Origin of the sequence: Lentzea terrae, from assembly GCF_003265345.1 — a bacterium.
Classification (GTDB): Bacteria; Actinomycetota; Actinomycetes; order Mycobacteriales; family Pseudonocardiaceae; genus Lentzea; species Lentzea terrae.
In genome coordinates this window covers 169,437-282,683 of sequence record NZ_QFWW01000002.1, presented here as the reverse complement: position 1 = coordinate 282,683, position 113,247 = coordinate 169,437, and the positions used below count along the sequence as shown (strand labels likewise).

General features: G+C 68.5%; 113 protein-coding genes, 2 tRNA genes and 1 riboswitch (2 of these 116 running past the window's edge). Of the genes, 78 read left to right on the top strand and 37 right to left on the bottom strand.

The genetic code is table 11. The annotated features are described in order from the left end of the window. On the top strand, positions 1-1,690 hold the 3' portion of the coding sequence (locus DI276_RS04565) for a glycoside hydrolase family 9 protein (RefSeq protein WP_112261996.1). The gene continues 164 nt to the left of window position 1, outside the view; 1,690 of the gene's 1,854 nt are visible here — the last part of the coding sequence; its start codon lies off the left edge, out of view; its stop codon occupies positions 1,688-1,690. 92 nt (positions 1,691-1,782) lie between these two features. Continuing rightward, positions 1,783-2,865 (top strand): hypothetical protein, encoded by a 1,083-nt coding sequence (locus tag DI276_RS04560; protein WP_157984514.1) that lies wholly within the window; start codon positions 1,783-1,785, stop codon positions 2,863-2,865. Here DI276_RS04560 and DI276_RS04555 read toward each other — a convergent pair. Continuing rightward, positions 2,852-3,331: a GNAT family N-acetyltransferase gene (locus tag DI276_RS04555; RefSeq protein WP_112262213.1), complete on the bottom strand. Its 480-nt coding sequence runs from the start codon at positions 3,329-3,331 to the stop codon at positions 2,852-2,854. The genes DI276_RS04560 and DI276_RS04555 overlap by 14 nt on opposite strands. A 63-nt stretch (positions 3,332-3,394) precedes the next feature. Between DI276_RS04555 and DI276_RS04550 the strand changes: the two genes are divergently transcribed. The 7 genes from DI276_RS04550 to DI276_RS04520 are packed head-to-tail and all read left to right on the top strand — an operon-like array spanning position 3,395 to position 8,631. Further along, positions 3,395-3,910 carry an LppU/SCO3897 family protein gene (locus DI276_RS04550; protein ID WP_157984513.1) on the top strand — a complete coding sequence of 172 codons (516 nt, stop codon included), beginning with the start codon at positions 3,395-3,397 and terminating at the stop codon, positions 3,908-3,910. After that, positions 3,907-4,464, top strand: coding sequence for a YdeI/OmpD-associated family protein (locus DI276_RS04545; RefSeq protein ID WP_232836445.1), 558 nt, complete (start codon positions 3,907-3,909; stop codon positions 4,462-4,464). The genes DI276_RS04550 and DI276_RS04545 overlap by 4 nt, the downstream gene beginning before the upstream one ends. 4 nt (positions 4,465-4,468) lie before the next feature. After that, the gene (locus tag DI276_RS04540) at positions 4,469-5,122 is read left to right on the top strand and encodes a hypothetical protein (RefSeq protein ID WP_112261992.1); all 654 of its coding nucleotides are present in this window, start codon (positions 4,469-4,471) and stop codon (positions 5,120-5,122) included. 32 nt (positions 5,123-5,154) lie between these two features. Further along, on the top strand, positions 5,155-7,275 hold the full coding sequence (ligA, locus tag DI276_RS04535) for an NAD-dependent DNA ligase LigA (RefSeq protein ID WP_408610493.1): 2,121 nt from the start codon (positions 5,155-5,157) through the stop codon (positions 7,273-7,275). Continuing rightward, positions 7,268-7,768 (top strand): GNAT family N-acetyltransferase, encoded by a 501-nt coding sequence (locus DI276_RS04530; protein ID WP_112261990.1) that lies wholly within the window; start codon positions 7,268-7,270, stop codon positions 7,766-7,768. The genes ligA and DI276_RS04530 overlap by 8 nt, the downstream gene beginning before the upstream one ends. A gap of 60 nt (positions 7,769-7,828) precedes the next feature. Beyond that, positions 7,829-8,092, top strand: coding sequence for a hypothetical protein (locus tag DI276_RS04525; RefSeq protein WP_157984512.1), 264 nt, complete (start codon positions 7,829-7,831; stop codon positions 8,090-8,092). Further along, positions 8,089-8,631: a hypothetical protein gene (locus DI276_RS04520; RefSeq protein ID WP_112261988.1), complete on the top strand. Its 543-nt coding sequence runs from the start codon at positions 8,089-8,091 to the stop codon at positions 8,629-8,631. Before DI276_RS04525 ends, DI276_RS04520 begins: the two co-directional genes overlap by 4 nt. On the opposite strand, the gene DI276_RS04515 is transcribed toward DI276_RS04520, so the two are convergent. Continuing rightward, positions 8,617-9,045 (bottom strand): SWIM zinc finger family protein, encoded by a 429-nt coding sequence (locus DI276_RS04515; RefSeq protein WP_112261987.1) that lies wholly within the window; start codon positions 9,043-9,045, stop codon positions 8,617-8,619. The genes DI276_RS04520 and DI276_RS04515 overlap by 15 nt on opposite strands. A gap of 41 nt (positions 9,046-9,086) precedes the next feature. Here DI276_RS04515 and DI276_RS04510 point away from each other — a divergent pair, with 41 nt between their 5' ends. After that, positions 9,087-9,524, top strand: a complete 438-nt coding sequence (locus DI276_RS04510) for a GNAT family N-acetyltransferase (protein ID WP_112261986.1) — start codon at positions 9,087-9,089, stop codon at positions 9,522-9,524. A gap of 88 nt (positions 9,525-9,612) precedes the next feature. On the opposite strand, the gene DI276_RS04505 is transcribed toward DI276_RS04510, so the two are convergent. Both DI276_RS04505 and DI276_RS52925 read right to left on the bottom strand, forming a co-directional pair. Beyond that, positions 9,613-9,837, bottom strand: coding sequence for a hypothetical protein (locus DI276_RS04505; RefSeq protein WP_112262212.1), 225 nt, complete (start codon positions 9,835-9,837; stop codon positions 9,613-9,615). A 77-nt stretch (positions 9,838-9,914) separates the two neighbouring features. Continuing rightward, positions 9,915-10,037, bottom strand: a complete 123-nt coding sequence (locus tag DI276_RS52925; protein ID WP_269814223.1) for a hypothetical protein — start codon at positions 10,035-10,037, stop codon at positions 9,915-9,917. A gap of 60 nt (positions 10,038-10,097) precedes the next feature. Here DI276_RS52925 and DI276_RS04500 point away from each other — a divergent pair, with 60 nt between their 5' ends. After that, positions 10,098-10,781, top strand: a complete 684-nt coding sequence (locus DI276_RS04500; RefSeq protein WP_112261985.1) for a 3-keto-5-aminohexanoate cleavage protein — start codon at positions 10,098-10,100, stop codon at positions 10,779-10,781. Here DI276_RS04500 and DI276_RS04495 read toward each other — a convergent pair. Continuing rightward, a complete protein-coding gene (locus tag DI276_RS04495; RefSeq protein ID WP_198680476.1) occupies positions 10,778-11,431 on the bottom strand; it encodes an ACT domain-containing protein in 654 nt (217 codons plus the stop codon). The genes DI276_RS04500 and DI276_RS04495 overlap by 4 nt on opposite strands. 230 nt (positions 11,432-11,661) lie before the next feature. On the opposite strand from DI276_RS04495, the gene gatC reads away from it, so the two are divergent. The 7 genes from gatC to DI276_RS04460 all read left to right on the top strand — a co-directional run bounded on the left by gatC (position 11,662) and on the right by DI276_RS04460 (position 20,942). Then, on the top strand, positions 11,662-11,961 hold the full coding sequence (gene gatC / locus DI276_RS04490) for an Asp-tRNA(Asn)/Glu-tRNA(Gln) amidotransferase subunit GatC (protein WP_086660690.1): 300 nt from the start codon (positions 11,662-11,664) through the stop codon (positions 11,959-11,961). Then, positions 11,958-13,442, top strand: coding sequence for an Asp-tRNA(Asn)/Glu-tRNA(Gln) amidotransferase subunit GatA (gene gatA / locus DI276_RS04485; protein WP_112261983.1), 1,485 nt, complete (start codon positions 11,958-11,960; stop codon positions 13,440-13,442). Before gatC ends, gatA begins: the two co-directional genes overlap by 4 nt. Further along, a complete protein-coding gene (locus tag DI276_RS04480) occupies positions 13,439-13,636 on the top strand; it encodes a hypothetical protein (RefSeq protein ID WP_332874610.1) in 198 nt (65 codons plus the stop codon). Before gatA ends, DI276_RS04480 begins: the two co-directional genes overlap by 4 nt. Beyond that, positions 13,633-15,135: an Asp-tRNA(Asn)/Glu-tRNA(Gln) amidotransferase subunit GatB gene (gatB, locus tag DI276_RS04475; RefSeq protein ID WP_112261982.1), complete on the top strand. Its 1,503-nt coding sequence runs from the start codon at positions 13,633-13,635 to the stop codon at positions 15,133-15,135. Before DI276_RS04480 ends, gatB begins: the two co-directional genes overlap by 4 nt. A gap of 185 nt (positions 15,136-15,320) precedes the next feature. Continuing rightward, positions 15,321-15,590 (top strand): hypothetical protein, encoded by a 270-nt coding sequence (locus DI276_RS04470; protein ID WP_112261981.1) that lies wholly within the window; start codon positions 15,321-15,323, stop codon positions 15,588-15,590. An 82-nt stretch (positions 15,591-15,672) separates the two neighbouring features. Next, complete coding sequence (locus tag DI276_RS04465; RefSeq protein WP_157984511.1) at positions 15,673-18,246, top strand: CHAT domain-containing protein; 2,574 nt, start codon at positions 15,673-15,675, stop codon at positions 18,244-18,246. A gap of 209 nt (positions 18,247-18,455) precedes the next feature. Continuing rightward, entirely contained in the window at positions 18,456-20,942 is a 2,487-nt protein-coding gene (locus DI276_RS04460) for a M14 family zinc carboxypeptidase (RefSeq protein WP_112261979.1), read from the top strand. Positions 20,943-20,961: 19 nt separating this feature from the next. On the opposite strand, the gene DI276_RS04455 is transcribed toward DI276_RS04460, so the two are convergent. Genes DI276_RS04455 through DI276_RS04445 form a run of 3 tightly spaced genes read right to left on the bottom strand, consistent with a single transcriptional unit; the run spans position 20,962 to position 22,212 of the window. Further along, positions 20,962-21,330 (bottom strand): VOC family protein, encoded by a 369-nt coding sequence (locus DI276_RS04455; RefSeq protein ID WP_112261978.1) that lies wholly within the window; start codon positions 21,328-21,330, stop codon positions 20,962-20,964. Next, entirely contained in the window at positions 21,327-21,695 is a 369-nt protein-coding gene (locus DI276_RS04450) for an SgcJ/EcaC family oxidoreductase (RefSeq protein ID WP_112261977.1), read from the bottom strand. Before DI276_RS04450 ends, DI276_RS04455 begins: the two co-directional genes overlap by 4 nt. After that, the gene (locus DI276_RS04445) at positions 21,631-22,212 is read right to left on the bottom strand and encodes a hypothetical protein (RefSeq protein WP_112261976.1); all 582 of its coding nucleotides are present in this window, start codon (positions 22,210-22,212) and stop codon (positions 21,631-21,633) included. Before DI276_RS04445 ends, DI276_RS04450 begins: the two co-directional genes overlap by 65 nt. 124 nt (positions 22,213-22,336) lie before the next feature. Here DI276_RS04445 and DI276_RS04440 point away from each other — a divergent pair, with 124 nt between their 5' ends. Beyond that, the gene (locus DI276_RS04440) at positions 22,337-23,275 is read left to right on the top strand and encodes a LysR family transcriptional regulator (protein ID WP_198680454.1); all 939 of its coding nucleotides are present in this window, start codon (positions 22,337-22,339) and stop codon (positions 23,273-23,275) included. Here DI276_RS04440 and DI276_RS04435 read toward each other — a convergent pair. Together DI276_RS04435 and DI276_RS04430 are read right to left on the bottom strand one after the other, a co-directional pair. Next, the gene (locus DI276_RS04435) at positions 23,254-24,414 is read right to left on the bottom strand and encodes a PQQ-dependent sugar dehydrogenase (protein WP_232836444.1); all 1,161 of its coding nucleotides are present in this window, start codon (positions 24,412-24,414) and stop codon (positions 23,254-23,256) included. The two genes, DI276_RS04440 and DI276_RS04435, sit on opposite strands and share 22 nt — an antisense overlap. Before the next feature lie 10 nt (positions 24,415-24,424). Then, the gene (locus DI276_RS04430; RefSeq protein ID WP_232836443.1) at positions 24,425-25,336 is read right to left on the bottom strand and encodes an alpha/beta fold hydrolase; all 912 of its coding nucleotides are present in this window, start codon (positions 25,334-25,336) and stop codon (positions 24,425-24,427) included. 19 nt (positions 25,337-25,355) lie between these two features. On the opposite strand from DI276_RS04430, the gene DI276_RS04425 reads away from it, so the two are divergent. The 3 genes from DI276_RS04425 (at position 25,356) to DI276_RS04415 (ending at position 27,327) form a co-directional block, all read left to right on the top strand. Next, positions 25,356-26,270, top strand: a complete 915-nt coding sequence (locus DI276_RS04425) for a 2-hydroxyacid dehydrogenase (protein WP_232836442.1) — start codon at positions 25,356-25,358, stop codon at positions 26,268-26,270. Between the two features lie 80 nt (positions 26,271-26,350). Beyond that, on the top strand, positions 26,351-27,079 hold the full coding sequence (locus DI276_RS04420; protein ID WP_232836441.1) for a DoxX family protein: 729 nt from the start codon (positions 26,351-26,353) through the stop codon (positions 27,077-27,079). Between the two features lie 5 nt (positions 27,080-27,084). Then, a complete protein-coding gene (locus DI276_RS04415; protein WP_112261972.1) occupies positions 27,085-27,327 on the top strand; it encodes a hypothetical protein in 243 nt (80 codons plus the stop codon). On the opposite strand, the gene ilvD is transcribed toward DI276_RS04415, so the two are convergent. From ilvD to DI276_RS04400, 3 genes are all read right to left on the bottom strand, one after another. Beyond that, complete coding sequence (gene ilvD, locus DI276_RS04410; protein WP_112261971.1) at positions 27,324-29,168, bottom strand: dihydroxy-acid dehydratase; 1,845 nt, start codon at positions 29,166-29,168, stop codon at positions 27,324-27,326. The genes DI276_RS04415 and ilvD overlap by 4 nt on opposite strands. 78 nt (positions 29,169-29,246) lie before the next feature. Further along, complete coding sequence (locus DI276_RS04405) at positions 29,247-29,672, bottom strand: vitamin K epoxide reductase family protein (protein ID WP_112261970.1); 426 nt, start codon at positions 29,670-29,672, stop codon at positions 29,247-29,249. Beyond that, on the bottom strand, positions 29,669-30,103 hold the full coding sequence (locus DI276_RS04400) for a PH domain-containing protein (protein WP_157984510.1): 435 nt from the start codon (positions 30,101-30,103) through the stop codon (positions 29,669-29,671). Before DI276_RS04400 ends, DI276_RS04405 begins: the two co-directional genes overlap by 4 nt. Positions 30,104-30,335: 232 nt before the next feature. Here DI276_RS04400 and DI276_RS04395 point away from each other — a divergent pair, with 232 nt between their 5' ends. The 10 genes from DI276_RS04395 to DI276_RS04350 all read left to right on the top strand — a co-directional run bounded on the left by DI276_RS04395 (position 30,336) and on the right by DI276_RS04350 (position 44,611). Beyond that, on the top strand, positions 30,336-32,168 hold the full coding sequence (locus DI276_RS04395; protein ID WP_112261968.1) for an acetolactate synthase large subunit: 1,833 nt from the start codon (positions 30,336-30,338) through the stop codon (positions 32,166-32,168). After that, positions 32,168-32,674 (top strand): acetolactate synthase small subunit, encoded by a 507-nt coding sequence (gene ilvN, locus DI276_RS04390; protein ID WP_030467896.1) that lies wholly within the window; start codon positions 32,168-32,170, stop codon positions 32,672-32,674. The genes DI276_RS04395 and ilvN overlap by 1 nt, the downstream gene beginning before the upstream one ends. Positions 32,675-32,697: 23 nt before the next feature. Next, a complete protein-coding gene (ilvC, locus tag DI276_RS04385; RefSeq protein WP_112261967.1) occupies positions 32,698-33,711 on the top strand; it encodes a ketol-acid reductoisomerase in 1,014 nt (337 codons plus the stop codon). 69 nt (positions 33,712-33,780) lie between these two features. Further along, complete coding sequence (locus tag DI276_RS04380) at positions 33,781-34,044, top strand: DUF397 domain-containing protein (protein WP_112261966.1); 264 nt, start codon at positions 33,781-33,783, stop codon at positions 34,042-34,044. A gap of 353 nt (positions 34,045-34,397) precedes the next feature. Further along, complete coding sequence (locus DI276_RS04375) at positions 34,398-34,787, top strand: hypothetical protein (protein WP_157984509.1); 390 nt, start codon at positions 34,398-34,400, stop codon at positions 34,785-34,787. Then, on the top strand, positions 34,784-35,230 hold the full coding sequence (locus DI276_RS04370; protein ID WP_157984508.1) for an RICIN domain-containing protein: 447 nt from the start codon (positions 34,784-34,786) through the stop codon (positions 35,228-35,230). Before DI276_RS04375 ends, DI276_RS04370 begins: the two co-directional genes overlap by 4 nt. A gap of 77 nt (positions 35,231-35,307) precedes the next feature. Next, positions 35,308-38,019 (top strand): AfsR/SARP family transcriptional regulator, encoded by a 2,712-nt coding sequence (locus tag DI276_RS04365; RefSeq protein ID WP_112261963.1) that lies wholly within the window; start codon positions 35,308-35,310, stop codon positions 38,017-38,019. A gap of 186 nt (positions 38,020-38,205) precedes the next feature. After that, positions 38,206-39,795: a phosphoglycerate dehydrogenase gene (gene serA, locus DI276_RS04360; RefSeq protein ID WP_112262208.1), complete on the top strand. Its 1,590-nt coding sequence runs from the start codon at positions 38,206-38,208 to the stop codon at positions 39,793-39,795. 239 nt (positions 39,796-40,034) lie between these two features. Then, the gene (locus DI276_RS04355) at positions 40,035-43,307 is read left to right on the top strand and encodes a S8 family peptidase (RefSeq protein WP_408610498.1); all 3,273 of its coding nucleotides are present in this window, start codon (positions 40,035-40,037) and stop codon (positions 43,305-43,307) included. Between the two features lie 266 nt (positions 43,308-43,573). After that, on the top strand, positions 43,574-44,611 hold the full coding sequence (locus DI276_RS04350) for a 3-isopropylmalate dehydrogenase (protein WP_112261961.1): 1,038 nt from the start codon (positions 43,574-43,576) through the stop codon (positions 44,609-44,611). 57 nt (positions 44,612-44,668) lie between these two features. Here DI276_RS04350 and DI276_RS04345 read toward each other — a convergent pair whose 3' ends face one another. Together DI276_RS04345 and DI276_RS04340 are read right to left on the bottom strand one after the other, a co-directional pair. After that, complete coding sequence (locus tag DI276_RS04345; RefSeq protein ID WP_112261960.1) at positions 44,669-45,088, bottom strand: YciI family protein; 420 nt, start codon at positions 45,086-45,088, stop codon at positions 44,669-44,671. 121 nt (positions 45,089-45,209) lie between these two features. Beyond that, positions 45,210-45,686 carry a hypothetical protein gene (locus DI276_RS04340; RefSeq protein WP_112261959.1) on the bottom strand — a complete coding sequence of 159 codons (477 nt, stop codon included), beginning with the start codon at positions 45,684-45,686 and terminating at the stop codon, positions 45,210-45,212. Between the two features lie 45 nt (positions 45,687-45,731). Further along, positions 45,732-45,844: riboswitch (cobalamin riboswitch) on the top strand. Between the two features lie 37 nt (positions 45,845-45,881). On the opposite strand from DI276_RS04340, the gene DI276_RS04335 reads away from it, so the two are divergent. The 6 genes from DI276_RS04335 to DI276_RS04310 all read left to right on the top strand — a co-directional run bounded on the left by DI276_RS04335 (position 45,882) and on the right by DI276_RS04310 (position 52,091). Further along, on the top strand, positions 45,882-46,904 hold the full coding sequence (locus DI276_RS04335; RefSeq protein WP_198680453.1) for a FecCD family ABC transporter permease: 1,023 nt from the start codon (positions 45,882-45,884) through the stop codon (positions 46,902-46,904). Beyond that, on the top strand, positions 46,904-47,641 hold the full coding sequence (locus tag DI276_RS04330) for an ABC transporter ATP-binding protein (RefSeq protein ID WP_112261958.1): 738 nt from the start codon (positions 46,904-46,906) through the stop codon (positions 47,639-47,641). The genes DI276_RS04335 and DI276_RS04330 overlap by 1 nt, the downstream gene beginning before the upstream one ends. 125 nt (positions 47,642-47,766) lie before the next feature. Beyond that, complete coding sequence (locus tag DI276_RS04325; protein ID WP_232836440.1) at positions 47,767-48,618, top strand: ABC transporter substrate-binding protein; 852 nt, start codon at positions 47,767-47,769, stop codon at positions 48,616-48,618. 375 nt (positions 48,619-48,993) lie between these two features. Next, positions 48,994-50,595 (top strand): citramalate synthase, encoded by a 1,602-nt coding sequence (gene cimA, locus DI276_RS04320; protein WP_408610497.1) that lies wholly within the window; start codon positions 48,994-48,996, stop codon positions 50,593-50,595. Between the two features lie 10 nt (positions 50,596-50,605). Beyond that, positions 50,606-51,364 carry a fumarylacetoacetate hydrolase family protein gene (locus tag DI276_RS04315; protein ID WP_112261956.1) on the top strand — a complete coding sequence of 253 codons (759 nt, stop codon included), beginning with the start codon at positions 50,606-50,608 and terminating at the stop codon, positions 51,362-51,364. A gap of 67 nt (positions 51,365-51,431) precedes the next feature. Next, complete coding sequence (locus tag DI276_RS04310; protein WP_112261955.1) at positions 51,432-52,091, top strand: response regulator transcription factor; 660 nt, start codon at positions 51,432-51,434, stop codon at positions 52,089-52,091. On the opposite strand, the gene DI276_RS04305 is transcribed toward DI276_RS04310, so the two are convergent. Beyond that, the gene (locus DI276_RS04305; RefSeq protein WP_112261954.1) at positions 52,081-53,349 is read right to left on the bottom strand and encodes an FAD-dependent oxidoreductase; all 1,269 of its coding nucleotides are present in this window, start codon (positions 53,347-53,349) and stop codon (positions 52,081-52,083) included. The genes DI276_RS04310 and DI276_RS04305 overlap by 11 nt on opposite strands. Before the next feature lie 379 nt (positions 53,350-53,728). Between DI276_RS04305 and DI276_RS04300 the strand changes: the two genes are divergently transcribed. The 3 genes from DI276_RS04300 to DI276_RS04290 all read left to right on the top strand — a co-directional run bounded on the left by DI276_RS04300 (position 53,729) and on the right by DI276_RS04290 (position 54,886). Continuing rightward, positions 53,729-54,466: an HAD family hydrolase gene (locus DI276_RS04300; RefSeq protein WP_232836439.1), complete on the top strand. Its 738-nt coding sequence runs from the start codon at positions 53,729-53,731 to the stop codon at positions 54,464-54,466. Positions 54,467-54,615: 149 nt separating this feature from the next. Then, positions 54,616-54,687 (top strand) — tRNA-Gln (locus DI276_RS04295). 126 nt (positions 54,688-54,813) lie between these two features. After that, positions 54,814-54,886, top strand: a tRNA-Glu gene (locus DI276_RS04290). A gap of 619 nt (positions 54,887-55,505) precedes the next feature. Here DI276_RS04290 and DI276_RS04285 read toward each other — a convergent pair. Then, entirely contained in the window at positions 55,506-56,207 is a 702-nt protein-coding gene (locus tag DI276_RS04285) for an IclR family transcriptional regulator (RefSeq protein WP_198680452.1), read from the bottom strand. A gap of 73 nt (positions 56,208-56,280) precedes the next feature. Here DI276_RS04285 and leuC point away from each other — a divergent pair, with 73 nt between their 5' ends. The 3 genes from leuC to DI276_RS04270 all read left to right on the top strand — a co-directional run bounded on the left by leuC (position 56,281) and on the right by DI276_RS04270 (position 59,127). Continuing rightward, positions 56,281-57,687 (top strand): 3-isopropylmalate dehydratase large subunit, encoded by a 1,407-nt coding sequence (gene leuC, locus DI276_RS04280; protein WP_112261952.1) that lies wholly within the window; start codon positions 56,281-56,283, stop codon positions 57,685-57,687. A gap of 3 nt (positions 57,688-57,690) precedes the next feature. Continuing rightward, on the top strand, positions 57,691-58,293 hold the full coding sequence (leuD, locus tag DI276_RS04275) for a 3-isopropylmalate dehydratase small subunit (protein WP_112261951.1): 603 nt from the start codon (positions 57,691-57,693) through the stop codon (positions 58,291-58,293). A 186-nt stretch (positions 58,294-58,479) separates the two neighbouring features. Then, positions 58,480-59,127 carry an HU family DNA-binding protein gene (locus tag DI276_RS04270; RefSeq protein WP_112261950.1) on the top strand — a complete coding sequence of 216 codons (648 nt, stop codon included), beginning with the start codon at positions 58,480-58,482 and terminating at the stop codon, positions 59,125-59,127. 368 nt (positions 59,128-59,495) lie between these two features. Here DI276_RS04270 and DI276_RS04265 read toward each other — a convergent pair whose 3' ends face one another. Genes DI276_RS04265 through DI276_RS04255 form a run of 3 tightly spaced genes read right to left on the bottom strand, consistent with a single transcriptional unit; the run spans position 59,496 to position 62,946 of the window. Next, positions 59,496-60,413 (bottom strand): NUDIX hydrolase, encoded by a 918-nt coding sequence (locus DI276_RS04265; RefSeq protein WP_232836468.1) that lies wholly within the window; start codon positions 60,411-60,413, stop codon positions 59,496-59,498. After that, on the bottom strand, positions 60,413-62,707 hold the full coding sequence (locus tag DI276_RS04260) for an RNA degradosome polyphosphate kinase (protein WP_112261948.1): 2,295 nt from the start codon (positions 62,705-62,707) through the stop codon (positions 60,413-60,415). The genes DI276_RS04265 and DI276_RS04260 overlap by 1 nt, the downstream gene beginning before the upstream one ends. A 59-nt stretch (positions 62,708-62,766) precedes the next feature. Next, positions 62,767-62,946, bottom strand: coding sequence for a hypothetical protein (locus DI276_RS04255; protein WP_232836438.1), 180 nt, complete (start codon positions 62,944-62,946; stop codon positions 62,767-62,769). 336 nt (positions 62,947-63,282) lie between these two features. Here DI276_RS04255 and DI276_RS04250 point away from each other — a divergent pair, with 336 nt between their 5' ends. Next, positions 63,283-64,719, top strand: a complete 1,437-nt coding sequence (locus DI276_RS04250) for an LVIVD repeat-containing protein (RefSeq protein ID WP_157984507.1) — start codon at positions 63,283-63,285, stop codon at positions 64,717-64,719. Here DI276_RS04250 and DI276_RS04245 read toward each other — a convergent pair. From DI276_RS04245 to cofC, 3 genes are all read right to left on the bottom strand, one after another. Next, a complete protein-coding gene (locus DI276_RS04245; protein ID WP_112261945.1) occupies positions 64,641-65,786 on the bottom strand; it encodes an acyltransferase family protein in 1,146 nt (381 codons plus the stop codon). The genes DI276_RS04250 and DI276_RS04245 overlap by 79 nt on opposite strands. 136 nt (positions 65,787-65,922) lie before the next feature. Next, positions 65,923-66,894 carry a hypothetical protein gene (locus tag DI276_RS04240; protein WP_112261944.1) on the bottom strand — a complete coding sequence of 324 codons (972 nt, stop codon included), beginning with the start codon at positions 66,892-66,894 and terminating at the stop codon, positions 65,923-65,925. 43 nt (positions 66,895-66,937) lie between these two features. Continuing rightward, positions 66,938-67,561: a 2-phospho-L-lactate guanylyltransferase gene (cofC, locus tag DI276_RS04235; RefSeq protein WP_112262204.1), complete on the bottom strand. Its 624-nt coding sequence runs from the start codon at positions 67,559-67,561 to the stop codon at positions 66,938-66,940. 128 nt (positions 67,562-67,689) lie between these two features. Here cofC and DI276_RS04230 point away from each other — a divergent pair, with 128 nt between their 5' ends. The 4 genes from DI276_RS04230 to DI276_RS04215 all read left to right on the top strand — a co-directional run bounded on the left by DI276_RS04230 (position 67,690) and on the right by DI276_RS04215 (position 70,991). Next, positions 67,690-68,337 carry a lysophospholipid acyltransferase family protein gene (locus DI276_RS04230; RefSeq protein ID WP_112262203.1) on the top strand — a complete coding sequence of 216 codons (648 nt, stop codon included), beginning with the start codon at positions 67,690-67,692 and terminating at the stop codon, positions 68,335-68,337. Between the two features lie 2 nt (positions 68,338-68,339). After that, positions 68,340-69,350 carry an NAD(P)H-dependent glycerol-3-phosphate dehydrogenase gene (locus DI276_RS04225; RefSeq protein ID WP_112261943.1) on the top strand — a complete coding sequence of 337 codons (1,011 nt, stop codon included), beginning with the start codon at positions 68,340-68,342 and terminating at the stop codon, positions 69,348-69,350. After that, positions 69,347-70,414 (top strand): cystathionine gamma-lyase, encoded by a 1,068-nt coding sequence (locus DI276_RS04220; protein ID WP_112261942.1) that lies wholly within the window; start codon positions 69,347-69,349, stop codon positions 70,412-70,414. The genes DI276_RS04225 and DI276_RS04220 overlap by 4 nt, the downstream gene beginning before the upstream one ends. A gap of 118 nt (positions 70,415-70,532) precedes the next feature. Further along, positions 70,533-70,991, top strand: a complete 459-nt coding sequence (locus tag DI276_RS04215) for a cysteine dioxygenase (protein WP_112261941.1) — start codon at positions 70,533-70,535, stop codon at positions 70,989-70,991. Here DI276_RS04215 and DI276_RS04210 read toward each other — a convergent pair. Beyond that, positions 70,972-71,616, bottom strand: coding sequence for a pyridoxamine 5'-phosphate oxidase family protein (locus tag DI276_RS04210; RefSeq protein ID WP_112261940.1), 645 nt, complete (start codon positions 71,614-71,616; stop codon positions 70,972-70,974). The genes DI276_RS04215 and DI276_RS04210 overlap by 20 nt on opposite strands. A gap of 67 nt (positions 71,617-71,683) precedes the next feature. On the opposite strand from DI276_RS04210, the gene pdxR reads away from it, so the two are divergent. Next, positions 71,684-73,054, top strand: coding sequence for a MocR-like pyridoxine biosynthesis transcription factor PdxR (gene pdxR, locus DI276_RS04205; RefSeq protein WP_112261939.1), 1,371 nt, complete (start codon positions 71,684-71,686; stop codon positions 73,052-73,054). Here the strand turns inward: pdxR and DI276_RS04200 are convergent. After that, positions 73,038-73,985: a GNAT family N-acetyltransferase gene (locus tag DI276_RS04200; RefSeq protein WP_112261938.1), complete on the bottom strand. Its 948-nt coding sequence runs from the start codon at positions 73,983-73,985 to the stop codon at positions 73,038-73,040. The genes pdxR and DI276_RS04200 overlap by 17 nt on opposite strands. Positions 73,986-74,044: 59 nt before the next feature. On the opposite strand from DI276_RS04200, the gene DI276_RS04195 reads away from it, so the two are divergent. After that, positions 74,045-75,097 (top strand): D-alanine--D-alanine ligase family protein, encoded by a 1,053-nt coding sequence (locus DI276_RS04195; protein ID WP_112261937.1) that lies wholly within the window; start codon positions 74,045-74,047, stop codon positions 75,095-75,097. Here DI276_RS04195 and DI276_RS04190 read toward each other — a convergent pair. Next, the gene (locus DI276_RS04190) at positions 75,094-75,657 is read right to left on the bottom strand and encodes a DUF3515 domain-containing protein (protein ID WP_198680451.1); all 564 of its coding nucleotides are present in this window, start codon (positions 75,655-75,657) and stop codon (positions 75,094-75,096) included. The two genes, DI276_RS04195 and DI276_RS04190, sit on opposite strands and share 4 nt — an antisense overlap. A 19-nt stretch (positions 75,658-75,676) precedes the next feature. Continuing rightward, positions 75,677-75,910, bottom strand: coding sequence for an Lrp/AsnC ligand binding domain-containing protein (locus tag DI276_RS04185; protein ID WP_089925682.1), 234 nt, complete (start codon positions 75,908-75,910; stop codon positions 75,677-75,679). Positions 75,911-76,007: 97 nt separating this feature from the next. Between DI276_RS04185 and DI276_RS04180 the strand changes: the two genes are divergently transcribed. The 5 genes from DI276_RS04180 to DI276_RS04160 are packed head-to-tail and all read left to right on the top strand — an operon-like array spanning position 76,008 to position 79,935. Further along, complete coding sequence (locus DI276_RS04180) at positions 76,008-76,976, top strand: thiamine-phosphate kinase (RefSeq protein ID WP_112261936.1); 969 nt, start codon at positions 76,008-76,010, stop codon at positions 76,974-76,976. A gap of 55 nt (positions 76,977-77,031) precedes the next feature. Next, a complete protein-coding gene (locus DI276_RS04175; RefSeq protein WP_198680450.1) occupies positions 77,032-77,442 on the top strand; it encodes a GNAT family N-acetyltransferase in 411 nt (136 codons plus the stop codon). Positions 77,443-77,452: 10 nt separating this feature from the next. Then, positions 77,453-77,974: a gamma carbonic anhydrase family protein gene (locus DI276_RS04170; protein WP_112261934.1), complete on the top strand. Its 522-nt coding sequence runs from the start codon at positions 77,453-77,455 to the stop codon at positions 77,972-77,974. Positions 77,975-77,990: 16 nt separating this feature from the next. After that, entirely contained in the window at positions 77,991-78,665 is a 675-nt protein-coding gene (locus tag DI276_RS04165) for a uracil-DNA glycosylase (protein ID WP_112261933.1), read from the top strand. 52 nt (positions 78,666-78,717) lie between these two features. Further along, complete coding sequence (locus tag DI276_RS04160) at positions 78,718-79,935, top strand: MFS transporter (RefSeq protein WP_112261932.1); 1,218 nt, start codon at positions 78,718-78,720, stop codon at positions 79,933-79,935. Here the strand turns inward: DI276_RS04160 and DI276_RS04155 are convergent. The 3 genes from DI276_RS04155 to rpmB form a co-directional block, all read right to left on the bottom strand. Next, positions 79,878-80,756, bottom strand: a complete 879-nt coding sequence (locus DI276_RS04155) for an NAD-dependent epimerase/dehydratase family protein (protein ID WP_112261931.1) — start codon at positions 80,754-80,756, stop codon at positions 79,878-79,880. The two genes, DI276_RS04160 and DI276_RS04155, sit on opposite strands and share 58 nt — an antisense overlap. Then, positions 80,753-81,871 (bottom strand): nucleotide disphospho-sugar-binding domain-containing protein, encoded by a 1,119-nt coding sequence (locus DI276_RS04150; protein WP_332874613.1) that lies wholly within the window; start codon positions 81,869-81,871, stop codon positions 80,753-80,755. The genes DI276_RS04155 and DI276_RS04150 overlap by 4 nt, the downstream gene beginning before the upstream one ends. Before the next feature lie 168 nt (positions 81,872-82,039). After that, positions 82,040-82,231 (bottom strand): 50S ribosomal protein L28, encoded by a 192-nt coding sequence (gene rpmB, locus DI276_RS04145; RefSeq protein WP_030467945.1) that lies wholly within the window; start codon positions 82,229-82,231, stop codon positions 82,040-82,042. A gap of 145 nt (positions 82,232-82,376) precedes the next feature. Between rpmB and DI276_RS04140 the strand changes: the two genes are divergently transcribed. Further along, positions 82,377-83,987 (top strand): DAK2 domain-containing protein, encoded by a 1,611-nt coding sequence (locus tag DI276_RS04140; RefSeq protein WP_112261929.1) that lies wholly within the window; start codon positions 82,377-82,379, stop codon positions 83,985-83,987. A gap of 14 nt (positions 83,988-84,001) precedes the next feature. After that, positions 84,002-86,161 carry an ATP-dependent DNA helicase RecG gene (gene recG, locus DI276_RS04135; protein ID WP_112261928.1) on the top strand — a complete coding sequence of 720 codons (2,160 nt, stop codon included), beginning with the start codon at positions 84,002-84,004 and terminating at the stop codon, positions 86,159-86,161. Between the two features lie 242 nt (positions 86,162-86,403). Here the strand turns inward: recG and DI276_RS04130 are convergent, their stop codons facing one another. Next, positions 86,404-87,690 carry a coiled-coil domain-containing protein gene (locus DI276_RS04130; protein ID WP_232836437.1) on the bottom strand — a complete coding sequence of 429 codons (1,287 nt, stop codon included), beginning with the start codon at positions 87,688-87,690 and terminating at the stop codon, positions 86,404-86,406. Positions 87,691-88,007: 317 nt separating this feature from the next. On the opposite strand from DI276_RS04130, the gene DI276_RS04125 reads away from it, so the two are divergent. From DI276_RS04125 to coaD, 5 genes are all read left to right on the top strand, one after another. Then, on the top strand, positions 88,008-91,385 hold the full coding sequence (locus DI276_RS04125) for a pyruvate carboxylase (RefSeq protein WP_112261926.1): 3,378 nt from the start codon (positions 88,008-88,010) through the stop codon (positions 91,383-91,385). A 118-nt stretch (positions 91,386-91,503) separates the two neighbouring features. Continuing rightward, on the top strand, positions 91,504-92,577 hold the full coding sequence (locus DI276_RS04120; RefSeq protein ID WP_112261925.1) for an MBL fold metallo-hydrolase: 1,074 nt from the start codon (positions 91,504-91,506) through the stop codon (positions 92,575-92,577). A gap of 21 nt (positions 92,578-92,598) precedes the next feature. After that, positions 92,599-93,282, top strand: a complete 684-nt coding sequence (locus DI276_RS04115) for an SDR family NAD(P)-dependent oxidoreductase (protein WP_112261924.1) — start codon at positions 92,599-92,601, stop codon at positions 93,280-93,282. 4 nt (positions 93,283-93,286) lie between these two features. Beyond that, positions 93,287-93,841, top strand: coding sequence for a 16S rRNA (guanine(966)-N(2))-methyltransferase RsmD (gene rsmD / locus DI276_RS04110; RefSeq protein WP_112261923.1), 555 nt, complete (start codon positions 93,287-93,289; stop codon positions 93,839-93,841). Between the two features lie 53 nt (positions 93,842-93,894). After that, positions 93,895-94,377: a pantetheine-phosphate adenylyltransferase gene (coaD, locus tag DI276_RS04105; protein ID WP_112261922.1), complete on the top strand. Its 483-nt coding sequence runs from the start codon at positions 93,895-93,897 to the stop codon at positions 94,375-94,377. Here coaD and DI276_RS04100 read toward each other — a convergent pair. Next, positions 94,374-94,814, bottom strand: a complete 441-nt coding sequence (locus tag DI276_RS04100) for a GNAT family N-acetyltransferase (RefSeq protein WP_332874612.1) — start codon at positions 94,812-94,814, stop codon at positions 94,374-94,376. The genes coaD and DI276_RS04100 overlap by 4 nt on opposite strands. A gap of 101 nt (positions 94,815-94,915) precedes the next feature. Here DI276_RS04100 and DI276_RS04095 point away from each other — a divergent pair, with 101 nt between their 5' ends. The 6 genes from DI276_RS04095 (at position 94,916) to mutM (ending at position 98,424) form a co-directional block, all read left to right on the top strand. Continuing rightward, positions 94,916-95,632: a DivIVA domain-containing protein gene (locus tag DI276_RS04095; RefSeq protein WP_112261921.1), complete on the top strand. Its 717-nt coding sequence runs from the start codon at positions 94,916-94,918 to the stop codon at positions 95,630-95,632. A gap of 137 nt (positions 95,633-95,769) precedes the next feature. Next, positions 95,770-96,351: a YceD family protein gene (locus DI276_RS04090; RefSeq protein WP_112261920.1), complete on the top strand. Its 582-nt coding sequence runs from the start codon at positions 95,770-95,772 to the stop codon at positions 96,349-96,351. 2 nt (positions 96,352-96,353) lie between these two features. After that, entirely contained in the window at positions 96,354-96,536 is a 183-nt protein-coding gene (rpmF, locus tag DI276_RS04085) for a 50S ribosomal protein L32 (protein WP_030467958.1), read from the top strand. Positions 96,537-96,552: 16 nt separating this feature from the next. Further along, positions 96,553-97,356 (top strand): ribonuclease III, encoded by an 804-nt coding sequence (rnc, locus tag DI276_RS04080; RefSeq protein ID WP_112261919.1) that lies wholly within the window; start codon positions 96,553-96,555, stop codon positions 97,354-97,356. A gap of 8 nt (positions 97,357-97,364) precedes the next feature. After that, positions 97,365-97,565: a hypothetical protein gene (locus DI276_RS04075; protein WP_112261918.1), complete on the top strand. Its 201-nt coding sequence runs from the start codon at positions 97,365-97,367 to the stop codon at positions 97,563-97,565. Between the two features lies 1 nt (position 97,566). Then, positions 97,567-98,424, top strand: a complete 858-nt coding sequence (gene mutM, locus DI276_RS04070; RefSeq protein ID WP_112261917.1) for a bifunctional DNA-formamidopyrimidine glycosylase/DNA-(apurinic or apyrimidinic site) lyase — start codon at positions 97,567-97,569, stop codon at positions 98,422-98,424. Here mutM and DI276_RS04065 read toward each other — a convergent pair whose 3' ends face one another. Next, complete coding sequence (locus DI276_RS04065) at positions 98,425-99,705, bottom strand: toll/interleukin-1 receptor domain-containing protein (RefSeq protein ID WP_112261916.1); 1,281 nt, start codon at positions 99,703-99,705, stop codon at positions 98,425-98,427. It lies immediately after the preceding gene. A gap of 85 nt (positions 99,706-99,790) precedes the next feature. Between DI276_RS04065 and DI276_RS04060 the strand changes: the two genes are divergently transcribed. Then, entirely contained in the window at positions 99,791-100,117 is a 327-nt protein-coding gene (locus DI276_RS04060) for a PadR family transcriptional regulator (RefSeq protein ID WP_086660750.1), read from the top strand. Beyond that, positions 100,114-101,217 carry an HAAS signaling domain-containing protein gene (locus tag DI276_RS04055; RefSeq protein WP_112261915.1) on the top strand — a complete coding sequence of 368 codons (1,104 nt, stop codon included), beginning with the start codon at positions 100,114-100,116 and terminating at the stop codon, positions 101,215-101,217. Before DI276_RS04060 ends, DI276_RS04055 begins: the two co-directional genes overlap by 4 nt. Positions 101,218-101,250: 33 nt before the next feature. Here DI276_RS04055 and DI276_RS04050 read toward each other — a convergent pair whose 3' ends face one another. Then, positions 101,251-101,691: a MarR family winged helix-turn-helix transcriptional regulator gene (locus tag DI276_RS04050; protein WP_112261914.1), complete on the bottom strand. Its 441-nt coding sequence runs from the start codon at positions 101,689-101,691 to the stop codon at positions 101,251-101,253. Positions 101,692-102,021: 330 nt separating this feature from the next. On the opposite strand from DI276_RS04050, the gene DI276_RS04045 reads away from it, so the two are divergent. Together DI276_RS04045 and DI276_RS04040 are read left to right on the top strand one after the other, a co-directional pair. Continuing rightward, positions 102,022-104,514, top strand: a complete 2,493-nt coding sequence (locus DI276_RS04045; protein WP_112261913.1) for a sensor histidine kinase — start codon at positions 102,022-102,024, stop codon at positions 104,512-104,514. Beyond that, positions 104,511-105,191: a response regulator gene (locus DI276_RS04040; protein WP_112261912.1), complete on the top strand. Its 681-nt coding sequence runs from the start codon at positions 104,511-104,513 to the stop codon at positions 105,189-105,191. The genes DI276_RS04045 and DI276_RS04040 overlap by 4 nt, the downstream gene beginning before the upstream one ends. Here DI276_RS04040 and DI276_RS04035 read toward each other — a convergent pair. Further along, entirely contained in the window at positions 105,188-105,685 is a 498-nt protein-coding gene (locus tag DI276_RS04035; RefSeq protein ID WP_157984505.1) for a hypothetical protein, read from the bottom strand. The two genes, DI276_RS04040 and DI276_RS04035, sit on opposite strands and share 4 nt — an antisense overlap. A gap of 174 nt (positions 105,686-105,859) precedes the next feature. On the opposite strand from DI276_RS04035, the gene DI276_RS04030 reads away from it, so the two are divergent. Then, on the top strand, positions 105,860-106,306 hold the full coding sequence (locus DI276_RS04030) for a hypothetical protein (RefSeq protein ID WP_157984504.1): 447 nt from the start codon (positions 105,860-105,862) through the stop codon (positions 106,304-106,306). Here the strand turns inward: DI276_RS04030 and DI276_RS04025 are convergent. Then, on the bottom strand, positions 106,300-107,031 hold the full coding sequence (locus tag DI276_RS04025; RefSeq protein ID WP_232836436.1) for a CAP domain-containing protein: 732 nt from the start codon (positions 107,029-107,031) through the stop codon (positions 106,300-106,302). The two genes, DI276_RS04030 and DI276_RS04025, sit on opposite strands and share 7 nt — an antisense overlap. Before the next feature lie 81 nt (positions 107,032-107,112). Between DI276_RS04025 and DI276_RS04020 the strand changes: the two genes are divergently transcribed. From DI276_RS04020 to smc, 4 genes are read left to right on the top strand one after another with little or no spacing between them, the layout of a single operon-like run. Next, a complete protein-coding gene (locus tag DI276_RS04020; RefSeq protein ID WP_112261909.1) occupies positions 107,113-107,385 on the top strand; it encodes an acylphosphatase in 273 nt (90 codons plus the stop codon). Between the two features lie 33 nt (positions 107,386-107,418). Beyond that, on the top strand, positions 107,419-107,925 hold the full coding sequence (locus DI276_RS04015) for a sigma-70 family RNA polymerase sigma factor (RefSeq protein ID WP_112261908.1): 507 nt from the start codon (positions 107,419-107,421) through the stop codon (positions 107,923-107,925). Next, positions 107,922-108,521, top strand: a complete 600-nt coding sequence (locus DI276_RS04010) for an anti-sigma factor family protein (protein ID WP_112261907.1) — start codon at positions 107,922-107,924, stop codon at positions 108,519-108,521. Before DI276_RS04015 ends, DI276_RS04010 begins: the two co-directional genes overlap by 4 nt. 60 nt (positions 108,522-108,581) lie before the next feature. Beyond that, the gene (gene smc, locus DI276_RS04005; protein WP_112261906.1) at positions 108,582-112,190 is read left to right on the top strand and encodes a chromosome segregation protein SMC; all 3,609 of its coding nucleotides are present in this window, start codon (positions 108,582-108,584) and stop codon (positions 112,188-112,190) included. A gap of 232 nt (positions 112,191-112,422) precedes the next feature. Here the strand turns inward: smc and DI276_RS04000 are convergent, their stop codons facing one another. After that, on the bottom strand, positions 112,423-113,247 hold the 3' portion of the coding sequence (locus DI276_RS04000; RefSeq protein WP_198680449.1) for an AfsR/SARP family transcriptional regulator. Its footprint extends 1,809 nt past the window's final position; only the last 825 of its 2,634 coding nucleotides appear in the window; its start codon lies beyond the right edge, outside the window — the gene reads right to left on this strand; the stop codon is at positions 112,423-112,425.

Here is a 113,247-nt window from a genome sequence, read left to right as displayed (position 1 = left end):
CACCGTCGTCGACAGCCGCGGCAGGACCGTGCTGACCGGCAGGACGGGCGCCTCGACGGGCTCGTGGAGCGAGAAGTTCCCTTCGGTACACCCGATCGACTTCTCCCGCGTGCAGACGCCGGGCACGTACCGGATCAAGGTCGGCTCGATCACCTCGCCGACGTTCAAGATCGACTCGCTGAACAAGCTGTTCGCGCCGGTCGCGCACAACACGGTCGAGTTCTTCCAGGCGCAGCGGGACGGCGCTCAGGTGATCCCCGGCCGGCTGAACCGCAAGCCCGCGCACCTCACCGACCGCGACGCGATGGTCTACGAGGAGCCGGTGTTCAAGGGCGAGGGCGGCGACCAGATCGCGGCGCCGCTGAAGCCCACGGGTGTCAAGGTCGACCTCGAAGGCGGCTGGTTCGACGCGGGTGACTTCGTGAAGTTCACCCACGCGTCGTCGTACTCCACCGCGTCGATGCTGCTGGCGTTGCGCAACAAGCACAACGACGCGCTGTACGAGGAGGCCAAGTTCGGCCTCAAGTGGCTCGACAAGGCGTGGGACGAGAAGTCCGGCGTGCTGTACGCGCAGGTCGGCATCGGCACCGGCTCCGAGGAGTTCGGCTTCGTCGGCGACCACGACGTGTGGCGCCTGCCGGAGGCCGACGACAAGCTCAACGTGCAGCCGGGCGACCGCGAGTACTACATCAAGCACCGCCCGGTGTTCCGCGCGAACAAGGCCGGCGAGAAGATCAGCCCGAACCTGGTCGGCCGCGTGGCGGGCTCGTTCGCGTTGGCCGCGCAGATCGAGGCTCGCCGGAACCCGCGCCTCGCGTGCGAGTACCTGAACAAGGCTGCTTCGCTGTTCGCGCTGGCCAAGACGTCGGACGTCGGCGAGCTCGTGACGGCGTTCCCGCACGCCTACTACCCCGAATCGTCGTGGACCGACGACATGGAGTTCGGCGCGACCCAGCTCGCGCTGGCGGCGAAGGCGTTGAACGACAGGCGTTACGGGCAGTTCGCTCGGGCGGCGGCCCACTGGGCCAAGGAGTTCCTGGCGACGGCCGACCCGGACACGTTGAACGTCTACAACATCTCCGCTCTGGGCCACGCCGACCTCGCTCCGTTGCTGAAGAGGGGCGTGCCCGGCGCGCCGGTGACCGAGGCGCAGGTCGTGGGCGACATCCAGCGCCAGCTGCAACAGGGCGCCGACGCGGCTCAGCGCTCGCCGTTCCGCACCGCCGCCAACGTCGAGACCTGGGACGTCGGCTCGCGCACGTTCGGCTTCATCACCACGGCTGCTTTGTACGAGAAGCTGACCGGGTCTGCGCAGTACAAGACGTTCGGCACGCAGCAGCGCGGCTTCGCCCTCGGCACCAACGCCTGGGGCACCTCGCTGATCGTCGGCGTCGGCTCGAAGTTCCCGGAGTGCCCGCACCACCAGGCGGCGAACCTGTCCGGCTCCACTTCCGGTGGCTCGAAGGTGCTGGTCGGCGCCGTGATCAACGGCCCGAACGACGCCACGCTGTTCGGGGACCTCGGCGAGATGCCGCCGGGCTCAGTGCCGTGCACCAAGCCGTACACGCTGGAGTTCAACTCCGCGAAGTCCGTGTTCGCCGACGACCTGCGTTCGTGGCCGAGCTCCGAGCCCGCGATCGACTTCACGGCGACGGGCGTGCTCGGCTTCTCGCTGATCGCGGCCGGCTGAGTGGCGCCGGCGCGAGCCTGGGTGTCCAATTCGGACTTGTGCTCAGGCTCGCGCTGGTCTTTCTGCTTTTGACGGCAGGTACGGCTTCGGCCTTGCCGTTGAACGCTTCCTGCCGAGTGCCCGGCGTGCACGACCCGGAGGTCATCCGGATCGTGCACGCCGTTGGTCTTTCCTTACGCGTCAGCGACAAGGTGATGCTCGCCGGGTTCGAGGCCGGGTGGGTCGAGTCGCACATGAACAACCTCGACTGCGGTGACGCCGACTCGCTGGGCGTGTTCCAGCAACGGCCGTCGATGGGCTGGGGGACGCCCGAGCAGATCATGGACGTGTCGTACGCGGCGCGGCGGTTCTTCGAGGTCGCGGTGGAGGTGGATCGGCCGGACCTTTCGCCCGGGTTGCTCGCGGATGCGGTGCAGCGGTCTTGTTGTCCGTTGCGCTACGACGAGGCGGAGGGGCGGGCGTCGTCCATGCTCCGGCAGGCTTGGCAGGGCGGGCCTGAGGTTGTCGACGGTGGCGTGTACGTGGTGGAGGACGGCGATGTCTGGGGTGGGCGGACGCGGCTGAGCTCGTCCGGTGACTTCGTAGGGCGTCCTTCGGTGGCTGGGCGCTTTGTGTTCGCGCGGACTTCTCGCGGTGACGTCAGGGCTTTGGCTGACGGGGTGTGGCGGCCGGTGGCGGCTGGGGTGGCCGGGGATCCCGAGGCCGTGCTTCGTCCTGATGGGACGGTCGGCCTGTACGCCGTGCTGGCCGATGGCAGCGTGGCGAAATTGTCAGACCCCTCTGCGACGATTGGGATGGGGGGTAGCTCCCCCCAGGGGGTCGGCCAATCCGGATCGATTCCGCTGAGCCCGCCGGGGTTCGCGAGCGGCAAGCCGTCCGCGATCGCCTACCCGGACGGGTCGGTTGCCGTGTACGTGCGGTCGGGCGGCGCGCTCATGGCCAGCGCGGCCGGTGCATGGCGGGAGATCACCCAAGGCCTGGAGGGCTCGCCGGAAGCGGTGCTCCGTCCTGATGGGACGGTCGGCCTGTACACGCTGATCGGCGCCCGAGTGCACCGCCTGACCACGGCCTGGGAGCCGTTGGGCGAAGGCCGTTTCATCGACACGGTGTCCGCACAGCCCGACGGCACCGTCCACGCCCGCCGAGCCAACGGCGACGTGCTCAGAGTCGGTTGAACGGCTCCGCATACCGGAACGCCCCAGCCGGCGCCGGACCGAACAGCCTCGCCTGAAAATGCGGCGCCCACTCGGCCACGGGCGGCGTGATCCCGAACTCGGAAGCCAGCCGGAACCCGAACCGCGAGTAGTAGTCAGGGCTGCCCAGCAGGATCACCGCAAGCTCCCCGCGAGCCTCCGCCGCCCCCAGAACCGCGTGCATCAGCGCCGAACCCACCCCGGACCGTTGATGATCAGGCCGCACGCTGACCGGCCCTATCCCGATCGCAGGGAAATCGCCGATGTACCCGCGAGTGCCGACGACATGCCCCACCACACCATCGGCCACGAGCGACAACTCCGGGATCCAGCCCTCGTCCTCCCGCAGCCAGTCGATCAACAGCGCCTCGGGCCCGTTCTTGAACGCGAGGTTCGTGACCGAGCGGATGGCGTCGATGTCTGCGGGCGTTTCCCGCCGGATCAGCATGACGGGCACTGTGGCCAACGAAGTCGCCGCGCGCCACTCAGTTTTCAAAGCCATAATCCGCGCGTGGCCGTCAGACAGACCGTGATGGTGTGTGTACTCGCCGTGCTTGCTTACGGCGTCCTGTGGTGGTTCTTCAGCGACGAAGATGAGCCGACCCATACAACCCCGGTGTTCCTCACGGACTACTCGAAGGCCGAGAAGGGCACCTGCGTGAAGTTCGCCGGCGCCGGCGAGGACGACCTGGGCCTGACCGTCATCGACTGCAAGGGCGAGCGGGCGGCGCTCAAGGTCGGAACCGTGCTGGCCAGCACCAACGGCGAGTGCCCCCGCGGCGACTACAAGGTGCTGCGCGACACCAGGCACAACGCGGCGCTGTGCCTGCTGCCCAACGCCGAGCAGGGCGACTGCTTCGAGTTCGACACCGAGGACCTGCAGCGGTCGGTCGTGTCCAAGTTCGACTGCGCGGCGCCGCGGGTGAACGTGCAGGTGGTCGGCATCGCGGAAGAAAGTTGCCCCGCAGAGGCCGAACTCGGTGTTCCCTATGAGGAGATGACGCTCTGCCTGAGGAGGGTGCGTTGATCTTCTTCGAAGACGCCGCCGAGTTCGACGCGTGGCTGCACGAGAACGGTGCCACCGAGACCGAGCTGTGGATCAAGTACGCCAAGAAGGGATCCGGGCTGAAGACGATCACCTACGACGAGGCGCTGGACATCGCGTTGTGCCACGGGTGGATCGACGGGCTCGTGCGGTCGATCGACGACACCTACTACTCGCAGCGGTGGACGCCGCGGAAGCCGCGCAGCAGGTGGTCCAAGCGCAACTGCGGCAAGGTCGAGGAGCTGATCGCCGCGGGCAGGATGCTGCCGGCGGGACTGAAGGAAATCGAGAAGGCGAAAGCGGACGGCCGTTGGGAGGCGGCGTACGCCGGCCCGGCCACGATCGAGGTACCCGACGACTTCAAGGCAGCGCTCAAGGCCAACCCCAAGGCGCAAACCGCGTTCGAGGGGCTGAACAGCCAGAACCGGTACGCGATCCTGATACGCATCCACGACGCGAAGCGCGCGGAGACACGCCAACGCAGGATCGCCCAGTTCGTCGAAATGCTGGCAGACGGACGCAAGCTCTACGCTTGACCGAATGAAGTGGTTCCGCCGCCGCAAAGCCGACGAAGCAACACCGACGCACCTGCCGAACGCCGAGGAAGCCGCAACGCGCTTCTGGGAGCGGTGGTTCGAGCTGGTACCGGTGGTGAGCGCGGCACTCGGCGACGGCGAGCCGCAGCGCGTGGAGGACGAGCTGAAGGAGCTCGTCAGCGGGCTGCACCCCGACCTCGTGTTCTCGCTCGAACAGGGTCACCTCGCGATGTACGCGCTGGTGATCACCGGCCAGGAGGACCCGCGGCTGCGGCCCTACACCGACGCGTGGATCAAGGCCGCGCCGCCGACGGACATGGTGTGGGAGTTCCACGACTCGGTGCCGCCGGTGCCGGACCCGACCGAGGTCGTCGTGAACCTCGGCGAGGTCAAGATGCGGCTCGGCGACTACCGGATCGTGGCCCAGGTGGACGGTGAGGTCGTCGACGTCGCGGTCTACCACCCGGCGCTCGCGGAGCTGACCGAGCAGCAGCGGCAGACGATGACGTTCCTGCCGCTGGACGTCACGCTGGGCGAGCGGCTGGCGGGGGAGCGGCTGCGGCGCGTGGAGACCGCGCAGCTGGAGCCGGAGGGCACGATCAGCCTGCTGGAGCTGCGTTCACTCGTTCGCACACTCGCCGCGGTTGCGGACGACTGAAACTGTCAGACCTGCTCACTAAGCTGTCAGACGTGACCAGCGAGAGCCTTGAAGACGTTCCGGCCGAGGTGCGCGAGCGGCATGCCGTGCTCGCGGAAGAGGTGCGCTCGCACCAGTTCCGCTACTACGTGCTGGACGATCCGATCGTCACCGACGGTGAGTTCGACGGGCTGCTCAAGGAACTCGAGGCGCTGGAGGCCGAGCATCCGGGTCTGGCCACACCGGACTCGCCGACGCAGCTCGTCGGCGGCACGTTCTCGACCGAGTTCAAGGCGGTCGACCACCTGGAGCGCATGCTCAGCCTGGACAACGTCTTCGCGCAGGACGAGCTGACGGCCTGGTTCGAGCGGGTCCAGAAGGACATCGGTGCCGGCACGCACTTCCTGTGCGAGCTGAAGATCGACGGCCTCGCGATCAACCTGTTGTACGAGAAGGGCAAGCTCACGCGGGCGCTCACCCGTGGCGACGGCCGCACGGGCGAGGACGTGACGTTGAACGTCCGCACCATCGCGGACGTGCCGGTGACGCTCAAGGGCTCCGACGAGTACCCGGTGCCGGATCTCGTCGAGGTGCGCGGCGAGGTCTTCTTCGCGGTCGAGGACTTCCTGGCGCTCAACGCCTCGCTGGTCGAGCAGGGCAAGCCGCCGTTCGCGAACCCGCGCAACACCGCCGCGGGCTCGCTGCGGCAGAAGGATCCGAAGGTCACCGCGTCGCGCAAGCTGCGGATGATCTGCCACGGCATCGGCAAGACCGAGGGCTTCGAGGCAGCCCGACAATCTCTCGCCTACGAGGCGCTGAAGGCGTGGGGGCTGCCGACCTCGAAGCACACCAAGGTGCTCACCGACCCGGCGGAGATCCGCGCGCACGTCGAGTTCTGGGGCGAGCACCGGCACGACGCGGTCCACGAGATCGACGGCGTGGTCATCAAGGTCGACGAGGTGTCGCTGCAGCGCCGCCTGGGCACGACGTCGCGCGCCCCGCGGTGGGCCATCGCGTACAAGTACCCGCCGGAGGAAGCCACCACGACGTTGCTGGACATCCAGGTCCAGGTCGGCCGCACGGGCCGCGTCACGCCGTTCGCGCTGATGGAACCGGTGAAGGTGGCCGGTTCGACGGTCGCGCGGGCCACGCTGCACAACGCTTCCGAGGTGAAGCGCAAGGGCGTGCTGATCGGCGACCGCATCGTCATCCGCAAGGCGGGCGACGTGATTCCCGAGGTGCTGGGCCCGGTGCTGGCCGCGCGCCCCACCGACGCGCGCGAGTTCGTCATGCCGACCCGCTGCCCCGAGTGCAACGCCGAGCTGCGCCCCATGAAGGAGGGCGACGTCGACATCCGCTGCCCCAACGCCCAGACGTGCCCCGGTCAGCTGCGCGAACGCCTGGCGTACCTGGCTTCCCGGGCCGCGCTCGACATCGAGGTGCTCGGCTACGAGGCAGCGGCGGCGATCACCGAGTCCACCGCGTACACGAACGAGGCCGACCTGTTCGACCTCGACGCCGAGGCGCTGCAGCAGGTCGAGCGGTTCAAGACGAAGAGCGGCGAGCTGTCCGCGAACGCCCTGAAGTTGCTGGACAACCTCGAGGCCGCCAAGGAACGTCCGCTGTGGAGGGTGCTGGTCGCGCTGTCGATCCGGCACGTCGGCCCCACGGCCGCCCGTGCGCTGGCGCTCCAGTTCGGCTCGATGGACGCGATCCTCGAAGCTGAAGAGGAAGTGCTGGCGAGCACCGAGGGCGTGGGCCCCACGATCGCGACCGCCGTGGTGGAGTGGCGGGAAACCGACTGGCGCCAAGATGTTGTGGAGCGCTGGCGGGCCGCGGGCGTGCGGATGGAGGACGAGCGCGACGCGTCCATCACGCGCAACCTCGAGGGCCTGTCCATCGTGGTCACCGGGTCGCTCCAGGAGTTCTCCCGCGACTCGGCCAAGGAGTCCATCCTGGCCCGCGGCGGCAAGGCGGCCGGTTCGGTCTCCAAGAAAACCGCTTTCGTGGTCGTGGGCGACTCGCCAGGATCGAAGTACGACAAGGCCATCTCGCTGAAGGTCCCGGTCCTCGACGAGGCGGGCTTCCGGGTCCTGCTCGACCAGGGCCCGGACGCGGCGAAGGAGGTGGCCATCATCGGGGAGGAAGGCCCAGAAGTGAGCACCGATGCCTGACCTGATCATCCGCCCCGCGACGGAGGCCGACCTGCCAGCGGTCGGCTCCGTGACGGTCGAGGCCTACCGCGTCGACGGCTACCTGGACGGCACCGACGACTACGCCGACACGCTCGCCGACGCGGAGTCCCGCCTCCGCGAGGCCGAGCTGCTGGTCGCCGTGGACGACTCCGGTGCGGTGCTGGGGTCGGTCACGGTGGTGCTGCCCGGCACGCCGTACGCCGAGATCTCCCAGCCGGGCGAGCTGGAGTTCCGCATGCTCTCGGTCGCCGCGGAGGCGCGCGGCCGCGGCGTCGGCGAGGCCCTGGTGCGCGCGGTGTTCGACCGGGCGCGCGCCGCCGGCATCGGCCAGGTCGTGCTGTCGTCGTCGGAGAAGATGGCGGCGGCGCACCGGTTGTACAAGCGGCTGGGCTTCACGCGGCTGCCGGAACGCGACTGGGCGCCGTTACCGGGCCTGACCCTGCTGGCGTACACGTGCGGAGTGCCGGCCTGAGCGCAACCACACCCCGCGCCAGGCGTCCACCGGACAGCTACCGCGAATGGGGGTTCGCGCATGAGACCAACCGCTGTCCTGCTCACGTCCGCACTGATGCTGCTGGCCACTTGCTCCGGTGGCACGACCGGTGCCAGCGATCCGCGCACGGCCGTCGACACCTATCTGGCGGCGATGAACGAGAACAACGAGCCGGCGCTCAAGAACATCGTCGGCGAGACCCAACGGGATCGGGCGAAGCCGCACCTGAACGACCGGGGTGGCAAAGCACTCGCGGTCGAGTCCGTCGACATCACCCAAAACCTCAGCGCGGTGACGAGATGAGGCCCGCCGCCCCGTTGCTCCTCGCGACCGCGCTCCTCATGGCCCCGTTGGGAGCCGCCGCGGCACCGGCAGATGATCTGTCGCAGCACGACCGGCGGCAGATCGCGGACCTGGCCCAGCGCTACCTCGAACGCAGGGCGGACAAGGTCACCAACGTTCCGCAGTCGTCGGGTTTCGGCATCCCCACCACCGACCGCATGGCGGCCGAGCTGCGCAACGACGAGATCAAGCTCGAGCGGCGGCGCCAGCGATGGATTGCGAGAGGCGGCGCGGGCTATTCACACGCGCAGGTCGCGACCGAGCTGAAGCGCGTCACCGTCGCCAACGACGGCAGCGTCATCGCGCACGTCTCCGAGCGCACCGAGCTGTACTTCGCGGACTCCCACACCTTCCAGCACACCACCTTCGGCTTCGGCCACGTGCTGATCTTCAACCGCACCGCCGCGGGCTGGGCGCTGGCCACCGCCACCCTCCCACCGCGCACCAAGTGCGGCGTGCCTCCGGAGACGCAGTTCTGCGGCTACTCAAGGGAGCGATGACATGATCCGCGCCCGCAGCTTGAGATCCCCGGCGGCCTGGTCGTACAGGAGGTCGCGCAGGACGTCGGCCGGCAGGGCTCTCAGCACGTCGCGCAGCTCCACGTCCTCGGCGTCCGGCGGCGGCACGGTCTCACCGCGGTCCAGCAACACCAGCCCGACCGCCACGCAATGCTTGCAGAAGAAGCCCTCCAGCCCGTGCGGACAACTGCACTCGCCCACCAGGTGCGTGCCCGACCACGACAGCTCCACCGCGTACGTCGCGTCGTCACTGCCGCGCACCCGAGCCGCCACGTGCCTGCTGTGCACCCGCAGGGACAGCACGGCGTCGCGGTAGGTGAGGCCGCGCCAGTACGACTTGGTGCCCGCGCGGTGCAGGAGCAGGTCGGTGGTGAGGGTCGTCGACACGAAGGTCATCCAACCGGGTGACCCCACAAAGAACCAACGTAAGGATCAACATGATCGCGATCGGCCCGCTCACCCCCGCGGACCGCGACCGGTGGCAGGAGCTCTTCGAGGGCTACAACACCTTCTACGAACGCACGCTGCCGGCCGAGATCTACGACGAGAAGTGGCAGAAGTTCCTGGCGGACGAGACCATCCACGCCCTGTGCGCCCGTGACGGCGACAACATCGTCGGCATCACGCACTTCTTCCGCCACCCCAGCACGTCCGGCCCGGACGTCTGCTACCTGCAGGACCTCTTCACCGCCCCCGAGGCACGCGGCCGGGGTGCCGGCCGCGCGCTCATCGAGGCGGTGGCGGCGTGGGCGAAACAGCACGACTGCTGCCGCGTCTACTGGCACACCAAGGAGTCGAACGAAACCGCTCGCCGGCTCTACGACCAGGTGGCGGAGCAGACGCCGTTCGTCATGTACCGCATGGAAGTGCGGTGACCACCAACCTTCACCGCGTCTTCCGGCACCGCGATGCACCCGTCTGACCGTCGGAACACGGGGCAAAGGCTGGTGGTCACCGCACTTTCTAGCGGGCCGTCGACTCCAGGTCGAGCAACGTCACGGCGGCGCGGAAGTACTTGTTGGTGCCCAGATCACGCACGGTCTTGATGTTGAACGCGGCCTTGAGCTTCTCCGCGTCACCCGCGCTCACGCCCGACAGCGCGTCGACGGGGGCGTCCAGGATCTCGTTGAGCGGGAGGTTCTCGTACTGCTTGTCGAGGAGCATGTCGAGGTTCACGGTGACAGCCATGATCTTCTTTACCTCCGGTGTCGGGTCGACCACGCCCGATTCTGGTGGCAGATCACGGCTCCCGCAGAACAGAGCGCTCAGCGCTTCCGTCGCATGACGGCGACGACGATCACGCCCGCCACCGCGAGCAGCCCGGCCGCGCCGAGTGCCAGATCGCCGATCGCCAGGTCGGATTGGGCAGCTACCAGGGCCAGTCGCATGCCTTCAAGTTAGCCCCGAAAGCACCGCGCGCACGACGATTGTGTGGGACCGTATGACGTGTGCTGCAAGCCTGTCTGAACGGCTCCCGCACAGCCGAGGAGCACCCGGCCCTGCCGCTGACCCCCGAGCGCCTCGCCGAGGACGCCGCCGATGTCGCGGCGCTCGGCGTGACGAGTGTGCACATCCACCCGAGGGACGTCATCGGCGCGCCGACGCTCGTCGGCCCGGAGGTGGCCACCACGATCGCGACGGTGCGGGCCGCCGTGCCGGGCATCGAGATCAGCGTGTCCACCAACGTGCTGAGCAACCGCATCACGTTGATCGGCAGTTGGGCGCCGCTCGCCGCCGGGCGCCCGGACATCGCGAGCGTCCACGTCGGCGAGCCGGGCTGGCGGGAGCTGGCGCAGGCGTTGCACCAGGTCAACGTGGGTGTTGAACTGGTGGTAGAAGCACCGGTCAACCTGCAAGACCTGCCGCCGGGCATCACCAGGATCACCGTCACCACCAGCCTGCAGAACGCGGAAACCCTGTTGCAGCAGGTGGAACCGCTCGGCCTGCCGATCCTGCTGCACGGCAGGGACGCCGACGCGTGGCCGGTCCTCACCTACGCCGCCACGCTCGAACACAGCGTGCGGATGGGCCTGGAGGACACGCTGCACATGCCGGACGGGCGCAAGGCCAAGAACAACGCCGAGCTGGTCGCGATGGCGCGCCGGAACCAGCGGTCCAGGGCGCCGAGCTAGTCGGGGAGGACGACCGCCACGATCCCGGCGAGGTGTGCCAGCCTGGCGACCTCGGCGGCGCGGAACATCGGGCCGCCGGGACGGCCGACGACCAGCACGCGGTCCGGCTTGCCCAGCGGCGTGGCGGCCAGTTCGGTGCCCAGCTCGCGCCAGGTCTCCGGCACCCACTCCTCCTCGCCGTCGAGCACGGTCGCGCGCTCCAGCGGGAACCACGGCGCGGACGCCATGCGCGTTTCCGGGGCGGCGGAGGACGAGGTCAGGCGGTTGATCCCGGCACCTTCCGGGCCGACCACGACGGCCCAGCCGGCGCGGATGATCTTCGGGACGCCCTCGGTGAAGACCTCGAGGCCCTTGTGCGGCTCTTCGGCGATCTCCTCCACCAGTTCGAGCTCGCGGTGGGTGTCGAGGATGCCCGCGTAGGGGCGCACCGCGTCCACCTCGACGCCGTCGACGGATTCCGCGGCGGTGATCAACGTGTCGGGCAGACGGCCGGAGGGGAGCTCCACCACCAGGTCGTCGATGGCGACACCGGAACCGCGTTCCACCACGTCGACGCTGAGTATGTCCGCCCCGATCTCGCCCAAAGCCGTTGCGACCGCGCCGAGGGTGCCGGGACGGTCCGGGAGCTGGACCCGGATCAGGAACGACAAGGTGAACGCCTCCATAGCTCGTGCTCGGGACCCCGCGTCCTAAGCCGTGCCGGTCGGTGATTCTCGCAGACGCATCGTCATTGCATGACCTGCTGTCCGCGTTGCGGAACGGTTAAGTTGACGTGCCGGTCAACCACGGAGGCGGTAACCCGTTCGAAGACCGCACTGACCAGCCCATAGACTCACGGGGTTCCCGATTCGTAATCCCGACCCTACGGGGGTTGACAGGAGTGCCCAGCATCTCCCGCGACGAGGTCGCGCACCTGGCGAAGCTCGCCAGGCTGGCCGTCACCGAGGACGAGCTCGACTTGTTCGCCGGCCAGCTCGACGTGATCCTCCAGTCGGTGGCGACCGTTGGCGACATCGCCACGGCTGACATCCCGCCGACGTCGCACGCCGTTCCGCTGACCAACGTCTTCCGCGAGGACGTGGTCCGTCCGAGCCTCGGTCAGCAGCAGGCGCTCTCAGGCGCTCCTGAAGCCGAGGACGGCCGGTTCCGCGTGCCCCGCATCCTGGGTGAGGAAGCATGACCAACGACCTGATCCACGCCACCGCGGCCGAGCTCGCCGCGAAGATCCACAGCGGTGAGGTCTCCAGCGTCGAGGTCACGCAGGCCCACCTGGACCGCATCGCCGCGACGGACGAACGCGTCAACGCCTTCCTGCACGTCGACACCGAGGGCGCGCTCGCGCAGGCCCGCAAGGTCGACGAGGACGTCAAGGCCGGCAAGCAGGTAGGCCCGCTCGCCGGTGTGCCGTTGGCGCTCAAGGACGTCATGACCACCGAGGGCGTGCCGACCACGGTCGGTTCCAAGATCCTCGAAGGCTGGCTGCCGCCCTACGACGCGACGGTGACCCGCAAGCTCAAGGAAGCCGGCGTCGTCATCCTCGGCAAGACGAACATGGACGAGTTCGCCATGGGTTCGTCCACCGAGAACTCGGCATACGGGCCCACGCACAACCCGTGGGACCTCGACCGCATCCCCGGCGGCTCCGGCGGTGGCTCGTCCGCCGCGCTGGCCGCCCACCAGGCGCCGCTCGCGATCGGCACCGACACCGGTGGCTCGATCCGTCAGCCCGGCGCGGTCACCGGCACCGTCGGCGTGAAGCCGACCTACGGCGGCGTTTCCCGTTACGGCCTCGTCGCCTTCTCGTCGAGCCTGGACCAGGCCGGTCCGTGTGCGCGCACGGTGCTCGACGCCGCGCTGCTGCACGAGATCATCGCCGGCTACGACCACATGGACTCCACGTCCATCAACGCTCCGGTGCCGCCGGTCGTCGCCGCCGCCCGCGAGGGGCTGTCCGGCGACCTGTCCGGCCTGCGCATCGGCGTCGTCACGCAGTTCAGCGGTGAGGGCTACCAGCAGGGCGTGCTGCGCAGCTTCGAGGCCGCCGTGTCGCAGCTCAAGGAGCTCGGCGCGGAGATCGCGGACGTGTCGTGCCCGAGCTTCGACTACGCGCTGCCCGCCTACTACCTCATCGCGCCGAGCGAGTGCTCGTCGAACCTCGCCCGGTTCGACGCCATGCGCTACGGCCTGCGCGTCGGCGACGACGGCACGCGCAGCACCGAGGAGGTCATGTCGCTGACCCGCGAGGCCGGCTTCGGCCCCGAGGTCAAGCGCCGCATCATGATCGGCACGTACGCGCTGTCGTCCGGTTACTACGACGCGTACTACGGCTCGGCCCAGAAGGTCCGCACGCTGATCACGCAGGACTTCGCGAAGGCGTTCGAGAACTTCGACGTGCTGATCTCGCCGACCACGCCGACCACGGCGTTCAAGATCGGTGAGCGCGCGAACGACCCGATGGCCATGTACAAGGCGGACCTCTGCACGATTCCCGCGAACCTCGCGGGCACCCCGGCCATGAGCGTCCCGAGTGGTCTGTCCGATGAGGACGGTCTGCCGGTCGGCCTGCAGATCATGGCTCCGGCGCTGCAGGACCACCGCATGTACCGCGTCGCCGCCGCCTACGAGGCCGCGCGTGGTGCGTTTGGGGGGCCGTCGCTGTGAACATCAAGAAGGCAAAGGGCCTCCTCGGCCTCGCGGGCGCTGTGGCTGGAGCCGTGGGAGCGTTCTCCGGCTTCCGGAACGCCCGTGCGAAGAACGACAAGCTGCTGCTGGCGAACGCGATCGCCAGCATCGCGGTGGCGCTCACCGGTGCGGCGCTGGCCGTTCGTGCTCTGCGGAAGGACGAGTTGGCATGACCTCTCTGGTTGAGCTGATGGACTACGACGAGGTTGTCGAGAAGTACGACCCCGTCCTGGGCCTCGAGGTGCACGTCGAGCTGCACACCAACACGAAGATGTTCTGCGGCTGTGCCAACGTCTTCGGCGGCGAGCCGAACACGAACACCTGCCCGACGTGCCTGGGTCTGCCCGGCTCGCTGCCGGTCGTCAACGGCAAGGCCGTCGAGTCCGCGATCCGCATCGGCCTCGCGCTGAACTGCGAGATCGCCGACTGGTGCCGGTTCGCGCGGAAGAACTACTTCTACCCGGACATGCCGAAGAACTTCCAGACGTCGCAGTACGACGAGCCGATCGCCTTCAACGGCTGGCTCGACGTGACGCTGGACGACGGCGAGGTCATCCGCGTCGAGATCGAGCGCGCGCACATGGAGGAGGACACCGGCAAGTCGCTGCACGTCGGTGGCGCCACCGGTCGCATCCACGGTGCCGAGCACTCGCTGCTCGACTACAACCGCGCGGGCGTGCCGCTGATCGAGATCGTCACGAAGATGATCCCGGGCACCGGCAAGCGCGCTCCCGAGGTGGCCCGCGCGTACGTCACGGCGTTGCGCGACCTGCTGAAGGCGCTCGACGTATCCGACGTCCGCATGGACCAGGGCTCGCTGCGCTGCGACGCGAACGTCTCGCTCTCGCCGAAGACCACCGGCGAGCTGGGCACCCGCACCGAGACCAAGAACGTCAACTCGCTGCGCAGCGTCGAGCGCGCCGTGCGGTTCGAGATGACGCGTCAGGCCGCGGTGCTGGAGTCCGGTGGTTCCGTGACCCAGGAGACCCGTCACTTCGACGAGTCGTCCGGTTCGACCTCGCCCGGCCGCAAGAAGGAGACGGCGGAGGACTACCGCTACTTCCCCGAGCCGGACCTGGTCCCGATCGCGCCGTCGCGCGAGTGGGTAGAGGAGCTCCGCGGCACGCTGCCGGAGCTGCCCTGGGAGCGCCGCGCGCGCATCCAGAAGGAGTGGAACCTCACCGACGAGGTGCTGCGCGACCTGGTCAACGCCAACGCGCTCGACCTCATCATCGCGACCGTCGAGGCGGGCGCGAAGCCGGACGAGGCCCGCTCCTGGTGGGTGTCGTACCTGGCGCAGCAGGCCAACGCGAAGGGCATCGAGCTCACCGACCTCGCCATCACCCCGGCCCAGGTGGCACGGGTGGTCGAGCTGGTGAACTCGGGCGCGCTGACCAACAAGCTCGCCCGCGAGGCCGTCAACGGCGTGCTCGAAGGCGAAGGCTCACCGGACGACGTCGTCGAGAAGCGCGGCCTCAAGGTCGTCTCGGACGACTCGGCGCTGGAGAAGGCCGTCGACGAGGCCCTCGCCGCCCAGCCGGACGTGGCGCAGAAGATCCGCGACGGCAAGATCCAGGCAGCCGGTGCGATCGTCGGCGCGGTCATGAAGGCCACGAAGGGTCAGGCCGACGCGGCGCGCGTTCGCGAGATCGTGGTCGCACGCTGCTCGTAGATACATAATCGCGCCAGAAATCACAAAGGGTCACCTGTTTGTGCAGGTGGCCCTTTGTGATCTTAGGCCGACCGAGTGGCTGTTAGCTAAATGAGACGTATACCTGTAGCCGTGTGTGCGACTCTTCCTGACGCACCCATCTGGGGGGATGGGAAGTAAATAGTCCAAACGAGGGGGGAAACCTCATGACCGTCCAGCGCGACAACCTGGATGTGGCCGGGGCCGAGGTGGTCCAGGAAGCCGAGTCCGTGCTCGAGGGCACGCCGGTCACACCCGAGCCGACTCCGGTCCCAGTGCCGCCACCGGTGGAGCCCGAGGTCAAGCCGATGTGCTGCGGCCGTCCGCCTGGCCCGATGATGCTGGTCGGCACTGCCGACTCCGGTGGTGACGTCGAGCACGACCAGGACTGCCCGAACCACCCCGACAACCTGGCCACCGCGGAAAAGGTCAGCTAGTCACCCTCTGCGTTGTCCGTCGACCTGGCCTGCGCCTGGTTGGCGGACAGCGCCATTTGGAGGCATGTGGTGTGATGATCACATGCCCGCTCGTGCCCTGACCAGAGCGCGCGAGTTGTACAGAAGCGGATGGGCCGAGCAGGAGAACTACCGCGCTCCTGCGGCCATCCGGCTGCTCAACCGTGCACTCGTGCACACCGATCGCGCCCCTGACAGTCCGGAACGGACAGACCTGCGGGTGCGAATCCTCTACACCCTGGGCCGCAGCCTCGGCGAGACCAGCGGAATGTCCGTCGCAGTCGAGACGTTCGATGCCGCCCGGCGCGAAGCCGACACCCTCGCAGACCCCAAGCTGCGAGCGTTGCTGAACGGGTGCATTGACCACAGTCAGGGCAACATCATTCTGCGGCTCGGCCAGCCGGAGCAGGCGGTTCAGTGGTTCGGCCCGATCATCGGCTTCATCGAGAACGAAATGGCGTCCTCGCCGGATCCACTGGAGCCCAACCTCGTACGACAACTCGCCTCGGCGCGCATCGCCCGTGCCTTTGCCAATGCGGCTGTCCGCCGACGTGACGTCGCGATCGCCGACCTGGAACGCGCGAGCGCGCTTTCCCGCGAGCACAAGCTGGACGACCTGTATCCGTACACGCAGCATGCTCTGGCAAACACCTACAAGCAGAGCGGCGACCTCGCGGAAGCCTTGCGGTACTACGAGGAAGCCGGGCGTGTTCTTCGTCTTCAGGAGCAGGCTTCGTTGCTCAGCGGGGTCCAACTCGACCAGGCGGAAGCCATGCTCATGATCGGACTGTCCGATGAGGCCGGTCGGGCGCTCGACGAGGCGTTGCCGGTGATGCGCAAGGAGAAGGTCGGACAGGACGTCGCTGAGGTCGAGATGTTCCGCGCGTCGGCGGCGTTGCTGGACGACCAGTTCGACCTCGCACGGAGGATGGCGAAGGCGTCGTCGCGCAAGCTGGTGAAGCGCGGCAGCACCTGGTGGATGATGGCCGCGCTGATCGAACTCTGGGCACACGCGATGCAGACAAAGCGTGTGACAAACTCCTTGGTGCAGAAGGCGTTGTCGCTCTCCGACGAGCTCGCGGCGAACCACCTCGTCGACGAGGCCAGACTGGCGAAGCTGCTCGCCGCACGGCTCGAAGTGCGCAGGCGTAGGACCGCCGACGCCGAGGAGTTGCTGCGGCAGCTGCCCGGTCCTCGTGCCGTCACTCCGATCGATCACCGCATGCAACGCAGGCTCGTGCTCGCGGAACTCGCGTTGGCCAAGGGCAATCGCCGATCCGCGTTGCTGCACGCCCGCAGAGGCCTGGAAGAACTCGGGCAGGTGCGCGACCAGCTCGGCGGACTCGAACTCGTGTCGGCCACCGCTGTGCACGGCAGGGAGCTCGGCGAGCTTGCGATCCGGTTGGTGCTGGAGAGCAATGACGCACGGCAGCTGTTCGTGTGGCTGGAACGCACCCGCGCGCAGACCTACCGCTACGAGCCGCTGGAGCACGTGGAGAACTCTGAGCTGGCCGAGCGGATCGTGGAGGTCCGCGGGCTCGGTCGGGACCTGATGCGAGCGGGTCTGGACGGCAGGCCCACCCAGGAGCTGCGCACCAAGCTGGCCAAGGCGCAGCGGGAGGCGAACCGGCTCGGCTGGAACGCGCAGCGCTGGGGCAAGCCGCGCCCGATGGCCGAGCTGACCGAGGTGATCGCCGAGCTGGGCGAGCGGGCCATGGTCAGCTTTGTGGTGTCGGCGGGCGGGATGGTCGCCGTCGTCATCGCCGGCGGCAAGGTGCGGATGGTTCGGCTGGGTGCTGCGAAGGAGGCGCTGGAGAGCGCCCAGAAGCTCCACTTCGACCTCAACGCGTTGGCGCCTGATTACCTGCCGCCGCCGTTGGTGCAGGTCATCGGAGCGTCGGCGCGCAGGCAGGCGGACACGCTCGATGCGTTGCTGATCAAGCCGTTGAGCCGGCTGATCGGCGAGCGCGAGTTGGTGGTGGTGCCGACCGGCACCTTGTACGCGGTGCCGTGGGGTGTCATCCCGAGTCTGCACGGGCGGCCGGTCGTGACGGCGCCGAGTGCGACGGCCTGGCTCGCCGCGACCCAGGCCGGCCAGCCCAGGGCTGATCGGGTGTTGCTGGTGCGGGGGCCGAGCCTGCAGTTCGCGGACGGTGAGCTGGACCGGCTCGCCGCGCACCACGAGAAGGCCAAGGTGCTGTCGGGTGAGGACGCGACGGCCGCGGAGGTTCTCGCGCATCTCGACGGCGCGGATCTCGTGCACGTCGCGGCGCACGGTGAGCACGAGAACGAGAACGCGTTGTTCTCGCGGCTTGAGCTGGTCGACGGGCCCTTGTTCGCGCACGAGCTCGGCCGGCTCAGGAAGCCGCCGGCGCACGTCGTGCTCGCCGCCTGCTCGCTGGCGTTGAACCGGATCAGGCCTGGTGACGAGGCGTTGGGGTTCGCCGGGGCGATGCTCGCGGGCGGTACCCGGACGGTCGTGGCCGCCGCCAGCAAGGTCGGCGACGAGGTCAGCGCGGCCGCGATGGCCGACTACCACCAGGCGTTGGTGGCCGGTGCGGCGCCGGCGGTGGCGTTGGCCGAGGCGATGGCGAAGGACCCGTTCCGGCGGCCGTTCCTGTGCCTGGGTTCTGGCTAGGCCGTTCGAGTGGTTGTCACCGTTCAGTGAACTGAACGCGCAGGTCAGTGGTTATTTGTGCCCCAGTTGGCGAGCGAGGTTGGTGAACTTCTCTCGCTCATCGCGGTGGTCTGTGCCAGTCTCGTGGTCCAGGTCTTGACCGAGGGGAAGACAACGGCCCGCCTATCGGCTCTAGTCGATACGCGGGCCGTTGTGCGAGAAACGACCGCATGCGCAGAACTCTGCTCGCTGTTCTTCTGGCGGTCGCCGCTGCCGTGGCGGCGCCCGTCACCGGATCAGCACAACCGTCGAACCCAGACCGAGAGCCCGGGAACGGGCCTGAGCGCAACGAAGTAGCCACGCTGGACAGCGCTTTCTCGGCGCAGTCCGTGCTGGCCCAGGGGGAAAACCAGGCCGACCGCCACCAGGGCTACCCGCGCAGGACCAAGCTGCGGACCTACCCGGAGAACCCGGCCGACAAAGCCATCAAGCTCGGCCTCGCGCCGTACCACTCGCTCGCGCCGAAGCTGAACGCGTTGCAGCAGAAGAGCAACCGGATCTCGGTCGAGGTGGCCGGTCAGTCCGGGCTCGGCCGCGACCTGTACCTGGTGACGCTGACCGCGCCGGAGAGTCCCACCGAAACCCGCATCCAGGAACGGTTCCGGGCCACCGTCGAAGAGGGACGCAACGTCCCTGCCGGTCTCTACAAGGCACCGATCTGGATCAACAACAACATCCACGGTGACGAGTGGGAGGGCACCGACGGCGCGCTGCGGGTCATCGAGCACCTCGCCACGAGCAACGACCGTGAGGTGCAGAACCTGTTGCGGCGCAGCAGGATCTACTTCAACCTGACCGCGAACCCGGACGGCCGCGTCGCCGGTACGCGGGCGAACGCCGCCGGCTTCGACCTCAACCGCGACTTCGTCACGAACTCCCAGCCGGAGAACCGGGCGATGCAGGAGATGGTCGAACGCACCCAGCCGCTGATGATGCTGGACGAGCACGGTTACGTGGCGAACACGCTGATCGAGCCGACCACGCCGCCGCACGGCCAGAACTACGACTTCGACCTCTACATCAAGCACGGCTACGCCAACGGCCTGCTGATGGAGAAGGCCGTGCAGGCGCTGGGACACCCGGAGGCGGCGAAGCCGGAGATCCCGTTCCGCGACTACCCGGTCGGCGAGTGGGACGGCTGGGCGCCGATCTACACCGCGCAGTACGCGATGTACCACGGTGCCGTCTCGTACACGATCGAGATCCCGATGCGGGTCAACCGCGGCGACTACGACGCCCTGCCGGCGGCCGAGCTGCAGCGGCGTTCGAAGATCAACACCGACGTCGTCGAGGCCACCATCAACACCACGCTCGACTACGTGGACGACAACCGGCGCGACCTCATCGCGAACCAGACGGAGATGTTCCGCCGCGGTGCCGCCGGTGAGGCGCAGCGGTACATCCCGGACGGGTTCGTGCCCGGCTTCGGGCCGGAAGACCGCTTCACCACGGAGTTCCCGCGCGCCTACGTGATCACCGGTGACCGGTCGGCGCCCGCCGCCGCGCGGCTCGTCGACCAGCTCGTCCGGCACGACGTCCGGGTCGAGCGCGCCGAACGGCCGTTCACCCTGGGCGGTAAGCGCTATCCGGCCGGGTCGTACGTCGTGGACATGCACCAGCCGAAGCGCGGCCTCGCGAACGTGATGCTGGAGCAGGGCAGCGACATCTCCGACAAGGCGCCGGTGATGTACGACATCTCCGGCTGGAGCCACCGCCTGCTCTGGGGCGCGTCCGTCGACATCTACAAGAGCGGTCCGTTCCGGTTCGACGGCAAGCCCGTCGTGGCCGCCGCACCGACCGGTGCCGTCGACGCCGCGCCTGGTGCCGACCTGGCGCTGACGTTGACCGACCAGAAGGACGTCAACGCCGTCAACGACCTGCTGTCCCGCGGCCTCGAGCTGCGCAGGCAGGACGACGGCACGGTCGTCGTCCCGGCCCAGGACCGGGCCGCCGCGCAGGAAGTCGCCGACCGCTACGGCGTGCGCTTCACCACCGCCAAGCCCGGCGGCGTCGCGTTGCAGCGCAAGGTGGTCGCGGCCGCCGTTTCGGCAGATGAGCTGCAGGTGCTGCGGGAGTCCGGGTTCGACGTCCGCACGATCTCCACGGCCGTGCTGAACGCAGGCTTCGACTGGTCGCGCATCGACACGCTGTACGTGGGTGCGGGCCTGAACTACACCCAGCTCACCCCTGCCGCGAAGGCCGCGCTCGACGAGTTCCTCAAGCGCGGTGGCGTTGTCACGCGCGGTGCGACGGGCAGCAAGTTCAACGTCGACGCCAAGCTCCTGCAGGCAACGCCGGTCGCCGGGTGGGAGGACGCCAACGGTGTCGTGAACGTCGTCAACGGCACCGGCCCGGTCGGCACCGGCGCGCTGCCGCACTCGTTCGTCTACTCGCCGCAGTGGTTCACGAACCTCGGCGCGGGCGTGACGGTCGAGCAGCGCTACGGCAGCACGGTGATCGCGGCGGGCCACTGGCACGCCCGCGACAACGGCACCGGCGGCCAGGACGCCGCCGCGGGTCAGGCGGCGGTCGTCTCCGGCACGTCGGCGGGCGGCACGAAGGTGGTGCTGTTCGGCACCGAGCCGATGTTCCGCAACCACCCGAAGGGCCTGTACGCCCAGGTTGCGCGCGCCATCTTCTGGACGGGCACGCGCTAGTCACCCGAGCCGGGGAGGTTCACGCCTCCCCGGCTCCTGGCGGCAGGAAGCCGTGGGCTGAGAGGTCGAACCAGTTGCCCTCGGGGTCGATGGCGCGGTACTCCGCGAACGGCCGGTCCCCACCACGCAGCGCCGGCTTGGGCTCCAATGTCTCCAGATAGGGCTCAACCGAGGAGACGTGGAAGCCGAAGTGGTTGAAGCCGGTGGGGACGTCGCCGTCCAGGCGTTGCTGGATCAGGGCCAGGTTGATGTACCCGTCGGTGACGAAGTGGCTGCCGTCGGGGTCGGTGTGGAACAGCTCCATCCCGAACCGCGAGGTGTAGAAGTCGGCCATCTCCTTCGCGTCCTGCACGACGAACGCGATGTGCCGCAACCGGGGCCTGCTCATGACTTTCCCTTCGGGATCATGTTGTGGAACGCGGCGATCTCCCACCCGTCAGCGCGCCGCACGACGACGGCCTGCGCGTGCGTGGTGATGCCCGCCGGGGCGATGGAAGACGTGACGTGCACGACCGAGATCTCCTCGGACAGCGGCTTGATCAGGCTGATCTCGGTGGTCAGCTTGGTGTCGCGGTACGGCCCGGCGAAGAGCTGGCCGTGCCCGAGCGCCACGGCCCGCCGCCCGAACAGCTCCTCACCGCGCACGGTCACGAAGTCGACGTCCTCGCTGAACACGCCGGCGAACGCCTCACCGTCGCCAAGGGCCCAGCCCTGCTCCATGCGTTGCCACAGCGCGTAGATCTGCTCGGTCATGTGAAGTCCTCAAGGGCAGGCGCAGGCACTCGGCGTCCCACGCGGCAAGCGAGTAGTAGAGGCCGCCATGGCGGCGTTCGAGGTAGCAGACGACGTTCACGGGCCATCCGCTGTTGCGGAACATGTGCTCGTCCATCGGCGTCGGGCTGTCGCTCAACGGCCGGTCGCGCTCGCACTCCGGGCCGAGCCGGTGCCAGTCCGGGTGCAGGTGGATCGAGCCGAGGACGTCCAAGCCCGCGGCGTCGGCCGTGCGCGTGATCGTGAGCAGGTCGGCGGGGTCGAGCCACCACGCCCGCACCGGGTTCTCGTACGCCGTGCCGAACCGCGGCACGATCGTGGCCGCGAACTCCTCGCGCGCCGAGGGGTCGGTCAGCCGCGCGTTGCGGCCGAACGCGACGTCGGAGACCACGGCCTCCGAGCCCGCGGTGAGACCCAGCAGGACCGCGAAACACGGTCTCGGTTCGTCCTCGGTGATGAACGAGTATTCGGCGGACGCGGCCTCCAGAAACGTTTTCACTGCGCGGTCCGAAAACAGCACCGCATCGGTGCGCGTCGGGCGCTCGGCCAATTCCATCACGATGCCGAACGTATCGATTGCGAAGGGTGTTCGGCCTATTACATTCAGCGATAACATCGGGTGCATGCGTCTGGAAGTGCGACACCTCGAACTGGTCGTGGCGATCGCCGACTGCGGCAGCCTGCGCAAGGCCGCCGCACGCCTGCACCTCACCCAGCCCGCGGTGACGACGCAGCTCAAACGCATCGAGGACCACCTGGGTGGCGCGTTGTTCGTGCGCACCGCCGACGGTGCCAAGCTCACCCCGACCGGCACGGATTTCGTGCAGGAGGCGCGGTCGATGCTCATCCAGCTGCACACGCTGGAACGCGTAACGCGCCGTAACGCGCAAAGCCCCAGCGCTCCTACCAGGCTCGCCGGAATCCCCGCTTATCATTTCGGACTACTCGTGGCCGCCCTCAAAGACAACGTCACCAGCCGCACCATCAAGGAGACCGGGACGCTCACCGCGTTGCTCACGACAGGTGAGCTCGACATCGCGGTAATGCGTCAATTTCCCGGCACTCCGCTGAACCTTCCGCCGAACGTGGGACACCGCCTGCTGACCCGCGAGCCGCTGTTCGTCGGCGTGCCGGAGCACCACCCGTACGCACACGAGCCCGAGGTACCGCTCGCCGCGCTCGCCGACGACAAGTGGGTCATGCCGGAGCCGGACGACAGCGGCATGAACGCCCACTTCGCCCGCGAGTGCGCGGCGGCCGGGTTCGAGCAGCGGATCGCGCACTTCAGCAGCGAGGCGCACGTCGCGCTGACGTTGATCAGGGAGTCCGGCGCGGTGTGCCCGCTCTACCCGGTCGGCGGCACCCCACCCGGTGTCGCGCGGCTGCCGGTCACCGGGAACCCGCTGGTCCGCGAGGTCGTGCTGGCCTGGCGACTGGACGCGCCGGTCGCGGCGGACGTCGACGACCTGTGCGAGCAGGTCGCGGCCGGTTACCTGAAGCTGGTCGAGGAGAGTGAGGTCTACGCCCGCTGGTGGGCTGCTCAGTCCTTGCCGGGGTTCTGACCCGAGCGCACCAGGATCGCGACCCTGTCGTCGGACGAGATGGGCTGCCCACCGGCCTTGTTGATGGTGCCGATGAGCGCGGCCGAGTCGTTGATCTGCTCGATCGGGCCCATCCGGCCGTAGCTGCTGGGGTCGTCCATCGTGAGCGTCGGCTTGCCCGTGAACGCACCGGCGGAGTTCATCGGCAGGTTCTGCAGACCGGGCGTCTTCGCGGTGGACACCCACAGCACGTCGGACAGCGAGGCGCAGCCCAGCACGCCCGGCCGGTCCGGCCACGTCCACGCGGCGTCACCGAGCTTGCCGGGCGTGACGCGGTAGACGGCGTCGAAGTTGGCCGACCAGTCGGTGACCCAGATCTTCTCGGCGTCGGCCGACACGCACAGGCCGCCCGGCTGCCGCAGCCCGGACGTGACGACCGCGTTGCCGGCCGTCGGGTTGCCCTGGGCGGGCTTGCCGGAGCCGTCGATGCGCAGCACCTTGCCCGCGAGCGAGCTCGGGTCGGCGGCCAGCGCGGGGTTCCCGGCGTCACCGGTGGCGACGAGGAGCCCGCCCCTGCGGTCGCTGGCCAGCACACCGCGGTTGCCGGACGGTCCCTTCGGGATGCCGGTGAGGATCGGCTTGGGCGTGTCACCGGGCGCGATCCGCAGCACCCGGTTGTCCGTGGCGGTCGTCGCGTACACGTACGCGAGCTGGTCCTCGGCGAACGTCGCCGACAACGCGAGCCCGGTCAGGCCGCCGTCGGACGACGTGTCCACCTCGATCTGCGCGATCACGACGGGGTCGACGTCCTTGGTTACCTTGACCAGCCGGCCACCGCGCTCGGTCGCGTAGGCGGCGACCCCGCCCTGTGCGTCCCCGCCGATCGGCGCGACGCCCGTGACGGTGTTGAGGCAGGTGGCGATCACCGCGGGGTTGAAGTCCTTGCAGCCCTGCGGCGGCGGCACGCTCTGCGGCGTCTGCCCCCTGCCCTGGTCGCCCGGCGTCGGCCGGTACTCGCCCGGCAGTTCGGGACGCGGGCCCGCCTGCGGGGTCAGCTGTGGCTGGGCGCTCCAACTCGTCGGTGCCGGCTCGTCAGGAAAGCTCGCGCAGCCCCCTGCCAGCAGGCAGGCGGCGGCCAACAACACGACGGAACGAACCACGACGCCCAGGCTAGGTCCGTGACCGTGAACCCTCGGTGAACGCCTCCGAGGTCGCGAAATCGACCGAACGCACCCGGTCCAGCAGCAGGTCGAGCTCGGCGCTGACGACCTCCGGCGCCTCCAGCGGCAGGTAGTGGCTGCAGGGCAGCACCCTCAGCCGGGCCTGCGGCAGCGCGCCGACGGGACCGGACATGCTCTCCGTCGTCGCCAGCAGGTCGTCTCGCCCGGCCAGCAGTGTGATCGGGCACACGATCGGGCCGAGGTCCTGGCGCGGCGTCTCGCCCAGCGCGAGCGCCAGCGTGAAGTACCAGCGCCAGTCGTGCTGCAGGAACCGGCTGACCGCGCTCGTCACGGCCTTCGGGTCGCTGCTCGGCTTGATCACGCCGCTGTGCCGCAGCAGGAACGTCGTCGCGTCCGTCACCGGGATCCGGTGCAGCACCTTGTCGAGCACCGGACCGGCCTGCTGCAACAGCTTCGTCCCGGTCAGTCCGACGAACCGGCGCAGGGTCTTGGGAACGACCGGCAGCATCGCCTCGAACGAGTCGCCCGGCGCACCCGCGACGAGCAGCACGCCCGCCACCCGTTCGGGATGCCGCAACGCCAGCTCGGCCGCGATCGTGACGCCCATCGACCAGCCCATGACGACGCACCGCTCGATGCCCGCGTCGTCCAGCACGGCGATCGCGTCCGACACGTGGTCGTCCAACGAGATGTTGCGCTCGTCGACGGGCCGGTCAGAGCCCATCGTGCCGCGCATGTACCAGCTGAGCAGGCCGCCGCGGTCGGCCAGCGACGGCCACGACTCCGGCCCTGAACCCACGCCAGGGCACAGCAGCACCGGTGTGCCCTCGCCTGGCACCTGCCACGTTCGGACCTTCGTGCCGTCCCAGGAGATGACGTCGTGCTCCCGCATGGTCGTCATTCTGACGTACTTTGGCCTTGTGACGCTCACCGTGCTCGTGCCAGATGACTTCGGAGTGCAGGCGCTGTCTCAGGTGGACGGTGTCCGGCCGGTTCGTTATGAGCCCGGCCAGCCGTTGCCCGCGGAAGGCCTGGACGCCGAGATCCTGGTACCGAAGTTCCTCGCCGGCACCGACCCCCGCGACGTGTTCGCGCAGTTGCCGAAGCTCAAGTTCGTGCAGCTGCTGAGCGCGGGCGCGGAGAACTTCGTCGGTCGGGTGCCGGAGGGTGTGCTGCTTTCCACGTGCCGTGGCGCACACGGCGGCAGCACCGCGGAGTGGGCCATCGGCGCGTTGCTGGCGATATACCGAGACTTCCTCGTTTTCGAACGCGCCCGCGCCGAGGGCCGCTGGGACTACCACCTGACGGACACCTTGCAGGGCAAGAAGGTTCTGATCGTCGGTGCCGGCGACCTCGGCGAGCAGTTGCAGCGGCGCCTCGAACCGTTCGACGCCTCTGCCGTGCTCGTCGGCCGCACCGCCAGGGACGGCGTGCGCGGGGTGGACGAGCTGCCGGCGCTGCTGCCGGAGTTCGACGTGGTGGTGATCTTCACGCCGATGACGGAGGAGACCAGGCATTTGGTCGACGCCAAGTTCCTGGCCGCGATGAAGGACAACGCGATCCTGGTCAACGGCGCCCGCGGGCCCGTCGTCGACACCGATGCATTGGTCGCGGAACTGAATTCCGGGCGACTGCGCGCGGCTCTCGACGTGACCGATCCCGAACCTCTTCCGGCGGATCATCCACTGTGGACCGCGCCGGGGCTGTTCCTCACCCCGCACGTGGCAGGATCGTGCACGGGGCACACACATCGCGCGTACGCCATCGTTGCTTCCGAGATCGCTCGCTACGTTGCAGGGGAGCGTCCGCGCAATCTTGTGAACGGTGCTTACTAGGGAGCCCCTACTCCATTAGGGTGAACCTAAGCTGCCGTTCGGCTCTCGCGCGCCCGTACCGGGTCTCCTAGCGTGCGGGCGTGGCTACTCACGACAAAGGCTCGACCACATCGAGCGCTTTCTCCGACGACTCGTTCTACTCGAGCAGCGGAGGGGGAGTGCACCACTTCGACGACAGCACCACCAGAGCCGGTGCTGGGTCGCCGTACGACTCCACGACGAAGGCGTTCGACACTCCGACGGGCTACACCCCGCTGGACAGGTCCACTGTGGACAACGCGGTCGACGACGATCCGTTCGAGGACGAGCGCAAGAAGTTCGGCTGGACCGTGGGCCCCGACCTCGGTCTGCTCGGCCTGCGCGCCGTGCTCGGCGGCATCTTCGTGCTGCACGGCCTGCAGAAGGTCTTCGGGCTCTTCGGCGGTCCCGGCATCAACGGCTTCGCGCAGTCGCTCGAGAAGATGGGCTACCGCGAGTCGGTCGTCCTCGCCTGGGTCACCGGCATCACGGAGCTCGCGGGCGGCGGCCTGCTCGTGCTGGGCCTCTTCACGCCGCTCGCCGCGGCGGGTCTGCTCGCGGTCATGGCGAACGTCATCGCGCTGAAGTACAAGGGCGGCTTCTTCGGCCCCAACGGCGTGGAGCTGGAGCTGGCGCTCGCCGGCATGGCGTTCGCGGCGCTGTTCGCCGGACCTGGCCGGGCCGCGCTGGACTACAACCGCAGCTGGTTCCGGCACCCGCTGGCAGCCGGTTTCATCGCCCTCGTGCTCGGCGGCGGTGCTGCGGCGGCCACGTTCTTCGTGTTCCGATAAGCCCTGTGCGGAAGAACTTGATGGGAGCGCTGCTCCAGCTCGCCCTGCTGGTGATCGGGATTCCGGTCGTGTACCTGGTGGCGTTCCCGTTCGGTCTCACCGCGAAGTCCCTGCTACCGCCGTTGGGCCTGCTCGCAGGTCTGATCGTCAGCGGCGTCATGGTCAAGAGAACAGAGCAGCCCGTCAGCGGTCCGCTGACGGGCTGGCTCGTTTTTCTGGCTTGTCTGGCGCTTGCGCTCAGCCTCTAACGGCTCGGGTCGCGCACCGCACCGGTCGACGCGTCGGTCGCCATCCGTGCGTACGCCCGCAGCGCACCCGTGACCGGACGGATCCGGTCCACCGGCTGCCACGGTCGCTCCGACGCCTCCATCTTGGCGCGCCGCTCGGCCAGCACCTCGTCGTCCACCAGCAGCTCCAACCGCCGCTCGTGCACGTCGATGAGGATCCGGTCGCCGTTCTCGACCAGGCCGATCGTGCCGCCGCCCGCCGCCTCCGGCGAGATGTGGCCGATCGACAGACCCGACGAGCCACCGGAGAAGCGGCCGTCCGTGATCAGCGCGCACTTCTTGCCGAGGCCGGCGCCCTTCAGGAACGCCGTGGGGTGCAGCATCTCCTGCATGCCGGGGCCGCCGGACGGGCCCTCGTAGCGGACGACGAGCACCTCGCCCGCCTGGATCTCCTTGTTCAGGATCGCCGAGACGGCCTGCTCCTGGGACTCGACGACGCGCGCCGGGCCCTCGAAGTGCCACAGCTCCTCGTCGATGCCGGCGGCCTTGATGATCGCGCCGCGCTCGGCCAGGTTGCCGCGCAGCACGGCCAGGCCGCCGTCCTTGGTGTAGGCGTGCTCGAAGGAGCGGATGCACCCCTTCTGCGCATCCGTGTCCAAAGAGGACCACCGGTTCGACGTCGAGAACGCCTCGGTCGTGCGGACGCCACCGGGAGCGGCGTGGAACAGTTCCAAAGCTTCGGCAGACGGGTTCTCCGCCCGGATGTCCCACTTGCCGAGCCACTCGGCGAGGGTCGGCGTGTGCACCGACGTCACGTCGTCGTTGAGCAGCCCGGCGCGGTAGAGCTCGCCCAGCAGCGCGGGGATTCCGCCGGCCCGGTGCACGTCCTCCATGTGGTAGTCGGAGTTCGGCGACACCTTGGACAGGCACGGCACGCGGCGGGACAGGTCGTCGATGTCCTGCAGCGTGAAATCGATCTCGCCCTCCTGCGCGGCGGCGAGGATGTGCAGCACGGTGTTCGTCGAGCCGCCCATGGCCATGTCGAGCGCCATCGCGTTCTCGAACGCCTTGCGGTTCGCGATCGACCGCGGCAGCGCCGACTCGTCGTCCTCGCCGTACCAGCGCTTGCACAGCTCCACGACCACGCGACCGGCCTCGGAGAACAGCTCGCGACGCGCGGCGTGGGTCGCCAGCGTCGATCCGTTGCCCGGCAACGACAAGCCGAGGGCCTCGGTGAGGCAGTTCATCGAGTTGGCGGTGAACATGCCGGAGCACGAACCGCACGTCGGGCACGCGGACCGCTCGACCTCGCTGAGGCCCTCCTCGTTCACCGCGGGAGAAGCGGACGCGGCGATCGCGGTGATGAGGTCGGTCGGCGCCACGGCGACACCCTCGACGACGACGGCCTTGCCGGCCTCCATCGGCCCGCCGGACACGAACACGACGGGGATGTTGAGCCGCATCGCCGCGTTCAGCATGCCGGGGGTGATCTTGTCGCAGTTCGAGATGCAGACGATCGCGTCGGCCTGGTGCGCGTTGACCATGTACTCGACGGAGTCGGCGATGATCTCGCGGCTGGGCAGCGAGTAGAGCATGCCGCTGTGGCCCATGGCGATGCCGTCGTCGACCGCGATGGTGTGGAACTCGCGCGGCACGCCACCCGCCTCGCGCACGGCCTCGGCCACGATGTCGCCGAGGTCCCGCAGGTGCACGTGACCCGGCACGAACTGCGTGTAGGAGTTGGCGATCGCGATGATGGGCTTGCCGAAGTCGCTGTCCGTCATGCCGGTCGCGCGCCAGAGAGCGCGGGCACCGGCTGCGTTGCGGCCGTGCGTGGTGGTGCGAGAGCGGAGCTGAGGCACTGCTCCTCCAGATTCAGTTCAAGAGAAAACGCGCGGGACGCCAGGGGTGCGGGCGACCATCAGTCTGGGAGCGGTGCCTCAAAGGTTACTTGTGCGCAGACTCGCGGAGACCAGCAGATAGGCCAGCGCGAGCGTGATCACGTGCACAACGGTGCACCACAGGCAGATCTTGCCGATGACGAGGAACTCCGCCGCGACCAGGTAGACGACCATCAGCACGCCCACGCCGATCGCGGCCAGGCGCACCCACTTCAGCGCCTCGATCCGCCACGCGAACGGGAGGCAGATCACGGTGAGGAACGCGAAGAACGCCAGCCCGAGGAACGCGACGGGGATGCCGAAGAGCGCGGACTGCTCGCTCGTGGTCACGGTCTCGCAGTCGATGACGGCGTCGGCCGAGCACAGCAGCGCGCCGGCGTTGAAATGCGTGTACGTCAGGTAAGCCGAGGTCAGCAGGCCTGCGATGGACAGCAGCAGGCTCAGCAGCGGAACTCGTCGGATCACTTCTCCGACTCTACGACCTCTTCTGCGGCTTCCTCGGCGACCTCGTCCGCAGCCGCTTCTTCCTTGACCGTCGGGTCCGGCACACGTCCACCGCTGACCAGCGACAGCGCCGGCAGGTGCATGAGCCGCACCGCGGGCAGCGTCACCTCGGTGTCGTCGGACTTCACCGCCTTCAGCCAGCCCTTCTGGACCAGCCGGATGGACTTCAACTCGTCCCACTTCACCTCGGTCGAGCCGAACAGTCCACGTGCGACGAGCGACTCCTCGGTGACCGTGGTGCGGTTGCGGACGACCCAGTACGCGTATCCGAGCGGCAGGACGTAGAGCGCTTGCAGTCCGGGAGCGACCCACGCCACAGGAGTCACGCAGATGGCGATCAGACCCGCTGCGAGCAGCGCCGTTGCCGGGATGCGAAAGACCAGCTTCTTCACCCGAAGGATTGTTCCACGTCCACGATCCGGGAATTCCATCTCGCAGAGTTGACGCACTCTTGCGCGAGGCGATAACGTCCGGTCCATGCAGCGCACGCTCGTTCTCGTACTTCTCAGGCGCGTCGACGCCTGAGCCGAACAGCCTGCGTCGACGCGCGACCCTCGCACGACCCATCTTCGGGTTGTCGAGGGTTTTTTCGTGTCCGGACCCCGATACCCACGAGGCAAACCAATGACCAGCGCACCATCGCGACAGGCTTCCGAGCCCTCGTCGCCACGTCCAGGTCCGCGGCCCAAACCGGCTCCGCCCACCGGCGCGCCGATCCGAGTGACCGGGGCGCAGTCCCTCGTCCGCTCGCTCGAGGCGGTCGGGTGTGAAGTGGTGTTCGGCATTCCCGGCGGGACGATCCTTCCCGCGTACGACCCGCTGCTGGACTCCACGAAGGTCCGGCACATCCTGGTCCGCCACGAGCAGGGCGCGGGACACGCGGCGACCGGATACGCGCAGGCCACCGGCAAGGTCGGGGTCTGCATGGCCACCTCTGGACCGGGTGCGACGAACCTCGTCACCCCGCTCGCGGACGCGAACATGGACTCCGTGCCCGTCGTCGCGATCACCGGCCAGCAGTCGCGGCCGCTGATCGGCACGGACGCCTTCCAGGAGGCGGACATCTGCGGCATCACGATGCCGATCACCAAGCACAACGTCCTCGTGACCGACGCCGCGGAGATCCCGCGGGCGATCGCGGAGGCGTTCCACATCGCCGCGACGGGCCGACCCGGCCCCGTGCTGGTCGACATCCCCAAGGACGTGCTGCAGGAGACCACGAGCTTCTCCTGGCCGCCCGAGCTGCGCCTGCCCGGTTACCGGCCGACGACCCGGCCGCACGGCAAGCAGGTCCGCGAAGCCGCCAAGCTGATCGTCAGCGCCCGCAAGCCCGTGCTCTACGTGGGCGGCGGCGTGATCAAGGCGGACGCGCACGCCGAGCTGCTGCGCCTCGCGGAGGACACCGGCATCCCGGTCGTCACCACGCTGATGGCGCGCGGGGCGTTCCCCGACTCGCACCAGCAGCACCTCGGCATGCCCGGCATGCACGGCACCGTCGCGGCCGTCGCGGCGATGCAGAAGTCGGACCTGCTGATCGCGCTGGGCGCCCGCTTCGACGACCGCGTCACCGGCCAGCTGGGCTCGTTCGCGCCGGACGCGCAGATCATCCACGCGGACATCGACCCGGCCGAGATCTCCAAGAACCGCCGCGCGGACGTCCCGATCGTGGGCGACTGCAAGGAGATCATCACCGAACTGATCGACGCGGTCCGCACCGAGCGCGAGACGGCCAAGGCCGTCGACCTCGCGCCGTGGTGGGAGACGCTGAACTCGATCCGCGAGACGTTCCCGCTCGGCTACGACTGGCCGGAGGACGGCACGCTTTCGCCGCAGTACGTCATCGAGCGCATCGGCCAGCTGTCTCCGGCCGACACGATCTACACCGCGGGCGTCGGACAGCACCAGATGTGGGCCGCGCAGTTCGTGAAGTACGAGCACCCGCGCACGTGGATCAACTCCGGCGGCCTCGGCACGATGGGCTTCGCCGTCCCCGCCGCGATGGGCATCAAGGCCGGCGAGCCGGACCGCACGGTGTGGGCCATCGACGGCGACGGCTGCTTCCAGATGACCAACCAGGAGCTCGCCACCTGCGCCATCGAGGGCCTGCCGGTGAAGATCGCCGTCATCAACAACGGCAACCTGGGCATGGTCCGGCAGTGGCAGACCCTGTTCTACGGCGAGCGGTACTCCAACACGGATCTGGGGACGCACAAGCACCGCATCCCAGACTTCAAGCTCCTGTCGGAGGCCCTCGGCTGCGTCGGCCTGCGAGCCGAGTCGCGCGAGGAGGTGGACGAGGTGATCGCGAAGGCGCTGGAGATCAACGACCGGCCGGTCGTGGTCGACTTCGTCGTCGGCAAGGACGCCCAGGTGTGGCCCATGGTCGCAGCGGGCACCGGCAACTCCGAGATCATGGCCGCCCGCGGCATCCGCCCCCTGTTCGACGAGGATCTGTGATGACCAGGCACACGCTGAGCGTTTTGGTCGAGGACAAGCCCGGTGTGCTCGCGCGCGTCGCCGGTCTGTTCTCCCGCCGCGGCTTCAACATCGAGTCGCTGGCGGTCGGCCGCACCGAGTACCCCGACATCTCCCGCATGACCATCGTGGTCTCGGTCGACGAGCTGCCCCTGGAGCAGGTGACCAAGCAGCTCAACAAACTCATCAACGTCATCAAGATCGTCGAGCTGGAGCCGACCGCTTCCGTTCAGCGGCAACTGGTGTTGATTAAGGTTCGGGCCGATGCGACGGTGCGGTCGCAGGTCCTCGAAACCGTGCAGCTCTTCCGCGCGAAGGTCGTCGACGTGTCCCCGGAAGCGGTCACGATCGAGGCCACCGGCACGTCTGAGAAGCTCGACGCGTTGTTGCGCATGCTGGAGCCCTACGGGCTTCGCGAGATCGTCCAGTCCGGCATGGTCGCCATCGGCCGTGGCGCTCGTTCCATCACCGCCACCGCGGTGCGTTAAGAAATTTGAGAGAGGAAGTACCCGTGAGCGTCGAGATCTTCTACGACGACGATGCCGACCTGAGCATCATCCAGGGCCGCAAGGTGGCCGTGATCGGCTACGGCAGCCAGGGCCACGCCCACGCCCTGTCCCTGCGCGACTCGGGCGTCGAGGTCCGCATCGGTCTGCAGGAGGGCTCCAAGTCCCGCGCCAAGGCCGAGGAGGAGGGCCTGGAGGTCGGTACGCCGTCCGAGGTCTCCGCGTGGGCCGACGTGATCATGATCCTGGCGCCGGACACCGCCCAGCGCCACATCTACGCCAACGAGATCGCCGCGAACCTGAAGGAAGGCGACGCGATCTTCTTCGGCCACGGCTTCAACATCCGCTACGGCCTGATCACCGCACCGTCCGGTGTGGACGTCGCCATGGTCGCGCCGAAGGGCCCCGGCCACCTCGTTCGCCGTCAGTTCGTCGACGGCAAGGGTGTGCCCGCTCTCATCGCGGTGGAGCAGGACGCTTCCGGCAACGCGCAGGCGCTCGCCCTGTCCTACGCCAAGGGCATCGGCGGCACCCGTGCCGGCGTCATCAAGACGACGTTCAAGGAAGAGACCGAGACGGACCTCTTCGGCGAGCAGGCCGTCCTGTGCGGTGGCGCGTCGGCGTTGGTGCAGGCCGGTTTCGAGGTGCTGACCGAGGCGGGCTACGCCCCCGAGGTCGCGTACTTCGAGTGCCTGCACGAGCTCAAGCTGATCGTCGACCTCATGTACGAGGGCGGCATCGCCCGCATGCGCTACTCCATCTCCGACACCGCCGAGTACGGCGACCTGACCCGCGGCCCGCGCGTCATCACCGCGTCGGTCAAGGAGGAGATGAAGAAGATCCTGGGCGAGATCCAGGACGGCACCTTCGCCTCCGAGTGGGTCGGCGAGGACGACAACGGCCGCGCCAACTACAAGAAGCTGCAGCAGGAGGGTGAGAACCACCCGATCGAGGCAACCGGCAAGAAGCTCCGCGACATGATGTCGTGGGTGGACCGGCCGATCACCGAGACCGCCTGAGTCTTTCCTCAAGGGAGGCCCGTGGAGCGTGTGTGACGCTCCGCGGGCCTTTCCGCTAGCTTCATCCGCATGACCGAAAGTGCGCCGATCTACGACGACAAGGCCCACGTGCGCGGCAACCTGGACCTCCGCGCCGCGGAGTGGAAGCGCCCGCCGGAGCCGGAACCGGAAGACGGCCACGTCGAGATCGCCTTCGTGGAGCACACCGACGGCGCTACCTACGTCGCCATGCGCAACTCCAAGCAGTTGGAGCCGGTCCTCGTCTTCACGATGGCCGAGTGGGACGCTTTCGTGGCAGGCGCCAAAGACGGGGAGTTCGACGAGCCCTGGTGAGCAGGCCCAGGCCGGCGAACCGGTCGCGGGATCGCGGTCCCCGTCCGCACCGCACGTCCTTTTCCCGCACGCGATCCGCGCGTCGGCGGGCGCCGGTGGCCGCGATCAGCGTCTCGGCGCCCACGAGCTGCTCGGCACGCAGTTCCTCGACTGTCGAGAACTGCCGGATCCTGAGTTCTGTCAGGCACTCCATGAGCGGAAGCTAGCAAGCCGCGGCGGCTGCAGTCGCCTGGTTTTCGGTCCTGGCAAGTGTTCTGACCTGCGCAATGCAGAAAGCTCGCAAGAAACCTGCACGACTCCCCGGTCAAGGTGACCTCGCACTTCGCACTTCGCACCAGACAGGGGAGCAAGCCTTGAAGACGATTCTCGTGACGGCCGCGATCGCGGCCGCAACGCTGTTCGCGCCGGGGAGCGCGGCGGCAGGTGTGCAGGCCACGTGTGATCCGGACAAGCACGTCAACATCCACGTGCAGAAGCGCGGCAACTTCATCGACGGGCTCGGCGGGTTCTTCAACTGCGACCAGAAGACGACCGGCTTCACGATCATGGTCCAGGAGAAGACGACGCTGAGCTGGAAGGACCACGTGGTGCGGTCGGGGGTCTGGAAGACCAACCAGTACGCCGTCACCACGTACACCTGCAACGGCTCGAAGACGAAGAAGTACCGGGCGCTCATCAAGAGCGGCATCGGCAACCACGCGTGGATCAAGACCTCCAGCAGCATCACGGTGGCGTGCGGATGATCACCGCCGGGATCGTCACGGTGGCAGCGGTCGCGTTCACGCTTGTCAGCGCGTCCTCGGCGTCGGCGGCGGTGCTGACCGACCGGTTCCAGCTGGCGGGCACTCACTCGTGCCTCGAAGGCGGCATCGGTGGTGGCATCTCGGACGTTCGGCTCGCCACCTGCGCGTCGGGGGACCGGCAGTTGTGGCGCTGGTCGACGCCGAGCACGCAGACGTCGTTGCGCCACGTCGGCACGGGCACCTGTGCTCACCGGCTTCGTGCTTCGGTCGGACTGTCCGGTTGCGGTGCTGCGGTGGCGCAGCGTTGGCGGGTGACGGGGACGCCGGACAACCTGCTGATCAGGGCGGCGGACACCGGTCAGTGCCTCGGCCGGACCGGTGCCGGCCGGGTCGGGATGTCGGTCTGCGACGGCACTGCCGCTCAGCGCTGGCAACGCGCTTAGCGTGCTGGCGGGATTCCGCACTCTGCGTAGTCGGAATCTCGCCCACCGTTCACATGCATTCGGTACCGTGCCAGTTCATGGCGGTGCTGGTGCGGCTGTTGGGTGAGGTCGGCACGGAGGTCGACGGACGGCCGCTCGATCTGGGCACGCCCAAGCAACGGTGCGTGCTGGCCGCGCTGGCCGTCGACGCCGGCCGGGTGGTGCCGGTGGAGCGGCTCGTCGCGCGGATCTCAGGGGTCGACGCGGGCCCGGCGCGGGCGACGCTGCACAGCTACATCTCCCGGTTGCGCCGAGCGCTGGCCGACGCGGGCAACGTGACCATCGTTCGCCGCTCCGGTGGCTACGCCCTGGTCAGCGCCGAGCCGGTGACCGATCTGCACCGCTTCCGCGACCTGTGCGCACGTGCCCGCTGCGACGACACCGCGGCGGTGGTGGCGTGGACCGAGGCGCTGGGACTGTGGCAGGGCCAGCCGCTGACCGGTGTCGACGGTGAGTGGGCGGAAGCCGAACGCGACCGGCTGGCGCAGGAGCGGCTGGCGGTCGAGCACGAACTGGCGGATGCCCTGCTGCGACTGGGGAAAGGCGGTCAGCTGGTGCACGAGCTGTCCGCGCGGAACGCCGAGCAGCCGTTGGACGAACGGGTGACCGGCCAGTACCTGCTCGCCCTGCACCAGGCCGGCCGCACCATCGAGGCGCTGGAGCTCTACCGGCAGTTCCGCGCGCGCCTGGTCGAGGAACTGGGCACCGAACCCGGTGCCGCTTTGCAAGACCTGCACCAGCAACTGCTCACCGCGGACACGGCGGCGCCCCCGGTGGTGCCGCGCCCGGTGGTGCCGCGCCAGCTCCCGATGGCCCCCGCGTTCTTCGTCGGCCGCGAGACGGAACTGGACACGCTGGACGGTTCCGGCGTCTCGGCCATCGCGGGTGCGGGCGGCGTCGGCAAGACCTGGCTCGCCCTGCACTGGGCCCACCGGCACGCCCACCGCTTCCCCGACGGGCAGCTGTTCGTCGACCTGCGCGGCTTCAGCTCCGACGGCGACCCGCTGCACCCGTCGGTGGCACTGCGCGGCTTCCTCGACGCACTCGGGGTCGAGCCCGGCCGCGTGCCGGTCGAGCCGCAGGCCCAGGCCACGTTGTTCCGCAGCCTCGTGGCGGACAAGCAGCTGCTGCTGGTGCTCGACAACGCCGCCGACACCGCCCAGGTCGTCCCGCTGCTGCCGGGCAGCAGGTCGTGCACCGTCGTGGTGACCAGTCGCAACCGCTTGCCCGGCCTGATCACCGGGCACGGCGCACGGCACCTCGCCGTGGACTTCCTCGACGACGACGCAGCCCGCGAGCTGCTCGTCGCCCGGCTCGGTGCGGCGCAGGTCGAGGCCGAAGGCCCTGCGGTGGCCGAGCTGGTGCGGTTGTGCGGCGGGTTTCCGCTGGCGCTCAGCATCATCGCGGGCCGGGTGCACACCTGTCCCGGCCTGTCCCTGACGGCGATCGCCGCCGAACTGCGCGAAAGCCTGCTCGACGTGCTGGACGAGGGCGACCCGGTCGCGAGCCTGCCAGCCGTGCTGTCGTTGTCCTACCGGGCGTTGACCGACGAGCAGGCCCTGGTTTTGCGACTGCTGGCGGTCGCGCCGGGGCCCGACATCGGGCTGCCTGCCGCCTCGGCCCTCACCGGGCTGTCGCCGGCTCGGGCCAGGGCTGTGTTGCGCGGTCTGGAGGACGCTTCGCTGATCGGCCGGGACGCGTCTGGTCGGTATGGCATGCACGACCTGATCCGCCAGTTCGCTGCACAGCGGGACGCGTCCGGCCACGACAGCGTGCGGGAGGCGCTCCACCGAGTGATCGACTTCTACCTGCACACCGCCTACGCCGCCGACCGCCTGGTCCACCTGCACCGCGTGGACATCGACCTCGACCCACCCACCTGCGCACCCCAACCGCCGGCAGACGCGACCGCGGCCCTGGAGTGGTTCGCCACCGAACACCTCTGCGTGCTCGCCGCCCAACAGACCGCAGTGACGCTCGACCTGCCGAAGGCGGTGTGGCAGCTGGCGTGGTCGCTGTCCACCTTCCACCAGCTCCGCGGGCACCACCGCGACCAGATCACCGCCTGGCAGACCGCACTGGCCGTCAGCGACGAGCCCGACGTCCGAGTGCTCGGCCACCGTCAGCTGGGCATCGCCCACACCTCGCTCAGCGAGCACGACCAGGCGATGGACCACCTGCGTCAGGCCCTGGCCCTTGCGGAGGAGCAACACGACGAGACCGCCCAGCTCCACACCCACACGTTCCTCGCCAGGGCCTACGAGCTGCAGGGCGACGACCAACGGGCGCTGGACCACTCCGTCAGGTCGCTGGAGCTCTGCCGCATCCTCGGCAACCCCGCCTGGGAGGCCGGCTCGCTCAACGGCGTCGGCTGGTACGCCGCACGGCTGGGTGACCACGATCGAGCGCGGGAGCACTGTCTGGCCGCGCTGGAGCTCTACCGCGCGCACCACGACCCGTCCGGTGAGGCGGGTGTGCTGGACAGCCTCGGCTACATCGCCCACCACGCCGGTGACCACGAACGAGCCGTGGACCACTACCGCGAATCCCTGGCGCTGCAACGGAAAGCCGTCTACGACTACGGGATCGCGGAAGCCCTGGCCGGCCTCGGCGCGCCGTACGCGGCACTCGGGAAGCACGACGAGGCACGGGCGGTGTGGCAGGAGGCGTTGGAGATCTACCGGCAGCAGGGGCGCGCCGAGGACGCGCAGCGGATCCAGGACCTGCTGGCCGGGCTCGAAGATCGGTAACCAGCGCAAACCCCGTCCCACACACCAGGACGCGCCAGTGACCTGAGCCACCCGCTAAAGGCCCCGTCAAGGCCCCCTGGCTATGCTCGTTAACAGTCCGGACACATTGCGGTGCCCGGTCGGCGCGGGTCAGCCGCCTCGACCACGCCCGCGCCCCACGATCCAACCGTTCTGGGAGCGATGTCCGTGACCAACACGAGCCGACCCGTTGTCCTCATCGCCGAGAAGCTCGCACCGTCCGTGCTGGACGCTCTCGGCGATGGCGTGGAAGTGCGCCACGTAGACGGCACCGACCGCCCGGCCCTCCTCGCGGCCGTCGCGGAGGCCGACGCCTTGCTCGTGCGGTCCGCCACGCAGGTCGACGCCGAGGTGTTCGCCGCCACCCGCAAGCTGAAGGTCGTGGCCCGCGCGGGCGTCGGCCTGGACAACGTCGAGGTCCCTGCGGCCACGGCGAACGGCGTGATGGTGGTCAACGCGCCGACGTCCAACATCGTGTCCGCGGCCGAGCACGCCGTCGCGTTGCTGCTGAGCGTGGCCCGCCAGATCCCGGCCGCCCACGAGACGCTGCAGAACCACGAGTGGAAGCGCAGCAAGTTCAACGGCGTCGAGCTCAACGGCAAAACGGTCGGCGTCGTCGGCCTCGGCAAGATCGGTCAGCTGTTCGCGCAGCGCATCGCCGCGTTCGGCACCGAGCTGATCGCGTACGACCCGTACGTGTCCGCGCAGCGCGCCGCCCAGCTCGGCATCGAGCTCGTGACGCTGGAGGAGCTCCTCGAGCGCGCGGACGCCATCAGCATCCACCTCCCGAAGACGCCGGAGACCAAGGGCCTGATCGGCGCCGAGCAGCTGGCCAAGGCCAAGCGCGGCGTCATCATCGTCAACGCCGCCCGCGGTGGTCTCATCGACGAGGCAGCCCTCGCCGAGGCGGTCAAGGAGGGTCAGGTCGGCGGCGCCGGCATCGACGTCTTCTCGACCGAGCCCACGACCGAGAACCCGCTCTTCAACGTTCCCGGCGTCGTCGTCACCCCGCACCTCGGCGCGTCCACCGCGGAGGCTCAGGACCGCGCGGGCACCGACGTCGCGAAGAGCGTCATCCTCGCGCTCGCCGGTGACTTCGTGCCGGACGCCGTCAACGTCCAGGGCGGCGCGGTCGGCGAAGAGGTCCGCCCGTACCTGCCGCTGGTGCAGAAGCTCGGCACCGTCCTCAGTGCACTGTCGCCGAAGGCCCCGACCAGCGTCACCGTCGAGGTCCGCGGCGAACTGTCCAATGAGGACGTCGCGGTGCTGCCGCTGGCGGCGCTGCGCGGTGTCTTCGCCAGCGTGGTCGAGTCGCAGGTGACGTTCGTCAACGCGCCGCAGCTCGCCGCGGACCTGGGCGTGAACGTGGATCTGGTCAAGGAGACCGAGAGCCCGAACCACCGCAGCCTCGTCACGGTGAAGGCCGTGCAGGCGGACGGCACCACCAACAGCGTCTCCGGCACCGTGAGCGGCATCGCCCAGGTCGAGAAGCTGGTGAACATCAACGGCCGCAACTTCGACCTGCGGGCCGAAGGAACCGCGCTGCTGTTGGAGTACCCGGATCGTCCGGGTGTCATGGGCACGGTCGGCACGCTGCTCGGCGAGGCCGGCGTGAACATCGAGGCCGCGCAGATCAGCCAGACCGGTGCGGACGCCGTCATGGTGCTGCGGGTGGACCGCCCGGTCGACACCGCCGTGCTCGACCCGATCGGTGCCGCCGTGGGTGCCCGCACCGTGCGGAGTGTCGACTTCGGATAGTCACGACAAACCGGGAAGGGGACGGCAAAGTCCCCTTCCCGTGGCTGTCACGATTCGCAACGAACGCATAACAGGCAACTGTCTGCGCACAACTTCATACTTTCGGGGCATCGCAGAGACACGATCAGCGATTAGCGTCCCCACGAGGTTGGCCCGGTGCCGTAGAGGGCGCGGCACTTTGCATTCGGGTCGGAAGCACACACCTCGTTTGGGGCAATGTTGTGAAGAGACGATCAAGTCTGGTGGTGTTCTCCGCCATCACCACACTGCTGATCGCACCCGCCACGGCACAGGCGCAGAGCGAACCGCTCGCGCAGCCGGTCAAGGGTGCACACAAGCTGGACGCGAAGTCGTTGCAGCTCAAGGTTTCTCCCCGCCTGAACCAGTCCGGCAAGGTCACCGCGTTCGTCGCGCTCGACCGCAAGCCTGCCGTCGACGCCTTCGAGGAGAAGAAGCCGCAGGGCAAGGAGGCCGCGAAGCAGGCGGCCAAGCAGGCCAAGAACGACGCTTCGGCGACCGCCGACCAGGTCGTCGGCGAGCTCAAGGCGAAGGACACCGCCACCAAGGAGCTCTACCGCACCGCCAACGGTGTTCCCGGCGTGGTCGTGACGGCGGAGGCCGCCAAGGTCCGCGAACTGGCGAACCGCCCGGACGTCGCCGCGGTCTACCCGGTCGTGCCGAAGAAGCGGCAGAACTCGAACGCGGTGCAGCTGACCAGGACGCTCAACGTCTGGCAGCAGTACGGCAAGCTCGGTGACGACATCCGGGTCGGCATCATCGACACCGGCGTCGACTACACCCACGCGAACTTCGGCGGTCCCGGCACGGTCGACGCGTTCCGCGCCGTCAACCCGCGCGCGGTGGACCCGAACTTCCCGACCGCGAAGGTCGTCGGCGGTTACGACTTCGTCGGTGAGGAGTACGACGGGGAGAGCAAGGACCCGGCGATCAACACGCCGAAGCCCGACCCGAACCCCATCGACTGCAACGGCCACGGCTCGCACGTCGCGGGCACCACGGCCGGTTTCGGTGAGAACGCCGACGGCAGCACGTTCAAGGGCGACTACACCAAGCTCGACGCCGCGAAGCTGAACGAGATGAAGATCGGCCCCGGCACCGCGCCGAAGGCTCTCATCTACGCGCTGAAGGTTTTCGGCTGCGACGGTTCGACGAACGTCACCTCGCAGGCGCTCGACTGGTCGCTCGACCCGGACGGCGACGGCGACTTCTCCGACCACCTCGACGTGGTCAACCTGTCGCTCGGCTCCGACTACGGCGCACCGGACGACCCCGACAGCCTCTTCGTGAAGAAGCTGTACCGCGTCGGCGTCATGCCGGTGTTCTCCGCGGGCAACGGCGGCGACCTCTACGACATCGGTGGCTCGCCGGGCAACACGCCGGAGGCCCTGACGGTCGCGTCCACGCGTGACTCGTTCGTGCTGCGCGACGGTGCCGAGGCCAACGGCCAGGCGAAGCCCGGTCAGTACAGCCAGAACTTCACCGGCTACCTGGGCTTCGACAAGACCCGGCCGGTCGTGAAGCTCACCCAGGCAGGCAACCTCGACGGCTGCCAGCCGATCACCGAGAACCTCGCGGGCAAGTTCGTGTGGCTGGAGTGGGACGACAACGACGCGACGCGGCGTTGTGGTTCCGGCGGTCGCACCAACAACGCGCAGGCCGCCGGTGCCGAGGGTGTGGTGCTTTCGTCCACTTTGAACAACTTCAACGCGGGCATCGCGGGCAACGCGACCATTCCGGTGTTCCAGTTCACCGGCGACGCCACCAACCAGGTGCGCCCGCTGCTCGACGCCGGCACGCTGAACGTCCGCATGGCGGGCGTCCTGCGCACCACCGTGCCCACGCACGACCAGTCCATTTCGGACACCCCGAGCTCGTTCACCAGCCGCGGCACCCGCGGTCAGTCGATCAAGCCGGACGTCGCGGCGCCCGGTGACACGATCTCGTCGACCGCCGTCGGTTCCGGCAACGACCGCATGGTGATCTCCGGCACCTCGATGGCGTCCCCGCACGTCGCCGGCATCGCGGCCCTGGTGCGGCAGGCGCACCCGGACTGGACGCTGGAAGAGGTCAAGGCCTCGATCATGAACACGTCGGGTGCGGACGTGCGCGAGAACGGCAAGACCTTCGCGCCCAACCGCGCCGGCACCGGCCGGGTGGACGGCAAGTCCGCGATCGACAACCAGGTCCTCGCGTACGTCGAGGAGGACAACGGCTACGTCAGCGCCAACTTCGGCGTCGTCGAGGTCGCCAAGCCGGTCTCGAAGACCAAGACGATCAAGATCGTCAACAAGTCGACGAAGTCCGTGGAGTACAAGGTCGGCTACACCGCCGCCACGTCGATCCCCGGTGTGAGCTACGTGCTCTCGCAGGACAAGGTGAAGCTGAGCCCGCGCGGCATCGCGCGCGTCAAGGTGACGCTGAAGATCGACGACCCGAAGGCGCTGCGCAAGACGGTCGACTCGACCGTCGCCCCGACGCAGCTCGACACGCCGCGCCAGTTCCTCGCGGACGCCTCCGGTCGCGTGACCCTCACGCCGACCGCAGGTGCCACGGTGCCGCTGCGCCTGTCGGTGTACTCGGCGCCGAAGCCGGTCGCGGACATCAACACCGTCGACAACCTCAGGTTCCGCGGCAAGGACGAGCAGGCGATCCTCAACCTGACCGGCCGCGGCGTCGACCAGGGCACGGGCTCGCAGGCGTACCGCTCGCTGGTCAGCGTTCTCGAGCTGCAGGCCCAGTCGCCGAGGCTGCGCGACTGCCGCCGCAACGTCACCGAGAACTGCGCGCTCAACGAGACCGCCAAGGGCGGCGACCTGCGTTACGTCGGCGCGGCCTCCACGGCCCCGCTCGCCAAGGCCCAGGGCAAGCCGGAGGAGGCGCTGCTCGCGTTCGGCATCGCGACGTGGGGCAACTGGTACAGCCTCGGCACCAACACCGTTCCGTTCATCGACATCGACACGAACGGCGACGGCACGGCCGACTTCGAGACCTACGCGTCCCGCCTGACCGACACCGACCTGCTGGTCGCCACGACGGTCGACCTCAAGACGGGCGACACGGTCGACATCCAGGCGGTCAACGGCCTGTTCGGCGACGTCGACACGAACACCGCCGACACCAACGTCGCGGTCCTGCCGGTGCTGCTCACGGCGCTCGGCATCGACCCGACGAAGGACACCTCGCGCATCTCGTACGTCGCCGGCACCACCGGCTTCTACAAGGCGCCTGGCAACGCGAACGGCCTGATCGACGTGATCGACCGCAACCTGTCCTTCGACCCGCTCAAGCCGGGTCTGTGGACGCAGGGCGGCGGCGACGCGGCGCTCTCCTACCTCGCCAAGCCGGGTACGGCGCTCGTGGTGAACAAGGACGAGGCGGCGCTGAAGGCCGACAAGTCCGAGGGCCTGCTGGTGCTCAACCACCACAACGCCAGCGGCGACCGCGCGTCGGTCGTCACGGTTCGCTCCGGTGGACGGGGTTCCGCCTACTAGATCGGATGTTTTGACCGAGAGGCCCGGTTCCGTCGCGGAACCGGGCCTCTCGTGGTGTGAGCAGGGCCGTCACCCCTTGACGCGACAGCGTTCCTGCGATCGAGTGACACCCGAAAGTGCGGAATGGGCCGTGTGGGTGTCCCGCAGTACGGGAGACAACACCCCGATGGGGTGTCCGGCATGCGGCGAGTGGCGGCGATGACGGTAGCCTTTCGCGAAGGAAAGTAGTCCCACTAAATGGGGACGGACACCTGGGAGGTGTGTGGATGCGGCTCGCAGTGATCCCAGGAGACGGGATCGGGCCCGAGGTCATCGCTGAGGCCCTGAAGGTCCTCAACGAGGTCGTTCCGGCGGCCGAGATCACTCGCTACGACCTCGGCGCGGCGCGCTGGCACGCCACGGGAGAGTTGTTGCCCGAGTCGGTGCTGGGAGAGCTTCGCCAGCACGACGCGATCCTGCTCGGCGCGGTGGGCGACCCGTCGGTGCCGAGCGGAATCCTGGAGCGCGGTTTGCTGCTGCGTCTCCGGTTCGAGCTCGACCACCACGTGAACCTCCGCCCCGCCCGTCTCTACCCCGGCGTCCGCAGCCCGCTCGCGGACCCGCCCGAGATCGACATGGTGGTGGTGCGCGAGGGCACCGAGGGCCCGTACGCGGGCAACGGCGGTCTGCTGCGCAAGGACACCCCGCACGAGATCGCCACCGAGGTCTCGCTGAACACCTCGTTCGGCGTCGAGCGCGTGGTCCGTGACGCCTTCGCGCGTGCGTCGGCCCGTCCGCGCCGGCACCTGACGTTGGTGCACAAGACGAACGTCCTCACGCACGCCGGCTCGTTGTGGTCGCGCGTCGTCGAGGAGGTCTCGCTGCAGCACCCGGACGTGACGGTGGCGTACCAGCACGTGGACGCGGCGACCATCCACCTGGTCACCGACCCCGGCCGCTACGACGTGATCGTGACGGACAACCTGTTCGGCGACATCCTGACCGACCTGGCCGCCGCCGTCACGGGTGGCATCGGCCTGGCCGCGTCCGGAAACATGGACGTGACGCGCCGCAACCCGTCGATGTTCGAGCCGGTGCACGGCTCGGCACCGGACATCGCGGGCCAGGGCATCGCGGACCCGACCGCCGCGGTGCTGTCGGTGGCGCTGCTGCTCGACCACCTCGGTGAGCACGAGGCGTCGCGCCGGATCGAGGCCTCCGTGGCGTTCGACCTGGCGACCCGCGACCACCAGTCGCCGGGCGCGACCTACGCGATCGGTGACCGGCTCGCGGCGCTCGTGTCGTCGAACGTGCGCACGGGCTGATCTCCGGCACGTACCAGGGCCCCGGTCGAAGTCGACCGGGGCCTTCGTGTTTCTGGCTCAGAGCTGACCGGTGGACTCGCGCCAGGCGCGCTCCTTCTGGATCCACTTGTTGTCCTGCGGGAACTCGTCGATCGTGGGAACGCGGCGGATCTCGGTCTGAAAGCCGGGGCCGGTGAGCGGCATGCGCTTCGCCCACTCGATCGCCTCCTCCTTCGAGGCGACGTTGACGAGGTAGAAGCCGTTGAACAGCTCTTTCGTCTCGCCGTACGGCCCGTCCGTGATCACCGGCGGCTCCTGGGAGTAGTCGACCACCACACCCTCACTCGCGTCGGCGAGGCCCTCTGCGGCGATCAGGACGCCGGCGCGGATCAACTCGTCGTTGAACTGCCCGACCGACTCCAGCATCTCGTCGAAGCTGACGTCGCCCATGTTCGCGTAGGCCTCGTCGGTGGCGCGCATGATCAGGATGAACTTCATGGTGTGTCTCCCTGCGGTTTCGGGGCCCGCCTCGGGGCCTTGGCATCCACAGGTCGAACGGCCCGCACACCGGATCGACACGGCCGCAGAACTTTTTTGAAGATCTTTTTGGCGGCTCGGATCAGGCCAGCCAGAGGATGAGGCCGACCAGCAGCAACCAGTGCTCGCCGGCCACCACCAGCGCGCGCCGGCCGGGGTCGGCCCAGCGCGAGATCCCGACGCTGATCGGCACGAACACCAGCCCCACCAGGAAGAAGCTGAGCGGTACCACCCAGCGGCCGCTGGACGCGATGAGCAGCATGCCCATCAGGCCGACCAGGAACGAGCTCACGTGGAGCGCCGCCCTGCGGTCCCAGAGGTACACCGGCAGCGGTGCCACCGCGAACGCCCAGCCGATCAGCGCCTGCGGCAACGTCAGGCAGGACTCCGGCGTGCAGTAGAGCCGGTCCAGGCCGGTGGAGATCTCCTCGGCAAAGATCGCAGCGGTCTGGAAGCCGAAGGCGAGCATGGCGAACGCGATGAAGGCGGGGTGGTTGCCTTCTTCCCGGCTGTTCTGCTTCGCCCGTTGACGCTGACGCCTTCTGTCTCCCTCTCCCATGCCTGTTAGACGCGTCTCCGCGCGGTTCTGTGCAGTGGCCGGTGGGCTAGGGTGGCCAGGTCGCGTGTGGGGGAAGTCCGGTCGAAGTCCGGCGCTGACCCGCAACGGTAGGTCCCAGGTCTGGGACGAGCCCGAATACCCGCACCCGGCCTTGTTTCCAGGAACTCCTGCCGTGGACTGCGGGAAGGGCTTTTTGTGGTCGCGAAGATCAGCGCGCTCGTCGGCGTGCTCGCCGTCAGCATCGTCGCCGGCGTGGCGCTCGGCCCCGTCTCCATTCCGTTCGACGTCACGGTCGAGCTGCTGTGGGCAGCCGTCACCGGCGGCACGATCCCCGCCGAACTCGCCGGGCAGTACCACATCGTCTGGGACATCCGGCTGCCTCGCGTGCTGCTCGCCGCGGTCGTGGGTGCCGGCCTCAGCGCGGTCGGTGTGGCGATGCAGGCGATGGTGCGCAACGCGCTGGCCGACCCGTACGTGCTCGGCATCTCGTCCGGGGCGAGCGTGGGCGCGGTGGCGGTGGCGACGCTCGGCGTGCTGTCGTCGTTCGGGGTGTACGCGATGTCGGCCGCGGCGTTCTGCACCGCCCTGGGCGCCAGCGTGCTCGTCTTCTTCGTCGCGCGGACGAGCCGTGGCCTCACCCCGCTGCGGCTGGTGCTGACCGGAACCGCCCTCGGGTACGGGTTCTCCGCAGTGGCCATGCTCCTCGTCTTCCAAGCGCCACGAGGCGACGCGTCGCGCGCCGCCATGCTCTGGCTGCTGGGCAGCCTGGGTGGCGCCACCTGGCAGTCGCTGCCGCTGGCCACCGCGGTCACCGGGCTCGGCATCGCCTACCTGCTGCGCAAAGCGCGGCCGCTCAACGCCCTGGCCATGGGGGACGAGACGGCTACGACGCTCGGCGTGCCCGTGCAACGCCTGCGCACCCACCTGTTCCTCATCACCGCGGCCATGACCGCGGTGCTCGTCGCGGTCAGCGGAGCGGTCGGCTTCGTCGGGCTGATGCTGCCGCACCTGACGCGCATGGTCGTGGGAGCGGATCACCGCAAGGTCCTGCCGCTCGTCCCGCTCGCCGGTGCCGGCTTCCTGGTGTGGGTGGACGTCGCGGCCCGCATGCTCGCCGCGCCGGAAGAGCTGCCGCTCGGCGTCATCACGGCCGCGCTCGGCGTGCCGTGCTTCATCTTCCTCATGCGCCGCAGGGCCTACGTGTTCGGAGGACGTTGATGCGCGTCGAACTCCAGGGCGTCACGGTCCGCGGCATCATCTCCGACATCTCGCTGCAGGCTTCCGCGGAAGTCGTCGGCATCGTCGGACCCAACGGCAGCGGCAAGTCCACGACTCTGCGCTGTGTTTATCGCGCGTTGAAGCCGGACGGTGGCGCGGTGCTGATCGACGGCTTGAACGTCCACAAGCGACCTCACGTCGCCCGTGAGCTTGCCGCCCTCACGCAGGAGTCGCAGGTCGAGTTCGACTTCACGGTTGCCGAGGTTGTGGAGATGGGGCGTTTGCCGCACGAGCGCTCGGTTCGTGACCGTCAGGTCGTTGATGAGGCACTGGCCACAGTGGATGTCTCGCATCTCTCTGGACGCAGCTTTCTCAGCCTGTCCGGGGGTGAGCGCCAGCGTGTGCTCATCGCTCGTGCGATCGCTCAGGAGCCGCGGGTGCTTGTGCTCGATGAGCCGACCAACCATCTCGACATTCGCCATCAGCTCGACGTGCTCGCCCTTGCTCGGGGGTTGGGGGTCACGGTGCTGACTGTGCTGCATGACCTCAACCTCGCGGCGTCCTACTGCGATCGGCTGTACGTGCTCGACGAGGGGCGGGTGGTCGCGTCCGGTACGCCGGACGAGGTGCTGGTTCCTGAGCTGATCGCCAAGGTTTTCCATGTCAGCGCGCACGTTGTGCGGCATCCCACCACGGGAGTTCCTCAGCTCCTGTTCGACCAGGAGGTCACGCCTTGAGAACCGCTCTCGCTCTCGTTTCCCTGCTTCTCGTCACGGGATGCGGTGCGACGGTCGCGCAGTCCACATCGGCTGCGGACCCTGTGACCGTCACGAACTGTGGGCAGCAGGTCACGTTCGATCGTGTGCCGTCCAAAGTGGTCACCAACGACACCGGCATCACCGAGTTGATGTTCGCGTTGGGGCTCTCCGATCGGATGGCCGGGTACGTCGTGGACGGCAACAACACCGTTGACCTGCAGACTTCGCCGTGGAAGGGCGACTTCTCGTCGACTCGGAAGCTTGCTGACAAGATCTCCAAGGAGGTTGTGCAGGGGGTCAATGCCGACCTCGTGTTCGCTGGGTGGAACTACGGCTTCAGTGAGAGCACGGGCTTCACCCCGGACGCGTTGAAGCAGCTCGGAATCGGCTCCTACCAGCTCACCGAGGCTTGTCGGAACGGGGTGGGGAAGCAGCGCGGCATCATGCCGGCGTTGGACGCGCTGTACACGGATCTGCGCAACCTTGGGAAGATCTTCCGCGTCGAGGCCAAGGCGGAGGAGCTCATCAAGGCGTATCAGGGGCAGATCGAGAACGCCGGGCGGCTCATGGCGGGCAAGGCTCGGCCGAAGGTGTTCCTGTACGACAGCGGCCAGGATCAGCCGTTCACGTCCGGCAAGAACGCGGCGCCGCAGGACGTGATCTCCAAGGCTGGTGGGGACAACATCTTCGGTGACCTCAACGACAGCTGGGCCACGGTCAACTGGGAGACCGTCGTGCAGCGCGACCCCGACGTTGTGTTGATCGTGGACTATGCAGATGGGCAGGCCAATACGCCTGCTCAGAAGCAGGCGTTCCTGGAGGGGTTTGCGCCGCTGCGGAACTCTCCGGCGATCAAGAACAAGCGGTTCTTCTCGCTTCCGTATGCCGCGTTGGTGGAGTCGCCGCGGAACCCGGCCTCCATTGAGGCGTTCGCGAAGTATCTAGCTGGGGTGTGACGGCCTGGAGGCCGCCTTCGGCGTCCCGCGCGCCGGTTCCGTAGGTCGTCCCCCTGTTGCGCAGGTGGTGCGGCCGAACCGCGTTTCAAGCGCAAGGGCAGCTCGGCTTCGCCTTCGCCTTGCCTCGGCTGCGCCATCGCCGCTTGGCTTCGCCTTCGCGGGAGACCAGACACGCACAGGCGTGGGCGTGACCAGATAGTGGGAGATTTCCTCCCGTCGCTTGGTACGCCGTGCTGAGCTGTGGCAGCATCCGGGGCATGGCTCAGCACCTCGCCATCATTATCGACGAGCGCGTCGGGTAGTGCCGCCCCTGGCACCCGACGCGCAGACCTCTCGCATCCCGCGGGGGGTCTTTTTGTTTGTCCGGATGAGGAGATGAACCCGATGGCCGGCCCTGGCGACGAGTTTCACGTCTACGACACGACGTTGCGCGATGGCGCACAACGTGAGGGCATTTCGTACTCCGTCACGGACAAGCTTGCGGTGGCGCGGCTGTTGGACGGGCTCGGCGTTGGGTTCATCGAGGGTGGCTGGCCTGGGGCGTTGCCGAAGGACACGGAGTTCTTCGCTCGCGCGGCGGCGGGGGATTTGGAGCTCAAGCACGCCAAGTTGGTCGCGTTCGGCGCGACTCGCAAGGCTGGGGTCAAGGTTGAGGAGGATCCGCAGGTCAAGGCGCTGTTGGAGTCCCAGGCGCCGGTGGTCACGTTGGTGGCCAAGTCGGACCTCCGGCACATCGAACGGGCGTTGCGCACGGACACTGATGAGAATTTGCGGATGGTGCGCGACACGGTCCGGTTTTTGAAGGACCACGGAAGGCGGGTTTTTCTCGACGCCGAGCACTTCTTCGACGGGTATGCGTTCTCGCCGGACACCAGCCTCAAGGTGTTGGAGTCTGCTGTGGAGGGTGGCGCTGATGTCGTTGTGCTGTGCGACACGAACGGCGGGCAGTTGCCGTTGGGGCTCGCCGAGACGGTCGCCGAGGTGATCGAGAAGACCGGTTTTCGGGTCGGGATTCATTGTCAGGACGACACGTCCTGTGCTGTGGCGAACACTGTTGCGGCTGTGCAGGCCGGCGCGACGCATGTTCAGTGCACTGCGAACGGCTATGGCGAGCGAGCGGGTAATGCCGATCTGTTCGCCGTCGTGGGGAACCTCGTGACCAAGCTTGGCATGGACGTGCTCCCGACCGGGGCACTCGCCGAGCTCACCCGTGTCTCCCATGCGTTGGCCGAGATCGCGAACATCGCACCCGACACCCACCAGGCTTATGTCGGGTCGTCAGCATTCGCTCACAAGGCGGGGTTGCACGCGAGCGCGATCAAGGTGGATCCGGAGCTGTACAACCACATCGTTCCGGACCGCGTCGGCAACGACATGCGGGTGCTGGTCACCGAGATGGCCGGTCGGGCGAGCATCGAGCTCAAGGGACGTGAGTTCGGGCTCGACCTGACCGGCCGGTCAAAAGAGGTTGGAAGTGCGTTGACGCGGGTCAAGGAGTTGGAGGCCAAGGGCTGGTCGTTCGAGGCCGCCGACGCGTCGATGGAGTTGTTGCTGCGGTCCGAGTTGTCCGAACTGGACACTCCGCCGTTCACGTTGGAGTCGTATCGGGTGGTGTTGGATCACCGGTCGGACGGCGAGATCGTGTCCGAGGCCACGGTCAAGGTGCACGTTGCGAGGGAGCGGGTCATCGCGACGGCTGAAGGGAACGGGCCCGTGCACGCGTTGGATGCGGCGCTGCGCAAGGCGTTGTTGCCGCATCTGTCCTGGTTGGACACTGTGGAGCTGGCTGACTACAAGGTGCGGATTTTGACGGAGCACCCCGGTACGGACGCGGTTACGCGCGTGTTGGTGGAGTCCACGGACGGTGAGCGCGAGTGGACCACTGTGGGTGTGCACGGGAACATCGTTGAGGCCTCCTGGCTCGCGCTGTGTGACGCACTGGTGCACAAGTCGATGCGCTCGAGCAAGCCCGTCTAAGGTGTAGTACGTGCGTATTGCCAGGATCGCTCATCCACAAGGTGTTGCTTTTGTCGCCGTTCACGGCGAGGAAGCCGCAGAGATCGCCGAACACCCCTTCGGCACGCCCACGTTCACCGGTCGGAAGTGGCCGTTGGCCGACGTCAGGTTGTTGGCGCCGATCCTGCCGACCAAGATCATCGGCATTGGCCGCAACTACGCTGACCATGCGGCCGAGCTCGGCAACGAGGTGCCTGCCGAGCCGTTGGTGTTCCTCAAGCCGAACACCTCGGTGATCGGGCCCAACGTAGAGATCAAGATCCCGGCGGCGTCCGAGCGGGTGGACTTCGAGGGCGAGCTGGCTGTGATCATCGGTCAGCCTTGCCGGGAAGTGCCCAAGGCCAAGGCGATGAGCGTGGTGATGGGGTACACCATCGCCAACGATGTCACCGCGCGCGACCTGCAGAAGAAGGACGTGCAGTTCACGCGTGCCAAGGGGTTTGACACGTTTTGCCCGATGGGTCCGTTCATCGAAACGGAGTTCGACCCCTCCGACGTCCGCGTCGTCACCGAAGTTGACGGGGAAGTCAAGCAGGACGGGCGTACTTCGTTGATGGTGCACGACATTCCGTCGCTCATCGAGTACGTCTCCGGCGTCATGACGCTGCTTCCCGGCGACGTGATCCTCACCGGGACGCCGGCCGGGGTCGGGCCGATGAAGGCCGGACAGACGGTTTCGGTGACTGTGGATGGCCTTGGCACGCTCACCAATCCGGTCGCAAATAGGTAGCCGTACGGAGCAATCCGGCGCCCGGCAGGTTACGCACTCGGGTACCCGCTAGTAACTTCCCGGTGTCATGACGGACCTGGCGTCCACCCGTGTGTTGCTCGTCGACGGTTCGCAGCTCATCACAGAGGGCTTGCGGATCTCGCTGCACCGCACGCACTGCTTCCGCGTTGTGGGGATCGCCCACACCGTGGCCGACGCTGCGCGCTGTCTGCGCAGCGTCCTGGTGGACCTGGTGGTGACGGACTTCGACGTGCCGGGCGCCGGACCGTTGCGCACCGTGCGGGACACGGCGCAGTTCCGGCCGAGCGCCCGTGTCGTCGTGCTGTCCAATGCGGACAGTCCGAGCTGGGCCCAGGCCGCGCTGGACGCCGGCGCGGTGGCCTACCTGCTGAAAACCTCGCCCGTGGCCGAGCTGTTACCGCTGATCGCGGCCGCCGTGCGGGGTGCTCCCGCCACGATCGACGCGCGGCTGGGGTCGCTCGCCCGGTTACCCGCGCGGATGCCGCCGCCCGCGTCGCTCGCCCAGCTGTCGGCGCGTGAGTTCGACGTGCTGGCCGAGATGGCGAAGGGGATGGACAACGCGCGCATCGCCCAGCGGCTCTTCATCAGCAACGACACCGTGAAGACCCACGTGAAGGCGATCCTGCGCAAGCTGGGCGCTCGGGACCGCGCCCACGCCGTGGCGATGGTGCTCGGCGAAAGCTCCGAGGCCTTCGTCACGACCTAGCGATCGTTTGGGGCTTCCTGCGCGCGAACTCCGGCGCGTGTTCCGGACGCGGCCCGATCGCGATGACGTAGGCCGGCACCGCCTGCAGGAACGGGAACCGCTGCGCCAGCGCGAGAGGTGCCGGCATTCCGGGGCTGGAGACCGTCTCGGTGCTGTTGAGCTTCCGCCCGAGGAACAGGCGGTGGATGATCCGCTGCAGCGTCTGGATGACCACGGTCGGGAACAACCGGCGCCGGCGCACCTTCGCGAGCACGCTGCCGGTGACCCTGCCTTCCCGCAACGGCTTCGCGAGAATCGTGGCGGCCGCGACCGCATCCTGCACGGCGAGGTTGATGCCCACGCCACCGACCGGCGACATCGCGTGCGCCGAGTCGCCGATGCACAGCAACCCGTCCGCGTGCCAGCGCCGCAACCGGTCCAGCTTCACGTCGAGCAGCTTCACCTCGTCGAGGTCCGTGACGTGGTCGACGCGGTCCGCGAGCCACGGCACGAGGGTCACCACGCGCTCGCGGAACTTCTCGATGCCCTCGCGCCGCAGGAGTTGGTCCGTGCCCTTGCGGATCAGTAAGGCGCACTGGAAGTAGTCCCCGCGCGGGATCAGCACCATCGCACTGCCGGCGCTGAACCGCCCGGCGCCGCCCTTGACGGGCTCGTCCCCGTTGCGCGGCAAGCGGAACCACCACACGTCCATCGGGGCGCCGAACTGGTAGATCGGCAGGTCGACCTCCGCGCGCAGGATCGACCCGCGCCCGTCCGCCGCGACGACGAGGTCCGCGGAGATCTCGCCCTCGCGCCCGTCGACCCGGTCGCGGTACGTCACGCCGGTGACCCTGTTGCCGCTCTTGGTGATTCCGGTGACCTCGGTGTTCATCCGCAGCGTGAACGTCGGCTCCAGCTTGCCCGCGTCCGCCAGCAGGTCGAGGAAGTCCCACTGCGGCACCATCGCGATGTGCTTGTGCGCACCCGGAAGCCGGCTCAGGTCGCCGATCACGGCGCGTTGGCCGCCCTCGAGCAGCGCCTCCATCTTGTCGACCTTCTGGTGCGGCACCTGCTCGAACGCCGGCCCCAGCCCCAGCTCGTCCATGAGCGTGAGCGTCGACGCGTGCACCGTGTCACCGCGGAAGTCGCGCAGGAAGTCGGCGTGCTTCTCCAGCACCGTGACCTCGACACCACCGCGCGCCAGCAGCAGCCCCAGCACCATGCCCGCGGGTCCGCCTCCGACGACCAGGCAGGTGGCCCTCTCGGTGTTCCTCTCCATCTCGATCCCCTCATTTCAACCACTGTTGAATAAACTCAGCATGCTCTTGATCGCCGTGTGCGTCAAGCCGAGTTCTCGGTGAGCTGGCTCGCTTCTGGCTGCGTCCTATGTAGACGGTCTGGGAAACCAGGCCCCGAAACGGTTGCGAGCAGTGCAGAATGGCGTTGCACGAGCTATGGTGTCGCGCTTGCGGAACGGCCCGTTCGGGCAGAGACGGTTGAGTTGCCGAACAACACTCGTCCGGGTGATTGCGTTCGGCGCTCGGAGCAGCATGGCTAGGTCGTTCGGGGCCTCAAGGTCCGCTTGATCGTGCAAGGACCTATAGGAATCACCTCGTTAGCCGAATCGGACGAGGCCCCCTCACACCTAACCTTCCGGGGTGACAACTGCGTCCCCGACTTTCACGCGTAAGAGAACCGGCGAGATCCGCGCTGTGTGCCTGGACGTCGACGACACACTTGTCGACTACAGCACTTCCTCGCGTGCCGCGTTGGCCTCGATGGTCGGTAACGCCGACGCCTGGTCGTTGTGGCAGCGAATCACCGACGACCACGTGTCCCGCCAGTTGGCTGGTGAGCTCCAGTACGAGTCGATGCGCAACATTCGCACCCAAGCCTTCTTCGCCGCTCTCGGTGAGGAGCTGCCCCTGGAGGAAGCCACCCGCCGCGAGCTGGCCCGCCAGGAAGTTCTCTCGGCCGGTTGGTGCCTGTTCCCGGACGTGATCCCGATGCTCGACTGGCTGCGCGCCACGGGCCTCCCGATCGCCGCGATCAGCAACGCCTCGGGCCGCCACCAGCGCGTGAAGATCGCCCAGCTGGGCCTCTCGTCGTACTTCGACACCGTGCTGATCGCCGGCGAGGTGGGCTGCGCGAAGCCGGACCGCGTGATCTTCCACACGGCGTGCCTCGCCCTGGGGGTGCCGCCCGGCGACACCGTTCATGTCGGCGACCGCCTGCACGCCGACGCCATCGGCGCCCGCGACGCCGGAATGCACGGCGTGTGGATCAACCGCGTTGGGCCGTCCGGCGGCACACTGCCCGCCGGGCTCTCGTCCATCACGTCGTTGGCGGAACTGCCGGAGCTCCTCGTGTGCGAGCTGTCGGCCGCCACCGCCTGAGTTCTGCGTCTTACCGGCCCCCACCTGCGTGTTTGCCTGCAGGTGGGGGCCGATTTCACTTCTGGTGGGGGCGTGGTCTAGTATTTCTCCCGGCAGCAACGAGGACCTCGGAACTCCCAGCGAGAACCGAAGTCGATCGTGAAAGCCAATGGGGTATGGTGTAATTGGCAGCACGACTGATTCTGGTTCAGTTAGTCTAGGTTCGAGTCCTGGTACCCCAGCTGCAACGGAAGAACTGTCCTCGGGTAAGCTTCCGGAGCTGGTAAGAAAAGCAAGAAGAAGAACTGAATAGCCGGATTTGGACCGGACAGAATGATCTGATAAGGTTCAACGGCAAGAAGTTCTAGGGCCCCGTCGTCTAGCGGCCTAGGACGCCGCCCTCTCAAGGCGGTAGCGAGGGTTCGAATCCCTTCGGGGCTACAGAGGTGGGAGAGGCCTGTCAGCGGAAAGCGCTGACAGGCCTCTTTCGCTTTGTCTTCTGGGGGCCGAGCCCCCAGACCCCCAGCCGGCTGGGCTTCGCCCCCCGGACCCCCGTAGGTTTCCCGGGTTTGTGTGTGGGTGGGCGTCGCTTCGCTCGCCGGATAGGCATCGCTTCGCTCGCCTGGGTGGGGCATCGCTTCGCTCGCCCATTCCATGGGGGGTGACTGGTGTCACCTAACAATGGTGGGCTCGCTTCGCTTCGCGGATTGCCTGGGTGATTTGGGCTTCGGTTTGAGGCTTGGTTGCGGTTGTCGGATCTGTCGTAGAACGCCTGTCGGCCACGAGGCGTGCTTTTCGGTCCGGACCAACGCGTCGTTCCTCCTCGCTGCGGCTGGTCCCGCGCCTTTCGCGCTGCCCTCGCCCACCCCCGCCGGCGCTCTTCTCCTTCGTGGTGCGGCCGTTTGGCTGTCTTTGCGGCCGTACGGTTCAGGGTGGGGAGGCCGCCTGTTGAGACGTGGCGCACCGCGTGTCGTGCGGATCACAGCGGCGTGTCGCGGGGGTGAAACGCGTAGGCCGCCCGTCCCCGTGGGGGAGGGCGGCCTGCTAGAAGCGGTGCGGATCAGAGGCGGCTTTGCAGGGCCTCGGCTGCTGCCAGGAGGTCTGCTGCCCAGCGGGCGCCTGGGCGGCGGCCCATTCGGTCAATCGGGCCCGAGACGGAGACTGCGGCTACTACGGCGCCGCCCGAGTCGCGGACCGGGGCTGAGACCGAGGCCACGCCTGGTTCTCGTTCGGCCACGCTTTGTGCCCAGCCGCGGCGGCGGACTTCCAGGAGAGTGCGTTCGCCGTAGACGGCGTCGGCGAGGACGGCTCGTTGGGTGCCCGGGTCTGCCCATGCGGCAAGCACCTTGGCGCCGGAGCCGGCCGTCATCGGGAGGCGCGCGCCGATGGGAACGGTGTCGCGCAGGCCTGATGGTGGCTCGGCGGCGGAGACGCAGACGCGTTGCATGCCGTCACGGCGGTACAACTGCACGCTTTCGCCCGTGATGTCGCGTAGGCGCGGAAGTACCGAAGAGGCCGCGTCTAGCAACGGGTCCGTTGCGCCGCCTGCCAGTTCGGCCAGTGCGGCGCCTGGACGCCAGCGGCCGTCGGAGCCTCGGCGCAGCAACCTGTGCACCTCCAGGCCCACGGCCAGGCGGTGTGCGGTCGCTCGCGGCAGGCCGGTGCGATTGCACAACTCGGCCAAGCCGCATGGATCTTTTGCTACGGCGTTCAACACGGCCACTGCCTTGTCCAGCACGCCGATCCCGCTATGCTGTCCCACAAGCCGATACTAACTTCCCAGACAGTGAGAAGTCCAGATCTGTCGGCCCGTCCATGATGTGGGAGATGTCGCGATGAGCCGCACGCTCGCGGAGAAGGTGTGGGAGGCACACGTTGTGCGCCACGGCAGTGGCGCGGAGCCGGACCTGCTCTACATCGACCTCCACCTGCTCCACGAAGTCACCAGCCCCCAGGCGTTCGACGGGCTGCGCCTTGCCAACCGCAAGCTGCGCAGGCCCGACCTGACGATCGCCACCGAGGACCACAACGTCCCGACCGTCGACATCGACAAGCCGATCGCGGACCCCGTGTCGCGCCTTCAGGTCGAGACGCTTCGCCGCAACTGCGCGGAGTTCGGCGTGCGGCTGCACCCGATGGGTGACCTCGAGCAGGGCATCGTCCACGTGGTGGGGCCGCAGCTCGGCCTCACGCAGCCGGGTATGACGGTGGTGTGCGGCGATAGTCACACGAGCACGCACGGTGCGTTCGGCGCGCTGGCGTTCGGCATCGGCACGTCCGAGGTGGAGCACGTGATGGCGACGCAGACGTTGCCGTTGCGTCCGTTCAAGACGATGGCCATCAACGTCGACGGTGCGCTCAAGCCCGGCGTCACGGCCAAGGACATCATTCTCGCGGTCATCGCGAAGATCGGTACGGGCGGCGGACAGGGTTATGTCCTCGAGTACCGGGGTGAGGCCATCGCGAACCTGTCGATGGAAGCGCGCATGACGGTGTGCAACATGTCGATCGAAGCGGGCGCCCGCGCCGGCATGATCGCACCGGACGAGACGACTTTCGACTACATCAAGGGTCGTCCGCACGCACCGTCCGGCGCGGACTGGGACGCTGCCGTCGCGTACTGGCAGACGCTCAAGACCGACGACGACGCGAAGTTCGACGCCGAGGTGCACATCGACGCCGACGAGCTCACGCCGTTCGTCACGTGGGGCACGAACCCCGGGCAGGGCTTGCCGCTCGGCGCGAACATCCCCGACCCCGAGCAGATCGCGGACGAGAACGAGCGCGTGGCCGCCGAGAAGGCGCTGGCGTACATGGGCCTGGAGCCCGGCACGCCGCTGCGCGACATCCACGTGGACACGGTGTTCCTCGGTTCCTGCACGAACGGGCGCATCGAGGACCTGCGGGCCGCCGCGGACGTCATCAAGGGGAAGCACGTCGCTTCTGGAGTACGGATGCTGGTCGTCCCCGGTTCGATGCGGGTGCGCAAGCAGGCCGAAGAAGAGGGCCTGGACAAGGTCTTCCTCGACGCGGGTGCCGAGTGGCGCCAGGCGGGCTGCTCGATGTGCCTTGGCATGAACCCGGATCAGCTCGCGCCGGGGGAGCGCAGCGCGTCGACCTCCAACCGCAACTTCGAGGGCAGGCAGGGCAAGGGCGGCCGGACCCATCTCGTTTCGCCGCTCGTCGCCGCCGCAACGGCCGTGCGCGGCACCCTCTCCGCCCCCGCAGACCTGGAGAACTGAGTCATGGAAGCCTTCACCACCCACACGGGCGTCGGTGTGCCGCTGCGCAGGTCCAACGTGGACACCGACCAGATCATCCCGGCCGTCTACCTCAAGCGCGTGACCCGCAGCGGGTTCGAGGACGGGCTCTTCGCCGCCTGGCGCTCCGACGAGCACTTCATCCTCAATCAGGAGCCGTACAAGGCGGCCAGCGTCCTCGTGGCGGGCCCCGACTTCGGCACCGGATCCTCTCGGGAACACGCCGTCTGGGCGTTGATGGACTACGGCTTCCGCGTGGTCGTGTCGTCCCGGTTCGCCGACATCTTCCGGGGCAACTCCGGCAAGCAGGGCCTCGTGGCGGCGCAGTGCAGCCAGTCCGATGTCGAGCTGCTGTGGAAGCTGCTCGAGTCGGAACCCGGCACGCCGGTCACCGTGGACCTCACCGACAAGACCGTTCGCGCCAAGGACTTGGTAGCCCCCTTCGAGATCGACGACTACACCCGTTGGCGCCTTCTGGAGGGCCTCGACGACATCGCTTTGACGCTCCGCCACGAGGCCGAGATCAGCGGATTCGAGGGCAATCGCCAGACTTGGTTGCCCACAACGGATCCGCTTCCAGCGGTCTGAGAGGGGGCCGGATTCTCCCCTTGAGAGGGGCGAATCCGGCGCCTCCTGTCCCTCGAAGGGGCGCAATTAGCCACGCCACAACGAAAATTTTGGCGTGGCGATTGGTATTTCTTGCGATTTGGGCCTACCGTTGCGTTCTAGTCGGCCCGACGCTTAGGGCCGTGAGCGTCCTGGGAGGGACTGAAGGTGAACAAGGCCCAGCTCATCGAGGCGCTCGCCGAGCGCCTGGGAGACAAGAAGACCGCGGGTGCTGCTGTTGACGGCATCGTCGATGTGATCGTGCGAAGCGTCAACAAGGGCGAGAAGGTCAACATCACGGGCTTCGGCGTCTTCGAGAAGCGCGCCCGTGCGGCTCGCACCGCGCGCAACCCGCGCACGGGCGAGACCGTGAAGGTCAAGAAGACCAACGTGCCCGCGTTCCGCCCCGGCTCGACGTTCAAGGACGTCATCAGCGGCGCGAAGAAGCTGCCGAAGGCCGTTGCGGCCAAGGCCGCCGCGAAGCCGGCCGCTGCTGCCGCTGCGAAGCCCGCGGCTGCGAAGGCGCCCGCCACCAAGGCGGCGACCACCCGCGCGACCACCACGCGCACCCGCACGGCCGCGGCCGCCACCAAGGCGCCCGCGACCCGTCGCACCACCACGGCTGCCGCCAAGACCACGGCTGCCAAGGCGCCCGCGAAGGCGACCGCCACGAAGGCCGCTGCCAAGCCGGCTGCGAAGGCACCCGCGGCCCGCAAGACCGCTGCCGCCAAGACGACGGCTGCGGCCAAGCCCGCCGCGAAGACCACGGCTGCCAAGGCACCCGCGGCTCGCAAGACGGCTGCCAAGAAGAAGTGAGACGGGCCTCCTGAACAAGGAGGCTGCGTCACTTCAGTAACCACGCGGAAGGCCCCGGTGTGCGCACACCGGGGCCTTCCGCGTGCCTGGGGTGCGGTGCCCGCAAGCCGCCGGCCGACGAATGCACGAGCCTGCACAGGGGAACGACCGGTATGGGAATGACGCCGCGGCGCAAGATTGCCGGACCCCGCCGAGATGATTGGGCCGGGCACATTCGAGGACGCCTGCGGCCCAATAGAAATAACGCCGCCACGCCTGCGAACGCCCCCGCGACAAGCGAAACCGCCGCCTCCCGGACCGACTTGGTTGCCAGAGGCGAACTTTCGTCGAGACCGGAAGACGGCGGTTGAAAACGTCTGCAGCAACCCTCAAGGACGCGGCAGCGCTGAGGCCACGTAGTGCGCCGACACCAGCGTTGGCCAGCGTGAAGGTGAGTCCGAAGTGGACCACGCGCCGAACGGGCGGGTGAAGGCGAGCACCCACACGCTGCCCTTCTTGCTGGGCACCTCGGACAGGCGCAGCCCACCCAGCTCGGCCAGCGTCTGCACCACCGACGGGATCACACCGCCCTGCGAGGACACCACCGCCCTGCCTTCGAGAGCAGCGACCTCCAGCAGCCGCACCAGACCGGCCTCCGGGTCGGGCCAGTAGCCCTCCTCGGACAGCCGCGGCTCCTCGACCACGTCGACCGAGAGATCCTCGGCCACGCCTCGCACGGTGTCCGCGCAACGCACCCTGGGAGCCGTGTGGACGCGCGCGGGCGACCACAAGGGCAACAACGACCGCAGCGCGGCGACCTGCTTCCAGCCGGCGTTTGAGAGGGGACGGAGGTCGTCGTCGCCGTCCCACTCGGACCGCTTCCCGGCCTTCGCGTGTCGCACCAGCAACACCAGCAACAGGTCCGCGGGCAGCCGGTCGAACTCCGACAGCACCGTGCGGTCGTGTTCATAGGTGAGAACAGAAGCGGCCTCGGCGATCGGCAGCCATTTCAACGAGTCGACCTCGTCGTTGGCCACGAACGAACCGGAGACGGCCTCCGCGGCGTAGTAGTCGACGGTCTTGGCATCGCCCCGCACCGTGTACGAGGTCTGCATCAGAAACCGTCCGAGCACGCACGAGTAGCCGGTTTCCTCGGTCACCTCGCGCGCCACACAAGCGGGAATCGTCTCGCCCTTGTCGAGCTTGCCCTTCGGCAACGACCAGTCGTCATAACGCTGGCGGTGCACCACCGCGACTTCGACGTCCCCGTCGGCATCGCGCCAGAGCACCGCCCCAGCAGCTTTGATCACCCAAGAGCTCCGTGCTTGTGGAGAAGTTCCATTTGGTGGTCCCGCACCGACGAGCCGTCGGACGGTGAGGCTTCCCATTCTCCGTCAGCACGCAGGACCCAGCAGCGCGTCTGCGGGTCGAGCGCCGAGGTGAAGACCTCCGCCAGCTGCTTGGTCAGCCGGGGGTTGATGACCCGCACGGCCACCTCGACGCGGCGGTCCAGGTTGCGGTGCATCATGTCCGCGCTGCCGATCCAGTACTCGTCGAGGCCCGCGAAGTGGAAGATCCGCGAGTGCTCCAGGAACCGGCCGAGGATCGAGCGCACCCGGATGTTCTCGGACATGCCCTTCACACCCGGCTTCAGGCCGCAGATGCCGCGCACGACGACGTCGACCGGCACACCGGCCTGCGATGCGCGGTACAGCGCGTCGATGACCTGCTCGTCGACGAGCGAGTTCACCTTGATGCGCACGCCTGAGGTCTCACCCGCCTGCGCGCGCTCGATCTCCAGGTTGATCCGGTCCACGATGCCCTTGCGGACGCCGTAGGGCGCCACCAGCAGCGAGCGGTACTCGTCCTGACGCGCGTAGCCGGTCAGCACGTTGAAGAGGTCGGTGAGGTCCGCGCCGATCGTCGGATCGGCGGTGAGGATGCCGACGTCCTCGTACAGCCGCGCCGTCTTCGGGTTGTAGTTGCCGGTGCCGATGTGGCAGTAGCGCCGGATCGTGGAGCCCTCCTGGCGCACCACCAACGACGTCTTGCAGTGCGTCTTCAGGCCCACGAGGCCGTAGACCACGTGCACGCCCGCCTTCTCCAACGCGCGCGCCCACTTGATGTTCGCCTGCTCGTCGAAGCGCGCCTTGATCTCCACCAGCGCCACGACCTGCTTGCCCGCCTCGGCCGCGTCGATCAGCGCGTCCACGATGGGCGAGTCACCCGAGGTGCGGTACAGGGTCTGCTTGATGGCGAGCACGTGCGGGTCGGCCGCGGCCTGTTCGATGAAGCGCTGCACCGACGTCGAGAACGAGTCGTACGGGTGGTGCACCAGGACGTCGCCCTCGCGCAGCGTCGCGAACACGCTCTTCGGCGTCTCGCGCTCACCGAACGCCGGGTGCGTCGCCGGCACGAACGCCGGGTCCTTCAGCGTCTTGCGGTCGATGCCGTAGAGCTGCCACAGGCACGACAGGTCGAGCAGTCCGGGCACGGTCACGACGTCGTGCGGGTCGACGTCCATCTCCCGCAACAGCAACTCGAGCATGTGCTCGGTCATGTCGTCGGCCACTTCCAGGCGCACCGGCGGGCCGAACCGGCGCCGGGCGAGCTCGCGTTCCAGCGCCTGCAACAGGTCCTCGTCGCGGTCCTCCTCGACCTCGAGGTCGGCGTTGCGCGTCACCCGGAACGCGTGGCACTCGATGACCTCCATGCCCGCGAACAGCTCGCCGAGGTGCGCGGCGATGAGTTCCTCCAGCGGCAGGAACGTCGCGGAAGACGACGACCGGTCCGCTTCGACGCGCACGAGCCGAGGCACGTTGTCCGGCACCTTCACGCGGGCGAACCGCTCGCCGCCGCCCTCTGGGTCGCGCACGGTCACCGCGAGGTTCAGCGACAGCCCGGAGATGTAGGGGAACGGGTGCGCCGGGTCGACCGCCAGCGGCGTGAGGACCGGGAACACCTGCTCGCTGAAGTAGTTGGAGAGCCGCAGCCGGTCGTAGTCCGTGAGGTCGCCCCACGTCACGATGCTGATCCGGTGCTCTTCCAGGCCCGGCCGGATGTGGTCGAGGAACGCGCGGGCGTGCTGCTCCACGAGTTCCTGCGAGCGCTTGGAGATCGAGACGAGCTGCTCGAGCGGCGTGAGCCCGTCCGCGCTGCGCACCGTGAGCCCGGTCTCCGCGCGCCGCTTCAGGCCGGCGACCCGGACCATGTAGAACTCGTCCAGGTTCGAGGCGAAGATCGCGAGGAACTTCGCGCGCTCCAGCAGCGGCTGCGAGGAGTCCTCCGCCAGCGCGAGCACGCGGGAGTTGAAGTCCAACCAGGACAGTTCACGGTTGAAGTACCGGTCGTCCGGCAGGTCCGTGGGCAGGGTGCTGGACGTCACCGCCGGTGGCGCCGAGGGCACCGAGCGCACCGGCGTCGCCACCGGCTGGGTCGGCTGGGTCTTCGTCCGCGGAGGGTTGGTGGCCCGCCTCGTCGCCGCGCGAGGCTGCCTGCGCGGAGTCGCCGCGGGCGGAGGTGCCGCCGCCTTGCTGCGCGTTGAGCGGCGTCGGGAGGGTGTCGCCTTGCCGTCGTTGTTCTCCGTGCTCACGCCCCGCATTGTTCCGCACTATCGCCGCGAGCGCCCCTGCCGAGAACGTCTGACTGGTGAACTCCTCGTCACAGAACAGGCATGCGCAGGGCGGTGACGACCCCGTCGGGACTACGTTCGAGGGTCACCCGCTGACCCGGACGCAGCATTCGCCAGCCACCCGCAGTGACGGCTTCCGCGCTCACGTCGACGAGCACGCCGTCATCACGCAAGACGACGGCCGAGCCGTCACTGTTAAACGTAGACACAGTCGCCTGCACGGCTCAGAAGCTTAGTGCTGTGACCGCAATCCTCACCGACCGTATCCGGCGACCAGTGGGGCACCTCGCGCCACCGACCCCCGCCCCCCATATGCCCGATGTGGAGGGCGGGGGTCGGCGACGCGATGCACCCGCCTGGCCGTCGAATCCGGACGGCAAGGGTTAGCGGTCACAGCACTAGACGTTCGGACCTACACGTCTTAAATGCAGCGCTGCCAGGGTCGAGCCATGAAGGTTATAGCCACTTTGACAGCGGCAACCCTGTTGGCCTTCACCACGGCAGGATTGGCAACGGCTGCGGCGGCCGAACCCAGGACTCCGGTGGTGGACAAACCACGCCTGCAGGCAGCGGCGAAGAACGTCCGCCTGAAGGCCGCACTCCCCGGCACCGAACGGGCCATCTCCATCGCGTTCGCCCAGTACGGGCCGCGCGACGTCGCGTTCGTCAGCATGGAGACCGGGCTGAAGACGTTCGACGTCACCGATCTCGACGCACCGAAGCTCCTCGACCACCTCACCAAGCAGGAGATGGCGCTGCCCGGCGACGACCCGTCGAAGCGCTTCTGGGAGAACGAGGACATCAACGTCGACCCCAAGCGCAAGCTCGCGTTCCTGGCGCGCGAGGTCAACTCGTTCGGCCGCGCGCTGCCGGGCGACCGCCCGACCGGCAACTACATCGTGTCCGCTGCGGACCCGGCCGACCTCAAGATCCTCAGCTTCCACCGGCAGAACACCGGTCACACCAGCACCTGCATCAACGACTGCCAGTTCCTCTGGACGGCGGGGCTCGACCGGTCGGACGCCAAGACCGGGCGGATCTTCGTCACGGACATCCGCGATCCGAAGACTCCGAAAGAACTCCCGGTCTCGGTCGACGTCCGGGGCAAGCCGGGCCAGGGCAAGATCACGCACGACGTCCAGGTCGACGCGCAGGGCATCGCGTGGGTGGCCGGCGACGACGGCACCCGCGGCTACTACACGCAGGGCTGGCACCGCGACCCGCTGAGCGGCAAGTACCGCGAGGCGAAGGCGTGGGACCCGGTCCCGTACGCGGGCGGCACCGTGCCCAAGGCGGACATGCCGACCTCGTTCACGCACAACTCGTTCCGCCCGGTCGGCCGGACGCTCGGCGACGGTCCACAGCCCACGCGCGAGAACCCGGCGGGCAGCCTCCTCCTGCACACCGAGGAAGCGTTCGGTTCGCCCACCTGCAAGACCGAGGGCCGGTTCGTCATCTCCTCGCTGCAGGGCACGCACAACGGTGAGGGCTGGGCCGAGCAGCCCAAGGAGATGAAGACGGTCGGCATCTGGAGCCCGGACGACCAGGAGGGCACGATCCCCGGCAACGTCACGTGCTCCGCGCACTACTTCGACGTGCAGAAGCGGATCGTGGCCTACTCCTGGTACAACCAGGGCACCAGGTTCCTGGACATCTCCAACCCGGCCAAGCCGATCCAGATCGGTTACTGGCGGCCGGACGCAGCCACCTCGTGGGCGCCGTACTGGCACCGCAACACCGTGTTCGTCGCCGACATCACGCGTGGCGTCGAAATTCTGGAGCTGGAGAAGGGCGCGCACGAAGCGCAGGCGAGCGGCACGCCCGTGACGCTCACCGCCCACCACGCCAGGGAACTGGCCAGGGAGAGCGACCGGGAACCCCTGCCGCTCGCCCCGAACCCGTTCTACGGCTGGGCCTGCCCGATGGTCGCCAACCGCGACGACTCGGACTGCGGCGTGGGAGCCTGCGGCGCACCCTGCTGAGCCTTGCCGCGCTGGCGAGCGACCATCCGGCGGCCGAGGTCGATCAACGGAATCTCGACCGTCCGGTACAACACGCTCGCCAGCGCCAGGCCCACCGCCGTGACCGCCACGGCCTGCCCGAGACCGGACAACGACGGCCAGCAGAACCAGATGACCGTCGCGGCGATCGTCTGCACGAGGTAGAGCGAGTACGAGCGCTCACCGACGAACTGCATCGGCTTCGTGGACAGGAAGGTCGTCGCCGGCCCAGGGGCGACCAGCGCAGCGAGCAGCAGTGCTGTTGCCGGTGCGTACATGGGGATGACCAGCACGTGACCCTGGATCCCGTTGAACCCGTTGAGGAACGAGGCGAGCGGCTTCAGGCTCAGGTGCACGCCGATGAATCCGATCGAGACGATCACCTGCGCGACCGGCTTCGTCAGCGGCCGCAGCACCGCGAACCCGCGCGGGCTGTGCAGGGCGATGGCCAGCAGGACGCCGGTCAGGATCGAGAAGTAGTGCAACGGCCAGCCGGGGTTGCGGTGCGCCACGGTGAAGTTGACGAGCACGAGCCCGAGCAGCATGAAGAACAAAGCGGCTCCGGCGCGGCGCTTGAGCACGACGGTGCCCAGCGCGACGGCCACCAGCGGCCAGACCAGGTAGAACTTCTGCTCGATGCCCAGCGTCCACGACTGGTCGTACGGGCTGTGGGCGGCGAACTCGTTGGTGAAGGTCAGGAAGTACTTCAGCGCCGGGCCGATGCCGTTGCTGGTGAACGTGCCGAAGAGCGCCGACCCGACCGCGGTGACCAGCAGAACCACGAGGTACACGGGCAGAATCCGGAACCCGCGCCGCAGGTAGAACTCCTTCAGCGAGATCCGGCCGGTCCGCTGCTCCTCGCGCAGCATCAGCGTGGTGATGAGGAATCCGCTGAGGACGAAGAACATCTGGACGCCCGCCCAGCCCTGGAGCCAGTCAGGGCCCCCGTAGTGGAAGAACACCACCATCACCGCGGCGAGGGCTCGCAGGCCGTCCAGTGCGGGAAAGCGGCGCAACGCCAGGTAGTCGGCGTGCGTCAGCGACTTCATGCAGGTACACCTCTGGGCAATGCGTCGGGGAACGACGTCGGGGGTACGCCGTTTCGCATCGGGGGATGCGGCTTAAAGGAGCCGGGGTTCCCCGTCGATTGCCCAGAACAACTTTCTCGTGGCGTTCGTCACTGCGTTAACAGGCAGGCAGGGGCAAAAGCGACGACAGCGGAGCGGAAGCGGCGATCTGCCCGCCTGCCCGCGTGAGCGTCCCGCCGTGCACCTCCAGCCGGTACGCGCCTTCGGTCGTGTGCATGGTCGCGCCACTGCGGACGTCTGTCACGTACCCCGACTCCGAGCGCCACGACACGAAGTCGCCGCTCACCCGCGGGAACACGATGCCCTCGGTCATCGGGACGGTCTTGATCTCCGCGAGCTTTCGCGGTTGCGGCCAGTCAGTGCGCCAGCCGTGCAACGTGTTGTCGCCTTCCGTCCACACCAGCGTGCGGCCGTCCGACGCGACGCTCCCGTTGGGGCGTGCTTTCTGCAACGGCTCGGGCAGCGGTGCCTCCGACGCGAACTTCCCGTCCTGCAGCCAGATGACCGCGTCGCCGAAGAACGCGGGCGACGAACCCTGCCCGACCACCCGGTCCTTCTTGCGAGCGAGGTCGTGGACGTGCACGGACTTGTCGGACGACCAGGCGGCTTTCCCGTTGTGCAGCACGGCGCCGCTGCCACCGATCCGCACGGGCGCGCCGTCGTTGCGCGAGTCCCAGGCGTAGGTGGTCATGGTGTGGTTCTCCGGGTGCGGGGTCGTCGTGAACGTCACCCAGCGCCCGTCGAACTCCACGCCGAAGATCTGCGCCTGGTCCTGCACGGCCATCACCTGCTGGCGCTTCTTGTCGTCGCGCAGCACGAGTTCGGTGGTCTGGTTGCGCTTCGTCCGCACCAGCGTGGCGTTCGCACCGGCGCCGACGATGGTGACCCGCTCGTGCGAACCCGCTTCCGTCTGGTTGCGGGCCAGTTCGTCCTTCCACTGCTGCGGCAGGCCGGTGCTGCACGAGACGAGCTTGTTCGGCGCGGCGTACTCCGGTGGGCGGTCGTCCTGCAACGCGGCGGCACATCCCGAAATGACCGTGATCGCCGCCAACGCGATCAGTGTGCGCATCTGCTCCCCAGGGTTCTTCCCCCAGAGGACGCGTGTGGATCGCTCAGGTTGTCCAGGCGGGCAAGGCGTTCGCGGTGTGCACGCCCAGACCGAGGGTCGACGCCAGCCGCAGATCTTCTTCTGTGTCCACGTCACAGCGCAGCGACGGCCACGCGCCGATCAGCGCGATCGCGCCGGAGTTGCGGTGGTGCCCGGCCGATCCGACGCCGAAGCGCGGATCCAGCGCACCGCCGGGCGCGGCGAGGAGCAGTGTCGTGCCGGTGCCCTGACGGTCCGGGACGAACGCGCGCCGGCCGGCCGCCGCCTCGAGGGCCGCCTGCAGTTCGTCCGCGCGCAACGCCGGCAGGTCGGCTTGGAGCGCACCGATCCGCGAAGACCGGAGCGTGCGGGCGCCGTGCCGCAGTGCCGCGTTGAGTCCGGGTTCGGCAGGCTCCGGCACGGACTCGACACCGAGCGCGGCCATCTCGGTGGCGACCGCCGGGTCCGATGTGACGGTGACCACGCGGCGAACGCCGGGCGTGAGCAGAGCGGCGCTCACCGTGTCCATGGCGAGCGCGAGCGCCAGCGCCGCGTGCGACACCGGATCTCCGCCGGTGGCGCTGGTCAGCCTGGTCTTGGCCCGGTCGAGCGTTTTGACCGGAACCACGAGGTCAACTTCATCCCGCACCTCGCCATAGTCCACGATCCGACGACTAGTGTGCGCATGGGCGCAGATCTAGCTGGTGAGGAGAGGTGCACGTGGCCAAGGAGAAGGGCGGCTTCTGGGTCGGGGTCGCCGCGGCGATCGTCTACCCCATGTCGTTCGTGCTGGGCAGGCACCGGATCCTGCACGGCGACCGCATCCCGCGCCAAGGGTCGGCGCTGCTCGTGCTGAACCACATCTCGCACCTCGACCCGTGCTACGACGCCGTGTTCGTGCACAAGAACGACCGGGTGCCGCACTTCCTCGCCAAGCACAGCCTGTGGAACGTGCCGATCATGGGCTCGATCCTGAAGGGCGCGAAGCAGATCCCCGTCTACCGGGGCACCTCGGACGCGCAGCAGAGCCTGCGGGCGGCGCACGAAGCGCTGGAGACCGGTCAGGTCGTGGTGATCTACCCCGAGGGCACCATCACCAAGGACCCGGACGGCTGGCCCGCGAACTCCCGCACCGGCGTCGCACGGCTCGCGTTGCAGCACGACGGTCCGGTCATCCCGGTCGCCCGCTGGGGCACGCTCGACCTCTACAACCACTACCGGAAGAAGTTCCGGCCGCTCCCGCGCAAGACGATCACGCACTTCGTCGGCGAGCCGATCGACCTGTCCGCCTACCGCGGCAAGGAGGAGACGCTCCCGTTGCTGCGCGAGGTCACCGATCTGCTGATGACCCACGTGAAAAACCAGCTCGCCGAGGTTCGCCAGCAGCCGGCGCCCGAAGGCTTCTACGGACCGAGGAAGGCCTGAACATGGCGATCGAACGCGTTGCGGTGCTCGGCGCCGGTTCGTGGGGCACGACGTTCGCGAAGGTCATCGCGGACTCCGGTCCCGAGGTCGTGCTGTGGGCGCGGCGGCAGGAGGTCGCGTCGGCGATCACCGAGACCCGCGTGAACACCGACTACCTGCCCGGCATCTCGTTGCCGGCCAACCTGGCCGCCACCGCCGACCCGGCGAAGGCCCTGGACGGCGCGGACGCCGTGGTGCTGGCCGTGCCGTCGCAGACGTTGCGGGTGAACCTGTCGGCGTGGAAGGAGCTGCTGCCTGCCGACGCGACTCTGGTGTCGCTGTCGAAGGGCGTCGAGCTCGGCACGCTCAAGCGGATGAGCGAGGTGATCCGCGAGGTCGCCGGCGTCGACGAGTCGCAGGTGGCCGTGGTGTCCGGACCGAACCTGGCCAAGGAGATCGCGGTCGGGCAGCCGACCGCGACCGTGATCGCGTGCACGGACCACGACCGCGCGGTCGACCTGCAGCACGCGTGCTCGAACTCGTACTTCCGCCCGTACACCAACACGGACGTGGTCGGCTGCGAGCTGGGCGGGGCGTGCAAGAACGTCATCGCGCTGGCGTGCGGCATGGCGGCCGGCCTCGGCTACGGCGACAACACGATGGCGTCGATCATCACGCGTGGCCTCGCCGAGACCGCACGGCTGGGGGCTGCGCTGGGCGCGGACCCGCTGACGTTCGCGGGCCTTGCCGGGCTGGGCGACCTCGTGGCGACGTGCGCGTCGCCGTTGTCGCGCAACCGGACTTTCGGCGAACGGCTCGGCAAGGGCGAGACTTTGGAGCAAGCGCAGGAGGCTGCGCACGGTCAGGTCGCCGAAGGTGTGAAGTCATGTTCATCGATTCGTGAACTGGCACGGGCCAACGACGTCGACATGCCGATCACCGAAGGCGTGCACATGGTGTGTCATGACGGGCTCAGCGTGCGCGAGCTGGGGGCGGCGCTGCTTGGACGCGATCGGAAACACGAACGCCAGTGACCTCTGAATACGGTGACGGCACGCGAGTCGTGCATGCGGTTGACACCGGGCCGGGCGAACCGTTCGGTGCGCAGCCGGTGTTCGCTTCGGTCTACCACCTGGGCGGCCAGGACACCTACGGCCGGACCAGCAATCCGACGTGGCGCGATCTGGAAGCCGCGCTGGGATCGCTGGACGGCGGCGAGTGCGTCGTCTTCCCGTCCGGGATGGCGGCGATCTCCACCATGCTGCGCACCTTGCTGTCCACAGGGGACACTCTGATGCTCCCGTCGGACGGTTACTACCTGTCCCGGCGGCTCGCGTCCGAAATGGACATCAACGTCGTGCAGGTGCCCACGGCCGGACCGTATCCGTCCTTCGAGGGCGTGCGGCTGGTGCTGCTGGAGTCGCCGTCGAACCCCGGTCTGGACGTGTGCGACATCGCGACGCTGGCCGACGCGGCGCACGCGGCGGGTGCGCTCGTGGCCGTGGACAACACGACGGCGACACCGTTGGGGCAGCGGCCGCTGGAACTCGGCGCCGACGTCGTGATGTCGTCCGACACCAAGGCCGTCGCCGGGCACAGCGACGTCCAGTTCGGACACCTGACGGCGGCTTCGCCGGACCTGGCCGCGTCGTTCCGGGACGCGCGGGCGTTGCACGGCGCGATCCCCGGTCCGTTCGAGACCTGGCTGGTGTTGCGCGGCCTCGGAACCCTGGACCTGCGGCTGGAACGGCAGGCCAAGAACGCCGCCGCGCTGTACGAGCTGCTCTCCGGCAAGGTCGCCGGGTTGCGCTGGCCGGGTGCCGCCGCTGACCCGGCACACCTGCTCGCGGCGCAGCAGATGCGGCGGTTCAACGGCGTGCTGACGTTCGAGCTGGAGTCCAAGGAGGCGGTGGAGGAGTTCCTCCGCAAGTCGCGGCTCGTGACGGCGGCGACGTCGTTCGGCGGCCTGCACTCCAGTGCGGACCGGCGTGCCCAGTGGGGTGACCCGGTGCCGGAGGGTCTGGTGCGGTTCTCGGCGGGTTGCGAGGACACCCACGATCTGGTGACAGACGTGTCCCAAGCCTTGGGCCTGGATTGACAGAGGGTCCCGGTTCCGGGACCCTCTCGCACATGTCCTTCAACACGTGTTGCTGTTGTACCTGGCGATAGTCCCGCGTCCTCTTTTCGCGCACTCGCCTGGTTAGGACTTTTCCCCGATGTTCGCCGTTCCCGAGAACAGCCTTGTTCTGCCTGAGAACTCCACGCTGCTGCACCCCGTCCGGGTGGCTTTGGCGTGGGCGGCCGACCGCGACCGCTGGAAGCACCTGCTCCGGTACGACCCGGAGGAGCGCTTCTCGACGCTGGTCGACAAGACCGACGACCAGGAGATCTGGCTGATGAGCTGGCTCCCAGGACAGACCGCCTCGCTGCACGACCACGACCACACTTCGGGCGCGTTCACCGTGGTCAGCGGCCTGCTGACCGAGGTGGTGACGACCAAGATCCAGGTCGTGCACACGCTGCACGCCGGTCAGTCGCGCGTGTGGGGGCCCGGCTACGTGCACCAGGTGCGCAACGACGGTGTCGACCCGGCGGTGTCGATCCACGTCTACCGCCACGGCACCCGCGCCATGACCCCCTACCGCTACGACCCGGTCAACGGTCCCGTTCGCTGACGTGCGGCGGGATCGCCTTGTCCGTCTCGTGCGGTACCGGCGTGCCCCACGACTGGATGAGCGGCATGTGCCCGGCCCACACGAGGTTCGCCTCGAGGTCCTCCGGCTCCTCGCCCGGTCCGCCGTCGCGCACCTTCACGCTGGCCTCGGTCAGGTCGAGCTCCAGGGCGGCCGTCTGCGCGAGCTCCTTCTTGGACGGCTGGCGCGCGTAGTCCCAGCTGCCGGGCGTGACGTGCTCGACGATCGTGCGCAGCGCGTGTTCGGGGTCCTCGGCGATGCGGGCCGTGCCGTGGATGATCGCCGACCGGTAGTTCATCGAGTGGTGGAACACCGACCGCGAGTAGACGACGCCGTCCACGAGCGTGACCGCGACGCAAACCTGCTTGCCTTCGAGCATGCTCCTGATGGACCGTGAGCCCGTCGACCCGTGCAGGAAGATGCGGTTGCCGTCCCGCCCGTACGCGGTGGGGATGAGAAACGGCGCCCCGTCGACCTCCACGGCGAGATGGCAGACCAGACCGGCGTCGAGGATGTCGTAGAGCACCTGGCGGTCCTGGACGGCTCGCTTCTTGCCGCGGACGACGGTGCTGCGCGGGGTGGGGGAGAGCTGCAGGTCAGTGGTCATGCTTCTACTGTGTCGGTCGAAGTGGCATCATTGAAGCGCCAGTTTTGATCGATTTGAGAAGGCCACTTTGGCTGAGACCGCACTCCCCGTGGCACTGGACCGCGAGTCCGCAGAACCGCTCGCCGTCCAGCTCGCCGACGCCCTCCGCTCCGCCGCCTCCGAGGGACGACTCCGCGCGGGCGACCGGCTGCCGTCGACGCGCGCACTGGCCGATTCACTGGGCGTGTCCCGCACGGTGACCGCCGCCGCCTACGACCAGCTCCACGCGGAAGGCTGGATCGCGGGCCGCCACGGCTCCGGCACCTACGTCACCACAACTCCGCCGGGCCCGTTGCGCAAACGTTCGCGCAAGCCCGTCGCACCGGCCATCACCGACTTCGTCGACCTCAGCACCGGTGCGCCGTGGGCGGCCGGTCTCGACCGCGCGGCCTGGCGACGCGCCTGGCGGGCCGCGGCCGACGCACCGCCGTTGTCCCGCCCGGAACGCGCCGGCCTGCCCGAATACCGCGAGGCCATCGCCGAGCACCTGCTCCGCCACCGCGGCCTGGCCGTCAACGCCGACCCCGTGCTCGCGACCGGCGGCACCACGGCGGTGCTGACCGAGATCGCGGTCGCCGTGTTGCACCGCGGCGACGCAGTGGCCGTGGAAGAACCCGGCTACCAACGTGCGGTGGGCGTCTTCCGCGCCAACGGCTTGAAGGTCGTCCAAGCCGCGGTGGACGCCGAAGGGCTGCTGCCCGATGCCGTTCCGGCCGGAGTTCGCGCCGTCTACTGCTCGCCTGCGCACCAGTACCCGTTGGGCGGCCGGATGTCGGCGGGCAGACGCGTCGCGCTGGTCGAACGCGCGCGCCGGGACGGTTGGCTGGTCATCGAGGACGACTACGACGGTGAGCTGCGGTACGACGTGGCGCCGTTGCCGTCACTGGCCGCCCTCGCCCCGGACGTCGTGGTCCACCTCGGCACCACGAGCAAGATCTTGACGCCCACGTTGGGCGCGGGCTGGATGGTCGCGCCCGAGCACATCGCGACCACGGTCCTGGAACACCGCGACCGGACCGGCACGAGCCCTGCGGCCGCGGGGCAACGGGTGGTCGTCGAGCTGGCTCGCACCGGCGACCTCGGCCGGCATCTGCGCAAACTGCGTCGGGAGCTGTCCGAACGCCGGGCGTTGATCGTCGACACGTTCGCGGCGGCGGGCATCAAGATGATCGGCGACGACGCGGGCGCGCACGTCGTCGTGCTGTTGCCCAGCCTCGAACAGGAGCGCGAGGTCATGCGGCTGGCGCTGGAACGCGGGCTGCGGGTGGACGGGCTGGCCCGGCACTACGTGAACAGGGCCAAGTTCCACGGGCTCGCGATCGGGTACAGCGCGTGCTCGCGCGAACAGCTGGTCAGCGCGCTGCCGGTGCTCACCGAGTTGATCAAACCGAACGGCTGACCACGACCACCTCGCGGGTCGTGACGAATCCCAGCGCCTCGTTCACCCGGATCATGGGGGAGTTGGCCGACGCCGTTCCCGTGTCGATGCGTGCCAGCTCCGGTTTGTCCGCGAGCAGCCACCGCAGCATGTGCGCCTTGACCCACCGGGCGAGCCCCCGCCCGCGATGAAGAGGCGCGACCACCGTGTCGTGCCAGACCGTGTGCTCGACGTCGTTCGGGTACAGCCGCACGTTGGTGAACGCCACGACGCGACCGGTGGCCTCCTCGACCGCCACGACGACGCGGTGCTCGACGTCGGCCGCCTGGTCCTCCGCCTCCTCGGCCCGAACCAGTTCCGGCGTCCACTCCGGATCGCGACCAGGGTCGGGCGCGTCGTGGATCGCCCGTCGCGTCGACGCCACCGACACCAGCAGGTGCTCGGGTGCCTCGCCGATCCACTGCTCCACCCGGTAGCCGGCGGGTGCGGTCAGCTCCCAGGAGTCCGGCTCGACGTCGGCGACGGTCAGCCGCTGCACGACCCTGGACGCGGTCACGTGGAACCCGCGCGCGAGCGCCCAGTGCTCGCCGGCACTGCCCTTGACCACGGCCCGGTTCTCCAGCGCTTCTCGGCCACGCAACTCGGGCAGCAGTGCCTCCAGCAGTGCGGTGCCGATCCCCTGCCTGCGATACCGCGGGTGCACCGTGATCGAGCCGATCGCCAGCCGTTCGCGCAGTCCAACAGAGGCGATGCCCACAACTTCTCCAGCACGCAGTGCGACCAGGCGGATGAACTCGCTGAAGTCCGGACTGGCTTCCCGCAGCGACTCGATGATCTGTTCCTGGCTCGACGCCTGCTCGCCGGGACGGTCGACGGTCTGGGCGGCGATCCGCACGTCGGCGTAACCGCGCGGTTCGGCGTCGTCGTCCAGGTCGAGCAGTTTGATCTCCACGTGCTGAGGTTAGAACTGGTCGGTAGGCACAATCGCCCAAACGGGTAGGGTCGGGCCCCATGACGCAGCGCAAGACGAGGGTGGCCGTGGTGTTCGGCGGCCGCAGCTCCGAGCACGAGGTCTCCTGCCAGTCCGCCAAGAGCGTCCTGCCCTACCTGGACTCGGACCGCTTCGAGGTCGTGCCCGTCGGCATCACGCCGCAGGGGCAGTGGGCGCTCGGCACGGACCCGAACGCGCTCGAGGCAGGCGCCGGCAACCTCCCGACGTTGCGCAACCGCACCGACATCACGCCGATCGAGCCCGGTCAGGCTTTGCAGGACGTCGACGTCGTCTTCCCGCTGCTGCACGGCGCGTGGGGTGAGGACGGCACCATCCAGGGCCTGCTCGAACTGGGCGGCGTCCCGTACGTCGGTCCCGGTGTGTTCGCCAGCGCCGCCGCCATGGACAAGATCTTCGCCAAGAGGCTCCTGCAGGCGGAGGGCCTCAACGTCGGCAAGTTCGTGGCTCTCGACCGGTCCGCCACCACGCTGACCCTCGACGAGCGCGAGCACCTCGGCCTGCCGGTGTTCGTGAAGCCGTCGCGCGCCGGGTCGTCGGTCGGCATCTCCAAGGTGTCCGACTGGGCCGACCTGGACGCTGCGATCTTCGAGGCGCGCCAGCACGATCCCAAGGTCATCGTCGAGGCCGCCGTGCCGAATGTGCGCGAGATCGAGCTCGCCGTGCTGGAGTTCCCGGACGGCCGCGTCGAGGCGTCGCTGCCCGCCGAGCTGCGTCCGGTCGGCGAGAGCGTCGAGTGGTACGACTTCAACGCCAAGTACGTCGACGACTCCTACGAGGCCGACATCCCGGCGAAGCTCGACGACGACGTCACGGCCCAGCTGCGCGAGCTGGCCGTCACGGCGTTCAAGGCGCTCGACTGCCAGGGACTGTCCAGGGTGGACTTCTTCCTCACCGAGCAGAACGAGCTGATCATCAACGAGCTCAACACCATGCCGGGCTTCACGCCGATCTCCATGTACCCCAAGGCGTGGGCGGCGACCGGCATCGACTTCACCACGCTGCTCACCACGTTGATCGAGACGGCGATCGCGCGCGGCAGCGGGCTCCGTTAAGGCGTGGTCTTCACCGGCTGCTTCGGCAGCAGGTCGCGCACCGTCGTCGAGATGTCCTGCAACGGTCCGGTGCCCGCGTCGTCGGGCACTGTCAGCGCGATGTACGCGCTGCGGTCCACGATCACCCACGTCGAGCTGCCGGAACCGGGCAGCTGCAGCCACTGCACGTCCGAGATCACCCGCAGCTGCGAGGTTGCGGAGAGCTCGGTCGGCCGGGGCAGGCCACACCGCAGCACCACCGGATCGTGTTGGGCGTCACCCCAAGCGACGGTGGCAGGCGGTGCGGGCGAGGCGATCTCTCGTCGCGGCAGCGTGTCCTTCCCGGACGGCAGCCCGGCCGGAAGCTTCTCGATCAGCGACGCGCACGGCTGGGAGCCCGCGTCAGGTGCGTCGATGGAGACCAGCGCGAGCGGGCCCGTGCGACCGGGCGCGTCCTCGGTCTGGCCGCGGGTGCCCAGCACGAGACCGAGCGCGGCAACACCGACGACGAGCAGAACGGCGAGCCCGACCGCCACGAGCGACGGCCGGGACAGCGTCGACGTCGATTCCTGCTGAGTCACCCAGTTATGACAACACGAACTACAGATGCACGACCGGGCAGGTCAGCGTCCGAGTGATGCCTTCCACGTTCTGGATGCGCGCGACCACGAGCTGGCCGAGCTGGTCGACGGTGTCGGCCTCGGCGCGGACGATGACGTCGTAAGGACCGGTGACGTCTTCGGCGGTGGCGACTCCGGCGATCCCGGAGATCTCGGAGGCGACTGCAGCGGCCTTGCCGACCTCGGTCTGGATGAGGATGTATGCATGCACCACGGCGTGCCCCTTCGTCGCGACAGGTTGGGTCGAGGTAGGAACGTGTCACGCAACGTACCCCAGTTGGGGTTCCGAATGCTCAGATTGGGAGGCAACTTTGCGTCCGGAGCCGCCGCACGACGCGGAGACGGTCGCCGATGTGGGTGAGTTCCATCTCATCCACCGGGTGACGGCCGGTCGGGCGCAGCCGGAGACGACCATCCTCGGTCCCGGTGACGACGCGGCCGTGGTCGCCGTCCCGGACGGGCGGGTCGTCGCCTCCATGGACGTGCTGGTGGAGGGTGTCCACTTCAGACTCGACTGGTCCAGTCCTGAGCAGGTGGGCCGAAAAGCAGCCGCCGTGAACCTCGCGGACGTCGTCGCGATGGGAGCGCTGCCGTCCGGTTTGCTCGTCGGGATCGCCTGCCCGCCGGACACTCCCGCGGCGACGATCCAGGGGATCATGTCGGGACTGTGGCAGGAGGCCGCGAAGGCCGGCGCGGGCGTCGTCGGCGGCGACATGGTCAGCTCCGCCACGCTGGTGATCTCCATCACCGCAATGGGTGACATGAACGGACTTGAGCCGATCACGCGTTCGGGCGCGCTCGTCGGTGACGTCGTGGCGGTGACCGGCAGGCTCGGCTGGGCGGCCGCCGGACTGGCCGTGCTCGGGCGTGGCTTCCGTTCGCCGGTCGGCATCGTGAACGCCCAGCGCACGCCGGAGCCGCCGTACGAGGAGGGCCCGAAGGCGGCGGAGGCCGGTGCCACGTCGATGATCGACATCTCGGACGGCCTGCTGCAGGACCTCGGCCACATCGCCGACTCGTCGGGCGTGGCGATCGACATCCGCACCGAGCTGCTGCCGTTGCACCCGCGGCTGCTGGACGTCGCGTCGGCGCTCGGCGGTGACGCTCGGCACTGGGCGCTCACGGGAGGCGAAGATCACGCTCTCGCGGCGACCTTCCCCGGTCCGAAGGCGGTTCCCGAGGGCTGGACCACGATCGGGACGGTCCGCGCAGGTGAGGGCGTGACGGTGGACGGCAGGGTTTACGAAAAACCCCCTGGCTGGGAGCACTGGCGCGCGTAAACTGGTCGATGTGGAACTATGCACTCGCGCGTATGACCATCCAGACTCCGTGAAGATGATCGCCGACCTCCAGCAGGTCTACGTCGACCGGTACGGCGATGTGGACGTCACGCCGGTCGACCCGGCCCAGTTCGCCGCACCGCTCGGCTACTTCGTGATCGGCTACCTCGACGACGTGCCGGTCACGTGCGGCGGCTGGCGGGTGAGCGACGAGCTCGCGGGCGCCGCCGAGATCAAGCGGATGTACGTGGTCGACGCCGCACGCGGCCAAGGCCTCTCCCGGCTCGTGCTCGCCCATCTCGAGGTGACCGCCCGCGAGGCCGGTCTGGAGCGGATGGTCCTGGAAACCGGTCTCCGGCAGCCGGAGGCGATCAGCCTGTACACCTCCAGCGGCTACGAGCGGATCGACAACTTCGGGGTGTACCGCGACCACCCGGAGAGTCGCTGCTTCGGCAAACCGTTGTAGGTTCGCGGGCATGGCCATCTATGCGTTGGGGGACTACGAGCCGCAGATCCATCCGGACGCGTACGTGCACCCGGATGCGACCGTGATCGGCGACGTGCGCATCGGCGCGCATTCGTCGGTGTGGCCTCAAGCCGTGCTGCGCGGCGACTACGGTCGCATCGTCGTCGACGAGCGCACGTCGATCCAGGACGGCACGGTGATCCACTGCACCGAGGTCCACCCGGTGCACATCGGTTCGTCGTGCGTCATCGGCCACAACGTGCACATCGAAGGCGCGACGGTCGCCGACGAGTGCCTGATCGCGTCGGGTTCCGTGGTGCTCAACGGTTCCATCGTCGAGAAGGGCGCGATCGTCGGCGCCGGCGCGGTGGTCTCGTTCGACGGCCACGTCCGCGAACGCACGATGGTGCTGGGAGTTCCGGCCCGCGAGCGTGCTGGATTTGTTGTGCCAGAACAGGCCTGGGCGTTCATCGTCGAGAAGTACGTGCAGAACATCGGTCTCTACCGCGAGAAGCTCCGCCGACTGGACTGAGATAGGGTTCACAGCCGTGGCTCGTCCCCTCAACGAAGTAGTCGAAGCCGGTTGGGCTGAAGCTCTCGCCCCCGTCGCTGACCAGATCGCCGCCATGGGTGAGTTCCTGCGCGCGGAGGTCGCCGCCGGCCGCACGTACCTCCCTTCCGGCGAGAACGTGCTGCGTGCGTTCAAGCAGCCGTTCCACCAGGTGAAGGTGCTGATCGTCGGGCAGGATCCGTACCCGACGCCCGGCCACGCGGTCGGCCTGTCGTTCTCGGTGGCGCCGGACGTGCGGCCGATCCCGAAGTCGCTGGTCAACATCTACAAGGAGTACGCGGAGGACCTCGGTCACCCGCTGCCGTCCAACGGCGACCTGACCCCGTGGTCCGAGCGCGGCGTGCTGCTGCTCAACAGGGCGCTCACCGTGCAGCCCGGCAAGGCCAACTCCCACCAGGGCAAGGGCTGGGAGGCCGTGACGGAGCAGGCGATCAAGGCGCTGGCCGCGCGCGACGCACCGCTGGTCTCGATCCTGTGGGGCCGCAACGCGCGCAACCTGCGTCCGCTGTTGGAACCGTTGCCCGCCATCGAGTCCGCGCACCCGTCGCCGCTCTCGGCGCACGCCGGGTTCTTCGGGTCGAAGCCGTTCAGCCGCGCCAACGAACTGCTGGAGAAGCAGGGCGCCGAGCCGATCGACTGGAAGCTTCCGTAGTTCACCTTTCCGCGCAACCCCGCATGTCCTTCTCCCACTAGCGTCCAAGGACATGCGGGGGAATCGTGATCTGACTTTGGTGGCCGCGGGGTTGGCCATCTCCCAGTTCGGCAACTCGTTGTCGCTGCTCGTGCTGGTGTTCTGGGCGACACCGATCAGCTCGCTGCTCGTGGCGGCGATTCTGGTCGCCGAACTGCTGCCGCTCGTGCTCGGTGCGCCGCTCGCGGGCCTGCTCGTCGACAAGCTGCCCAACCGGCGCCTGCTGATCACCGCGCTGCTCTGTCAGGGCGTCGCGATCGCGGCCATCGGGCCGTTGCTGGCTCGGCCCGCGTTCGTGGTGGCGCTGGTGTTCGTCTCGGGCTGTGGCCTTGCGGTCGCCGTGCCCGCCACGTCTGCCCTGGTGCCGCACATCGCGGGGGAAGAAGAAGCCACGCGTGGTTATGCGTGGCTCGGCACCGGGCGCAGCATCGGCAGCATCGCGGGCCTGACCGGCGGCGCGTTGCTCGCCGGTCTGTTCGGGTACGAGGTGGCACTGCTCGTCGACGGTGCCACGTTCGTCATCTACGCGGGGATGCTCGCGTTCGTGCGGTCGGAACGCAGGCCTTCCGGCGAACACGAGCAGCGACCGAGTGCACTCGCCGGCATCCAGCACCTCCGACAGGATCCGTTGCTGCTCGCCGCGATCACCGGGCTGGCGTTCGTGGTCGGCGCCGTCGTGGTGGTCAACGTGGCCGATCCCGCGTTCGTGCGGTTCGTGCTGCACGGTGACGAGTTCCTGCTGGGCGCCATACAGGCGTGCTGGACGGTCGGCATCCTGGTCGGCAACCGGGTGGCCGTGCGGCTGAAGACCGATGGCCAGCTGGCCGTCGCGCTCGCCGTCACCGGGATCACGAGCGGCGTCGGGATGCTGATCCCGGCCACGTTGCCCTACGTCGCGGCCGCCGGGATCGGGTGGTTCATCGGCGGTGTCTCCAACGGCGTCGACAACGTGACCATGAACGCGATCGTCCGGCAGCGGACGCCCGACGAGATGCGCGGCCGGGTGTTCGCCGCGGTCGGGTCGATGGTGACCAGCGCGAACCTGCTCGGCACCGCTGCGGCGGGCGTGTTGCTGCTGTTCGTGGGCCCGCGGGTGGTGTTCGCGATCGGCGGCATCGGATCGGCGGCCGCCGGTGTGATCTGCCTGGTGTTCGTGCTGCGGGCGCTGCGTCGTCAGGCCGCCAGCGGCAGCGTCGACCGGTACCAGGACACGGTTTCGCCCAGGCCCTGACGCAACGGACGTGGCGTCACCAGCTCGTACATCCGCGTCGTGTCGAACGCACGCGCCGGTGCGCCGGTCGGTTTGGTGAGGTCGAGCCGGACCCGTTCCGGCACGTCCAGCAACGCGCAGAGGGTGCGGGCGAGCTCCAGGATCGAGATCGTCTCACGGGTCGCCACGGTCAGTGCATCGATCTCGCTGTCGACCATCCCCAGAATCGCCGCGACGACGTCATGCACGTGCACGAACGACCGCGTCTGCGAACCGTCGCCCCAGATCTCGACGTCCTGGCCGGAGGCGATCCTGGTGATCATCGCGGGGATCACCCGGTCGAGCTTGTCGCGCGGGCCGTAGACGTTCGACGGGCGCGGCAGGAAGATCCGCATGCCGTACTGCTTGCGGTACTGCTCAGCCAGCAGTTCGACGACGGACTTCGAGAGCGCGTAGCCGTTGTCCGACTCCACCGACGCCTCTGCCGAGCTGACCAGGACGACGTTCTCGACGCTCGAGTCGCGCGCGCAGTTCAGCACGTTCGATCCGATGCGCAGGTTCGTGTCGAAGATGAGGGCGGTGTTGTCACGCTTGAACGCCGCGTTGCCGTCCATCGCCGCCGTGTGGATCACCGTGTGGGCGTTGGGGGCCGCGTACCGGAGCACCGCACGGAGCTCGTTCTCGTCGAGCAGGTCGAGGGGGAACGTCTGGAGGTTCGGCGCGGTGAACGGCGGTGGATCCGTGCGGTACAAGGCGATCACGCGGGTGTCGGTGGCCAGCAGGGTTTCCACCACGTGCGAGCCGATGAAGCCACCTGCGCCGGTCACCACAACGGTTTTCACTCTCTTGCCTCCACTAGGGCGATGAGGGAGGAGGCGACGGCGGCGGGTGGCGGCAGTGCCCGCATCTCGTCGCGGATCTTCGTCACGGCCACGCGTGGCGCCGGGTCGTCCAGCAGCCGTTGCACGTGGTCGCGGACGGACTCCGCGGTGAGGTCGTCTCCGCTGAGCTTGGCGGCGGCACCGACGGCTTCGGCGCGGTCGGCGTGGCGGTGCTGGTCGCACATCTGCGGCAACGCGAGCTGCGGCAGGCCGGCGTGCAGCGAGGTCATGGTCGTGCCCGAGCCGCCGTGGTGCACCACGGCGTCACACACCTTCAGCACCTGGTTGAGCGGTAGCCAGTCCACTGTGCGGGCGTTGGCCGGGAGTGCTCCCGGATCGAGCACGCCGCCGCCGGTGATCACCAGCACGTCGGCGTTGATCGTCTTGAGCCCGGCGAGCACCGTGCGCAACACGCGGTCGTGCTCCCCGCCGGGAACGGGCACGCTGCCGAGCGTCACGCAGATCCTCGGCCTTCTTCGTGGCTCGAACAGCCACGACGGGAGCACGCCCGCGCCGTTGTAGGCGGTGTAGGCCATCGGCAGTCCGGGCGGTGCGTCCGGGTACTGCAGTGCGGGCGGGCAGACGTCCACGGTCAGGGTTGGGGCGTCGGGAAAGCCGTGCTCGCGGTGCACCGGTGCGAGCGTCTCGGCCTCGGCCGGTGCCAGTTCCGGCGGCAGTGCGACGCCCCAGGTGTGGCGGACGAGCGGCACACCGAGTCGTGCGGCGGCGATCGGCCCCGCGTACTCCCACGGCGTGTGCATTACGACATCCGGACGCCATCTCTCGGCCAGTTCGATTACATTCACAACCGTGAAATGCGCGATTTTCGCGTAATGCTCCGTGACGTGCTCGATCAGAGCTTCGGTCACATTTCCGGAATAAAGTGCGTGATTCGAGTTCGAGAAGACTTCCCGGATCGACACCGGTCCCACTGCGGTTGCCGGCAGTCCGGTAGCCGCTCCGACCTGCGCGAACTGGTCGGGCAACGCGAGCAGCACGTCGTGCCCGGCGTTGCTCAACGCCCAGCTCAGTGGAATAAGCGGATACAGATGCCCATAGCCGGGACAACTTGTCACCAGGACTCGCACGTTCCCCAACGTAAGCCCAAGTCCGCGAGCGTTTCAACATCGTCTTGATTGGCGAGTCAACTACACGTCTTGTATGGATGATTCCCGCGAAGTGCGCACAAAACAAAAGAGCCCGGCCGAAGCCGGGCTCTTTCGGGGTTCTCGCTGTGGCGGTGATCAGCCGCGCACGACCTTGCCAGCCTTCAGGCAGGACGTGCACACGTTGATCCGCTGGCGCTGCGAGGCCGAGACCTTCGCGCGCACAGACTGGATGTTCGGGTTCCAGCGGCGGTTCGTCTTCCGCTGGGAGTGCGAAACCGAATGGCCGAAGCCCGGCCCCTTGCCACAGACGTCGCACACGGCAGCCACGTCAGCCACTCCTTCAGGTTCAAGCGGTGAGTCTCGCGTCCCGGTGGGCGCGCAAGCGTGCACAAGCCTCATCCGGGCACGGCAACCCAATCAGGGTAGCCGGTGGCCTCACCCGTGACCAAACCGGGTGGATACCCTCGCCGCCATGCAGGTCATGGATGCGGTCGCGGTGCGCAGGTGGGCGGACGCGTGCGTGCGGTCGCTCGACGCCAATCGGGAGTCGATCGACCAGATCAACGTCTTTCCCGTGCCGGACGGTGACACAGGTACCAACCTGCTGCACACGATGCAGTCGGCGCTGGACGCGCTGCTGCGCTCGCCCATCTCCACCGTAGGCGACGCGCTGTCCGCACTGGCCCGTGGCGCGCTGGCCGGCGCCCGCGGCAACTCCGGCGTGATCCTGTCGCAGGTGCTCAGGGGACTGGCGGAGTCCGTGCAGGAGGTGTCCGTCGTCACGGGGTCCGCACTGCGCAAGGCCCTCCATCGGGCTGACGAGCTGGCCACCGCTGCTGTGTCCAAGCCAGTTCCTGGCACGGTCCTGTCAGTGCTGCACGCCGCCGCCGAGGCCGCACGGGACTGTGAGTCGGACGAACTCGACGACGTGGTGATGGCGGCCTCACGCGCGAGTGCCGTCGCACTGGCCAATACGCCTCGCCAACTCGCCGTGCTGGCGAAGGCTGGGGTGGTGGACGCCGGCGGCCGTGGTCTCGTTGTGTTGTTGGACACACTGGCCGCGGTGATCACCGGTCAGGCCGTGGAAACGCCGGTGGACGCGCCGTTGCTGCCGCGTACGCCCGAGTCGCTGACGACCGAGCGGGAGAGCGGGTCCTCGGAGTTCGAGTACGAGGTGATGTACCTGCTCGACGACACGTCGGAAGCGGCGGTCCTCGAGCTGCGCGCGTCGTTGAACCTGCTCGGTGACTGCGTGTCGGTCGTGGGCGACGGTGCTTCTTTGTGGACCGTGCACGTGCACTGCAACGACATCGGCGCGGCGATCGAAGCCGGTGTGCGCGCTGGGCGTCCACACCGCATCACGGTGGCGCGGTTCGCCGACCAGATCGCGGCGCAGGCTTCACGGTTCGTGCGCGACCGGGCGATCGTGGTGGTGGTGAGCGGCGCGGTGGACCTGTTCCGCGCCGAGGGTGCCACGGTGTTCGACCTCGCTACTTCTTCTGCGACGCCAACGGACCTGTTGTCCGCCATCGTGTCGACGCGCGCGCGTCACGTCGCCGTTCTGCCCGGCGACCCGGACATCCGTGAGGCGCTGGACGAGGCCGTGGCGTACGCACAGGCTGCAGGGCAGGACGTAGTGGTGGTGCCGACGTTCTCGCCCGTGCAAGCCCTCGCCGCGTTGGCCGTGCACGACGCGTCCCGTCGCGCGGGCGACGACGTTGTCGCGATGGCCGAAGCCGCTGCGGCGACCAGGCGCGGTGAGCTGTCGATCGCCGCCGATGAGGCGCTGACGTGGGTGGGCCGCTGCCAGCCGGGCGACCTGCTGGGCATGCTGGACGGCGAGGTGGTGCTGATCGAGGCGGGCCCGTCGTCCGCGGAGTCGTTGCTGGACCTGTCCTGCCGGCTGGTCGACCGCATGCTGACCGGCGGCGGCGAGCTGGTGACGGTGATCCTCGGCGCCGACGCCCCGGAAGGTCTGGTCGACGTGCTGGAGGACCACCTGCGGGTGACCCATCCGGAGGTCGAGGTCATGGCCTATCCGGGCGGCCAGCCGGACGCGGTCATTTTTGTCGGTGTCGAGTAGTTCAATGGGACGCGATGATCTCCTTCGACGACAAGCTGCAGCCGTTGCTCGGCAAGAAGACCGCCGACGCACTGGAGACCGGCCTCGGCCTCACGACGGTCGGTGACCTGCTGCGCCACTACCCGCGCCGCTACGACGAGCGCGGGAAGCTGACCGACATCAGGTCCCTGGAAATCGACGAGCACGTCACCGTCCAGGCCGAGGTCCGCAAGTGCACCAAGCGGCGCATGAAGGCCAGGCACGGCCACATGACCGAAGCGGTGATCACGGACGGCACGTCCGAGCTGCACCTGGTGTTCTTCGGCAAGGTGGCGTTCGTGGCGGAGCAGGAGCTCCTGCCGGGCACGCGGGCCCTGTTCGCGGGCAAGGTGGGCCGCTACCGGCAGAACCTGCAGCTGGTGCACCCGGCGTTCGAGATCCTCACGCCCGAGCAGGACGGATCGTCGTTCCTGCAGGCGTTCCTGCCCGTCTACCCGGCCTCGCAGCACATCAACACGTGGAACATCGCCAACTGCGTCAAGCAGCTGCTGGAGATCTGGGACGGCGTGCCCTCCGACCCGCTTCCGGACGAGTTCCGCTCGGAGCACGGCCTGATCGGGCTGGAGGAGGCGCTGCGGGCGATCCACCGGCCGGAGAGCTGGGCGCAGATCTCCGTGGCGCAGCAACGGCTGAAGTGGGACGAGGCGCTGGCCGTGCAGCTGACCCTGGCCCAGCGCCGCAAGGCGTCCACCGCGCGTCCGGCTCCGGCGTGCGCGCCCCGGTCCGGCGGGATCCTGGACGCGTTCGACGCGCGGCTGCCTTTCACGTTGACCGCAGGCCAGGTTTCGGTGGGCGAGCAGATCTCGTCGGACCTGGCTTCGGTCGTGCCGATGAACCGCCTGCTGCAAGGGGAAGTCGGGTCGGGCAAGACCATGGTCGCGTTGCGAGCAATGTTGCAGGTGGTGGACGCGGGTCGTCAGTCCGCCATGCTCGCGCCCACGGAGGTCCTTGCGGCACAACACGCTCGCTCACTTTCCGAGATGCTCGGCGACCTCGCCCAGGCCGGCCAGCTCGGCGGCGCGGAGGACGCGACACGCGTGACGTTGCTGACCGGCTCGATGAACACGGCCCAGCGGCGCCAGGCGTTGCTCGACATCGTGACCGGCGAGGCGGGCATCGTCGTCGGCACGCACGCGATCATCCAGGAGAAGGTGGAGTTCCACTCGCTCGGTCTCGTCGTCGTCGACGAACAGCACCGCTTCGGCGTGGAGCAACGTGCCGCTCTCTCGACGCGGGGTGAACGGGAGAATCCGCACGTCCTGGTGATGACCGCGACCCCGATCCCGCGCACGGTGGCCATGACCGTCTACGGCGACCTGGAGGTCTCCGCACTGCGCGAGCTCCCCGGCGGCCGCTCGCCGATCAAGACCTCGGTGGTGCCCGCGCGCGAGAAGCCCGCGTGGCTGGACCGCGCGTTCGCCCGCGTGCGCGAAGAGGTGGCCGCGGGGCACCAGGCCTACTTCGTCTGCCCGCGCATCGGCGACGAGGAACCCGCGAAGTCCGCTGACGACGAGGACAAGCGCCCGGCCCTGTCCGTGATCGACGTGGCGAACATGCTGTCGCAGGGCCCGTTGCGCGGCCTGCGCGTCGAAATCCTGCACGGCCGCATGCCACCCGACGAGAAGGACGCGGTGATGCGCGCCTTCGCGGCCAACCAGGTCCAGGTGCTCGTCGCCACCACGGTCATCGAGGTCGGCGTCAACGTCCCGAACGCCACCGTCATGGCCATCATGGACGCCGACCGCTTCGGCGTCTCACAGCTCCACCAGCTGCGCGGCCGCGTGGGCCGGGGCAGCGCTCCCGGCCTGTGCCTGTTGGTCACCGAGATGCCGGAGATGACGGCCACGATGGAACGCCTGCGCGCCGTCGAGTCCACTCTGGACGGCTTCGAGCTGGCCCAGCTCGACCTCGAACTGCGCCGCGAGGGCGACATCCTGGGCGCCGCGCAGTCGGGTCGCCGCTCGGCGTTGAAGATGCTCTCGCTGCTGCGCGACGAGGACATCATCGCGGACGCTCGGGTCGCGGCTCAGGGCTTCGTGGACGCGGATCCGGACCTGGAGAAGCACCCTGGCCTGGCGGGGATGGTGGCCACGTTGCTGACGGAGGAGCGGGCGGACTTCCTGGAGAAGGCCTAGCCGCGCGGGCTGGGCGCAGGACGGCGGCAGGGCTGCCCCAACTGGGCATGGGCAGCCCAGCGTGATGGCCCGGAACGCCGCCGCAGGCAGTTCACGCTCAGCAGGGCACCACGACGTGCCCGCCTCACCGTTACTTCGCCGGCATCCTGCTGGGTCTGGCCGCTAGTCCTGGCGGGGCTTCAACGGCTGGACGGCGGGCAGCGGCGTGCCGGGGACAGCCTGCTGCCGTTCCCCGGCTGAGCTCAGTTCTGCCGCGGCTTCGGCAGCTGCTCGGTCTTCTGCTCGCCGCGCTCCTCAGCCGAGCCGTTCTCCTCCAACGGCTTCAACACCGACATGGCCGCGTCCACCGCGGCCTGCGCGGCGTGGAACTGCGTGGCGAGGTTGTCGTGCGCCGCGCGCAGCGACGCCTCCCGCTCCGCCGCCGCGGCCGCGCGCTGGTCGGACAGGGCCACAGCCGCCGCCGACCTCTCCTCGGCCTCGCGGACCAGGGCCGAGGTCTTGGCTTCGGCGTCCCGCACCAGCGTGGTGGCCTTCTCGTCGGCCTCACGAACGGTGTTCGCGGCCTTCTGGTTGGCCTCCGCAACGGTCGTCGAAGCCTTCTCGGTGGCCTCGGCGACCAGCGCGGATGCCTTCTCGGAGGCCTCGCGCGTCACCGTCGCCGCCTTCTCCTCCGCCGTGCTGATCAGAGCAGTTGCCTGCGCGGACGCGTCAGCGGTGGTCTTCTCGGCGCGCGCGAGCGACTCGGCCTCCAGCTCGGCGAGCGCCTTCTCGGCCTCGGCCTGCTTCGAAGCAAGAGCCTCGTCGAGCTTCGTCAGCGCCTCGACGCGCGCCACCTCGGACTCGGCGGCGATGCGCTCGGCTTCGGCGCGGGCGTCCGCGAGCACCTTCTTGTGCTCGGCGGCCAGCGTCGCCTTGAGACCGTCGTACTCCTTGTCCAGCTCGTCGTGGTACGCCTTGTACTTGGTGTCGAGCTCGACGCGGTGGGCATCCAAAGCAGCCGACTTCTGCTCGAACTCGGCCTTCACGCGCTCGCCTTCCGCGCGCACCTCGGCGACCAGGGCCTCGTGCTCGGACGACAACCGGGTGCGCAGCGCCGCGAACTCGGCCTCCAGCTCGGACTTGCGGCCGGCGAACTGCTGCTCGAGCTCTGCCGTGCGCTGCTGGTGGTTGACCTCCAGCTGCTTGCGCCTGGCCTCGGTCTCGGCGAGCAGGCGGTTGTGCTGCTCGCGCTGCTCGGCCGCCCACTTCTCCGCCTCGCCGCGGGTGGCGGCGGCCTTGTCGAGGGCGTCCTTGCGGATGTCCGCGATCTCTTCCTCGGCGAGCGACATCATCACGCGGACACGCTCGGTGACGTTCGACGCGCTCACGGGGCTGTTGGCCAGGTTCTGGAGCTGCATCTTGGTCTTGTCGAGATCGGCGCGCATCGCGTTCAGGAGCTTCGTCAGCTCTCCGACCTGCGCGGCGGCCGCGTCTCGGGACCGGTTCGAGTTCTTGAGGTCGAACTCCAGGCGAGTGACTCGTTCGTTCACCTGTCGCTGGTTGTAACCACGGAGGACAACGTCAAAGTGCGGTGTGCGGGCAGTAGGCTGCCCGGCTCCATCAGCCCCGGCCATATGGCTCACCCTACCCAGCTGGTTACCAAGATCGTCACTCGATCTGGTTAATCCCACTACCGGGTGGAGTCTGACCGGGTGGTGGGTATCCACCTAGCCCGCAAACCGCGAGAATTCTCACCGACGGGACCGATCAGGATGACACCCATCACGTGAGACAGTCCTCCCAACAGGCAAGAGTCGCACGGTAACGTGCCCGAACTGACCGCCGAGTAACACCGGGAGGGCTACGGATGTTCCGCAAGGTTCTTGTCGCCAACCGCGGCGAGATCGCGATTCGCGCGTTCCGAGCCGCCTACGAACTGGGCGCGGGAACGGTCGCCGTTTTCCCTCACGAAGACCGCAACTCGCTGCACCGGTTGAAGGCGGACGAGTCCTACGAGATCGGTGAGGCCGGGCACCCCGTCCGCGCCTACCTCTCCGTGGACGAGATCATCAAGGCGGCCCGCAAGGCCGGCGCCGACGCGATCTACCCCGGTTACGGCTTCCTGTCCGAGAACCCGGAACTCGCACTGGCCTGCCGCGAGGCGGGTCTCACGTTCATCGGCCCCGTGGCCGAGGTGCTGGAGCTGACGGGCAACAAGGCCCGCGCCATCGCCGCCGCCCGCGAGGCCGGCCTGCCGGTGCTGGAGTCGAGCCCGCCGTCGTCGAACATCGACGATCTGCTCGAAGCGTCGAAGACGATGCGCTTCCCCGTGTTCGTCAAGGCTGTCGCCGGTGGTGGCGGCCGGGGCATGCGCAAGGTCGACGACCCGGCCGCGCTGCGCGAGGCGCTCGAAGCCGCGTCCCGCGAGGCGGAGTCGGCGTTCGGCGACCCGACCGTGTTCCTCGAGCAGGCCGTGGTCGAGCCGCGCCACATCGAGGTGCAGATCCTCGCCGACGGCCAGGGCAACGTGATCCACCTGTTCGAGCGCGACTGCTCGGTGCAGCGGCGGCACCAGAAGGTCATCGAGATCGCGCCCGCGCCGAACCTCGACCCCGAGCTGCGCGACCGCATCTGCAACGACGCGGTGAAGTTCGCCCGCCACATCGGCTACCGCAACGCGGGCACCGTCGAGTTCCTGCTCGATCCGCAGGGCCACTACGTCTTCATCGAGATGAACCCGCGCATCCAGGTCGAGCACACGGTCACCGAGGAGGTGACCGATGTCGACCTCGTGCAGTCGCAGATGCGCATCGCGTCCGGTGAGACGCTCGAAGACCTCGGGCTCAGCCAGGACACCGTCCAGCTGCGCGGCGCCGCACTGCAGTGCCGCATCACGACGGAAGACCCGGCCAACGGTTTCCGCCCGGACACCGGCATGATCAGCGCCTACCGCTCGCCCGGCGGCTCCGGCATCCGGCTCGACGGCGGCACGGCCGGCGCGGGCATGGCCATCAGCCCGCACTTCGACTCGATGCTCGTGAAGCTCACGTGCCGCGGTCGTAACTTCGGTCTCGCCGTCGCCCGTGCGCGTCGTGCGATCGCGGAGTTCCGCATCCGCGGTGTGTCCACGAACATCCCGTTCATCCAGGCGGTGCTGGACGACCCGGACTTCTACGAGGGCCGCGTCACCACGTCGTTCATCGAGAAGCGCCCGCACCTGCTGACGGCGCGCCACTCGGCCGACCGCGGCACGCGCCTGCTGACCTACCTCGCGGACGTCACGGTCAACCACCCGAACGGCACCCGCCCGACCGCGGTCGACCCGCGCGAGAAGCTGCCGATCGTCGACCTCAACGCCGAACCGCCCGCCGGTTCCAAGCAGCGGCTCACCGAGCTCGGCCCGGAGGGCTTCGCGCGGTGGATGCGGGAGAGCAAGGCGGTCGGCGTCACGGACACGACGTTCCGCGACGCGCACCAGTCGCTGCTCGCCACCCGAGTACGCACCAAGGACCTGCTCGCGGTAGCACCGCACGTCGCGCGCATGACGCCGGAGCTGCTCTCGCTGGAGTGCTGGGGCGGCGCGACCTACGACGTGGCGCTGCGGTTCCTCGCCGAGGACCCGTGGGAGCGGCTCGCCGCACTGCGCGAGGCCGTGCCGAACATCAACCTGCAGATGCTGCTGCGCGGCCGCAACACGGTCGGCTACACGCCGTACCCCGAGGCGGTCACCAAGGCGTTCGTGCAGGAGGCGACGAACACCGGCATCGACATCTTCCGGATCTTCGACGCGCTGAACGACGTCGAGCAGATGCGACCGGCGATCGAGGCCGTGCGCGAGACCGGAACGGCCGTCGCCGAAGTCGCGCTGTGCTACACCAGCGATCTGTCCAACCCGGACGAACGTCTGTACACACTGGACTACTACCTCAAGCTGGCCGAGCAGATCGTCGGCGCCGGCGCCCACGTCCTGGCCGTCAAGGACATGGCCGGGCTGCTGCGCGCGCCCGCCGCCGCTCGCCTGATCTCCGCGCTGCGCAAGGAGTTCGACCTCCCGGTCCACCTGCACACGCACGACACGGCAGGCGGCCAGCTCGCGACCTACCTGGCCGCGATCCAGGCCGGCGTGGACGCGATCGACGGCGCGACCGCGTCGATGGCCGGCACGACGTCGCAGCCGCCGCTGTCGTCGATCGTGGCGTTGACCGACCACACCGAGCACTCGACGGGCCTGAACCTGCAGAACGTGTGCGACCTCGAGCCGTACTGGGAGGCCGTGCGCAAGATCTACGCGCCGTTCGAGTCCGGCATCCCCGGCCCGACCGGCCGCGTCTACCACCACGAGATCCCCGGTGGTCAGCTCTCGAACCTGCGCACTCAGGCCGTCGCACTCGGCCTGGGCGAGAAGTTCGAGGAGATCGAGTCCATGTACGCGGCCGCCGACCGGATGCTCGGCCACCTGGTGAAGGTGACGCCGTCGTCCAAGGTCGTCGGCGACCTCGCGCTGCACCTCGTGGGCGCGGGCGTCGCGCCTGCCGAGTTCGAGGCGAACCCCGGCAAGTTCGACATCCCGGCGTCGGTGATCGGCTTCCTGCACGGCGAGCTGGGCGACCCGCCCGGCGGCTGGCCGGAGCCGTTCCGCTCGAAGGCCCTGGAGGGTCGTCCGGCCCCCAAGCCGATCGAGGAGCTGTCGCCGGAGGACGAGGCAGGGCTGGTCGACGACCGCAGGGCGACCCTGAACCGGTTGCTGTTCCCCGCGCCCACGAAGGAGTTCCGCACCCACCGCGACGCCTACGGCGACACGTCGGTGTTGCGGTCCAAGGACTTCTTCTACGGCCTGCGCCCCGGCGAGGAGTACTCCGTCGACCTGGAGCCGGGTGTCCGGTTGCTGATCGGCCTGGAGGCGATCTCCGAGGCCGACGCGCGCGGCATCCGCACGGTCATGGCCACGCTGAACGGCCAGATGCGCCCGATCCAGGTCCGCGACCGCTCCGTGAAGACGGACATCCCGGTCGCCGAGAAGGCCGACCGCGGCAACCCGAACCACGTCGCCGCGCCGTTCGCCGGTGTCGTCACGGCCACGGTGGCCGAGGGCGACTCGGTCGACGCCGGTCAGACGGTCGCGACGATCGAGGCCATGAAGATGGAGGCCGCGATCACCGCCCCGAAGGCGGGCCGCGTGCAGCGCCTGGCGTTGCGCGGAGCCCAGCAGGTCGAGGGCGGCGACCTCCTGATCGTCCTGGAGTAGTCGACTCCGCGAAGGGCCCGGCCAACTCTGGCCGGGCCCTTCGTCGTGCGGGTGGTGCGGAACTCGACGACCATTCCCTGCGTTGCACCGAGCACAGGTCAGGGAAGGGGGTTCGATCATGAAGAAGGCGTTGGCCGGCCTGCTCGGACTGGCGGGCGTGGCGTGGGCGTTGCGCGACGTGCCCAAGCAGCTGGGTGGCAAGCCGGATCCGGTGGAGATGTCGCGTTCCCCGCGCTACCGCGACGGCAAGTTCCACAACGACAAGGAAGTTCGCACGGTCCCGGACCGCGACTCCTTCTCCGTTCGCGACTTCCTGTTCGGCGGTGAGGACCGGAAGCCGTCCGTGGCGGTGCCGCTCGTGGCCCCGGCCGCGCCGGTGTCCGAGGGCGTGCACATCACCTGGTACGGCCACGCTTCCGCGCTGGTCGAGATCGACGGCGCCGCCGTGCTGGTCGATCCTGTGTGGAGCGACCGCGTCTCGCCCTCGGCGCACGTGGGTCCCAAGCGCCTGCACCCGGTTCCGCACCAGTTGTCTGATCTGCCCACCGTCAGTGCCGTCGTGATCTCGCACGACCACTACGACCACCTCGACATGCAGACCGTGCAGGCGCTGACGTCGAGCACGTCCGCGGTGTTCGTGGTCCCGCTGGGACTGGGGGCACACCTGACCCGCTGGGACGTCCCCGTCGCGCGGATCGTCGAACTGGACTGGGACGAGACGCACTCGGTCGACGGCTTCACCCTCACCTGCACCGCAGCGCAGCACTTCTCCGGACGTTCGGTGCAGCGCAACGTCACGTTGTGGGCGTCTTGGGTGATCACGCGTGGCGAGCGCTCGGTGTTCTACAGCGGCGACACGGGCTACTTCGAGGGGTACAAGAAGATCGGTGCGGAGCACGGCCCGTTCGACGCGGTGCTGATGCAGGTCGGCGCGTACGACCAGGCTTGGCCGGACATCCACATGACGCCGGAGGAGGGCGTTCGCGCGTTCGACGATCTCGGCGGCGGGCTGCTGATCCCCGTGCACTGGGCGACGTTCAACCTCGGGTTCCACCCGTGGGGTGAGCCGATCGACCGCATCTGGCGCGAGGCCAAGGCGAGCGGGCTGAAGCTCGCCGTGCCGCGGCCGGGGGAGCGGGTCGACGTGGACGCGCCAAATGAGGTTGACGGGTGGTGGCAAGCTCTCGCCTGACGACTTTCTGTTGGGGGAAGCATGCGTACTGCAGTTGTGACCGGCGGCGGCACCGGCATCGGTCGTGCCATCGCGCTTGAGCTCGTCGAGCAAGGACTGGACGTGACGATCACCGGTCGTCGCCCGGAGGTTCTGGCCGCCGTGCCGAAGGTTCGCCACGTCGCATTCGACGCCACCGACCCGGACGCGGTCGGGACGGCGTTGGAGCACCTTCCGTCCAAGGTGGACGTTCTGGTCAACAACGCCGGCGGCAACATCAGCCACACCGACACCAAGTCGAAGTGGCTCGCCAACTACGAGGCCAACGTGATCAGCGCGGTGCTCGTCACGGAGGCGCTCACGCCGAGGTTCGCGGACAACGGCCGGGTCATCAACATCGGCTCCATCGCCGGACGAAGGGGCGGTGGCAGTTACGGCGCGGCAAAGGCGGCGGTGGAGGCGTGGACGGCGGACCTGGCCGGTGAGCTGGGTGGGCGCGGGATCACGGCCAACGTCGTCTCGCCCGGGCTGATCGTGGACACGGAGTTCTTCGGCGACTCGATGACCGAGCAGCGCCTCAACACCCTGATCGGGCAGACCAAGAACGGGCGGGCCGGGACGCCCCAGGACGTGGCCGCGCTGGTGGCGTTCCTCGCGTCGGAGCGGGCCGGGCACATCACCGGGCAGGTGCTGGCGGTGAACGGCGGAGCCCACCTGGGACGATGAGCGCGTGACACGAATCGTTGCCGGGACCGCGGGAGGCCGCAGGCTGAAGGTGCCGCCGAAGGGCACCAGGCCCACGTCCGAGCGGGTCAGGGAGGCGCTGTTCAGTTCGCTCGAGTCGATGATGGATCTTGACGGGGCGAAGGTGCTGGACCTGTACGCGGGGTCGGGAGCGCTCGGGTTCGAGGCGTTGAGTCGAGGGGCGGGGCACGCGACGTTCGTGGAGTCGGACAAGCGGGCGGCCGACGTGCTCAAAGGCAACGCGAAGGAGCTCGGGTTCGCCAACACGACGATTGCGAACCGCACGGCTGAGGCGTACGTCACGGCCGAGGGGGAGAAGTTCGACGTGGTGTTCGCGGATCCGCCGTACGCGGTGACCGACGACGAGCTCGCCAAAGTGCTGCACGGCCTCCGGCACAGATTGGCCCCTGACGCGGTTCTCGTCGTGGAGCGTGCTTCGCGAAGCAGCGAACCAGCGTGGCCTGAAGAGGTAGAACCCTTGCGTGCCAAGCGATATGGCGACACGGCGGTGTACTGGGGTCAGGTGCGTGCTGATGGGTGACGAGAACCACGGACACGCCTGGAGGCGTCCGATCGGGTGCTAACGTCCGCTTCATGACGCGTGCCGTGTACCCCGGCTCCTACGACCCGGTAACCAACGGCCACCTGGACATCATCGGGAGAGCCGCGCACCTGTTCGACGAGGTTGTCGTCGCTGTGCTCATCAACAAGAACAAGCGCACCTTGTTCTCGGTCGAGGAGCGCCAGGAGATGCTGCGCGAGGTCACCTCGCAGTGGGACAACGTGCGCGTCGACGCCTGGCACGGCCTGTTGGTCGACTACTGCCGCGAGAACAACATCAAGGCCATCGTCAAGGGCCTGCGCGCGGTCAGCGACTACGACTACGAGCTGCAGATGGCGCAGATGAACCACCAGCTCACGGGCGTCGACACGTTGTTCATGCAGGCGAGCCCGCAGTACTCCTTCCTGGCGTCCTCGCTGGTCAAGGAGGTGGCGACGTACGGCGGCGACGTCTCGACGCTGCTGCCGGCCTCCGTCGAGCAGCGGCTGCAGCAGCGCCTCGCCGAAAGCCGTTAGAGCTGGAGTTTCATCCCCACGTGCGACGCGGTGAAGCCGAGTCGTTCGTAGAAGCGGTGTGCGTCCACGCGTGACGCGTCCGTCGTGAGTTGAACCAGACCGCAGCCGCGTGCGCGTGCCTCGTCGATCGCCCAGCGGATCAACTGTTCGCCGAGGCCGCCGCCGCGCTGGTCGGAGCGCACCCGCACGGCCTCGACGGTCGCGCGGGTCATGCCCAACCGCGACAGGCCGCCGGTGAACGTGAGCTGCAAAGTGCCCACGACCTCACCACCGGAGTCGGCCACCGCGAGGAACTGGTGCGGGTCGGCGTCGATCACTTCGAAGGCCTCGAGGTAGGCGGGATCGCCTGGCTTCTCGCGCGCGGCGCCCAGCGGGTCGTCGGCGAGCATCGCCACGATCGGGTCGACATCGGCCGCGGTCGCCCGCCTGATCGTGATGGTCACGGCAAATCCTGACACGCCCTGCCGATCTCCCTCTTTCGGGGAGATCGGCAGGGCACACTTGTGAGTGGGAGCCACAGGGGTTAGGGAGTTGAGACGTGTACCGGGTGTTCGAGGCACTCGACGAGCTCGTCACGATCGTCGAGGAAGCGCGCGGAGTTCCGATGACCTCGGGCTGCGTGGTGCCGCGCGGTGATGTGCTCGAACTGCTCGACGACGTGCGCGACGCGATCCCCGCGGAGCTCGACGACGCGCAGGACGTGCTGGACCACAAGGACGAGCTGGTCGGCAAGGCCAAGCACGACGCGGAAGCGGGCGTGTCGAAGGCACGTGCGGACGCCGAGCGCATGCTCGCGGAGGCGCAGGCCGAGGCGGAGGCGATGCTCTCCGACGCGCGGGCCCGCGCCGAGCGCATGATCGCCGAGGCCGAGGACCAGGCGGAGCGCACCGTCGCCGCCGGCCGGCAGGAGTACGACGACCTGGTCGGCCGTTCGCACGCGGAGGCCGAGCGGATGATCCAGGCGGGCCGTGCCAACTACGAGCGCGCCACCGAGGACGGCCGCGCCGAGCAGGCGAGGCTCGTCAACGAGCAGGAGGTCGTCCGGGCTGCGCACGCCGAGGCCGCGCGAATCCTGGACGCGGCGCAGAGCGAGTCCATCCGGCTGCGGTCGGAGTGCGACGCGTACGTGGACGGCAAGCTCGCGGACTTCGAGGACCTCCTCGCGCACACGCTCAGGTCGGTCGGCAAGGGCCGTTCGCACCTGCGCGGGCCGGCCGTCGCGGGGGCTTCCGCGCCGTTCGACTACGGTGCTTAACGAACCAGGGCGCCTGAACGTGTGATTCGCGCTACTACGAGCAGGTGCGATCACCTGCGGATTTCACGCGTGAGGCCGTCGTCCCGTACCCTGGACCGGCTGGACGTGGTAGGTCCCCGCCGGCAACCAATCTGATCATGACTGAGCATCGTCACGCGTCCACGCGTCCCACAGCATCCGGTCCCTGGGTCATCGACACCAGGGACATCGGCCGTCGCGCCGGTTCCAGCCGACCCTTCGTTCGGTCGGTGCCCGCCGCGGGTGTGGGGTTGCTCGGTGTGATCGCGGTGCCAGAGGGCGGAGAGGTTGAGCTCGATCTCCTGATCGAATCGGTCGTGGAGGGCGTGCTCGTCTCGGGGACGGCGTTCGCCAAGGTCGAAGGCGAGTGCGCGAGGTGCCTCGAGCCCATCGCCGATGAGGTTGAAGTCCGCGTCACGGAGCTCTACGCGTGGCCGGACAGCACCACGGACGAGACCACTGATGAAGACGAGATCAGTCGGATCGAGAACGATCTGATCGACCTCGAGCCTGTGGTGCGGGACGCCCTTGTCCTGGCACTGCCGCAGGCACCGCTCTGCGAGCCGGACTGCAAGGGGCTTTGCTCCGAGTGCGGCGGTAGGTGGGCGGAGCTCGGGCCCGACCACGGGCATGAGACGATTGACCCTCGTTGGGCCGCGTTGCAAGAGCGGTTCAGCGATGACAACAACGAGGAGAAGTAGTCGTGGCCGTCCCGAAGCGGAAAATGTCGCGTTCGAACACCCGTGCGCGCCGTTCCCAGTGGAAGACGTCTGCCGTGCACCTGGTGGCGTGCTCCAACAAGGCTTGCCGCCAGCCGAAGCCGCAGCACGTCGCCTGCCCGGCCTGTGGTCAGTACGCTGGCCGCCAGGTCGCTCAGCCGGCCTGATCTCCTCGGCTACGTAGTGGGGGGAAAGCCACCGCGCGCTCCGCAAGCTGACCGCGCGGACTTGTCCGAAGCGCTCGGCGTCCAGTTGGACGCCGAGCTGCTCGGGCTTGCACTCACCCACAGGTCGTACGCGTACGAGAACGGCGGCCTGCCGCCGAACGAGCGTCTTGAGTTCCTGGGAGACGCCGTACTGGGGCTGGTCGTCACCGACCACCTCTACCGCACCCACCCCGACCTTCCAGAGGGTCAGCTCGCGAAGCTGCGCGCCAGCGTGGTGAACATGCACGCGTTGGCGGGCGTGGCGCGTGACCTGGGCGAAGGCGGGCTCGGTGCACACCTGCTGCTCGGCCGCGGCGAAGAGCTGACCGGTGGCAGGGACAAGGCGAGCATCCTCGCCGACGGCCTCGAAGCCGTCATCGGTGCGGTGTACCTGCAGTTCGGTATCGATACCGCACGAACGTTCGTTCACCGGCTGTTCGATCCACTCTTGGCCAAAGCTCCGCTTCTGGGTGCTGGACTGGACTGGAAGACAAGCCTGCAGGAGCTCACCGCTCAAGCCAGTCTCGGCGTCCCGGAGTACCGCGTGGACGACCAGGGGCCGGACCACCGCAAGGAGTTCACCGCCACGGTGCTCGTCGGTGGCCAGCCCTACGGCAAGGGTGATGGGCGCACCAAGAAGGAAGCCGAGCAGAAAGCCGCCGAAGCGGCTTATCATGTTCTGTCGGAGCGGGTCAAGGTCGAGCAGGAGTCGGCCGCATCCGCAAACGGACAGAACGGCGCCTCGGTGACGCCAGGGACCCTCCCATCCGAGGAAGACTGAGAAACGCAATGTATGCGACCAGGTACCGCACCAACCGCCGCACGCGCTCCGCTCGCGGCCCGGTGAACACCTCCCGCAGTGGAGGCATCCAGGGACTTGTGCTGGTCAGGGACACGAGCCGCGCGGGCGTGTGGGTGCTCAAGCCCACCAAGCCGCAGGCCGCCGTGATCGAGGCGCAGCCCGTCGACGAGGGCAAGTCCGAAGACTGACGTGCCCGAACTCCCAGAGGTCGAGGTGGTACGCCTCGGCCTCGAAGCTCACGTCGCCGGCAGGGTCATCTCCTCGGTAGAGGTGCTGCACCCACGTGCCATCCGCCGGCACGATCTGGGCTCCGCGGACTTCTGCGCGCGCTTGGTTTCGCAACCCATGGTTGCCGCCAAGCGCCGCGGCAAGTACCTCTGGGTGGAACTGGCCGACAAAGCCGCCATGCTGGCCCACTTGGGCATGAGCGGCCAAATGCTCGTCCAGCCAGTCGGCGCCCCGGACGAGAAACATCTTCGCGTACGGTTCCGGTTCGCAGACGGCGGCCCGGAGCTGCGCTTCGTCGACCAACGAACCTTCGGCGGCCTGGCCCTGGCCGAGCTGGTCGAGGTCGACGGCACTCTGGTCCCCGACTCGGTCGCACACATCGCCCGCGACCCGATGGACCCTCTCTTCTCCCGTGATGCTGCCGTGCGCGCGTTGCGCCTGCGTCACACCGAGATCAAACGCGCCCTGCTCGACCAGACGCTCGTGTCCGGCATCGGCAACATCTACGCCGACGAGGCGCTGTGGCGTGCTCGGCTGCACGGCACCCGGATGACGGACAAGCTCACCAAGGCGAAGGCCGCTGAGCTGCTCGATCACGCCACCGACGTGATGCGTGAGGCGCTCGGGCAGGGTGGGACCTCGTTCGACGCCCTCTACGTGAACGTCAACGGGCAGTCCGGCTACTTCGACCGGTCGCTGAGCGCGTACGGGCAGGAGAACCGGCCGTGCAAGCGGTGCGGGGCGGCAATCGTCCGCGAGCCGTTCATGAACCGATCGTCGTATTCATGTCCTCGCTGTCAGCCGCGGCCGAGGCTCTGACTACCGGTCGTCCAGGATGCGTTGCAGCTGGGCGTGCACCTCGTCGGCCACGCGGTGGCGCACCCAGCGTTGCCGGCGGAACGCGGTCTCGGCGGTGAGCGCGACGATCGCAGCTGTGAACACCAACGTCAGCGCGGGCACCCACAGCCTCATTGCCGGCAGCGCGGCCGCGGTCATCAGCCCGACTGTTGCCGCTGCCCAGACCGAGTAGAGCAGCAGAAAGCCCGGCTGGTCCGCGGTCAGCCAGCTCCACCGGCCCCTGCTCGCGTCCCTGGCCAGCACGTCTGCCGCGTTCTCCAGGTGCCGGACGTGCCAGCGGATCCGGTGCTCGTCACCGGTCGCGAGCTTGCGCCGCAGCCGTTCGAGCTCCCGGCGGACCGGCGCCGCCCGGACGGGTTCCGGCAGCTTCACCGGCCAGCTGTGTTCCCGGTGCTGCTCGGTGCGGTACTGCCGGATGATCGCGATCGTCACGTACATGATCGAGCCGCCGACGGCGAAGATCAGGAACACCCGCTGTGCCGGCGTGATCGGCGAGCTGAAGGCCAGGGCCGCGGTGAACGTCATCAGCAGGGTGCTCGCGGGGAGACCGAACCAGAGCTGGTACCGGGTCGGGCCGAGGTCGTGCACCAGCCGCTCGCTCTCGTTGATCGGCTTGCGGATCAACGCGACCACGCCGACCGAGATCATCGCGGCGAACAACACCATGATCCCGAAGAGCGAGGCGTAGACCGCCACCTCCCGCGCGGTGGGCGGCAGCAGTGCGACGGGCGCCGCGAAGGACGCGATGAAGAGGACCAGTGCGAGCGGGGCGGTCCAGGGTCGTGGTGATGTCTGGCGGACACCGGCGGACCGCTCGACGGGATCGCCGATCTCGTCGAGCAACGTGCTGAGGTCGGCACCGTCCTGAACTGTGTGGGCCTGCAGATGCGCGAACTCCCTGATCGAGCGGGGCAGTTCGGCGGCGGTGGGCATCGCGGAGCCGGGCAACAGCAGCGGGATGATCGTCTTGCCCTCGGCGAGGGCGGTCTCGATCTCCTCGCGGACCCAGTCCTGCCCCTCACGCAGGTCCCGCGCCCAGCCTTCGTGCACGACCGCGATCACCACGTCGGCCCGGTCGAGGTGGCGGCGCAGCCGGTTCGGGTAGCGCTCGCCGGGGCTCATCGACGTCACGTCGAGAAAGACGTTGCCGCTGCCGAAACGCCCGCTGAGCTGCTCGAACAGCGTGTCGATGAACCCGGCGCGATCGGGGTGGCGCCGGTAGTTGATGAAGATCCCGCCCACGCCGGGTCACGGTAGGGCAGCGCATTAGACAGTACTGCGCAGTGCGTAGTACTGTTCACACCGCAAGAGCGGGTCGGAGGGGTCAATGGACACGAGTCAGCTGCTCAAAGGGGTGCTGGACCTGGCCGTCCTTGCGGTTCTGCGCAAGGACGACGGGTACGGGTACGACGTGGTGCGCAGACTGCGCGCCGGGGGATTGAACGACGTGGGGGACGCGTCGGTGTACGGCACGCTGCGACGGCTCTACAACGCGGGGATGCTCACCTCGTACGTGGTGCCGAGTGAAGAGGGGCCGCACCGCAAGTACTACAGCATCAACGAGACCGGGCGGGTGCGCCTGGCTGAGTCGAGGGAGACGTGGAGGTCGTTCGCCAGCACGCTGGACGGCCTGCTCGAGGAGGTCGCAGCATGAACACGCAGGCGCTCGGGGTCGAGCACTACCTGGCCGGGATGCGTGCGGCCCTCGACGACCTGCCCCCCAGCGAGGTCGCCGAGATCATGGAGGACGTCAGCGCGCACGTCGCTGAGCTGTCGACCGAGCTCGGGGAGAACGAGACGCTCGGGCAGCGGCTCGGGCCTCCTGAGCAGTACGCGCAGGAGCTGCGGCAGGCTGCCGGGTACCCGGCGCGCACGGAACGACTGCCGGTGACCACCAAGAAGCAGCTGCTGGGCAGGCCGCGGGTGGCGGCTTGGGGGCTTGCGGTCGCCACGGGTGTCACGTTGGTCGCGGGGACGGCTGCGCTGCGGGAGCCGGCGATCCTGCTGCTTCCCGGGGTGTTGCTGGTGCTCAGCCTGGCGTTGGTGCACGACCGCGGCCCGACGCAGCAGGAGATCATGAACCTGCCGGAGACGCGCAGGGTGCAGCAGTGGCTGACGCCGGAAGCAGGCACGCCAGCGGACCGGGCGTTGACCTACCTGAAGTCGTTGCAGCCCGCGTGGTGGTTGGTGCGCGCCGGCTTGCTCGGGCTCGGGGCCGTGTTGCTCGCCAGCCGCGACATCCTCGGGTTCCTCGTCATCGCCGGGATCGCGGTGGTGTCGGTGTTCGCCGGGCCGCGCGCCAAGGTCGACCGGCGGTGGCTGTGGTTCAGCCTGCCGGCCTCCGCGTTGGCGGTCGGGTTGCTGCTCCAGGTCATCGACACGACGGCGGACAACCTCGGGTACAGCTCGTCGCGGCAGACGTACCAGACGCCGGTGATGCAGGGCTACGAGAACATCTACGCCTACGACGAGAACGGCAAGTTGCTCACCAACGTGCTGTTGTACGACCAGGACGGCAATCCCATCAACGCACCCCAGGGCAGGTACGCCTACGCCTGCACCGGAAGCGACCCGCAACCGATGATTCCGGCTAACCGGTATCCGCGGCCGGAGATCCAGTACGAAAACGGCACCTGTTACACGGTGGCACCGAGCATGACCGCTCCGTCATCAACGGAGAGCACGCCTCCGTCGAGTTCTGGAAGCGCACCTTCCAGCTCGGTGCCACCTACTTCTGTGTCACCCAGCAAGTAATGCCAGGAGCGGGACCCGTCGGGGGTCCCGCTCCTACTTGTTTTCCTGCGGTTCCGCCAGGTGGCGCAATATCGGCATGGCCGAGCGCAGGAGGTCTCTGTCTTCAGGCGAAAGTTCGGACATTCTTTCACTCAATAGTTCGGCCTCGCCGTGAGCCAGCGACAGGATCGTCTCGCGACCGACTTCGGTGAGCACGACTATCGTCGCTCTGCCGTCGGCGGCATCAGGCTCTCTGCGCACTAGGCCGGTGGACTCGAGGCTGGTCACGACGGTTGTGGCGGTCGGCTGCGAACACAGCGCGCGCACCGCGATCTCGCCGATCCGCATCGGGCCGTGGGCGCTCAGTTCTGACAGCACCAATAACTGGGTGGGTTGCAAACGACGGGCCGGAGCGGCCTGTCGAAGACTTCGCACCAGCCGGTGCACGGCCACCACGAGTTGAAGTGCCTCGTGGTTGGTGACGGTGGTGGGCATCGTTTCTCCGCGCGCATGTGATTGTCCGAATTCGGACACGAACCCTGGCACTTTCCCTCATTCACGCTCTGCGCGCTATCCGCCAACTGCCGATAACCCATTCGGCCGTTGTGGTGACGCGGGGTGTCACCGCGCGCGTCCGGCACACTTAAATGTGCTGGTAAACGGCGTAAAAAGCGCAGCGAGGCTCACTCGAACGGGCGCCGTGCTGAAGCATGATTCAACAAGACAGATCTGCGGCCAAAGGTGTGGGAAGGAGCACGTGTATGGCCGGGCGGCGCAGTGCGTACCCCCGAACAGCCCACGCGGGGCCAGGAGCAGACTGGTCCGGTGAGTAGTGCGAAACCCAGGCGTGGTGAGCTCCGCATCTACCTCGGCGCTGCTCCCGGTGTCGGCAAGACGTTCGCGATGCTCGGCGAGGCGCGCAGGCGTCGGGAACGCGGCACAGATGTGGTCATCGGATTTGTGGAGTCCCACGGGCGCGTCAAGACCGCCGAACTGGTCGAGGGCCTGGAAATCGTCCCGCGCAGGCACTCCGCGCACCGCGGCGTCGAACTCACCGAGATGGACGTCGACGCGGTGCTGGCCCGCGCGCCCGAGGTGGCCGTCGTCGACGAACTCGCGCACACGAACGTGCCCGGATCCCGTAATGCAAAAAGGTGGCAAGACGTCGGGGAACTCCTCGACGCCGGGATTGACGTGCTCTCGACCGTCAACGTGCAGCACCTGGAATCGCTCAACGACGTCGTGCACCGCATAACGGGCGTACCGCAGCAGGAAACCGTTCCTGACGAAGTCGTCAGGAAAGCCGACCAGATGCAGCTCGTCGACCTCACCCCGGAGGCGTTGCGGCGCAGGCTCGCCCACGGTGACGTCTACGCGGCCGACAAGATCGACGCGGCGCTCGGCAACTACTTCCGCGTCGGCAACCTCACCGCGCTCCGCGAGCTGGCGCTGCTCTGGGTCGCGGACCAGGTCGATGTCGCCCTGATGCGCTACCGGACCGAGCAGCAGATCACCGACACGTGGGAGACGCGCGAACGTGTTGTCGTCGCCATCACCGGCGGCGCGGAGAGCGAGACGCTCATCCGACGCGCGCGCCGCATCGCCACGCGCGCGGGTGGCGATCTTCTCGTCGTGCACGTGCTCAGCGGTGACGGGCTTGCAGGAGCTGACCCGCACGCACTGACGAAGTACCGCAAGCTCACCGAAGATGTTGGCGCCACGTTCCACACGGTCGTCGGCGATGACGTCCCGACGGCACTGCTGGAGTTCTCGCGCGGTGTGAACGCCACGCAGCTCGTGGTCGGCACATCACGCCGTTCACGCTTCGCGCGCGTGTTCTCGGCCGGTATCGGCTCCACGGTCGTGCAGGAGTCCGGCGCGATCGACGTCCACATGGTCACGCACGCGGCGACGAGCAACGGTTGGCGTGCACGGTTCGCGAGCAGCCCGCTCAAGCCGAGCAGGCTCGCGTGGGGCTGGTTCCTCGCGGTCGCCGGTCCCGCGCTGGTGGCGGCGGCTGGCGCGTCGATGCGGGGCAGCCTGAACTTCTCCACGAACGTCATCGGCTACCTGCTGGTCACGCTCGTGGTCGCGATCGTCGGCGGGCTGGGCCCGGCGATCGCGGCAGCGCTGCTCAACGCGTTGCTGCTGAACTTCTTCTTCACCGAGCCCCTCTACACGTTCACGATCGACGCGCAGCAGAACGTGCTCACCTTCATCGCGATGATCATCGTGGGCGTCTCCACGGCGTTGGTCGTGGACTACGCCGCACGTCGCGCCGCGCAAGCAGCGCGCGCACGTACCGAGGCCACGCTGCTCGCGTCGTACGCGCGCACCGTGCTGACGAACCCGTATCCGCTCGCACGGCTGTTGGAAAAGGTGAAGGAGAACTTCGGCCTCTCGTCCGCCGCGCTGCTCGAACGCGTCGACGGCGAGTGGACGCGCGTCGCGTGCGTCGGGGCGAGCCCGTGTGACGAGCCCGACGAGGCGGACGTCGACGTCGCGGTGACTCCGGACGTGCACCTCGCGTTGCGCGGCCGCTCGCTGCCCGCGTCCGACCGCCGCGTTCTGGAGGCGGCCGCGGGCCAGGCGCTGCTCGCGTTGCGGCAACAGCGCCTGACCGAGCAGGCGCTTGAAACCCAGCGCCAGGCGGGAAGGGCCGAGCTGCGGACCGCGTTGCTGAGCGCCGTCGGCCACGACCTCCGCACGCCGCTGACCTCGATCAAGGCCTCGGTCGGCTCGTTGCGCGACCCGGAGCTGACGCTGTCCGACGAGGACACCGCCGAGCTGCTGGAGGCAGTCGAGGAGTCCGCGGACCGGCTCACCGGGCTGGTCGACAACCTGCTCGACTCCTCCCGCCTCGCCACGGGCGCCGTGGAGCCGCAGTTCCGCGCCGTCGGCTACTACGAGGCCGTGGCACGGGCGTTGAGCGGCCTGAACGGCGACATCGAGGTCGACGTCCCCGAGGCGCTGCCGCCCGTCCGCGCCGACGTCGGGCTCCTCGAACGGGTGATCGCGAACGTCGTCGGCAACGCGCTCCGTTACGCCGGCGCGGTGGTGTTGCGGGCGTCCGCGCACGGCGACGACGTGGAGCTGCGCGTCGTCGACCACGGCCGTGGCCTGCCGCGTGACACCGCGGAGCAGGTGTTCGCCCCGTTCCAGCGCCTCGGCGACCGCACGCCGGGTGGCGTTGGTCTCGGTCTGAGCGTGGCGAAGGGCTTCACCGAGGCGATGGACGGCACGATCACGATGGAGGACACGCCCGGTGGCGGCCTCACCGTGGTGATCTCGCTCCCGGTGGATGAGAGGGTTTCGTGACGAAGGTACTGGTGGTCGACGACGAACCGCAGATCGTGCGCGCGCTGCGGATCAACCTCTCGGCCCGCGGCTACGAGGTGCTCACGGCCCACGACGGCGTCACCGCGCTGAAGATCGCCGCCGACGGCAAACCCGACGTGGTGGTCCTCGACCTGGGATTGCCGGACATGGACGGCACGGACGTCATCGCCGGACTGCGCGGCTGGACCACGCTGCCGATCATCGTGCTGTCCGCCCGCACCGACTCGACCGACAAGGTCGACGCGCTCGACGCCGGCGCCGACGACTACGTGACGAAACCGTTCGGCATGGACGAGCTGCTGGCCCGGTTGCGCGCCGCCGTCCGCCGCTCGGCCGTCGCAGGCCCCGAGGACGAGCCGGTCGTGCAGACGGCCTCGTTCACGGTGGACCTGGCGGCCAAGCGGGTGCTCAAGGACGGGGCCGAGGTGCACCTCACGCCCACCGAGTGGGGTCTGCTGGAGGTGCTGGCGCGCAACACCGGGAAGCTCGTCGCGCAGAAGCAGCTGCTGCGGGACGTGTGGGGACCGGCGTACGAGAGGGAAACGCACTACCTGCGGGTCTACCTGGCGCAGCTGCGGCGGAAGCTGGAGCCGGAACCGGCCCGGCCGCGGCACCTGCTGACCGAGCCCGGGATGGGCTACCGGTTCGAGCCCTAGGGCGTCGGGGCCTGCGACGAACTCGACGACGTGGACGATGCCGGCGGCGTGGTCGTCGACGACGCCGAAGAAGAGGAAGCCGGCGGTTCGGTCCACGACGTCGGCGGGCTGCTCTGCGTCCCGGTCGGCTGGGCCGGGTTCGTCGTCAGCTGCGGCTGCTGCACCGGAGCGTCCGGCTTGGGCTGCTCGTTGGGGCGTGCGGCCTGCTTGCGGTCCGGCGTGGCCGACGACTTGCCCGCGCTCGACGACACCGTGACGACGACGGTGCTCGTGCTGCCGTCCGGAGCCACGCTGGTGATGGTCTCCACGACGTCCGCGGACTTGCGCTCCGGGTTTGCCTCGTGGCCGGACGCGGCGAGCATGGACGCGACCGTGGCGAACAGGGTCGCCACCACCACCCCGCCCGCAGCCAGCAGCACGGCCGTGCCCACCCGCTTCTTCGGCGGCGCGGCGTCGGCGTCGGTTGGTGACTGCGGATGATCTTCCTCGAACACACCCATCTCCTCGTGGGAAACCCGGTCGGATGGACTTGCGTTCGAGTTATCGGCGGAAACGCACCAAAGCCTCAGTGACGCCACACGTTCGTGTAGCTCTGCGTCACTGGGCGGTGACGGGCGTAACCCTACGGCTGCGAACTCGTTGGGTCCGGGTTCGTCGTCGTAGTGGTCGTGGTCGTGGTGGTTGTCGTCGTCGTAGTGGTCGTGGTGGTCGACGAAGACGTGACGACCGGCGGCGGGTCATCGGTCGTGACGGTCGTCGTCGTGCCGTCAGGACGCGTGATGGTCGTGACGCGCGTCGGCTTCTTCGTCGTCGTGGTGGTCGACGTCGTCGTCTCTCCGGTGGAGGACGACGTCTGCTCGACCGACGAGGTGGTGGGGCTGGACGTCGGCACGATGCTCAGGGCGTCGCGCACGGCCTCCTTGCGCGGTGGCTGGGTCGATGGGGTCTCGGAGGCGCTGTCCGAACCGGCCGCGAGCGACGCGACGGCGGCGAACACAGTCGCCAGAACGACGCCGGACGCGGCGAGGATGATCTGCGGTGCACCGCGAAAGCGCGAGCGCGAGTCCGGTTCCGGGCTCTCGTACACGAAGTTTCCCCTGCTCAACCGTCAGTAGCCGAAGTTCTGGGTCCAGTAGTTGCCGCGGGTGTCGAGACCGACGCCCATGGCGGTGAATTCACAGTTCAGGATGTTTTCGCGGTGGCCCTGGGACTTCATCCAGCCGTCCATCACCGCTGCCGGCGTCGGGTAGCCCATCGCGATGTTCTCGCCGCCGGGCTTCGGGTAGCCCGCGTTCTTCATGCGCTGGGCGAACGTCGTACCTTCGGGCCGCGACACGTGGTCGAAGTAGCCCTTGTTGGCCATGTCCGTGCTGTGGCCCTGCGCGGCGGTGGTGATGCGGTCGTCGATGACGAGGGCCTTGCAGCCCTTCGCGGCGCGCTGGTCGTTCACGAGCTCCAGGACGGCCTGCTCCGGGGTCTTGTTCCCCGGCTGCTGCGGCGGCTGGGCGGGCGGCTGCGGCGCTTCGGGAGGGGTCGTCGTGGTGGTGGGAGCCGCTGACGAAGAAGAAGAGGAAGAGGGGGTCGCCGTCGTCGACGAGGTGGTGGGAGCGGTAGAAGACGGCGATTCGGTCTGGGTGCCTGCACCGGTCTGGTCGGTGGGCGTCTGTCTGTTGGGGGCTGCTGCTGCGTTGCCGGTGCCGAACTGGTTCGCTGCGTCGGTGGTCTCCTGCTGCGCGGCGTTCGTGAAGCTGATGCCGAGAGGAGAGGTACCGGTGACGGCGAGACCGCCGACGCCGGTTGCACCGATCAGCAGGCCGAGTAAGAGGCTGCGGGCACTCACGGCTCGGCACCGTACCACTAATGGGTGATAAGCCCCGAGTGCGTCTTCGGTCACCTTGGGTGACTACGCAACCATTCGGGGGTGGACGTGCGACTAAACGCGTGGGTGCGAGGACGGGTTCAGGGAGTCGGTTTTCGCTGGTGGACGCGAGCCAGGGCGCTAGAACTGGGCCTGGTCGGCAGCGCTTCGAACCGGCCGGACGGGCGGGTCGAGGTCGTTGCCGAGGGTCCTCGCGAGAAGTGTGAACAACTGCTCAATGCTCTCCGTTCGGGTGAAACCCCCGGTCACGTCGAATCGGTCGGTGAGCAGTGGTCCGAGGCGCGAGGCGATCTGAGCGGGTTCGTCGAGCGCTGAACCTTTCGGAAAGAGGTGGCGTAGTAAGGGAGCGTGGACTCCGCCGAAGACGTCCTCATTCAGCTCTACGACCGCTGGAGAGGCCCGCTGCTGCACTACGTGCTGCGGCTGGTCGACGGCGACTACCAGCAGGCTGAGGACGTTGTGCAGGAGACCTTGCTCCGCGCGTGGCGGCACTACGACGAGCTGAACCCGGACGACGCGGCACCGTGGCTCTACACGGTCGCCCGCAACCTGGTGATCTCCGGGTACCGCCGCCGCAACGCACGTGCGACCGAGGTGCCGCTCGAACCGGTGGACCTGCCGCCGGTCAGCGACAAGGTCGAGCACGTGCTGCAGACGTGGCAGATCGCGTCGGCGCTGCGGGCGCTCACGCCAGAGCACCGGACGGTCGTCATCGAGCTGTACTACCGCCGCCGCACCGTCGCGGAGGCCGCCAAGACGCTCGGCATCCCGCCGGGCACGGTCAAGTCGCGCTGCTTCTACGCACTGCGAGCGCTGCGCGACGCACTGGAAGAGAGAGGGGTGACCGAGGCGTGAGCTGCCAGCACACCGTCGACGTCGGCGCCTACCTCTTCGGATCGCTCGACCTCAAGGAACGGTCCGCGTTCGAACGCCACCTGTCGGGCTGTGCCGCCTGTCAGGCCGAGATGCTCAGGCTCGCCCCGCTGCCGGGCCTGCTCGGCCGGCTGAGCCTGGAGGACGTCGAGAACCTCGACGAGATCCCGTCCTGCCCGCCCGAACCCCACCGCCAGCGGCGCGTGCTGATCGCGTGCGCGGCCGTCCTGGTGTTGCTCGCGCTGGCCGGAGGACTCTTCTTCCTGCGTCCGGCACCCTCCTCACCTGCGCCGACCTGGGCCGCCACGGACTCGGGCACCGGGGTGGACGGCGAGGTCTCGATGGTCTCGAAGTCCTGGGGCACCGAGATGTGGTTCAAGCTCGGTGACGTCAAGCCGGGTGCGCGCTGCAAGGTCATCGTGTTCGACCGGCAGGGTCAGCGGGAGATCGGTGGCTGGTGGGGTTCCGATCATGGGCCTGACGAGCGGATTCCGGGTTCGACGTCGTTCCGGATAGATCAGATCGATCGCCTGGAAGTGTCGGACGAATCAGGATTGTTGGTTACTCTCCGTCCATAGAAACGCAGGTCACGGCCTGCCTAACGCATCACCCGCAAGCGTTTGGGTACTCTGCCCGGCGTGCATCTCAAGAGCCTGACGCTGAAGGGCTTCAAGTCCTTCGCCTCGGCTACCACGCTGCGCTTCGAGCCCGGCATCACCTGTGTGGTCGGCCCCAACGGGTCCGGCAAGTCCAACGTGCTCGACGCGCTGCGCTGGGTGATGGGCACGCAGGGCGCCAAGGACCTGCGCGGCGGCAAGATGGAGGACGTCATCTTCGCCGGCACGTCCGGCCGCGCGCCGCTCGGTCGCGCCGAGGTGACGCTCACGATCGACAACTCCGACGGCATGCTCCCGATCGAGTACACCGAGGTGTCGATCACCCGCCGGATGTTCCGCGAGGGTGCCACCGAGTACGAGATCAACGGCAACTCGTGCCGCCTCATGGACATCCAGGAGCTGCTCTCGGACTCCGGCATCGGCCGCGAGATGCACGTGATCGTCGGTCAGGGCCAGCTCGCCGCGATCCTCGAGTCCAAACCGGAGGAACGCCGAGCCTTCATCGAAGAGGCCGCCGGCGTCCTCAAACACCGCAAGCGCAAGGAAAAGGCGCTGCGCAAGCTCGAGGCGATGCAGGCGAACCTGACGCGCCTCACCGACCTCACCTCAGAACTCCGCCGCCAGCTCAAGCCGTTGGGCAAGCAGGCCGAGATCGCCCGCCGCGCCCAGGTCGTGCAGTCCGAGCTGCGGGACAGCAAACTCCGCCTGCTCGCCGACGACCTCGTCACGCAACGGGAAGCCATCGCGCAGGAGGAACACGACGAGGCGAAGGCCCGCGAGCGTCGCGCCGAGGTCGAGAAGTCGTTGCAGGCCGCGCAGTACCAGCAGAACGAGCTGGAGGAGCGCGTCGCCGCCGACACGCCGAAGCTGCAGGCCGCGCAGGACACCTGGTACCGGCTGTCCGCTTTGGAGGAACGCCTCCGCGGCACCGTGCGGCTGGCCGCCGAACGTGCCCGGCACCTGTCCGCCGACGTGGACGCGCCGTCGCGTGGCCGTGACCCCGACGACCTGGAGCGCGAGGCCGAGGAGACCGCCCAGATGGAGCTGGAGCTCCAGGAGGGCGTGACCGAGGCGCGCATCGCGCTGGCCGAGGCCGTGGAGACGCGGTCGGAGCTGGAGCGCATGGTCTCGCAGGCGGAGAAGGCGCACATCGCCGCCGTCCGCGCGATCGCCGACCGCCGGGAGGGCCTCGCCCGGCTCTCCGGTCAGGTGGAGGCGTTGCGCAGCAAGACGAACGCGACCGCCGAGGAGATCGAACGACTTTCCGGCACGCTCGCCGAGGCCACCGAACGCGTCGAGTTCGCATCGATCGAACTGGCCGAGGCACAGGCAGTCACCGGCTACGAGGACGAGGGCGACAACGACCTCGACGAACGTCACCGTCATGCCGTGCAGGCCAACGACGCGGCACGGCAGCGCGTCGAGGAACTGGTGAAGGCTGAGCGCACCGCGGAACGCGACATCGCGTCGTGGCGTGCGCGCGTCGACGCGCTGTCGTTGGGCTTGACCCGCAAGGACGGCGCGGGTGCGCTCCTCGCGTCCGACGTGCCCGGCCTGCTGGGTTCCGTTGCCGCGCTGCTGACCGTCGAGCCCGGTTTCGAGGTCGCGCTGGCGGCCGCGCTCGGCCCGATCGCCGACGCCGTCGCGGTTTCCTCCGGCGACGGCGCGCTGCAGGCGTTGAAGCTGTTGAAGGAGAAGGACGCCGGTCGCGCCGGTGTGCTGATCGGCTCCTACGGGTCCACTGTGGACACGTCGGCCTGGGGTCAGCTGCCCTACGGCGCGCGGTGGGCGATCGACGTCGTGCACGCGCCCGAGGCGTTGCGGCCGGCGCTGGCTCGCGCGTTGGATCGCCTTGCGGTGGTTGAGGATCTGGACACGGCGGCGCGGTTGAACGTGCGCACGGTGACCCGTGAGGGCGACATCTTCGGCACGGACTGGGCGATCGGCGGCTCCGGCGCTCAGGGCCAGAGCGTCATCGAGGTCCAGGCGGCCGTCGACGAGGCGCAGGAAGCCTTGGGGAACGCCGAACGCGCGCTGGAGCACGCTTCCGCCGCGTTGGAAGGCGCCCGTGCCGAGCAGCAGGCTCGCCGCAAGGTGCTCGACGCGGTCAAGGAAGCCATGCAGGAGGCCAAGGTTCGCCAGGCCCGCTCCGGCGAGCGGCTGAGCCGGATGGCGTCGGCTGTGCGCTCGGCCGAGGCTGAGGTCGCCCGCATCTCCGACCAACGCGCCAAGGTCGAGCAGTCGCGCGAGGAAGCCCTGTTGAAGCTGGGCGAGCTCGAAGAGCGGCTGCTGATGGCCGAGGAGGAGCAGACCCTCGACGACGAGCCGGACACCGAGCAGCGCGACGCGTTGGCCGCCGAGCTCGCCCAGGCGCGTCAGGGTGAGATGGACGCACGTCTGGTGCAGCGCACGGCCGAGGAGCGTGCACGTGCGTTGCAGGGCAAGGCAGACGGTCTGCGTCGTGCCGCGCGCGCCGAGCGTGAGGCCCGCGAACGGCACGCCCGTGCGACCCAGCACCGTGCGCGCGGTGCCCAGGTCGCGAAGGCTGTTGCTCGTGGCGGCGAGCAGGCGTTGGAGCGCATCGAAATTTCGCTGGCACGCGCCGCCCGTGAACGCGACCAGGCCCAGGAGCGCCGCACGCAGCACGAACTTCTGCTGACCCAGGTGCGCAACCTGGTGCGCGAGATGTCCGGCGAGCTGGAGAAGCTCGTCGACGCCGTGCACCGCGACGAGGTCCTGCGCGCCGAGCAGCGCCTGCGCATCGAACAGCTCGAGACCAAGATCGCCGAGGACTTCGGCATCGGCCTCGAAGACCTCGTCAACGAGTACGGCCCCGACGTAATGGTGCCCGCGTCGGCCGCGGAGATGGCCGAGTACCAGGCCGCCAAGGAACGCGGCGAGCAGGTCTCCGAGCCGCAGCCGATGCCGTACGACCGCGACACCCAGGCCCGCCGCGCCAAGCGCGCCGAGCGCGACCTGTCGTTGCTGGGCAAGGTCAACCCGTTGGCGCTGGAGGAGTTCGCGGCGCTGGAGGAGCGCTACAAGTTCCTCTCCACCCAGCTCGAGGACATCAAGGACACCCGCCGCGACCTGCTGACCGTCGTGAAGGAGGTCGACGACAAGATCCTCGAGGTCTTCACGTCGGCCTACGAGGACGTGGCGCGCGAGTTCGAGGTCGTCTTCAAGGTGCTGTTCCCCGGCGGCGAGGGCCGGCTGGTGCTCACCGAGCCCGAGGACATGCTGACCACCGGCATCGAGCTGGAGGCCCGCCCGCCCGGCAAGAAGGTCAAGCGCCTGTCCCTGCTGTCCGGTGGCGAGAAGTCGCTGGCCGCCGTCGCGATGCTGGTCGCGATCTTCCGCGCCCGCCCCTCACCGTTCTACGTGATGGACGAGGTCGAGGCGGCGCTGGACGACACCAACCTGCACCGTCTGATCGGCCTGTTCGAGCAGCTGCGGGAACGGTCGCAGCTGCTGATCATCACGCACCAGAAGCCGACCATGGAGATCGCGGACGCGCTGTACGGCGTCTCGATGCGCGGTGACGGCATCTCGCAGGTGATCTCGCAGCGGCTGCGGACCCGTGATGAGCAGCCCGCGCCTGCTCCAGAAGAAGTGCCGGTCGAGGCCTGAGAGGGCGGTCGGAGCGGCGCCTGGGGGGCTAAGACCAACCCCGACCGCGGCCTCTACCTCGGGCTGCACCGTGCGCGGTGACCTTCCTCTTAGGGGAGGGAGGTCCCCCGTATCACCGTGCTGGTGCAGCCCCGCGCCCGCAGCGGTGAGGTCCCCCAGTTGAACCTCACCACTCCAGGCGCGCACTGACCACTGTGCCCGACGAGCCTTGTGAAAACCTTGTATCCGCAGGTCAGGCCAACTTCGCCTGCACGGCGGCAGCGGCTTCGGCGCGTTCGGTGGCCTGGTAGAGCTCATGGGACTGACGCCAGCACTCGTGCGCGCGGTCCGGTTGACCGGCCGCATGCCAGGCGTCGCCCAGCCGGTCCAACGAGGTCGCGCTGTGGTGACTGTTGTCCTGGGCGTGGAAGATCTCGATGGCGCGCTCGAACATCGACACGGCCTCCTCGTACCGGCCGGCTGCGGCCAAAGTGAAGCCCAGGCTGTGCAGGGTGTGCGCCTTGCCGTTGTCATCGCAGTCCGCAGACTGGATCGCCAGGGCGGCGCGACAGTGCTCTTCCGCCAGTTCGAGCTCACCGCACTGCGCGGCGTACAGGCCGGACGTGCAGAGAAGGTCCGCCTCCAACACCGCGTCGTCCAGTGTGCGGACCAGGTCGAGCGCGAACAGGAGTTGGGCGAGTGCTTCGCGTGGGTTGCCGCGTTCCGACTCGAGGTGCCCTAGGACGCGGTAGCCGGCCGTCTCCCGCCACACGTCGCCGGTCTCCTTCGCACAGCGGACCGCGACAACGAGGTGGTGCTCGGCTTCGTCGAAAGCGCCGGCATTCACCAGCGTCTGGCCGTGCAGCAGGTGAGAGAGGAGGAGCGCCGTGAGGTCGCCGAGCCGTTCCGCCGCCTCGACAGCTGCGAGAGTGATCTGCAGGACCTTCTTGAAGGAGCCATGCGTCCTCCAGTAGTAGGTGTAAAGAGCCCAGCTCAGCCGCCAGATCGCGGCGTCATCGGCGACCTTCTGCAGGGCGGCCGCGGTGTGGTGCTCGGCGTCGAACCACCGCATCGCGGC

Excerpts from the sequence above, each read along its gene's own strand:
- DI276_RS04195 (WP_112261937.1), top strand. The coding sequence starts at position 74,045 with ATGACGCAGCGCAAGACGAGGGTGGCCGTGGTGTTCGGCGGCCGCAGC.
- cimA (WP_408610497.1), top strand. The coding sequence starts at position 48,994 with ATGAACCCGATGGCCGGCCCTGGCGACGAGTTTCACGTCTACGACACG.
- DI276_RS04340 (WP_112261959.1), bottom strand. The coding sequence starts at position 45,686 with ATGGGAGAGGGAGACAGAAGGCGTCAGCGTCAACGGGCGAAGCAGAAC.
- ilvN (WP_030467896.1), top strand. The coding sequence starts at position 32,168 with ATGACCAGGCACACGCTGAGCGTTTTGGTCGAGGACAAGCCCGGTGTG.
- DI276_RS04440 (WP_198680454.1), top strand. The coding sequence starts at position 22,337 with ATGCGTCTGGAAGTGCGACACCTCGAACTGGTCGTGGCGATCGCCGAC.
- DI276_RS04555 (WP_112262213.1), bottom strand. The coding sequence starts at position 3,331 with ATGCTGATCCGGCGGGAAACGCCCGCAGACATCGACGCCATCCGCTCG.
- DI276_RS04245 (WP_112261945.1), bottom strand. The coding sequence starts at position 65,786 with ATGAAGTCGCTGACGCACGCCGACTACCTGGCGTTGCGCCGCTTTCCC.
- DI276_RS04170 (WP_112261934.1), top strand. The coding sequence starts at position 77,453 with ATGGCCATCTATGCGTTGGGGGACTACGAGCCGCAGATCCATCCGGAC.
- DI276_RS04310 (WP_112261955.1), top strand. The coding sequence starts at position 51,432 with ATGACGGACCTGGCGTCCACCCGTGTGTTGCTCGTCGACGGTTCGCAG.
- recG (WP_112261928.1), top strand. The coding sequence starts at position 84,002 with ATGATCTCCTTCGACGACAAGCTGCAGCCGTTGCTCGGCAAGAAGACC.
- coaD (WP_112261922.1), top strand. The coding sequence starts at position 93,895 with ATGACGCGTGCCGTGTACCCCGGCTCCTACGACCCGGTAACCAACGGC.
- DI276_RS04395 (WP_112261968.1), top strand. The coding sequence starts at position 30,336 with ATGACCAGCGCACCATCGCGACAGGCTTCCGAGCCCTCGTCGCCACGT.
- DI276_RS04305 (WP_112261954.1), bottom strand. The coding sequence starts at position 53,349 with ATGGAGAGGAACACCGAGAGGGCCACCTGCCTGGTCGTCGGAGGCGGA.
- DI276_RS04455 (WP_112261978.1), bottom strand. The coding sequence starts at position 21,330 with ATGAGCAGGCCCCGGTTGCGGCACATCGCGTTCGTCGTGCAGGACGCG.
- DI276_RS04225 (WP_112261943.1), top strand. The coding sequence starts at position 68,340 with ATGGCGATCGAACGCGTTGCGGTGCTCGGCGCCGGTTCGTGGGGCACG.
- DI276_RS04125 (WP_112261926.1), top strand. The coding sequence starts at position 88,008 with ATGTTCCGCAAGGTTCTTGTCGCCAACCGCGGCGAGATCGCGATTCGC.
- DI276_RS04505 (WP_112262212.1), bottom strand. The coding sequence starts at position 9,837 with ATGGCTGTCACCGTGAACCTCGACATGCTCCTCGACAAGCAGTACGAG.
- DI276_RS04380 (WP_112261966.1), top strand. The coding sequence starts at position 33,781 with ATGACCGAAAGTGCGCCGATCTACGACGACAAGGCCCACGTGCGCGGC.
- DI276_RS04175 (WP_198680450.1), top strand. The coding sequence starts at position 77,032 with ATGATCGCCGACCTCCAGCAGGTCTACGTCGACCGGTACGGCGATGTG.
- leuC (WP_112261952.1), top strand. The coding sequence starts at position 56,281 with ATGAGCCGCACGCTCGCGGAGAAGGTGTGGGAGGCACACGTTGTGCGC.
- DI276_RS04120 (WP_112261925.1), top strand. The coding sequence starts at position 91,504 with ATGAAGAAGGCGTTGGCCGGCCTGCTCGGACTGGCGGGCGTGGCGTGG.
- DI276_RS04470 (WP_112261981.1), top strand. The coding sequence starts at position 15,321 with ATGACCGTCCAGCGCGACAACCTGGATGTGGCCGGGGCCGAGGTGGTC.
- DI276_RS04510 (WP_112261986.1), top strand. The coding sequence starts at position 9,087 with ATGATCGCGATCGGCCCGCTCACCCCCGCGGACCGCGACCGGTGGCAG.
- DI276_RS04210 (WP_112261940.1), bottom strand. The coding sequence starts at position 71,616 with ATGACCACTGACCTGCAGCTCTCCCCCACCCCGCGCAGCACCGTCGTC.
- DI276_RS04160 (WP_112261932.1), top strand. The coding sequence starts at position 78,718 with ATGCGGGGGAATCGTGATCTGACTTTGGTGGCCGCGGGGTTGGCCATC.
- DI276_RS04090 (WP_112261920.1), top strand. The coding sequence starts at position 95,770 with ATGACTGAGCATCGTCACGCGTCCACGCGTCCCACAGCATCCGGTCCC.
- DI276_RS52925 (WP_269814223.1), bottom strand. The coding sequence starts at position 10,037 with ATGCGACTGGCCCTGGTAGCTGCCCAATCCGACCTGGCGATCGGCGAT.
- DI276_RS04060 (WP_086660750.1), top strand. The coding sequence starts at position 99,791 with ATGGACACGAGTCAGCTGCTCAAAGGGGTGCTGGACCTGGCCGTCCTT.
- DI276_RS04260 (WP_112261948.1), bottom strand. The coding sequence starts at position 62,707 with ATGCGGGGCGTGAGCACGGAGAACAACGACGGCAAGGCGACACCCTCC.
- DI276_RS04050 (WP_112261914.1), bottom strand. The coding sequence starts at position 101,691 with ATGCCCACCACCGTCACCAACCACGAGGCACTTCAACTCGTGGTGGCC.
- DI276_RS04140 (WP_112261929.1), top strand. The coding sequence starts at position 82,377 with ATGCAGGTCATGGATGCGGTCGCGGTGCGCAGGTGGGCGGACGCGTGC.
- gatB (WP_112261982.1), top strand. The coding sequence starts at position 13,633 with ATGACCTCTCTGGTTGAGCTGATGGACTACGACGAGGTTGTCGAGAAG.
- DI276_RS04075 (WP_112261918.1), top strand. The coding sequence starts at position 97,365 with ATGTATGCGACCAGGTACCGCACCAACCGCCGCACGCGCTCCGCTCGC.
- DI276_RS04370 (WP_157984508.1), top strand. The coding sequence starts at position 34,784 with ATGATCACCGCCGGGATCGTCACGGTGGCAGCGGTCGCGTTCACGCTT.
- DI276_RS04350 (WP_112261961.1), top strand. The coding sequence starts at position 43,574 with ATGCGGCTCGCAGTGATCCCAGGAGACGGGATCGGGCCCGAGGTCATC.
- DI276_RS04530 (WP_112261990.1), top strand. The coding sequence starts at position 7,268 with ATGCCTGACCTGATCATCCGCCCCGCGACGGAGGCCGACCTGCCAGCG.
- DI276_RS04525 (WP_157984512.1), top strand. The coding sequence starts at position 7,829 with ATGAGACCAACCGCTGTCCTGCTCACGTCCGCACTGATGCTGCTGGCC.
- DI276_RS04240 (WP_112261944.1), bottom strand. The coding sequence starts at position 66,894 with ATGCGCACACTGATCGCGTTGGCGGCGATCACGGTCATTTCGGGATGT.
- DI276_RS04515 (WP_112261987.1), bottom strand. The coding sequence starts at position 9,045 with ATGACCTTCGTGTCGACGACCCTCACCACCGACCTGCTCCTGCACCGC.
- DI276_RS04115 (WP_112261924.1), top strand. The coding sequence starts at position 92,599 with ATGCGTACTGCAGTTGTGACCGGCGGCGGCACCGGCATCGGTCGTGCC.
- DI276_RS04460 (WP_112261979.1), top strand. The coding sequence starts at position 18,456 with ATGCGCAGAACTCTGCTCGCTGTTCTTCTGGCGGTCGCCGCTGCCGTG.
- DI276_RS04465 (WP_157984511.1), top strand. The coding sequence starts at position 15,673 with ATGCCCGCTCGTGCCCTGACCAGAGCGCGCGAGTTGTACAGAAGCGGA.
- DI276_RS04540 (WP_112261992.1), top strand. The coding sequence starts at position 4,469 with ATGAAGTGGTTCCGCCGCCGCAAAGCCGACGAAGCAACACCGACGCAC.
- DI276_RS04450 (WP_112261977.1), bottom strand. The coding sequence starts at position 21,695 with ATGACCGAGCAGATCTACGCGCTGTGGCAACGCATGGAGCAGGGCTGG.
- DI276_RS04430 (WP_232836443.1), bottom strand. The coding sequence starts at position 25,336 with ATGACGACCATGCGGGAGCACGACGTCATCTCCTGGGACGGCACGAAG.
- DI276_RS04055 (WP_112261915.1), top strand. The coding sequence starts at position 100,114 with ATGAACACGCAGGCGCTCGGGGTCGAGCACTACCTGGCCGGGATGCGT.
- gatA (WP_112261983.1), top strand. The coding sequence starts at position 11,958 with ATGACCAACGACCTGATCCACGCCACCGCGGCCGAGCTCGCCGCGAAG.
- DI276_RS04215 (WP_112261941.1), top strand. The coding sequence starts at position 70,533 with ATGTTCGCCGTTCCCGAGAACAGCCTTGTTCTGCCTGAGAACTCCACG.
- leuD (WP_112261951.1), top strand. The coding sequence starts at position 57,691 with ATGGAAGCCTTCACCACCCACACGGGCGTCGGTGTGCCGCTGCGCAGG.
- DI276_RS04345 (WP_112261960.1), bottom strand. The coding sequence starts at position 45,088 with ATGAAGTTCATCCTGATCATGCGCGCCACCGACGAGGCCTACGCGAAC.
- DI276_RS04365 (WP_112261963.1), top strand. The coding sequence starts at position 35,308 with ATGGCGGTGCTGGTGCGGCTGTTGGGTGAGGTCGGCACGGAGGTCGAC.
- DI276_RS04230 (WP_112262203.1), top strand. The coding sequence starts at position 67,690 with ATGTCGTTCGTGCTGGGCAGGCACCGGATCCTGCACGGCGACCGCATC.
- DI276_RS04520 (WP_112261988.1), top strand. The coding sequence starts at position 8,089 with ATGAGGCCCGCCGCCCCGTTGCTCCTCGCGACCGCGCTCCTCATGGCC.
- DI276_RS04330 (WP_112261958.1), top strand. The coding sequence starts at position 46,904 with ATGCGCGTCGAACTCCAGGGCGTCACGGTCCGCGGCATCATCTCCGAC.